Annotated in this window: 98 protein-coding genes, 1 tRNA gene, 1 pseudogene and 1 riboswitch; of the genes and pseudogenes, 47 read left to right on the forward strand and 53 right to left on the reverse strand. The window is 74.5% G+C overall.

All coding sequences use genetic code 11. The features are described 5' to 3' along the window. Positions 1-205: 205 nt before the first annotated feature. From SNE206_RS12940 to SNE206_RS12955, 4 genes are all read left to right on the forward strand, one after another. Positions 206-574, forward strand: a complete 369-nt coding sequence (locus SNE206_RS12940) for a nuclear transport factor 2 family protein (RefSeq protein ID WP_407913458.1) — start codon at positions 206-208, stop codon at positions 572-574. Between the two features lie 52 nt (positions 575-626). Further along, positions 627-1,109 (forward strand): N-acetyltransferase family protein, encoded by a 483-nt coding sequence (locus tag SNE206_RS12945; RefSeq protein WP_407913459.1) that lies wholly within the window; start codon positions 627-629, stop codon positions 1,107-1,109. Between the two features lie 219 nt (positions 1,110-1,328). Then, entirely contained in the window at positions 1,329-1,742 is a 414-nt protein-coding gene (locus SNE206_RS12950; RefSeq protein WP_407913460.1) for an anti-sigma regulatory factor, read from the forward strand. Between the two features lie 133 nt (positions 1,743-1,875). Beyond that, positions 1,876-2,898, forward strand: a complete 1,023-nt coding sequence (locus SNE206_RS12955) for an RNA polymerase sigma factor SigF (RefSeq protein ID WP_407913461.1) — start codon at positions 1,876-1,878, stop codon at positions 2,896-2,898. A 133-nt stretch (positions 2,899-3,031) separates the two neighbouring features. On the opposite strand, the gene SNE206_RS12960 is transcribed toward SNE206_RS12955, so the two are convergent. Next, entirely contained in the window at positions 3,032-3,484 is a 453-nt protein-coding gene (locus SNE206_RS12960; protein WP_407913462.1) for a hypothetical protein, read from the reverse strand. Positions 3,485-3,535: 51 nt separating this feature from the next. Here SNE206_RS12960 and SNE206_RS12965 point away from each other — a divergent pair, with 51 nt between their 5' ends. Continuing rightward, the gene (locus SNE206_RS12965; protein ID WP_407913463.1) at positions 3,536-4,507 is read left to right on the forward strand and encodes a diacylglycerol/lipid kinase family protein; all 972 of its coding nucleotides are present in this window, start codon (positions 3,536-3,538) and stop codon (positions 4,505-4,507) included. Between the two features lie 343 nt (positions 4,508-4,850). Beyond that, positions 4,851-5,102: a WhiB family transcriptional regulator gene (locus tag SNE206_RS12970; RefSeq protein ID WP_030267905.1), complete on the forward strand. Its 252-nt coding sequence runs from the start codon at positions 4,851-4,853 to the stop codon at positions 5,100-5,102. Between the two features lie 449 nt (positions 5,103-5,551). Here the strand turns inward: SNE206_RS12970 and SNE206_RS12975 are convergent, their stop codons facing one another. The 3 genes from SNE206_RS12975 to SNE206_RS12985 form a co-directional block, all read right to left on the reverse strand. Then, positions 5,552-7,069 carry a sensor histidine kinase gene (locus SNE206_RS12975; RefSeq protein WP_407913464.1) on the reverse strand — a complete coding sequence of 506 codons (1,518 nt, stop codon included), beginning with the start codon at positions 7,067-7,069 and terminating at the stop codon, positions 5,552-5,554. Between the two features lie 369 nt (positions 7,070-7,438). Beyond that, positions 7,439-8,500, reverse strand: coding sequence for an SIS domain-containing protein (locus SNE206_RS12980; RefSeq protein WP_407913465.1), 1,062 nt, complete (start codon positions 8,498-8,500; stop codon positions 7,439-7,441). A gap of 156 nt (positions 8,501-8,656) precedes the next feature. Next, positions 8,657-9,958, reverse strand: coding sequence for an extracellular solute-binding protein (locus tag SNE206_RS12985; protein WP_407913466.1), 1,302 nt, complete (start codon positions 9,956-9,958; stop codon positions 8,657-8,659). A 558-nt stretch (positions 9,959-10,516) separates the two neighbouring features. Between SNE206_RS12985 and SNE206_RS12990 the strand changes: the two genes are divergently transcribed. The 8 genes from SNE206_RS12990 to SNE206_RS13025 all read left to right on the forward strand — a co-directional run bounded on the left by SNE206_RS12990 (position 10,517) and on the right by SNE206_RS13025 (position 19,462). Then, the gene (locus SNE206_RS12990) at positions 10,517-11,830 is read left to right on the forward strand and encodes an extracellular solute-binding protein (RefSeq protein WP_407913467.1); all 1,314 of its coding nucleotides are present in this window, start codon (positions 10,517-10,519) and stop codon (positions 11,828-11,830) included. A gap of 138 nt (positions 11,831-11,968) precedes the next feature. After that, positions 11,969-12,958, forward strand: a complete 990-nt coding sequence (locus tag SNE206_RS12995; protein ID WP_407913468.1) for a carbohydrate ABC transporter permease — start codon at positions 11,969-11,971, stop codon at positions 12,956-12,958. Next, a complete protein-coding gene (locus SNE206_RS13000; RefSeq protein WP_407913469.1) occupies positions 12,955-13,863 on the forward strand; it encodes a carbohydrate ABC transporter permease in 909 nt (302 codons plus the stop codon). Before SNE206_RS12995 ends, SNE206_RS13000 begins: the two co-directional genes overlap by 4 nt. 49 nt (positions 13,864-13,912) lie before the next feature. Then, the gene (locus SNE206_RS13005; protein ID WP_407913470.1) at positions 13,913-15,490 is read left to right on the forward strand and encodes a glycoside hydrolase family 3 protein; all 1,578 of its coding nucleotides are present in this window, start codon (positions 13,913-13,915) and stop codon (positions 15,488-15,490) included. Positions 15,491-15,629: 139 nt separating this feature from the next. Next, a complete protein-coding gene (locus SNE206_RS13010) occupies positions 15,630-16,418 on the forward strand; it encodes a GntR family transcriptional regulator (RefSeq protein ID WP_407913471.1) in 789 nt (262 codons plus the stop codon). A gap of 180 nt (positions 16,419-16,598) precedes the next feature. Continuing rightward, positions 16,599-16,865: a DUF3311 domain-containing protein gene (locus SNE206_RS13015; protein WP_407913472.1), complete on the forward strand. Its 267-nt coding sequence runs from the start codon at positions 16,599-16,601 to the stop codon at positions 16,863-16,865. Then, the gene (gene mctP / locus SNE206_RS13020) at positions 16,865-18,490 is read left to right on the forward strand and encodes a monocarboxylate uptake permease MctP (RefSeq protein WP_407913473.1); all 1,626 of its coding nucleotides are present in this window, start codon (positions 16,865-16,867) and stop codon (positions 18,488-18,490) included. Before SNE206_RS13015 ends, mctP begins: the two co-directional genes overlap by 1 nt. 222 nt (positions 18,491-18,712) lie before the next feature. Further along, positions 18,713-19,462 carry a histidine phosphatase family protein gene (locus SNE206_RS13025; protein WP_407913474.1) on the forward strand — a complete coding sequence of 250 codons (750 nt, stop codon included), beginning with the start codon at positions 18,713-18,715 and terminating at the stop codon, positions 19,460-19,462. 1 nt (position 19,463) lies between these two features. Here SNE206_RS13025 and SNE206_RS13030 read toward each other — a convergent pair whose 3' ends face one another. Further along, positions 19,464-20,093 carry a response regulator gene (locus tag SNE206_RS13030; protein WP_407913475.1) on the reverse strand — a complete coding sequence of 210 codons (630 nt, stop codon included), beginning with the start codon at positions 20,091-20,093 and terminating at the stop codon, positions 19,464-19,466. Continuing rightward, entirely contained in the window at positions 20,090-21,325 is a 1,236-nt protein-coding gene (locus SNE206_RS13035; protein WP_407913476.1) for a sensor histidine kinase, read from the reverse strand. The genes SNE206_RS13030 and SNE206_RS13035 overlap by 4 nt, the downstream gene beginning before the upstream one ends. 212 nt (positions 21,326-21,537) lie before the next feature. Between SNE206_RS13035 and SNE206_RS13040 the strand changes: the two genes are divergently transcribed. Beyond that, positions 21,538-22,104 (forward strand): GlcG/HbpS family heme-binding protein, encoded by a 567-nt coding sequence (locus SNE206_RS13040; protein ID WP_407913477.1) that lies wholly within the window; start codon positions 21,538-21,540, stop codon positions 22,102-22,104. 17 nt (positions 22,105-22,121) lie between these two features. Here the strand turns inward: SNE206_RS13040 and SNE206_RS13045 are convergent, their stop codons facing one another. Further along, positions 22,122-23,114, reverse strand: a complete 993-nt coding sequence (locus SNE206_RS13045; RefSeq protein ID WP_407913478.1) for a GlxA family transcriptional regulator — start codon at positions 23,112-23,114, stop codon at positions 22,122-22,124. Positions 23,115-23,422: 308 nt separating this feature from the next. Here SNE206_RS13045 and SNE206_RS13050 point away from each other — a divergent pair, with 308 nt between their 5' ends. From SNE206_RS13050 to SNE206_RS13060, 3 genes are all read left to right on the forward strand, one after another. After that, positions 23,423-23,920, forward strand: a complete 498-nt coding sequence (locus SNE206_RS13050) for a GNAT family N-acetyltransferase (protein ID WP_407913479.1) — start codon at positions 23,423-23,425, stop codon at positions 23,918-23,920. 136 nt (positions 23,921-24,056) lie between these two features. After that, positions 24,057-24,187: riboswitch (cobalamin riboswitch) on the forward strand. Between the two features lie 184 nt (positions 24,188-24,371). Continuing rightward, on the forward strand, positions 24,372-26,771 hold the full coding sequence (locus tag SNE206_RS13055) for a ribonucleoside-diphosphate reductase subunit alpha (RefSeq protein WP_407913608.1): 2,400 nt from the start codon (positions 24,372-24,374) through the stop codon (positions 26,769-26,771). A gap of 29 nt (positions 26,772-26,800) precedes the next feature. After that, positions 26,801-27,796, forward strand: a complete 996-nt coding sequence (locus SNE206_RS13060; protein WP_407913609.1) for a ribonucleotide-diphosphate reductase subunit beta — start codon at positions 26,801-26,803, stop codon at positions 27,794-27,796. Positions 27,797-27,894: 98 nt separating this feature from the next. Here the strand turns inward: SNE206_RS13060 and def are convergent, their stop codons facing one another. From def to SNE206_RS13100, 8 genes are all read right to left on the reverse strand, one after another. Beyond that, positions 27,895-28,527: a peptide deformylase gene (gene def, locus SNE206_RS13065; RefSeq protein ID WP_407913480.1), complete on the reverse strand. Its 633-nt coding sequence runs from the start codon at positions 28,525-28,527 to the stop codon at positions 27,895-27,897. 86 nt (positions 28,528-28,613) lie between these two features. After that, positions 28,614-29,603 carry a tetratricopeptide repeat protein gene (locus SNE206_RS13070; protein ID WP_407913481.1) on the reverse strand — a complete coding sequence of 330 codons (990 nt, stop codon included), beginning with the start codon at positions 29,601-29,603 and terminating at the stop codon, positions 28,614-28,616. 162 nt (positions 29,604-29,765) lie between these two features. After that, a complete protein-coding gene (locus tag SNE206_RS13075) occupies positions 29,766-31,091 on the reverse strand; it encodes an HD-GYP domain-containing protein (RefSeq protein ID WP_407913482.1) in 1,326 nt (441 codons plus the stop codon). After that, positions 31,088-32,512: an HD-GYP domain-containing protein gene (locus SNE206_RS13080; protein ID WP_407913483.1), complete on the reverse strand. Its 1,425-nt coding sequence runs from the start codon at positions 32,510-32,512 to the stop codon at positions 31,088-31,090. Before SNE206_RS13080 ends, SNE206_RS13075 begins: the two co-directional genes overlap by 4 nt. Before the next feature lie 312 nt (positions 32,513-32,824). Further along, on the reverse strand, positions 32,825-33,151 hold the full coding sequence (gene rsrA, locus SNE206_RS13085) for a mycothiol system anti-sigma-R factor (RefSeq protein WP_405011654.1): 327 nt from the start codon (positions 33,149-33,151) through the stop codon (positions 32,825-32,827). Further along, complete coding sequence (locus SNE206_RS13090) at positions 33,148-33,798, reverse strand: sigma-70 family RNA polymerase sigma factor (protein WP_198524298.1); 651 nt, start codon at positions 33,796-33,798, stop codon at positions 33,148-33,150. Before SNE206_RS13090 ends, rsrA begins: the two co-directional genes overlap by 4 nt. Positions 33,799-34,119: 321 nt before the next feature. Continuing rightward, positions 34,120-34,761 carry an alpha/beta family hydrolase gene (locus SNE206_RS13095; RefSeq protein WP_407913484.1) on the reverse strand — a complete coding sequence of 214 codons (642 nt, stop codon included), beginning with the start codon at positions 34,759-34,761 and terminating at the stop codon, positions 34,120-34,122. Positions 34,762-34,899: 138 nt separating this feature from the next. Continuing rightward, positions 34,900-35,652: an SOS response-associated peptidase gene (locus SNE206_RS13100; protein WP_407913485.1), complete on the reverse strand. Its 753-nt coding sequence runs from the start codon at positions 35,650-35,652 to the stop codon at positions 34,900-34,902. A gap of 134 nt (positions 35,653-35,786) precedes the next feature. On the opposite strand from SNE206_RS13100, the gene SNE206_RS13105 reads away from it, so the two are divergent. The 7 genes from SNE206_RS13105 (at position 35,787) to SNE206_RS13135 (ending at position 42,828) form a co-directional block, all read left to right on the forward strand. Further along, positions 35,787-36,500, forward strand: a complete 714-nt coding sequence (locus SNE206_RS13105; protein ID WP_405011657.1) for a M50 family metallopeptidase — start codon at positions 35,787-35,789, stop codon at positions 36,498-36,500. A gap of 133 nt (positions 36,501-36,633) precedes the next feature. After that, positions 36,634-37,953: a 3-phosphoshikimate 1-carboxyvinyltransferase gene (gene aroA / locus SNE206_RS13110; protein ID WP_407913486.1), complete on the forward strand. Its 1,320-nt coding sequence runs from the start codon at positions 36,634-36,636 to the stop codon at positions 37,951-37,953. Between the two features lie 14 nt (positions 37,954-37,967). Continuing rightward, positions 37,968-39,023 carry a ribosome small subunit-dependent GTPase A gene (gene rsgA / locus SNE206_RS13115; protein ID WP_407913487.1) on the forward strand — a complete coding sequence of 352 codons (1,056 nt, stop codon included), beginning with the start codon at positions 37,968-37,970 and terminating at the stop codon, positions 39,021-39,023. Between the two features lie 127 nt (positions 39,024-39,150). After that, positions 39,151-39,474, forward strand: a complete 324-nt coding sequence (locus tag SNE206_RS13120) for a DMT family transporter (protein ID WP_407913488.1) — start codon at positions 39,151-39,153, stop codon at positions 39,472-39,474. A gap of 116 nt (positions 39,475-39,590) precedes the next feature. Then, entirely contained in the window at positions 39,591-40,388 is a 798-nt protein-coding gene (hisN, locus tag SNE206_RS13125; protein WP_407913489.1) for a histidinol-phosphatase, read from the forward strand. Positions 40,389-40,606: 218 nt separating this feature from the next. Further along, positions 40,607-42,490, forward strand: coding sequence for a nitrate- and nitrite sensing domain-containing protein (locus SNE206_RS13130; RefSeq protein WP_407913490.1), 1,884 nt, complete (start codon positions 40,607-40,609; stop codon positions 42,488-42,490). After that, complete coding sequence (locus SNE206_RS13135; RefSeq protein WP_405011663.1) at positions 42,487-42,828, forward strand: DUF742 domain-containing protein; 342 nt, start codon at positions 42,487-42,489, stop codon at positions 42,826-42,828. Before SNE206_RS13130 ends, SNE206_RS13135 begins: the two co-directional genes overlap by 4 nt. A 32-nt stretch (positions 42,829-42,860) precedes the next feature. On the opposite strand, the gene SNE206_RS13140 is transcribed toward SNE206_RS13135, so the two are convergent. The 3 genes from SNE206_RS13140 to SNE206_RS13150 all read right to left on the reverse strand — a co-directional run bounded on the left by SNE206_RS13140 (position 42,861) and on the right by SNE206_RS13150 (position 48,230). After that, entirely contained in the window at positions 42,861-44,789 is a 1,929-nt protein-coding gene (locus SNE206_RS13140; RefSeq protein ID WP_407913491.1) for a tetratricopeptide repeat protein, read from the reverse strand. A 368-nt stretch (positions 44,790-45,157) separates the two neighbouring features. Further along, a tRNA-Met gene (locus SNE206_RS13145) sits at positions 45,158-45,231 on the reverse strand. Between the two features lie 56 nt (positions 45,232-45,287). Next, complete coding sequence (locus SNE206_RS13150; RefSeq protein WP_407913492.1) at positions 45,288-48,230, reverse strand: UPF0182 family protein; 2,943 nt, start codon at positions 48,228-48,230, stop codon at positions 45,288-45,290. A gap of 162 nt (positions 48,231-48,392) precedes the next feature. Between SNE206_RS13150 and SNE206_RS13155 the strand changes: the two genes are divergently transcribed. Next, the gene (locus SNE206_RS13155) at positions 48,393-48,956 is read left to right on the forward strand and encodes a PPA1309 family protein (protein WP_407913493.1); all 564 of its coding nucleotides are present in this window, start codon (positions 48,393-48,395) and stop codon (positions 48,954-48,956) included. Between the two features lie 15 nt (positions 48,957-48,971). On the opposite strand, the gene SNE206_RS13160 is transcribed toward SNE206_RS13155, so the two are convergent. From SNE206_RS13160 to SNE206_RS13175, 4 genes are all read right to left on the reverse strand, one after another. Then, positions 48,972-50,057, reverse strand: coding sequence for a PDZ domain-containing protein (locus SNE206_RS13160; protein WP_407913494.1), 1,086 nt, complete (start codon positions 50,055-50,057; stop codon positions 48,972-48,974). A gap of 50 nt (positions 50,058-50,107) precedes the next feature. After that, a complete protein-coding gene (locus tag SNE206_RS13165) occupies positions 50,108-50,290 on the reverse strand; it encodes a hypothetical protein (protein ID WP_407913495.1) in 183 nt (60 codons plus the stop codon). A 133-nt stretch (positions 50,291-50,423) separates the two neighbouring features. Continuing rightward, positions 50,424-50,864 (reverse strand): molybdenum cofactor biosynthesis protein MoaE, encoded by a 441-nt coding sequence (locus SNE206_RS13170; protein WP_407913496.1) that lies wholly within the window; start codon positions 50,862-50,864, stop codon positions 50,424-50,426. An 84-nt stretch (positions 50,865-50,948) separates the two neighbouring features. After that, a complete protein-coding gene (locus SNE206_RS13175) occupies positions 50,949-52,100 on the reverse strand; it encodes an NAD-dependent epimerase/dehydratase family protein (RefSeq protein WP_407913497.1) in 1,152 nt (383 codons plus the stop codon). A gap of 192 nt (positions 52,101-52,292) precedes the next feature. Here SNE206_RS13175 and SNE206_RS13180 point away from each other — a divergent pair, with 192 nt between their 5' ends. Next, positions 52,293-53,786, forward strand: a complete 1,494-nt coding sequence (locus SNE206_RS13180; protein WP_407913498.1) for a zinc-dependent metalloprotease — start codon at positions 52,293-52,295, stop codon at positions 53,784-53,786. After that, positions 53,783-54,346 carry an NUDIX hydrolase gene (locus tag SNE206_RS13185; protein ID WP_407913499.1) on the forward strand — a complete coding sequence of 188 codons (564 nt, stop codon included), beginning with the start codon at positions 53,783-53,785 and terminating at the stop codon, positions 54,344-54,346. Before SNE206_RS13180 ends, SNE206_RS13185 begins: the two co-directional genes overlap by 4 nt. Before the next feature lie 28 nt (positions 54,347-54,374). Here SNE206_RS13185 and SNE206_RS13190 read toward each other — a convergent pair whose 3' ends face one another. The 4 genes and pseudogenes from SNE206_RS13190 to SNE206_RS13205 all read right to left on the reverse strand — a co-directional run. Beyond that, entirely contained in the window at positions 54,375-55,058 is a 684-nt protein-coding gene (locus tag SNE206_RS13190; protein WP_407913500.1) for an AIM24 family protein, read from the reverse strand. 24 nt (positions 55,059-55,082) lie between these two features. Continuing rightward, the gene (locus SNE206_RS13195; protein ID WP_407913501.1) at positions 55,083-55,775 is read right to left on the reverse strand and encodes an AIM24 family protein; all 693 of its coding nucleotides are present in this window, start codon (positions 55,773-55,775) and stop codon (positions 55,083-55,085) included. A gap of 15 nt (positions 55,776-55,790) precedes the next feature. Further along, positions 55,791-57,188 (reverse strand): TerD family protein, encoded by a 1,398-nt coding sequence (locus SNE206_RS13200; RefSeq protein WP_407913502.1) that lies wholly within the window; start codon positions 57,186-57,188, stop codon positions 55,791-55,793. Positions 57,189-57,295: 107 nt separating this feature from the next. Further along, positions 57,296-57,832 (reverse strand): annotated as a pseudogene (locus tag SNE206_RS13205) (M48 family metallopeptidase); the annotation flags it as partial. A 460-nt stretch (positions 57,833-58,292) separates the two neighbouring features. Between SNE206_RS13205 and SNE206_RS13210 the strand changes: the two are divergent. Together SNE206_RS13210 and SNE206_RS13215 are read left to right on the forward strand one after the other, a co-directional pair. Then, a complete protein-coding gene (locus tag SNE206_RS13210) occupies positions 58,293-59,396 on the forward strand; it encodes a ThiF family adenylyltransferase (RefSeq protein ID WP_407913503.1) in 1,104 nt (367 codons plus the stop codon). Between the two features lie 289 nt (positions 59,397-59,685). After that, positions 59,686-61,029, forward strand: a complete 1,344-nt coding sequence (locus SNE206_RS13215; RefSeq protein WP_407913504.1) for an ABC1 kinase family protein — start codon at positions 59,686-59,688, stop codon at positions 61,027-61,029. A gap of 212 nt (positions 61,030-61,241) precedes the next feature. Here the strand turns inward: SNE206_RS13215 and SNE206_RS13220 are convergent, their stop codons facing one another. The 4 genes from SNE206_RS13220 to SNE206_RS13235 form a co-directional block, all read right to left on the reverse strand. Then, positions 61,242-61,655: a hypothetical protein gene (locus tag SNE206_RS13220; RefSeq protein WP_407913505.1), complete on the reverse strand. Its 414-nt coding sequence runs from the start codon at positions 61,653-61,655 to the stop codon at positions 61,242-61,244. Then, positions 61,652-62,020: a WhiB family transcriptional regulator gene (locus SNE206_RS13225; protein WP_407913506.1), complete on the reverse strand. Its 369-nt coding sequence runs from the start codon at positions 62,018-62,020 to the stop codon at positions 61,652-61,654. Before SNE206_RS13225 ends, SNE206_RS13220 begins: the two co-directional genes overlap by 4 nt. 157 nt (positions 62,021-62,177) lie before the next feature. After that, positions 62,178-62,636: a hypothetical protein gene (locus SNE206_RS13230; RefSeq protein ID WP_407913507.1), complete on the reverse strand. Its 459-nt coding sequence runs from the start codon at positions 62,634-62,636 to the stop codon at positions 62,178-62,180. A 245-nt stretch (positions 62,637-62,881) separates the two neighbouring features. Further along, positions 62,882-65,104: an ATP-dependent DNA helicase UvrD2 gene (locus SNE206_RS13235; RefSeq protein ID WP_407913610.1), complete on the reverse strand. Its 2,223-nt coding sequence runs from the start codon at positions 65,102-65,104 to the stop codon at positions 62,882-62,884. Between the two features lie 262 nt (positions 65,105-65,366). On the opposite strand from SNE206_RS13235, the gene SNE206_RS13240 reads away from it, so the two are divergent. Next, positions 65,367-65,624, forward strand: coding sequence for a mycoredoxin (locus SNE206_RS13240; protein ID WP_405011689.1), 258 nt, complete (start codon positions 65,367-65,369; stop codon positions 65,622-65,624). A gap of 64 nt (positions 65,625-65,688) precedes the next feature. On the opposite strand, the gene SNE206_RS13245 is transcribed toward SNE206_RS13240, so the two are convergent. The 6 genes from SNE206_RS13245 to SNE206_RS13270 form a co-directional block, all read right to left on the reverse strand. Continuing rightward, the gene (locus SNE206_RS13245; protein ID WP_407913508.1) at positions 65,689-66,507 is read right to left on the reverse strand and encodes a GntR family transcriptional regulator; all 819 of its coding nucleotides are present in this window, start codon (positions 66,505-66,507) and stop codon (positions 65,689-65,691) included. Between the two features lie 380 nt (positions 66,508-66,887). After that, positions 66,888-67,826, reverse strand: a complete 939-nt coding sequence (nudC, locus tag SNE206_RS13250; protein ID WP_407913611.1) for an NAD(+) diphosphatase — start codon at positions 67,824-67,826, stop codon at positions 66,888-66,890. 73 nt (positions 67,827-67,899) lie between these two features. Next, on the reverse strand, positions 67,900-69,297 hold the full coding sequence (locus SNE206_RS13255; protein ID WP_407913509.1) for a dipeptidase: 1,398 nt from the start codon (positions 69,295-69,297) through the stop codon (positions 67,900-67,902). A 107-nt stretch (positions 69,298-69,404) separates the two neighbouring features. Then, positions 69,405-72,215 (reverse strand): FtsX-like permease family protein, encoded by a 2,811-nt coding sequence (locus SNE206_RS13260; RefSeq protein WP_407913510.1) that lies wholly within the window; start codon positions 72,213-72,215, stop codon positions 69,405-69,407. Further along, the gene (locus SNE206_RS13265; RefSeq protein ID WP_407913511.1) at positions 72,212-72,979 is read right to left on the reverse strand and encodes an ABC transporter ATP-binding protein; all 768 of its coding nucleotides are present in this window, start codon (positions 72,977-72,979) and stop codon (positions 72,212-72,214) included. The genes SNE206_RS13260 and SNE206_RS13265 overlap by 4 nt, the downstream gene beginning before the upstream one ends. 25 nt (positions 72,980-73,004) lie before the next feature. Beyond that, positions 73,005-73,613 (reverse strand): PadR family transcriptional regulator, encoded by a 609-nt coding sequence (locus SNE206_RS13270; protein WP_407913512.1) that lies wholly within the window; start codon positions 73,611-73,613, stop codon positions 73,005-73,007. Between the two features lie 62 nt (positions 73,614-73,675). On the opposite strand from SNE206_RS13270, the gene SNE206_RS13275 reads away from it, so the two are divergent. Beyond that, positions 73,676-74,647, forward strand: coding sequence for an endonuclease/exonuclease/phosphatase family protein (locus SNE206_RS13275; protein ID WP_407913513.1), 972 nt, complete (start codon positions 73,676-73,678; stop codon positions 74,645-74,647). Here SNE206_RS13275 and SNE206_RS13280 read toward each other — a convergent pair. From SNE206_RS13280 to SNE206_RS13295, 4 genes are all read right to left on the reverse strand, one after another. Further along, positions 74,637-75,776: a PP2C family protein-serine/threonine phosphatase gene (locus tag SNE206_RS13280; protein WP_407913514.1), complete on the reverse strand. Its 1,140-nt coding sequence runs from the start codon at positions 75,774-75,776 to the stop codon at positions 74,637-74,639. The two genes, SNE206_RS13275 and SNE206_RS13280, sit on opposite strands and share 11 nt — an antisense overlap. Before the next feature lie 257 nt (positions 75,777-76,033). After that, positions 76,034-79,231 (reverse strand): UvrD-helicase domain-containing protein, encoded by a 3,198-nt coding sequence (locus tag SNE206_RS13285; RefSeq protein ID WP_407913515.1) that lies wholly within the window; start codon positions 79,229-79,231, stop codon positions 76,034-76,036. Between the two features lie 72 nt (positions 79,232-79,303). Next, a complete protein-coding gene (locus SNE206_RS13290; RefSeq protein WP_407913516.1) occupies positions 79,304-82,582 on the reverse strand; it encodes an ATP-dependent helicase in 3,279 nt (1,092 codons plus the stop codon). A 284-nt stretch (positions 82,583-82,866) separates the two neighbouring features. Next, on the reverse strand, positions 82,867-83,205 hold the full coding sequence (locus SNE206_RS13295; RefSeq protein ID WP_407913517.1) for an MGMT family protein: 339 nt from the start codon (positions 83,203-83,205) through the stop codon (positions 82,867-82,869). Between the two features lie 136 nt (positions 83,206-83,341). Here SNE206_RS13295 and SNE206_RS13300 point away from each other — a divergent pair, with 136 nt between their 5' ends. Next, entirely contained in the window at positions 83,342-86,056 is a 2,715-nt protein-coding gene (locus tag SNE206_RS13300) for a flippase-like domain-containing protein (protein ID WP_407913518.1), read from the forward strand. Between the two features lie 98 nt (positions 86,057-86,154). On the opposite strand, the gene moeZ is transcribed toward SNE206_RS13300, so the two are convergent. From moeZ to SNE206_RS13325, 5 genes are all read right to left on the reverse strand, one after another. Continuing rightward, the gene (gene moeZ / locus SNE206_RS13305) at positions 86,155-87,333 is read right to left on the reverse strand and encodes an adenylyltransferase/sulfurtransferase MoeZ (protein WP_407913519.1); all 1,179 of its coding nucleotides are present in this window, start codon (positions 87,331-87,333) and stop codon (positions 86,155-86,157) included. A 174-nt stretch (positions 87,334-87,507) separates the two neighbouring features. Next, complete coding sequence (locus tag SNE206_RS13310; protein ID WP_407913520.1) at positions 87,508-88,446, reverse strand: NAD-dependent epimerase/dehydratase family protein; 939 nt, start codon at positions 88,444-88,446, stop codon at positions 87,508-87,510. A gap of 73 nt (positions 88,447-88,519) precedes the next feature. After that, entirely contained in the window at positions 88,520-89,572 is a 1,053-nt protein-coding gene (locus SNE206_RS13315; protein WP_407913521.1) for a hypothetical protein, read from the reverse strand. Next, on the reverse strand, positions 89,572-91,218 hold the full coding sequence (locus SNE206_RS13320) for a DUF3492 domain-containing protein (RefSeq protein ID WP_407913522.1): 1,647 nt from the start codon (positions 91,216-91,218) through the stop codon (positions 89,572-89,574). Before SNE206_RS13320 ends, SNE206_RS13315 begins: the two co-directional genes overlap by 1 nt. Before the next feature lie 347 nt (positions 91,219-91,565). Continuing rightward, positions 91,566-92,480, reverse strand: coding sequence for an alpha/beta fold hydrolase (locus SNE206_RS13325; protein WP_407913523.1), 915 nt, complete (start codon positions 92,478-92,480; stop codon positions 91,566-91,568). Positions 92,481-92,687: 207 nt separating this feature from the next. Here SNE206_RS13325 and SNE206_RS13330 point away from each other — a divergent pair, with 207 nt between their 5' ends. The 3 genes from SNE206_RS13330 (at position 92,688) to SNE206_RS13340 (ending at position 94,146) form a co-directional block, all read left to right on the forward strand. Next, complete coding sequence (locus tag SNE206_RS13330) at positions 92,688-93,344, forward strand: TetR/AcrR family transcriptional regulator (RefSeq protein WP_407913524.1); 657 nt, start codon at positions 92,688-92,690, stop codon at positions 93,342-93,344. A gap of 124 nt (positions 93,345-93,468) precedes the next feature. Continuing rightward, on the forward strand, positions 93,469-93,696 hold the full coding sequence (locus SNE206_RS13335; RefSeq protein WP_405011707.1) for a DUF3107 domain-containing protein: 228 nt from the start codon (positions 93,469-93,471) through the stop codon (positions 93,694-93,696). Positions 93,697-93,861: 165 nt separating this feature from the next. After that, positions 93,862-94,146: a hypothetical protein gene (locus SNE206_RS13340; protein WP_407913525.1), complete on the forward strand. Its 285-nt coding sequence runs from the start codon at positions 93,862-93,864 to the stop codon at positions 94,144-94,146. Positions 94,147-94,178: 32 nt separating this feature from the next. Here SNE206_RS13340 and SNE206_RS13345 read toward each other — a convergent pair whose 3' ends face one another. Continuing rightward, a complete protein-coding gene (locus SNE206_RS13345) occupies positions 94,179-94,898 on the reverse strand; it encodes a ferritin-like fold-containing protein (protein ID WP_407913526.1) in 720 nt (239 codons plus the stop codon). A gap of 593 nt (positions 94,899-95,491) precedes the next feature. On the opposite strand from SNE206_RS13345, the gene SNE206_RS13350 reads away from it, so the two are divergent. The 5 genes from SNE206_RS13350 (at position 95,492) to SNE206_RS13370 (ending at position 100,663) form a co-directional block, all read left to right on the forward strand. Then, positions 95,492-97,318, forward strand: a complete 1,827-nt coding sequence (locus tag SNE206_RS13350) for a DEAD/DEAH box helicase (RefSeq protein ID WP_407913527.1) — start codon at positions 95,492-95,494, stop codon at positions 97,316-97,318. Positions 97,319-97,452: 134 nt separating this feature from the next. Then, positions 97,453-98,310, forward strand: a complete 858-nt coding sequence (locus tag SNE206_RS13355; protein ID WP_407913528.1) for an alpha/beta fold hydrolase — start codon at positions 97,453-97,455, stop codon at positions 98,308-98,310. A gap of 351 nt (positions 98,311-98,661) precedes the next feature. Next, entirely contained in the window at positions 98,662-98,808 is a 147-nt protein-coding gene (locus SNE206_RS13360) for a hypothetical protein (protein ID WP_407913529.1), read from the forward strand. 231 nt (positions 98,809-99,039) lie between these two features. Further along, positions 99,040-99,678 carry a DUF6758 family protein gene (locus SNE206_RS13365; RefSeq protein ID WP_405011713.1) on the forward strand — a complete coding sequence of 213 codons (639 nt, stop codon included), beginning with the start codon at positions 99,040-99,042 and terminating at the stop codon, positions 99,676-99,678. Between the two features lie 136 nt (positions 99,679-99,814). After that, positions 99,815-100,663, forward strand: coding sequence for a PHP domain-containing protein (locus SNE206_RS13370; RefSeq protein WP_407913530.1), 849 nt, complete (start codon positions 99,815-99,817; stop codon positions 100,661-100,663). A gap of 118 nt (positions 100,664-100,781) precedes the next feature. Here the strand turns inward: SNE206_RS13370 and SNE206_RS13375 are convergent, their stop codons facing one another. Further along, positions 100,782-101,429 (reverse strand): suppressor of fused domain protein, encoded by a 648-nt coding sequence (locus tag SNE206_RS13375; protein WP_405011715.1) that lies wholly within the window; start codon positions 101,427-101,429, stop codon positions 100,782-100,784. A 407-nt stretch (positions 101,430-101,836) separates the two neighbouring features. Here SNE206_RS13375 and corA point away from each other — a divergent pair, with 407 nt between their 5' ends. Continuing rightward, on the forward strand, positions 101,837-102,949 hold the full coding sequence (gene corA, locus SNE206_RS13380) for a magnesium/cobalt transporter CorA (protein ID WP_407913531.1): 1,113 nt from the start codon (positions 101,837-101,839) through the stop codon (positions 102,947-102,949). An 80-nt stretch (positions 102,950-103,029) separates the two neighbouring features. On the opposite strand, the gene SNE206_RS13385 is transcribed toward corA, so the two are convergent. Beyond that, positions 103,030-103,965 (reverse strand): DMT family transporter, encoded by a 936-nt coding sequence (locus SNE206_RS13385; protein WP_407913532.1) that lies wholly within the window; start codon positions 103,963-103,965, stop codon positions 103,030-103,032. A gap of 211 nt (positions 103,966-104,176) precedes the next feature. On the opposite strand from SNE206_RS13385, the gene SNE206_RS13390 reads away from it, so the two are divergent. The 4 genes from SNE206_RS13390 (at position 104,177) to SNE206_RS13405 (ending at position 108,024) form a co-directional block, all read left to right on the forward strand. Next, the gene (locus SNE206_RS13390; protein ID WP_407913533.1) at positions 104,177-104,716 is read left to right on the forward strand and encodes a hypothetical protein; all 540 of its coding nucleotides are present in this window, start codon (positions 104,177-104,179) and stop codon (positions 104,714-104,716) included. Positions 104,717-104,894: 178 nt separating this feature from the next. Next, a complete protein-coding gene (locus SNE206_RS13395; protein WP_407913534.1) occupies positions 104,895-106,172 on the forward strand; it encodes a magnesium transporter MgtE N-terminal domain-containing protein in 1,278 nt (425 codons plus the stop codon). After that, positions 106,162-106,785, forward strand: a complete 624-nt coding sequence (locus SNE206_RS13400) for a DUF1003 domain-containing protein (RefSeq protein ID WP_407913535.1) — start codon at positions 106,162-106,164, stop codon at positions 106,783-106,785. Before SNE206_RS13395 ends, SNE206_RS13400 begins: the two co-directional genes overlap by 11 nt. Before the next feature lie 78 nt (positions 106,786-106,863). Continuing rightward, the gene (locus SNE206_RS13405; RefSeq protein WP_407913536.1) at positions 106,864-108,024 is read left to right on the forward strand and encodes an Mrp/NBP35 family ATP-binding protein; all 1,161 of its coding nucleotides are present in this window, start codon (positions 106,864-106,866) and stop codon (positions 108,022-108,024) included. A 145-nt stretch (positions 108,025-108,169) separates the two neighbouring features. Here the strand turns inward: SNE206_RS13405 and SNE206_RS13410 are convergent, their stop codons facing one another. From SNE206_RS13410 to sigE, 4 genes are all read right to left on the reverse strand, one after another. Then, positions 108,170-108,847: a hypothetical protein gene (locus SNE206_RS13410; RefSeq protein ID WP_407913537.1), complete on the reverse strand. Its 678-nt coding sequence runs from the start codon at positions 108,845-108,847 to the stop codon at positions 108,170-108,172. 225 nt (positions 108,848-109,072) lie between these two features. Next, complete coding sequence (locus SNE206_RS13415) at positions 109,073-109,489, reverse strand: sec-independent translocase (RefSeq protein WP_407913538.1); 417 nt, start codon at positions 109,487-109,489, stop codon at positions 109,073-109,075. A gap of 142 nt (positions 109,490-109,631) precedes the next feature. Next, positions 109,632-110,681 (reverse strand): zf-HC2 domain-containing protein, encoded by a 1,050-nt coding sequence (locus SNE206_RS13420; protein ID WP_407913539.1) that lies wholly within the window; start codon positions 110,679-110,681, stop codon positions 109,632-109,634. Beyond that, positions 110,678-111,391, reverse strand: a complete 714-nt coding sequence (sigE, locus tag SNE206_RS13425) for an RNA polymerase sigma factor SigE (protein WP_407913612.1) — start codon at positions 111,389-111,391, stop codon at positions 110,678-110,680. The genes SNE206_RS13420 and sigE overlap by 4 nt, the downstream gene beginning before the upstream one ends. Positions 111,392-111,688: 297 nt before the next feature. Here sigE and SNE206_RS13430 point away from each other — a divergent pair, with 297 nt between their 5' ends. Next, entirely contained in the window at positions 111,689-112,345 is a 657-nt protein-coding gene (locus SNE206_RS13430; protein WP_407913613.1) for an O-methyltransferase, read from the forward strand. Positions 112,346-112,491: 146 nt separating this feature from the next. Here the strand turns inward: SNE206_RS13430 and SNE206_RS13435 are convergent, their stop codons facing one another. Then, on the reverse strand, positions 112,492-112,659 hold the full coding sequence (locus SNE206_RS13435; protein WP_014137929.1) for a DUF3117 domain-containing protein: 168 nt from the start codon (positions 112,657-112,659) through the stop codon (positions 112,492-112,494). Between the last annotated feature and the right edge of the window lie 244 nt (positions 112,660-112,903).

Genomic DNA, 112,903 nt, shown 5'->3' on the forward strand with positions numbered 1-112,903 from the left:
GGGCCCGGGGGGGGCGCCCCGCCGCCCCCGGGCCCTCGCCGTTCCCCCGCCCTGCCCGCCCGCACCCCCGCCCGCGCCCCCGCCGCGCCGGGCCGCCGGCACCCCCCGCCGCCCGCGTACCGGGGACCGGCCGCGCGGCGTAGGCTCGGAGCAGCGGGTCGAACCGCACCGGTCCGTCCCGCCGTCACGAACGAGGGAGACCGCGATGGGCACCGCTGCGGCACCGACCTTTGACACCGAGGCCCTGCGCCGGGGCATCGAGCGGCAGGACGCGTCGGCCCTGCTGGCGCTGTACGCCGACGACGCCGAGATCCGCATGATCGACCGCCGGACCCAGCCGAGCCACCCGATGGTGATGCACGGCCGGTCCTCGATCTCGGAGATGCTGACCGACGTGTACGGCCGGGACATGACCCACACGCTCGAACAGGTGGTCGTCGACGGCGACCACCTCGCGTTCATGGAGTCCTGCCGGTACCCCGACGGCACCCGGGTGCTGGCCACCTCCATGGCCGACCTGCGGGACGGCCGGATCGTCGACCAGACGTCGATCCAGGCCTGGGACGAAGGGTGACCGCCGGGATTCTCCTTTCCGCCCCGCCGGTGCGTCCGAGTACCCTCGCCGTATGATCCGCTCCGCGCAGGCCTCCGACGTCCCCGTCATCCATGCCATGATCCGCGAGCTCGCGGAGTACGAGAAGGCCGTGCACGAGGCCCGGGCCACCGAGGAGCAGCTGCACGACGCGCTGTTCGGCGAGCACCCCGCGGTCTTCGGCCTGATCGCCGAGGACGACACGACCGGGGAGCCCGTCGGGTTCGCGCTGTGGTTCCGCAACTTCTCCACCTGGCGCGGCACCCACGGCATCTACCTGGAGGACCTCTACGTGCGGCCCTCCCGGCGCGGCGGGGGCCACGGCAAGGCCCTGCTGACCGAGCTCGCCCGGATCTGCACGGAACGCGGCTACTCCCGGCTGGAATGGTCCGTACTCGACTGGAACGAGCCGTCGATCGGTTTCTACAAGTCCCTCGGCGCCGTGCCGATGGAGGAGTGGACGGTCTTCCGGCTCACCGACGACGCCCTCGCCGACCTGGGCGGATCCACCCGCTAGTCGCCCTTTCCCGTGATCGTGGCCGGAGATCGCGACATCGGCCCGCCCTACGCGGTAACGTCTCGGGCGGATGCGCGGCGTTCGGACTCTCCCGGGTGGGTATGACCGGTACGTACCGCACCACCCCTCGGACGAGTTGGGGCGAAGCAGTTGAGCCAAGCAAGTGGAAGTGCCGAGGCCGTCCGGCCGCAAGCACCGCGCGTCACCCAGGAGGTGAGGGTGTCCCAGATCGACGGCGAGCCCGACGTGAAGGACTTCGTGGAGGTCCGGCTGCCCGCGGCGGGGGCCTACCTCTCGGTGCTGCGAACAGCGACGGCGGGCCTCGCGGCCCGCTTGGACTTCACCCTGGACGAGATCGAGGACCTGCGGATCGCGGTGGACGAGGCCTGCGCCATCCTGCTCCAGCAGGCCGTCGCCGGCTCCGTGCTGAGCTGCGAGTTCCGGCTGGTCGGCGACTCGCTCAAGGTCACCGTCTCCGCCCCGACCACCGACGGACGCGCTCCCGAGCGCGACACCTTCGCGTGGACGGTGCTCTCGGCCCTGGCGGGCGAGGTCGAGTCCTCGGTCGCCGAGGACCGGACGGTCAGCATCAGCCTGAACAAGAAGCGCGGCGGCGCTCCGGCCCTGCCGTAGCGCCCTGCACCCGAGGGCCGTACGCGCGGGTGCCGTTCGTCAGGGACGGTGCCGGACGCGTACGGCCTCCCCGTACCGCAGGCCACTGCGGTGCAGTCAGTGAAGTGCTCCCGGAACGGAACGGGTGATCGCCATGAGTGATCTGGACCGCACAGGTGCCGCCGCGGTGCCGGCGGCCACCGCAGACGTGGCCGTACCGACCCAGGCGAGCGCTGCCCGCATCGCCGACGCCTCCCCGACCGACGACGCGTACCCGAAGGACGCCCACCGGATGACCCAACCGACCGATCCGACACCGGAGCAGCCCGCCGCCACGGCGGACGCCCCTGCGGAGGAGGAGCTGCGGACCGCCGCGGCGTTCGTCCGCAGCGCGGTGCCCGCCCAGGGCCACCGCTCGGGCGCACCGGACCGCGAGGCCGCCCGGGCCCTGTTCGTGCGGCTCTCGCAGCTGCCGGAGGGCTCGGCGGAGCGGGTCGAGATCCGCAACCAGCTGGTGCGGATGCACATCCCCCTGGTCGAGCACCTCGCCCGGCGCTTCCGCAACCGCGGCGAGCCGCTGGACGACCTCACCCAGGTCGCCACCATCGGCCTCATCAAGTCGGTGGACCGCTTCGACCACGAGCGCGGGGTGGAGTTCTCCACCTACGCGACCCCGACGATCGTCGGCGAGATCAAGCGGCACTTCCGCGACAAGGGCTGGGCGGTGCGCGTGCCGCGCCGCCTGCAGGAGCTGCGGCTGTCGCTCACCACGGCGACCAGCGAGCTCTCGCAGCGGCACGGCCGCTCGCCCACCGTGCACGAGCTCGCCGAGCACCTCGGGATCAGCGAGGAGGACGTGCTGGAGGGCCTGGAGTCCGCCAACGCGTACTCGACGCTCTCGCTGGACGTGCCGGACAGCGACGACGAGTCGCCGGCCGTCGCGGACACCCTCGGCGCGACCGACGAGGCGCTGGAGGGGGTCGAGTACCGCGAGTCGCTGAAGCCGCTGCTGGCCCAGCTGCCGCCGCGCGAGCAGAAGATCCTGGTGCTCCGCTTCTTCCGCAACATGACGCAGTCGCAGATCGCCGCCGAGGTGGGCATCTCCCAGATGCACGTCTCCCGGCTGCTCGCCCGCACCCTGGCCCAGCTGCGGGAGAAGCTCCTCGTCGAGGAGTGACCGCGCCCCTGCACGGCACGGCGGAGGCCCGAAGGGATCACCCTTCGGGCCTCCGCCGTCCGTCGTCGGTCGTCCACCGTCCGTCGTCCGCACGTTCCCGGACCGGGCGTACGGACCGGGCGTACGGACCGGGTCAGCCGGCCCGGTACAGCACGTCGGTGACCCGCGGGTGCAGCAGCGACGTGATGCCGGCCAGGCCGAGCACCGCCACGGCCACCGCCACCGCCTTCATCGCGCCGCCGACCTCCCACATGTAGTAGGCCACCGGCAGGCAGATCGAGTTGGTCAGGAGGGCCGGGCTGCGGCCCCAGCGGCGCAGGCGCAGCAGCGCGCGCCCGGCCAGCAGCGGGAAGAGCCCCATCAGCAGCAGCACCACGGCGCCGGCCTCGCTGCGTCCGAGCCACGCCTCGTCGCCGACCAGCCCGGCGACGACGTCGTAGAGCCCCCAGACGGCCAGTGCGGCGCCCTGGAGCAGGGTGATCGCCGCACCGGCGACCAACGGGGCGGGCCGGCCGCCGGAGGCGCCGGGGGCCGCCTCCTGGCCGGACGCGGGGGCGGGGGACGGCTGGGCGGTTTCTGCGGTCACCCCAGCAGGGTAGCCGCCGTCCCCCGCGTACCGACCCGTAGGCTGAGGGTCATGCGCGCTCTCCTGGTCGTGAACCCGAAGGCGACCACGACCAGTGGCCGCACCCGCGACGTGCTGATCCACGCCCTGCGCAGCGACCTGGAGCTGGAGGTCGCGCACACCGGGTACCGCGGGCACGCGGGCGACCTGGCGCGGGAGGCCGCCGAGGGCGGCGGGGTCGACCTGGTGGTGGCCCTGGGCGGCGACGGCACCGTCAACGAGGTCGTGAACGGTCTCCTGGCGCACGGCCCGTCCGACCGGGTGCCGCGGCTCGCGGTGGTGCCGGGCGGTTCGACGAACGTCTTCGCCCGGGCGCTGGGCCTGCCGAACGACCCGGTGGAGGCGACCGGCGCGCTGCTGGACGCGCTGGCCGGGCGGCGGGAGCGGTCGATCGGGCTGGGCAAGGCCTTCACGGAGGGGCACCCGGACCGCTGGTTCACCTTCACGGCGGGGCTGGGCTTCGACGCCGGCGTCGTGGGCCGGGTGGAGGACCAGCGCACGGCGGGCCGGAAGTCCACGCACGCGCTCTACGTCAACCAGGCGCTCCGGCACTATGTCACCGAGCGTGAGCACCGGCGGAACGGCCCGGTCACCCTGGAGATCAACGGCCAGGAGCCGGTGCCGGGGCTGGTGCTGTCGATAGTGTCCAACACCTCGCCGTGGACGTACCTGGGGAACCGCCCGGTGCTCCCCTCCCCCTCCGCCTCGTTCGACACGCACCTCGACATCTTCGGCATCACCCGGATGACGGCGTTCGGTACGGCTCGAACGGTCCGTCAGATCCTGCGGTCGCACACCCCTGCGGACGGCGGCCGCAACGCCTCCGGACCGACCGGAAAGCACGTCGTCTCCTATCACGACGTCCGGCACTTCACCTTGGTTTCACAGGAACCAGCCCCGTTTCAGGTCGACGGGGACCACCTTGGAGACAGGAGTCGCGTCAGTTTCACAGGCGTTCGGCGGGCACTGCGTGTGATTGTGTGACCAGAAGGGGCCTCGCCCCTTCTTCTCGAACGCGCTAGCCCCCTTCACCCCATAGAAGTACGGGCTGTGAGCTAGGCGACACCGAAGAATCAAAAATTCATTGCCGAAGGGGGTTGTATACGGGCCCGAGGTTTGCGAACCTCTACATGGCGATCGGGACGGGCCGCAGCGGAACCCGCGGCACTCCCTCGAATCGCCCGAACCCCACCTCAGCGCAGACCACCCGGGCCCGATGGGCCTCTGGTCCGTTTTGCTGTCGGGGGATTCGTGAAAGCGTTCACATTCACAAGCCGTCGATTGCGTCGGAGGGGCCACCCCCGCCGACCGGAGGAGTTGGACGACCATGGACTGGCGCCACCGCGCTGTCTGCCGCGAAGAGGACCCGGAGCTGTTCTTCCCGATCGGGAACACCGGTCCTGCTCTGCTGCAGATCGAGGAAGCCAAGGCCGTGTGCCGCCGCTGTCCTGTCATGGACCAGTGCCTGCAGTGGGCGCTCGAGACCGGCCAGGACGCCGGCGTCTGGGGCGGTATGAGCGAGGACGAGCGTCGTGCGATGAAGCGCCGCGCCGCCCGCAACCGCGCCCGCACCGCCTGACACACCGTCGCAGTACACCTGATCAACCCATGATCAAAGGCCTTGTCTCCCGCTCCACGCAGGGCCTTCCGCACGACGGGTCCCGCATCACGGCGCGACCCCGACGACGCCGGGCGGCCAGGGGCCTTGATACTGCTCACTGAGAGCAATATCGTGGACCTGGGCCGCTCACCGTGCGCAACGCACGGCCGCGTCGCCCCACACAGAGCCCCCGTTCCGGCCGACTCCCCCCGACGGCCGGAACGGGTCGAGAGGCCCTGCCGACCCACCCCCCCGGTCGGCAGGGCCTCGTTTCTGTTTCCCGGGGCTTCCGTCTCCCGGCCCCGGGCCGGAGCGGTCGGCGACACCGGGCAGGACCGGAACCACCGGAACCACCGGCCCGGCAGCCGTGGCGGCCCGGGGGCGCACACCCCGCGTGAGCCGTGGCCGGGGGGCGTGCGCCGCGGTCCTCACTTCACCGGGATCTCCAGGACGACCCGGGTGCCGCCGTCCGGCCCCGCCACCATGTCGAAGGTGCCGCCGAGCTCGCCGGTGACGAGGGTGCGGACGATCTGCAGGCCGAGGTTGCCGGACCGCTGCGGGTCGAAGTCCTCCGGCATGCCCCGGCCGTCGTCCTGCACGGTGATCAGCAGGTACTCCTCGGGCTTGACCCCGCCGTTCCAGCTCTCCGACCAGCCCATGCCGGTCGAGGGCGCCCGGCCCCGCAGGGCGCTGATCTCCAGCGTGCCGGGGGCCTTCGGGCCGAAGGCGTGCTCCAGGGCGTTCTGCAGCAGTTCGGTGAGGATCATCGCGAGCGGGGTGGCGACCTCGGCGCCGAGGATGCCGAAGCTGCCGGACCGGCGGGTGGAGACCATGCCGTCCTGCGAGAGCTCCAGGGCCATGGCGAGCACCCGGTCGGCGATCTCGTCGAAGGCCACCTCCTCGTCCAGGGTCTGCGAGAGCGTCTCGTGCACGAGGGCGATCGACCCGACCCGGCGCACCGCCTCGTCCAGCGCGGCCCGGGCGGCCTCCGAGTCCATCCGGCGCGACTGCAGCCGCAGCAGGGCCGCGACGGTCTGCAGGTTGTTCTTCACCCGGTGGTGGATCTCCCGGATGGTGGCGTCCTTGGTCATCAGCTCGCGGTCGCGGCGGCGCAGTTCGGTGACGTCGCGGCAGAGCACCAGGGAACCGGTCAGGATGCCCTTGGGCTTGAGCGGGATGGAGCGGATGGTGACGACGCCGCCCTGCGCCTCGACCTCGGTCTGCCGCGGGGCCCAGCCGCTGGCCATCTTGACCAGGGCCTCGTGCACGGCGGAGCGCGACGGCGGCGCCAACTCGGCGGTGGCGCGCCCGAGGTGACTGCCCACCAGGTCGGCGGTGAGGCCGAGCCGGTGGTAGGCGGAGAGGGCGTTGGGGCTGGCGTAGGTGACCACCCCGTCGGCGTCGAGCCTGATCAGGCCGTCGCCCACCCGCGGGGCCGCGTCCATGTCCGCCTGCTCGGCGGGGTAGGGAAACGTTCCGGCAGCGATCATCTGCGCGAGGTCGGACGCACTCTGCAGGTAGGTGAGCTCCAGCCGGCTGGGCGTACGGACGGTCAGCAGGTTGGTGTTGCGGGCGATCACCCCGAGCACCCGGCCCTCGCGCCGGACCGGGATGGACTCGACGCGGACGGGCACCTCCTCGCGCCACTCGGGATCGCCCTCGCGGACGATCCGGCCCTCGTCGAAGGCCGCGTCCAGCAGCGGCCGCCGTCCGCGGGGCACGAGGTGGCCGACCATGTCGTCGTGGTACGAGGTCGGTCCGGTGTTGGGCCGCATCTGGGCGACCGAGACGTACCGGATGCCGTCCCAGGTCGGGATCCACAGGACGAGGTCGGCGAAGGAGAGGTCGGAGAGCAGCTGCCACTCCGAGACCAGGAGGTGCAGCCATTCCACGTCGGCACCGGTGAGGGTGGTGTGGCGGCGGACGAGTTCGTTCAACGAAGGCACAGGGCGAGCCTAACCAAAACGACCGGTCCGGACCTTCCCCGCTGTTGTCCAGACCAATCGCGGCGGACCTCTGGACAAGCCGGATTGGTCTAGTCCACAATGGAGAAGCACCATGGAGACGTCCCCGCGCTCACTGCCCTGACCGCGCGAGGAAGCTCCACGGTCGGCACCGGAGACCGGGAGTCCCGCACAACTCCCGGCCACACCGGCCGCCGACGACAGCTCCGGGCTGCGGTGCCGCTTGGGTTGAGGGTCCCGACGCGGCGCCGTGGCCCGTAGTGCTGTCCGCACCCGTACGGCGCGCGCCCGCGCCGCCCGCACCACGCGAAGGAGCCCCCGGCCGAGGCCGGGGGCTCCTTCGCGTCCGCGTCAGTGCGTCTCGGTGACCTTCGCCAGGGCGCGCGGGGCGTCCGGGTCCTGGCCGCGGGCGATGGTGACCTCGTACGCGAGCTGCTGCAGCGGCAGGATCTCCAGGATCGGCTGCACCTCCTCGGGCACGCCCGGCGGCAGGGCGAAGCCGGCCGACGCCGCCTCGACCTGCGCCTGCTGACCGACGACGACCAGGTCGGCGCCGCGGCCGCGCAGGCGGTCCAGCACCGGCTGCAGGGCCTCCCCGCCCTTGCCGTCCGGCACGATCGCGATGACCGGCGAGACGTTGTCCACCATGGCCAGCGGGCCGTGCAGGAGGTCCGCGCCGGAGAACGGCGAGGCCGGGATGTAGGTGGTCTCCATCAGCTTCAGCGCCGCCTCGCGGGCGGTCGGGTAGCCGAAGCCGCGCGAGGTGATGACCAGGCGCTGCGCGAAGCGGTACCGCTCCGCCAGGGCCTTGACCTCGGGCTGGCGGGCGAGGACGGCCGCGGCGAGCTCCGGCAGGTCCTTGGCGGCGGAGCCGTCGCCGCCGCGCAGGCCCTCCACGAAGAGGTACAGCGCGAGCAGCTCGGCGGTGTAGGTCTTGGTGGCCGGGAGCGCCTTCTCCGGGCCCGCCAGGACGTCGATGTGGAACTCCGAGACCTCGGCCAGCGGCGAGCCGGCGTTGTTGGTCACGGCCAGGGTGATCGCACCGGCCTCGCGCGCCGCCTTGGTGGAGGCCACCAGGTCGGGCGAGCCGCCGGACTGGCTGACCGTGATCACCAGGCAGTCGGTGAGGTCGGGCCGGGCACCGTACGCGGTGGTGGTGGACATCGAGGTGAGGCCGGCGGGCTTGCCCAGCAGCACCTCGATCAGGTACTTGGCGTACAGCGCGGCGTTGTCGGAGGTGCCGCGGGCGGTGAGCAGCACGAAGCGCGGGTTGCGGGCGGCGATCTCGGCCGCGATCTCGCGGATCTTCGGCGCGCCCTCGTCGAGGATGCGCTGCAGGACGGCCGGCTGCTCGGCCATCTCCGCCGCCATGATCCTGCCGGGGACGGACGAGACGGTCTGCTGGTCGGACATCGGGGGTGCCTCCGTTGAGATGGTTCTACCCCGGACGGGCGGCTGCCCGGCGGGGACCTCACGGCGGCGAGTCCGCACACTCGCTGCGAATGGTGTGTCGCGTCGATCCTACGGTGCCCGGGCACCGGAAAACATTCCGGCGCCCGGGCGGCCGGTTCAGGACGGGTTGTTGATCAGCTGGTCGATGCGGGCGTCGGCGGCGGTCGTCGCGGCCTCCACCGAGGCGCCGGCGAGGATGTCGTCGAGCATCTCCACCAGCACCTTCTGCTTCTCGATCGCGGCCCAGCCCGGGGCGACCGGGGTGAACCACGCGTCCGGCACGGCGTTCGCGGCGGCCGCGGTGGCGGGCTTGGACTTCAGCGGGGCGAGCTGCGTCAGGTTGTTCGGCAGGGTGTCCTTGTCGGCGAGCACCTGCTGCGACTTGGCGCTGGTGAACATCCGGACCCAGTCCTTGGCGAGGTCCTGGACCTTCGAGCCGGCCGTGACCGCGAGGTCGGAGCCGCCGATGAAGGAGGGCAGCGGCTTGCCGTTCGGGCCGGGCATCGTGGTGACCCTGAGGACGTCCTTGAGCTTCGGGTCGCCGGAGAGCGGCTCCAGCGCGCCCGCGACCTCCCAGCCGTTGCCGTAGAGCATCGCGGTGCGGTGCTTGCCCAGCACCGCGGCCTGGTCGAGCTCGTCGGCCTTGAGGTCGCCGTGGTTGTACTTCTTCACCAGGCCGATGAAGTGCGTGACGCCCTGCCGGGACTTCGGCTCGCTCAGCGTGCCGTGCCAGCGGCCGGTGTCGTCGAAGCGGGCGATGCTGCCGCCGTACGCGGCGACGTAGGACATCGCGGCGTACCAGTAGGGGCCGGGCAGGTAGAGGGCCGAGAAGGACTTCTGGCCGCGCTTGTCGGACTGGACGCGGTCGAGCGCGGAGAGCAGCTCGTCCTCGGTGGCCGGCACCGCCTCGGAGCCGGTGGCCTCCTTGAACATGGCCGAGTTGTAGAGCGCGACGCGGGCGCCGGCGTAGTAGGGCACGCAGAAGAGCTTGTCCTGGTAGGTGCAGGTGTCGACGAGGCCGCGGATCCAGGTCTCGTTGTTGTCGTAGCTGGAGCGGTCGACCGGCGCCAGGGAGCCGTTGAGGATGTACTTCATGGTCTCGGTGTTGCCGAGTTCGACGACGTCCGGGGCGCTGTTGGCCTTCAGGGCCTCGTCCAGGTTGCCGACCTTGTCCTTCCAGGTCTGGTACCGCAGGTGCAGCTCGGCCTTGGGGTACTTGGCGGCGAACTCGTCGTTGACCTGCTGGACGAGTTCGGGCCAGGTGGTCTGGGCCTCGCCCATCAGCCAGACGGTGACGGTGCCGGTCTCGGCAGCGGCAGAGGCTGCGGCGTCCTGGCCGGCGGTGCCTCCGCTGCTGCATCCCACTGCACCGGCCACCAGGGCCGCCAAGCCGATCGCCGCCGTCAACTGCCGCTTCACGTTTCCTCCGGAGGTTCGGGGCCGATCTGCGCTCTGGTACAGACCAGTTCGCCGAGAGTGGACCAGACCACTGGGGGAGTCAACGGCGGGCCGGTGCGTACGCACCAGTCGTTGCAGACCCGTTGTCAAGCAACTGCGAAGAGTGAGCACACCCTCACCACATGCTCCATCAAGGCACTCTTAAGGCCCACTTGAGGCTGGGTTAGGGCTGGGGGCCGATCACCGCCCACCTATGCCCTTTCCTGGGGGATTCGCCGCTTTCGCCCCCTGGATGGTCCAGGCCAAGCCCGGCCGGCCACCAGAAGCGCACGGCAGTGTCAAGCGTTGATAACGGTGTGCACCGAGCCGTCGAGAACCCTTGACGGTCTTCTTTGGTACGTGCCAATCTCCAGGGCAGTTGGTCTACACCAATGGTCTACTCCACCAGGCCGGTTGCCGCTCCACCCCCGCTCTTCCGCATCCGCGTTCACCGGTGACACTCCCCCCAAGGCACGTCGCTTCAGGGCCATGGCCCAACAGCCCGGTGCCCATTCCTTGCTCATCCCTCTGGAGGATGGTTTGAACCGCAAGATCGCCGCCGTGGCCGCCATTGCCACTGTGCTCGTCGCCTCGGCCTGCTCCTCGTCCGGGTCCTCCGGTGACGCCAAGCAGGCGACGCTCAGCACGGACGGCAAGGGCAAGAAGATCACCGTCTGGCTGATGGACGACGCCCAGAAGGGCTGGCCGGCCGTCGTCGACGCCGCCAAGAAGGAGTTCACGGAGAAGACCGGCGCCGAGGTCGACATCCAGTGGCAGACCTGGACGAACTACACCACCAAGCTCGACACCGCGCTGCTCTCCGGCAACGCCCCCGACGCGCTGGAGCTGGGCAACACCCAGACCGCGAAGTACATCGAGGCCGGCTCCTTCGTCGACCTGACCGGCGTCAAGGGCCAGTTCGACAACTCGGACAAGTACCTGGACTCGCTGGCCGCCTCCGGCCAGACCCCGGACGGCTCCAAGACCTACGCCATCCCGTACTACGCCGGCGCCCGCGTCCTGATCTACCGCAAGGACCTCTTCGAGAAGGCCGGCGTCACCCAGGCCCCGACCACCCTGGCCGAGCTGAAGGACGCCCTGACCAAGGTCAAGGCCGCCAACGCCTCCACCCCGGGCTTCTCCGCGCTCTACCTCCCGGGCCAGAACTGGTACACCGCCGCCTCCTTCGGCGCCAGCACCTTCGGCGTGAAGAACATCGTCGCCAAGGCCGACGGCGACAAGTGGACCGGCACCCTGAGCGACCCGAAGTTCGTCGAGGGCGTCAAGACCTGGAACGACCTGCAGAAGGAGTTCTCGGTCGGCGGCACCACCACCGACGAGGCCACCCAGGACGCCCTGATGGCCAAGGGCAACATCGCCGCCATCGTCGGCAACGGCTGGGAGCTCGGCTCCGTCGCCGACCCGAAGACCGGTGACCCGAGCCTGAAGGACAAGCTCGCCTCCATCGCGCTCCCCGGCACCGCCGCGGGCCAGCCGACCCCGGCCTTCCTCGGCGGCTCCGACCTGGCCGTCCCGGCCAAGTCCGCCAACCCGGGCCTGGGCGCGACCTTCCTGCAGATCTACACCAACACCAAGCAGCAGACCGAGCTCGCGAAGTTCGCGATCCCGAACGCCAAGAACCTGGTCGCCGCCTACAAGGCCGCCGCGCCGGCCAACAAGGCCACCGGTGACGCCGCCGAGGGCCTGACCTGGTTCATCCCGAACTCGCCGCTGTGGTCCGGTGCCGACGAGACCGCGCTGAAGACCGCCTTCGGTGCGATCGCCGCCGGCGGCGACCCGGCCACCGAGCTCAAGAAGGTCGAGGAGACCGTGGTGAAGGACCTGAACGGCTGACGTGACTGACCGCAGGCCCGGGACGACCCGTCCCGACGGCCGGCACTGAGGGCAGGGGGTGGGCAGTCCGCGACAGATGCGGGCTGCCCACCCCTGCGCCAGGTAGCGACCAGTTCCGCGGGCCCGGGAAGGACCCTGATGAGTGTGACCACCAACGAGACCGTGCCCCGGTCCGAGACGTCCGGGCCCGCCCCCGCGCGGGAGCCGCAGCGCAGCGGCTTCCTGGCCGCGGGCCACTACATCCCGTACGCGATGATCCTGCCGGCCGCCGTGGCCCTGGTGGGCGTGCTGGCGTACCCGCTGTACAAGCTGTTCGACCTGTCGTTCCTGAACATCAACCGGTACGCGTACCTGGTCAACCCGGCGCTCGCGAAGTACATCGGGTTCGACGGCTACACCAAGATGTTCGGCGACGACCAGTTCTGGGAGGTCGTGCTCCGGTCCGTGTACTTCACGGTGGAGCTGGTGGTCCTCTCGATGGTGCTGGGCATGCTCTTCGCCCTGCTGCTCAACCGGGTCTCCGGCTGGGTGAAGATCATCTGCATCACCGTGATGATGTTCGTCTGGGCCATCCCCGCGCTCGTCACCGGCACCGTCTTCCGCTGGCTCTTCGCCTCCAACGGCGGCGTGGTCGACTACATCGGCTTCCTCTTCACCGGCGACGAGAAGACCAAGCACTACGACTGGTTCGCGGACCCCACGGTCGGCCTGTACGTGGTCGGCGCGGCCGTCATCATCTGGGGCGCGCTGCCGTTCCTGGTGCTCGGCCTCAACGCCGCGCTCACCCAGGTGCCGAAGGAGCTCCTGGAGGCCGCCACCCTCGACGGGGCCGGCCCCTTCCAGGCGTTCCGGCACGTGGTCGTCCCGGTCATCAAGCCGTTCCTGATGATCAGCGCCGCGCTCAGCTTCATCTGGGACTTCCAGGTCTTCGCGCAGATCTTCTCGCTGCGCAACACCTCCCCGGAGCCGGGCTACTGGACGATCGGCACCTACCTGTACCAGAAGGGCATCGTCGCCTCGCACTACAGCGACAGCTCGGTGATCTCGATCGTCATGATCCTCCTCATGCTGGCGGTGCTGGTCTTCTACATCCGCCAGATGCTCAAGATCGGAGCCCAGGACCGATGACCGCGACCCTCGACGTACAGGCCCAGGCCCCCGCCGCCGCCCCCAAGGTCCGGGCCAAGGCCCGTGTCACCGGCCGCAGCCGCGGCATGACGGCGTTCTGGAACACCCTCGGCCTCGGCTTCGCCGTGGTGATGGGCTTCCCGATCTACTGGATGATCATCACCACGTTCAAGACGAACAAGGACCTGATCGCCAAGGACCCGACCTTCTGGCCGAGCTCCTTCTCGTTCGACAGCTACACCACGATCTTCGACGACGCGGACTTCCTGCCGGCCCTGCAGAACACCGTGATCATCACGGTCGGCGCGGTGCTGCTCGGCCTGGTCGTCGGCTTCCTCGCCGCCGTCGCCGTCGCCCGGTTCAACTTCCGCGGCCGCAGCTTCTTCATCGTCAGCATGCTGGTCGTCCAGATGGTGCCGCTGCTGGCGATCATCGTGCCGCTCTTCGTCGTGATGAACAACGCCGGCATGACCGGCACGCTCTTCGGCGTGATGCTGGCCTACCTGGTCTTCACCGTGCCGTACGTGATCTGGACGCTGCGCTCCTTCATCGTCAACATCCCGGCCGAGCTCGACGAGGCCGCCATGGTCGACGGCTGCACGCAGTGGGGCGCCTTCTTCCGGGTCATCCTGCCGCTCACCCTCCCGGGCCTCGTCACCACCGGCGTCTACAGCTGGATCCAGGCCTGGAACGAGTTCATCGTCGCCAACGTGCTGCTCTCCACCGGCGGCCAGAAGACCTCGATGATCTGGCTCACCTTCTACGCCACCACGCCCACCCGCGGCGCGGACTACGGCTCGCAGATGGCCGGCGCCCTCATGGTGTCGCTGCCCGTGATCCTGCTCTTCGTGATCTTCCAGAAGAAGGTGTCGGCGGGCCTCACCGCCGGTGCGGTCAAGGGCTAGTCCCTCGCCCCCCGCACTCCCCGCACACCACCCACCCAGGGAAGGAACCATGGCGACTCCCGGTACGGAAAGCGTCGAACTGCTCACGGACGCCGGTGCGGTGCTCCAGCCGGGCTTCGTCGGGCTCACCACCCCCGAGTGGCTGCGCCGCAGACTGGGCTCGGGCGAGCTGGGCGGCGTCGCGCTGTTCGGCCGCAACATCCGTACCCCGCAGCAGGTCGCGGCGCTGACCGGGGAGATGTACGCCCTCAACGGCGACCTGCTCGTGGCCACCGACGAGGAGGGCGGCGACGTCACCCGCCTCGAAGTGGCGAGCGGCTCCTCCTACCCGGGCAACCTCGCCCTCGGTGAGGTCGACGACACCGACCTCACCGAGCGCGTCGCCCGCTCCATCGGCCTCGACCTCTCCTCGGTCGGCGTCAACCTCGACTACGCGCCGGACGCCGACGTCAACTCCAACCCGGACAACCCGGTGATCGGGGTGCGCTCCTTCGGCGCCGACGGCGACCTCGCCGCCCGGCACACCGCCGCCTACGTCCGCGGCCTGCAGTCCGCCGGCGTCGCCGCCTGCGCCAAGCACTTCCCCGGCCACGGCGACACCTCCGGCGACTCCCACCTCGGCCTGCCCCGGATCGACCTCACGCCCGAGCAGGTGCAGGAGCACCTCAAGCCCTTCCGCGCCGCCATCGCGGCCGGCGTGAAGTCGATCATGACGGCGCACATCCTCTTCCCCGCGTACGACGAGCGGCTGCCCGCCACCATGTCGCGCGAGATCCTCACCGGCCTGCTCCGCGAGGAGCTGGGCTACCGCGGCCTGATCGTCACCGACGGCATCGAGATGGGCGCCATCTCCGGCACCCACGGCGTCGCCGCCGGCTCGGTGAAGGCCGTCGCGGCCGGCGCCGACACCATCTGCGTCGGCGGCGGCCTGGACGACGAGGCCGCCTTCCTCTACCTGCGCGACGCCCTCGTCTGGGCCGTCCGCGAGGGCCGCCTGTCCGCCGAGCGCCTGCACGAGGCCGCCGAGCGCAACCGCGCGGTCGCCCGCTGGTCCGCGGCCGAGCGCCGCGCCCAGGCCGGCGCGCACGCCGAGCCCGGCATCGGCCTCACCGCCGCCCGCCGCGCCCTGCGCATCCACGGCGAGCTGCGGCCCGTGAACGGCGTGCCGCACGTCGTGGAGTTCTCCCCGGGCGCGAACATCGCCGTCGGCGACCAGACCCCGTGGGGCGTCTCCGGCCCGCTCGCCGAGCTCGTCCCCGGCACCACCCACACCCGGGTCGGCGCCCCCGCCACCCGCATGGAGGGCTCCGGCCTGCTGCACGTGGCGGTCGCCGCCGAGGGGGCCGACGTCGACGTACGGCCGGTGCTCGGCGCCGCGGTCAACCGGCCGCTCGTGATCGTCGTCCGCGACGTCCACCGGCACCCGTGGATGCTGCGCGCGGCCCGCGCCCTGACCGCCGCCCGGCCCGACGCCGTCGTGGTGGAGATCGGCACGACCCACGACCTCGCCGACGCCTTCGGCGCCCCCGGCGTGACCGTGCTGGCCACCCACGGCGGGGCCCGCGTCTGCGGCGTCGCCGCCGCCGAGGCGCTGGCCGGCCTCGCCCTGGGCGCGGCGTCCGCCTGACGCCCCGAAGGACGGGACCGGCCGCAGGACGGGACCGGGGCCGCCGGAGCTCCCCTCCGGCGGCCCACGCGTGCAACCATGTGCTGATACAACGACGGAGGAGCCGGTGACGGCTGCAGGGCGAGGAGTGAGAGCGGCCATGAGCGGCGACAGGGGCACGGCGGCCCTCCCGGAAGGCACCTCGGTGCCGGCGCAGTCCACGGCGGCAGCCGGCACGGCTGCGCGCGTGCCGAAGTACTACGGGCTCAAGCGCCACCTGCTGCAGCTGACCGAGACGCAGCCCGCCGGCACGCCCGTGCCGCCGGAGCGGGCGCTCGCCGCCCAGTTCGACACCTCGCGCACCACCGTCCGGCAGGCCCTGCAGGAGCTGGTCGTCGAGGGCCGTCTGGAGCGCATCCAGGGCAAGGGCACGTTCGTCGCCAAGCCGAAGGTCGCGCAGGCCCTCCAGCTCACCTCGTACACCGAGGACATGCGCGCGCAGGGCCTGGAGCCGACCTCCCGCCTCATCGAGGTCGGCTACATCAGCGCCGACGACCGGCTCGCGCCGCTGCTCGACATCAAGCCGGGCAGCCGGGTGCTGCAGATCGAGCGCCTGCGCCTGGCCAACGGCGACCCGATGGCGATCGAGGTCGCGCACCTCTCCGCGAAGCGCTTCCCGGCGCTCCGCCGCAACCTCGTCAAGCACAACTCGCTCTACACCGCGCTGCGCGAGGTGTACGGCGTCACCGTGGCCGAGGCCGAGGAGACCATCGAGACCACCCTGGCGAACCCGCGCGAGGCCGGCCTGCTCGGCTCCGACCTGGGGCTGCCGATGCTGCAGCTCTCCCGGCACTCGTTCGACGCCGAGGGCGCACCGGTGGAGTGGGTCCGCTCGATCTACCGCGGCGACCGGTACAAGTTCATCACCCGCCTGCAGCGCCCGGCGTGAGGATCCTGCGCCCGGTCTGATCGGACATGGCGAAACTTCGCCCGCACGTAGTGACACAGGTCACGCCGTGCCCTAAATTTCGCTGCGTCCTGTCGATCACCCAGGGTGCTGCTCGGCGGGCGCACAGCGATGTGCGCTGCGGCGCCGCAGAGGTGACACCTCTTCAGCCGGAGCCGTTCAATGTCGTCGGAAAATCCCCCGGGCGTCCTGCCCGCGGTCACGCCCGCCCGGGTGCTGGCCGGACTCTGCCTCGCCGTGCCCGTGGTGGTCATGCTCTGGGTGTCCTCGTACACCAAGGCCGACCCGGAGCTCGGCGGGGTGCCGTTCTTCTACTGGTACCAGCTGATGTGGGTGCCGGTGTCGGCGCTCTTCACGGTCGCTGCCTACCTCCTGATCAACCGCGACGAGAAGGCCCGCAAGGCCGCGCGCACGGCGGGTGAGCAGTGATGCACACCGGCATCAACGTCACCGCGCTGACCGTCTTCCTGCTCTTCTTCGCCCTCGTCAGCGTGATGGGCTTCCTCGCCTCCCGCTGGCGCCGGGCGGACGACGCCCTGCACCTCGACGAGTGGGGCCTGGGCGGCCGCAGCTTCGGCACCTGGGTCACCTGGTTCCTGCTGGGCGGCGACCTGTACACGGCCTACACCTTCGTGGCCGTCCCCGCGGCGATCTACGGCACGGGCGCGGCGGGCTTCTTCGCGGTGCCGTACACGATCATCGCCTACCCGCTGGTGTTCCTGTTCCTGCCGCGGCTGTGGTCGGTCTCGCGGGTGCACGGGTACGTCACCCCGGCGGACTTCGTGCGCGGGCGGTACGGCTCGAAGTCGCTGTCGCTGGTGGTCGCGCTGACCGGCATCCTGGCGACCATGCCGTACATCGCGCTGCAGCTGGTCGGCATCCAGGCGGTGCTGGACGTGCTGGGCGTCGGCGGCTCGGGCAACTGGTTCATGAAGGACCTGCCGCTGTTCCTGGCGTTCGCGGTGCTCGCCGCGTACACGTACTCGTCGGGGCTGCGGGCGCCCGCGCTGATCGCCTTCGTCAAGGACACCCTGGTCTACATCGTGATCATCGTCGCGGTGATCTACATCCCGATGCGGCTCGGCGGCTACGGGCACATCTTCGACGCGGCCGCGCAGAAGTTCTCGACGGTCAACCCGGCGACCGGCAAGCCGTCCGGCTCGCTGGTGCTCGGCCCGAGCGCGCACTGGACGTACGCCACGCTCGCCCTCGGCTCGGCGCTGGCGCTGTTCATGTACCCGCACTCGGTGACCGGCGTGCTGGCCTCGAAGTCCCGCAACACGGTGCGACGCAACATGGCGATCATGCCGGCGTACTCGCTGATGCTGGGCCTGCTCGCGCTGCTCGGCTTCATGGCCATCGCGGCCGGGGTCGGCAAGGGCGTGAAGGGCTTCAACGCGCAGCTCTCGGTGCCGCAGCTCTTCGAGAACATGTTCCCGGACTGGTTCACCGGCGTCGCCTTCGCGGCGATCGGCATCGGCGCCCTGGTGCCCGCCGCGATCATGTCGATCGCCGCGGCCAACCTCTTCACCCGCAACATCTACAAGGAGTTCCTCAAGCCCGGGGCCACCCCGGCGGACGAGACCCGGGTCGCCAAGATCGCCTCGCTGCTGGTGAAGGTCGGCGCGCTGGCCTTCGTCCTCACGATGGACAAGCAGTTCGCGATCAACCTGCAGCTCCTCGGCGGCCTGTGGATCCTGCAGACCTTCGTCACCATCGTCGGCGGCCTCTTCACCCGCTGGTTCCACCGCTGGGCGCTGCTCGCGGGCTGGGCCGTCGGCATGGGCTACGGCACCTGGACGGCGTACGGCATCAAGTCCGCCGCCACCAAGCACTTCGGCGGCAGCTCGCACGAGATCCCGTGGATCGGCGAGATCGGCTACATCGGCCTCACCGCCTTCGTGCTGAACCTCGCGGTCGCCGTCGTCCTCACGCTCGTCCTGAAGTCCCTCAAGGCCCCCGAGGGCGCCGACGAGACCGTCCGCACCGACTACACCGCGGACGCCGGCGACACGGCCGTGGACACCGCCCCGCAGCCCGCGACGGCGCACTGACCGCAGGGCGGCCCGGCCACGGGCGCGCCGTGCGAGACGGCGCACCGGGTCGCCCCTCGTGCGCCCTGTGCTCGCGCCGCCACCTCCGACAACACTGGAGGAGGCGGCGCGGGCACCGCGTCGGGCGCGGCTCCCCACGGGCGCGCCACCCCCACCACCCGGGGGCGCCGCCACAGCGCCGGCGCGACGGCGCGGAACGACGACGCAGACGGGGAGACGCCGATGGCCGAGGCCGGCACCATCCTGAACGGACACCGCACCGAACGCGACGGAGGGCGCCCGCTCCCGTCCGTCCTGATCGCCACCCGGCACGGCGAGTCCGTCGCCAACGTCGAGTTCCGGCGGGCCGACGAGAGCGGCGCGCTGAGCGTGCCGATCACCAGCCGCGACGCCGACATCCCGCTCACCATGCACGGCCAGACGCAGGCCCAGGCGCTCGGCCGCTGGTGGGCCGAACTGCCGCCCGCCGACCGCCCGCGCGCCGTGTGGTGCTCCCCGTACGTCCGCACGGTCGAGACCGCCCGGATCGCCCTCGCCCAGGCCTCCGGGCTCGGCGCCGTACCCGTCGGCCTGCCCGTGCGCCACGACGAGCGGCTGCGCGACCGGGAGCTCGGCGTGCTGGAGATGCTCACCCGGGCCGCCATCGAGAAGGAGCACCCGGCGGAGGCCGCCCGGCGCCGCCGGATGGGCGAGCTCTACTACCGGCCGCCCGGCGGCGAGTCCTGGCTGGACGTCGCCCTGCGGGTGCGCAGCGTGCTGCGCGACCTGTCCGAGGAGGAGGCCGGCCGGCCGGTGCTGGTCGTCGCGCACGACTGCACCGTGCTGATGCTGCGGCACGTCCTCGACCGGCTCACCGAGCCCCAGCTGATGGCCCTCGAACCCGTCGGCAACTGCTCCGCCAGCCTCTGGCGGGCCGCCGACGGACGCCTGCGGGCGGACGGCTGGAACGCCACCGGCCACCTGCCGGGGTAGCTCACCGCAGCAGGCGGCGCTCCTTCGCCGCCGCCACCGCGCCCGCGCGGGTGTCGACGCCGAGCTTGGCGTAGATCCGGCCGAGGTGCGTCTTCACCGTCGCCTCGCTGACGAACAGCGCCCGTGCGATCTCCCGGTTGCCGAGGCCCTCGGCGAGCCGGCCGAGGATCTCCAGCTCGCGCGCGGTGAGCCGGCGGGCCGGGGCGCGCATCTGGGCCATCACCCGGGAGGCGACCGGCGGGGAGAGCACGGTGCGGCCCGCCGCGGCCTCCTGCACGGCGGTGAACAGCTCCTCGGGCCGCTCGGCCTTCAGCAGGTAGCCGGTCGCGCCGGCGTCGATCGCCCGGGTGATGTCGGCGTCGGTGTCGTAGGTGGTCAGCACGAGCACGTACGGCGCGTCCGGCCCGGCGGTGATCCGCCGGGTGGCCTCGACGCCGTCCATGCCCGCGCCGAGCTGGAGGTCCATCAGCACGACCTGCGGGCGGAGCCGGGCGGCCAGCACGACGGCCTCCTCGCCGCTGCCCGCCTCGCCGACGACCTCGATGCCGGCCGCGCTGGCGAGCAGCGCGAGCAGGCCGGCGCGGACGACGGCGTGGTCGTCGCAGACCAGCAGCCGGACGGGCGCGCTCATGCCGCCCGCCCGGGGCCGACCGGCACGGCGGCGGAGACGACGGTGCCCTCGCCCGGGGAGCTCTCGACGGTGAGGGTGCCGCCGAGCTGCCGCAGCCGGGCGTGCATGGCCCGCAGTCCGTGCCCGCGCCGGGCCTCCGGCCGTACGGCGGGCGGGATGCCGCGGCCGTCGTCGGCGATGTCCAGCACCGCCTGGTCGCCCAGGTAGGAGAGCGTGAGCACGGCCGCCGAGGCGTCCGCGTGCTCCCGGACGTTCGCCAGGGCACCCTGCGCGATCCGCAGGAGGGCGGCCTGCGCGGCGGGCGGCAGCGGCGCGGGCTCGCCGTCGACGTGCAGGCGGACGGGCAGCCCGGTCTCGGCCCGCTCGCGCTCGGCGAGCGCGAGCAGCGCCCGGTCGAGGCCCCCGCCGTCGGCGAGCTCCGCCGGGGCGAGGTCGTGGACGAAGCGGCGCGCCTCGGCCAGGTTGCGGGCGGCGACGGCGGCGGCCGTCCGGACGTGCCCGCGGGCGGTGGCCGGGTCGGTGTCCCACGTGCGGTCGGCGGCCTGCAGCAGCATCTGCTGGCTGGACAGGCCCTGGGCGAGGGTGTCGTGGATCTCCGCGGCGAGCCGGCCGCGCTCGGCGAGCGTGCCCTCGCGGCGTTCGGTGGAGGCGAGGTCGCGCCGGGTGCGGACGAGGTCGTCGAGCAGCGCCCGCTGCCGCTCGGTCTGCCGCTGCATCGACAGGAACACCGCGGTGGCCAGCACCGCGACGGCGGGCGGCAGGAGCAGCAGGGTGGCGTCGGCCGGTCCGGGGAGGCGGGCCTGGCCGACCGCCACCAGCACGGTGAGCGCGCCGACCAGCGGCAGCGCGGCCCGTGCGGGCAGGGTGCGCAGCACGGTGTACACGAGCGGTACGGCGCACCAGGCGAAGCTCGGGGCCAGCAGCACGAGCACCACCCACAGGGCGACCACCAGGCCGAGGGCGGCCCGGGCGGCCGGGCGGCTGCGCAGCCGGGGGCCGGTGAGCTGGGCGGCGGCCAGCGCCGCGCCGAGGCCGGTCACCCAGGGGGCCGCGGGGTTGCCGGGGTGGTGGGTGAGGTAGCGGGTGAGGGCGGCGGCGAGCAGCAGCAGGAAGGCCGAGTCGAGGACGGCGGGGAGCCAGCGGGCGTCCGGGGTGCCGGCGCCGGCGCCGGGTGCGGGCGTCGGGGGCCGGAGGGCCTGGGGGGTCCGGGGGGCCTCGGGGGTCCGATCCATCTGCTGCGACCTGCTCCGTCTCTCGTGCGTCGTGGCGATCCTCACCCGTCCCGGGCGGCCGCGCATCATCCGATCGGCCGACCCCCCTGTCGTCCATGATGCCTGCGGAAGCGGGCCCGGGGGACGACCCGGCGGGGCCTGCGGCGGCCGGAGGATCGGGGTGTGGCGGTGGCCGTACGGGCCCCGCCGGTGATCGCAGGAGGAGCGGAACCATGCGGAAGACGTCGGTGAGGGCCCGGGTGCTCGGCGGTGCGGTGGCGGTGGCGGCGCTCGGTGCGGGCACGTTCGGTGCGGTGTCGGCGAGCGCGGACACGGCGGGCGGCGCGGCGGCGGGCGGCGGGGCCCCGGCGGCGGTCGCGGTGGACGGCCGGAACGTGGTCACCTCCTCGCACCTGTCGGTGGACGCGGCGACCCGGGCCGCCCAGGCGGCGCTGCACGCGGCGGAGAAGGCCGGGCAGCGGGTGTCGGTGGCGGTGGTCGACCGCAACGGCACCACCGTGGTCACGCTGCGCGGTGACGGCGCGGGCCCGCAGTCGCCGGAGTCCGCGGTGCGCAAGGCGTTCACGGCGGTGTCGTGGAACGCGCCGACCTCGGAGCTGGCCGGGCGGCTCGCGCAGGCCCCGAACCTGAAGGACATCCCGGGCACGCTGTTCCTGGCCGGCGGCGCCCCCGTGCAGGTGCAGGGCGCACCGGTGGCGGGGATCGGCGTGGCGGGTGCGCCGAGCGGCGACCTGGACGAGCAGTTCGCCCGGGCCGGGGCGGCGGCGGTCGGCCGCTGAGCGGCCCTCCGCGGCGGTCAGACGCCCGGCAGGGGCACCTCCTGCCGGGCGTCCGGCGTGCCGGCGGGCCCGGCGAACGCCCGCCGGTACGCCTGCGGTGTGGTGCCGAGCCGGCGGCCGAAGTGGTGGCGCAGGGTGGCCGCGTTGCCGAAGCCGCAGCGGGCGGCGACCGCGTCGACGGGTTCGTCGGTGCCCTCCAGCAGCCGCTGGGCGAGGAGGATGCGCTGGCCGGTCAGCCAGCGGTGCGGGGTGGTGCCGGTCTCCTGCCGGAAGCGGCGGGCGAAGGTGCGGGGCGACATGTGGGCGAGGGCGGCGAGGCTGTCGACGGTGGCGTCCTGGTCGAGGTGGCGGCGCATCCGGTCGAGGACGCCGGTGAGGGAGTCGACCCCCGGTTCGGGCAGCGGCCGGCTGATGAACTGCGCCTGTCCGCCCTCCCGGTGCGGGGCGACGACCATCCGGCGGGCGATCGCGCGGGCGACCTCGGCGCCCTGCAGCTTGCGCACGAGGTGGAGGCAGGCGTCGATGCCGGCGGCGGTGCCCGCGGAGGTGATCACCGGGTCCTCGTCGACGTAGAGGACGTCGGGTTCGACGGTGGTGAGGGGGAAGCGGCGGGCCATCTCGGCGGCGTGCCTCCAGTGGGTGGTGGAGCGGCGGCCGTCGAGGAGGCCGGCGGCGCCGAGGAGGAAGCTGCCGCTGCAGATGGAGAGGGCCCGGGCGCCGCCGTCGACGGCGGCGCGCAGGGCGTCGACCAGCACGGGCGGGTAGGTGTCGCGCAGGCCGGTGGCGGTGAGCACGACGAGGTCGGCGCCGGCGAGGCGTTCGGGGCCGTACGGGACGTCGACGGAGAAGCCCGCGTGGGTGCGCTTGGGCCCGGGGGTGTCGGAGACGAGGCCGAATTCGTAGACGGGCAGGCCTTCCTCGGCCCGGTCGAGTCCGAACACCTCGCAGGCCACGCCGAGTTCGAAGGGGTGGACGTCCTCCAGCACGACGGCGACGACGTTCTTCAGCATGGCTCCAGCATGGCGCTGGCAGGATTTCGATGCAAGTGGTCTTTCCTGCCACTCGTCGGTGCCGCGGCACCCGGCCAGAGTGGGGACATGACCTCCTCGATGCTCACCGACGCGACCGTCCTCCTCTCCGTCATCGGCGGCTTCGGCCTGATCGGCGCCCTCGTCGGCCGCGACGTCGACCGGAACTCCCGCCAGGGGCGCGACAACTGGCACCGTCCCGGCGGGTACCCGGCCGACCCGGACCTCCCCGGCCGCCTGCACGACACCCCGGCCGGTCCCGGCGTCCCCGGCGGCGGCAGACTGGACGGATGGACATCGTCATCCGCCGGGCCCTCGCCGAGGACCTCGCAGGGGCCGGAACCGTCACGGTCGAGGCCTTCGTCGCCGGCGGCCACACCGCGCCCGGCAGCGCCTACGCGGCCCGCCTCCGTGACGCCCGTCCCCGCAGCGAGGAGGCCGAGCTCCTCGTCGCCGTCGACCCGGCGGACGGGCGTGTCCTCGGCAGCGTGACCTTCGCCCCCGGCGGCACCCCCTGGGCGGACGTCGCCGGGCCGCACGAGGGGGAGATCCGGATGCTCGCCGTCGCCCCGTCCGCCCGCGGCCGGGGCGTCGGGGCGGCGCTCGTCACGGCGGCGGTGGACCGCAGCCGCGCGCTCGGACTCGCCGGCATGGCCTTCTCCACGATGGCGGACATGTCCGCCGCCCACCGCCTCTACGAGCGGCTCGGCTTCCGCCGCAGCCCGGACCGCGACTGGTCGCCCCGGCCGGGCCTCGGGCCGCTGATGGTGTACTCACTGACCTTCTGACGGCTGGGCCCGGCCCGTCCGGCGGACACGCAGCGTGTCCGCACGGGCGGGCCTCCGTTGTGCCGTCGCGGCCGGGCGCCATCAGGACGACACGTAACGTGCACAAGATATGGGGGCACATCAACGAGCGACCACTACATGTATGCTCACTCTCGCTGTCGACGCAGGGGAATCCGGTGGAAGTCCGGGACTGCCCCGCAACGGTGAGCGGCCCGCGACGCCGGGGACCGCACAGTCCGAGGACCTGCCGACGGTGTGCCACACGGCTTCCCCGCAGATGCCTTGAAGCACAGCAGTACCGTCCAGGCCACGCGGGTGGGCCGGGTAGACGACGCACGCCCCTTCGCGGTCCGGCGTGCCGTCCTCCCCTGCCACGCGCGGTCCGGGCAACGCCGCCGTCCGCTGCCGCCACAGGAGAGAGTGCGCCTTGACCGTCGCTGCCTCAGTCACCCTGCCCTCCCAGGGATCTGCCGGATCCGACCGGCCCGACCCCGGTGCTGCTCTGCTCCGGCTGCTCACCGACCGCAGCACCGATCTCCCCCAGGTGGACCCCGGCCACGTCGCCGCCGCCGCGCTGCGCGGCCGCCACGCCGGTTCGGACTTCGCCGAGCTGCGCGGGCTGGCCGTGGAGGCCGCCGCGTCGATGATCGCCGAGGACCCGCAGTACTCGAAGCTCGCCTCCCGGCTGCTCGCCCTGGAGATCCAGGACGAGGCCGTCTCGCAGGGCGCGGTGTCCTTCGCCGCCTCGGTCGCCGTCGGCCACGCCGAGGGCCTGATCGGCGACACCACGGCCGCCTTCGTCGCGAAGCACGCCGCCGCCTTCGACGCCCTGATCGACCGGCAGGGCGACGACCGCTTCGAGTACTTCGGCCTGCGCACCGTGCAGTCCCGCTACCTGCTGCGCCACCCGATCACCCGCAAGGTCGTCGAGACCCCGCAGCACTTCCTGCTGCGCGTCGCCGCGGGCCTCGCGGTCGGCGACACCGCGCAGTCGGTGGCCGAGGTCGCCGAGCTGTACCGGCTGATGAGCCGCCTGGAGTACCTGACGTCCTCGCCGACGCTCTTCAACTCCGGCACCAGGCACCCGCAGATGTCGTCCTGCTACCTGCTGGACTCGCCGCTCGACAACCTCGACTCGATCTACGACCGGTACGCGCAGATCGCCCGGCTCTCCAAGCACGCCGGCGGCATCGGCCTGTCGTACTCGCGGATCCGTTCGCGCGGCAGCCTGATCCGCGGCACCAACGGCCAGTCCAACGGCATCGTGCCGTTCCTGCGCACCCTGGACTCCTCCGTGGCCGCGGTCAACCAGGGCGGCCGGCGCAAGGGCGCCGCCTGCGTCTACCTGGAGACCTGGCACGCCGACATCGAGGAGTTCCTGGAGCTCCGCGACAGCACCGGCGAGGAGGCCCGCCGGACGCACAACCTCAACCTGGCGCACTGGATCCCGGACGAGTTCATGCGCCGGGTCAACGCGGACGCCGACTGGTCGCTCTTCTCCCCCGCCGACGTGCCGGAGCTCGTCGACCTGTGGGGCGCCGACTTCGACGAGGCGTACCGCAAGGCCGAGCAGGCGGGCAAGGCGGTGCGCACCATCCCCGCGCAGACCCTGTACGCCCGGATGATGCGCACCCTGGCGCAGACCGGCAACGGCTGGATGACCTTCAAGGACGCCTCCAACCGGGCCGCCAACCAGACCGCGCTGCCCGGCCGCACCGTGCACTCGTCCAACCTGTGCACGGAGATCCTGGAGGTCACCGACGACTCCGAGACGGCCGTCTGCAACCTCGGCTCGGTCAACCTGGGCGCGCACGTCGCCCCCGGCGCCACCGCCGCCGACCTGCTGAACGCGATGGACTGGGACCGCCTGGACGCCACCGTGCGCACCGCGGTGACCTTCCTCGACCGGGTCATCGACATCAACTTCTACCCGACCACCGAGGCCGGCACCTCCAACTCCCGCTGGCGGCCCGTCGGCCTGGGCATCATGGGCCTGCAGGACGTCTTCTTCCAGCTGCGGATCGACTTCGACTCCGCCGAGGCGGCGGCCCTCTCCACCCTGATCTCCGAGCGCATCATGCTCACCGCGTACGAGCGCTCCGCGGACCTCGCCGAGCAGTTCGGCCGCCACGAGGCGTACGGCGAGACCCGCGCCGCCCGCGGCGAGCTGCACATCGACCACTTCGGCTCGGCCACCCCGCGGTGGACGGAGCGCTGGGAGGCGCTGCGCACCCGCATCGCCGCGACCGGCCTGCGCAACTCGCTGCTGCTGGCGATCGCGCCGACCGCGACGATCGCCTCGATCGCCGGCGTGTACGAGTGCATCGAGCCGCAGGTGTCGAACCTCTTCAAGCGCGAGACCCTCTCCGGCGAGTTCCTCCAGGTCAACCCGTACCTGGTGCGGGAGCTGAAGGCGCTCGGCGTCTGGGACCAGCAGACCCGGGACGCCCTGCGCGAGTCCAACGGCTCCGTGCAGGAGCTCAACTGGCTGCCGGCCGAGGTCCGTTCGCTCTACCGCACGGCCTGGGAGCTGCCGCAGCGCGCGCTCATCGACCTGGCCGCGGCCCGCATGCCGTACATCGACCAGAGCCAGTCGCTGAACCTCTTCCTGGCGGCGCCCACCATCGGCAAGCTCAGCTCGATGTACGCGTACGCGTGGAAGGTCGGCCTCAAGACCACGTACTACCTGCGGTCGCGCCCGGCCACCCGCATCGCGCAGGCCGCCACCGGCGCCCGCGCCGCCACCACCGCCGCACCGGTGGCCGTGCCGGCCCCGACCATGAGCCAGGAGGAGCAGGACGCCATCGCCTGCTCCCTGGAGAACCCCGAGTCCTGCGAGGCCTGCCAGTGACCACCCCGACCGACGCCGACCGTCAGAAGATGCTGCTCGACCCGGGCTTCGAGCTGACGCTGCGTCCGATGCGGTACCCGTCGTTCTACGACCGCTACCGGGACGCCATCAAGAACACCTGGACGGTGGAGGAGGTGGACCTGCACTCCGACGTCGCCGACCTCGCCAAGCTCAGCGAGGGCGAGCGGCACATGATCGGCCGGCTGGTCGCCTTCTTCGCGACCGGCGACTCGATCGTCTCCAACAACGTGGTGCTGAGCCTCTACAAGCACATCAACTCCCCCGAGGCCCGGCTCTACCTGTCGCGGCAGCTGTTCGAGGAGGCCGTGCACGTCCAGTTCTACCTGACGCTGCTCGACACCTACCTGCCCGACCCGGACGACCGCGCGGCGGCCTTCTCGGCGGTGGAGAACATCCCCTCCATCCACCAGAAGGCGCAGTTCTGCTTCAGGTACATGAACGCGGTCGACCACCTCGACTCGCTGCAGACCAAGGACGACCGCCGGGCGTTCCTGCTCAACCTGATCTGCTTCGCGGCCTGCGTGGAGGGCCTGTTCTTCTACGGCGCCTTCGCGTACGTGTACTGGTTCCGCAGCCGCGGCCTGCTGCACGGCCTGGCGACCGGCACCAACTGGGTGTTCCGCGACGAGTCCATGCACATGGACTTCGCCATGTCGGTGGTCGACACCGTCCGCGACGAGGAGCCCGACCTCTTCGACGACGAGCTGGCGAAGCAGGTCACCACGATGATGGAGGAGGCCGTCGAGGCCGAGCTCCAGTTCGCGCAGGACCTGTGCGGCGACGGCCTGCCCGGCATGAACACCGCCTCCATGCGCCAGTACCTGGAGGCCGTCGCCGACCAGCGGCTCGCCCGCCTCGGCCTGCCGGTCCGCTACGGCTCCACCAACCCGTTCGGGTTCATGGAGCTGCAGAACGTCCAGGAGCTGACCAACTTCTTCGAGCGCCGGGTCTCCGCGTACCAGGTCGCCGTCGAGGGCTCGGTCTCCTTCGACGACGACTTCTAGCGCACCCCGCGCCTGCGGATCCCGCCGCCGGCGCACCTGCCGCGCACGGAGGGCCGCTCCCCCAGCTTGGGGAGCGGCCCTCCGTGCGCGGGCGCGCGTCAGTCGTTCGGCACGGTCGCGTAGCGCGGGGTGCCCTCGGCCATCTGCCGCAGCGCGTCCTTGCGGTCACGCTTGGAGAGCCGGTCGACGTAGAGGTAGCCGTACAGGTGGTCGGTCTCGTGCTGGAGGCAGCGGGCGAAGAAACCGGTGCCCTCGACGCTGATCGCCTTGCCGTCCTTGTCCTGGCCGGTGACGGCCGCGAAGTCCGGGCGGGCGAGGTCCATGTAGGCGGTGGGCACGGAGAGGCAGCCCTCGGCGGAGTCGTCGAGGACGCGGCGGCCCGCCGGAAGGTCCACCAGCACCGGGTTGACGACGTGTCCGACGTGCCGCACGCCCTCGTCGTCGGGGCAGTCGTACACGAAGACCTTCAGGTCGACGCCGATCTGGTTGGCGGCCAGGCCGACCCCGTCGGCGGCGTACATCGAGGCGAACATGTCGTCGATGAGGGCGGCGAGTTCGCCGTCGAACGCGGTCACGGTGGCGACCTCACGGTGCAGCACCGGGTTGCCGAACACGGTGATCGGCCGGGCCGATCCCCTGCCGGGTTCGGGCAGCTCGCCGACGACCTTCTGCACCGGGCTCCCGTCCTGCTCGTGGTCGTGGTCGTGGTCGTGCGCGTGCTCGTCGGCCATCGCTTGTCTTCCGCTTCCGTGGATCCGTCCGGGTGTACCGCTCAAGGGTACGGCTCCGCACGGTGCGCCGGCCCTTACCCTCGGGGTCAGCAGACCTCTTCGAGGTCACGGTAGGCGCGGGTCGCCGGGGAGGCCGCGACCCACCGGTCGAGCAGGGTGCGGACGAGCCCGGAGGGCGCGGCGATGCCGCACTCGCGCTCCACCAGCCAGGCGCTGCCCGCGCTGCCCTGGCTGAGGTGGCTCAGGTGGCCGGGGTGCAGCGGGTCGCCGTCGTCGTGCGGGTCGTGGTGGGCGGTGTGGCCGTCGTCGATGGCCATCCGGCTCTCCGAACAGGCCCGGCACAGCAGGCGCACGGAGGCCGTCCAGTCCTCGGCGGCGTACCCGGCGTCGGCGACGAACCGCTCCAGGGCGTCCCGGTCGGCGGCGGTGGCCGCCTGCAGCAGCACGACGAAGGTCGGCACCGGCGAGGGCGCCCACAGCTCGATCTCGTCGAAGACGGGGTAGGCCACGCCGTCCGCGACGCGCTCGCCGTGCGGGGCGCCGTCGTGCAGCACGACCTCGCCCCAGCGCCGCCCCGAGGACGGCAGCGGGATGGAGAGCACCTCGATCCGGGCCGGGTCCAGCCTGCGGCCCCACACCACCTCGGACTCGCCGTCCGGGGAGAGCCGCACCGGGGTGGTGCCGAGGTCGAGGTCGACCGGACCGTCCGCCGGGCCGCCCGCGCCCCCGGGGAGGCGCAGCCCGTACGCCTGCCAGGCGCGGCGGGCGAGCGGCCAGTCCTGCAGGGCGGTGGCGGTGATGCCGAGGTTCCACCAGTCCGGGGCGCCCTGCTCGCGGTCGAGGAGGGCGACGGCGCGCAGGCCGGCGGCGCGGGCCTGGTCCCAGTCGCGGCGGAACTTGTGCAGGAGGGCGAGGTTGAACCAGGAGTCGGAGAGCCAGGGCTCCAGGTCGGCGGCCATCACCAGCAGCGCGCCCGCGTCCTCGAAGCGGCCGTCGCCGATGAGCGTGAAGGCGCGGTCGGTCGTCTGCCGCCAGGTGGCCGACGGCCGGTGCCGTGCGCGGTGGAAGATCCTCACGTTCCGTCCCTGCCGTTGTCGTCCGCCTCTTCCCAGCACCTGCTCCGGGGCCGGCTGCTGCAGCGGGAACGATCCGGGGCGTCCGGGGCCCCGCATCCGGTGTTCCACGCTACGACCGCATCCAACCACGCCGGTGGTGGCCCGCGCTTCCCGCGAGGCGCTTCATTCCGGTTCGCGGACGCCGCTGCCCACTCTGGCCAACGCGTCGACCACCGCGGGGTCGTACGAGCGGCCGCGTTCGAGGCGCAGGCGCTCCAGGGCCGCGAGGCCGCCGCCGGCCTCGGAGAGGCCGTGGGCGAGGGCGTCGGTGAGGAGGTCGTCGTGGGCGTTGGCGACGCGCACGATGCGGGCGGCGAGCGGCAGGGTGCGGTCGGCGGAGCCGTCGGGCAGCCGGCAGGGGTCGGCGAGCCGGGCGACCTGGGCGCCGACCCGGCGCGGCACGCCGGTGCGCAGGATGACCTCGCTGCCCAGGCGGGCGATGCGCTGCTGCTCGGCCGCGGGGAGCAGCGCGGTGGCGCCGCCGGGCACCGGCTCGACGAGGGAGAGCTGGCCGATGTCGTGCATCAGCGCGGCGTACTCCAGGAGGGCGAGGTCGCGGGTGCCGAGGCCGAGTTCGCGGCCGATGGCGCAGGCGGTGTCCGCGACCCGGCGGGCATGCCCCGGTGGGGTGTAGCCGGCGACCTCGGTGGCGCGGGCCAGGGCCTCGATGGTCTGGCGGGTGGTGGCCCGGATGGCCGAGGCCCGCCGGAAGGAGGCCTGGGCGAGCAGCAGCGGGGTGCAGAACACCGGCAGGGCCCAGAGCCCGACCTCGCCCGCGAGGAGGCTCACCAGCATGCCGGTGGCGACGATCGCGGAGCCGATCCCGGGCAGGGAGCGCAGCTCGTCCTCCAGGGCGGCGGCGAACCGCAGGCCCGCCCGGTCGCGGTGCAGGACGGCGGCGAGGACGGCGTCGCAGAGCGCGGTGAGGGCGGCCACGCCGGTGAGGACGGCGCCGTAGGCGGGGCCGGTGAGGGGGGCCCGGTCGAGCAGCCCGCTGGTGTAGAGCGGCTGGAAGAGCAGGGCCGCGAAGGCGACGGTGAGCAGCCTCCGGGAGGCGGTGTCGGCGCGCAGGGCGTCGCGCGGGCGCTGGCCGGGGGCGCGGCGGGTGCGGACGGCGGGGACGGCGAGCGGGAGGAGGCCGACGAGGGTGCCGAGGCCGGTGACGGCGACGACCTGCAGGACGCCGTGGGCGGTGGGCAGCCCGTGGAGCGGGCCGAGCAGGGCGTACGCGAGGGCGGCGGCGGTGGCGACGGGGGCGTGCTCGCGGTCGCCCGGGAGGGTGATGCGGGCCCATTCACCGGCGGCGACGACGGCGCCGAAGGCGAGGGCCACCCTCGGCTGTGCGGCGCCGTGGCCCGCGAGGTGCAGGAGCGATACGCCCAGCAGCAGGGCGGCCGTGCCGTGGACGGCGGCCGGCCGGAGCCGGCTGCCGCCCGGGCGCAGCCTCACGAGGACCCGCCGGTGGGGATGCGGTGGCCCGGGGCGGGCACCCGCGGGGAGGGTTCCGGGACACCGAGCGGGATGTCGGGCACCTCGCCGTCCCAGCCGCCGGGCGGGGGCGGTTCGGGCTGCCAGCCGTGCTCGTCGACGGCGGAGACGAGGGCGGCGACCATGGCCGGGTCGAACTGGCTGCCGGCGCAGCGGCGGAGTTCGTCGACGGCCTCGGTGACGGGGCGGCCGCGGCGGTAGGAGCGGGTGGAGGTCATGGAGTCGAAGGCGTCGGCGACGGAGATGATCCGGGCGAACTCGGGGATGCGGTCGCCGGCGAGTCCGGCGGGGTAGCCGCGGCCGTCGAGCCGTTCGTGGTGGTGGAGGATGCCCTCGCGGGCCTCGCCGAGGAAGGCGAGGTCGCGGACGAGTTCGTAGCCGAAGACGGGGTGCACCTCGACGGCGCGGCGCTCGGTGTCGGTAAGCGGGCCGTTGCGGCGCAGCAGTTCGGTGGCGACGCCGAGCTTGCCGACGTCGTGCAGGGTGCCGGCGAAGTGGAGGGTGCGGATGCGCTCCTCGGCCATGCCGAGCTGGCGGGCGATCAGGACGGCGGCCCGGCCGACGCGTTCGCTGTGGCCGCGGGTGTAGGCGTCCTTGATCTCGACGGCCTGGACGAGGGCGCCGACCGTCGCCCGGTGGGCGTTGGCCTCGCGGTGGCCCTGGGCGAACATCCAGGCGGAGATGGAGAGTGGCAGGAGGGCGAGCACGGCCGCGAACGCGCCGTACGGGCCCTGCCAGAGCACGGCGACCATCAGGCCGCCGACGCCCTGGACGAGGGCGGGGAGGACGACCGCCCCGGTGGCGCGGGCCAGGGCGGCGGGGTGGGCGGCACGGTGCGGCGCGGTGGTGTCGAGGCTGCGCATGACGCCGACCAGGGCGGCGTTGACCAGGCAGAAGACGGCGACGGCGGCCATGGCGCCGAGCGCGGCGGAGGGGAAGCGTGCTCCGAGCAGCCGGTCCGGGCCGCCGAGCAGCCGGTGGACGGCCGAGGCGGCGAAGGCGGCGACGGCGAGCTGGGCGGCGTTCCAGAGGCGGTGCAGGTGGCGGGGCCCGCGGGGGCCGGGGGTGCGGGCGGCGAGGGCGCCGGGCACGGCGACGAGGGCCGCGGCGGCGGGCGGCAGCAGGAGGACGCCGGCGAACAGCACCGGGAAGAAGCCCCGGCCGGGCAGGGCCCGGACGGCCTCGCAGGGCTCGCGCGGGGGGAGGCGGAGCAGGCGGCGGCCGAGGCGGGCGCACGGGGTGGGCAGGCCGACGGCGAGCGACTCGGCGCAGGCGTGGAGGAAGGCGAGCAGCCCGAGCCGGGGCCAGTCCACGGGGCCGCCGAGGGGGGCGGGGGCCGGGAGGGCCAGCGGCAGGGTGCAGCAGACGGCCGCGGCCAGCACCGCGACGGCGTACCGGGCCGCCGCGCCGGTCAGGGCCTCGCTCTCGCGTTCGCCGGTGATCTCAGCCTCCCCGCGCCCGGCCCGTCCGTTCTGCGGGCCAGTGAGGAGAATAGGCCCCGGTGTGCGGGCCGGGGCGCGTGATCGGGCAACACCGCAGTCGACGGGCGTTCAGCTCACCCGAACGAGTGAAGCCGCCCGGCGCGGGGGAACCGGTGCGGGGTCGCGCGGCTCCTTCGGGTGGCTGACGGGACGACAGCAGGGGCCGCCCACCGGAGTGTTCCCGGCGGACGGCCCCTGTCGGGTCGTTCCGTGCTACTCCGCGGCGGCCGCGGCGGTGGCCCCGTGCCCGGCCCCGCCCTCGGCGGTGATCTGGGCGGCGCGCTGGCCCGCCCGGATGGAGTCGATCCGGGCCAGCACCTTGGTGCGGAGGTCGACCGGCGTGTCGTCACATCCGCAGGAGCGCTTGATCAGGGCCTTGATGGCCTGTTCGAGCCCGTACTTCTCCAGGCAGGGGGAGCACTCCTCGAAGTGCACGCGCAGCTTGGCGCAGTCGCCCTCGGCCATCTCGTTGTCGAGGAATTCGTAGAGGTGGTCGAGCACCTCGCCGCACTCGGTGTCGTGCGGATCGCCGCAGCTCATGAGCCCGCGCCCTTCGCTTCCTGCCCTGCACCGCTGCCCGCCGGGACGAGCCCACGCTCACGGGCGTAGTCCTCCAGCATGCCGCGCAACTGGCGGCGGCCACGGTGCAGCCGGGACATCACCGTACCGATGGGTGTACCCATGATGTCCGCGATCTCCTTGTACGCAAAGCCCTCGACGTCCGCCAGGTACACGGCGATCCGGAATTCCTCCGGGATCGCCTGCAGCGCGTCCTTGACGTCGCTGTCCGGCAGGTGGTCGAGCGCCTGGGCCTCGGCGGACCGCAGCCCGGTCGACATGTGCGACTCGGCCCGGGCGAGCTGCCAGTCCTCGATCTCCTCGGCCGCCGTCCGCTGCGGTTCGCGCTGCTTCTTGCGGTACGAGTTGATGAACGTGTTGGTGAGGATGCGGTACAGCCACGCCTTGAGGTTCGTGCCCTCGCGGAACTGGTGGAAGGACGCATACGCCTTGGCGAACGCCTCCTGGAGCAGGTCCTCCGCATCGGCCGGGTTGCGGGTCATCCGCAGCGCCGCCGAGTACATCGGGTCCAGGAAGGCCAGGGCGTCGCGTTCGAACCGTTCGCGGCGGGCGTCCTCGCTCTCGTCGGCGGACACGCGGAACGTGTCCTCGCCGATCGCCTCGGCCAGCTCGTCACCGGTGAGCGCACCGCTCTCCGGCAGGCTGCCGCCCGGTACGGCCTCGTCCTCGGTCCCGACGACCGGACCCACCTCCTCGGTTCTGCGGGCCGGGCCCACGGCGGGCCGACCCGAGATGGAGGATATCGGGCCGACCGGCTTCTCGCCCGCGACAACCCATTCGGACCAGTCGGGCAGCAGGGAGTTCTGGGCCGAGCGCTCCTCCGGCCGTTCGGGGCACGCGATCGAACCCATGGGCACTGCCTGCCTTTCACCGGGACTGTCCTGACGACCGTGTAACCGCACGGCGGCCCGGGGCATTCCCGGCCGGCGTCAGCGGGCGGGCAGGACGCCGTCGAGCCAGGCCGCCACGGCGGCGGTGATGCCGGCCAGCGTCTCCTCCTGGCCGACCGGCGCCCGCTTGGGCACGGCGAAGCCGTGGCTGCCGTGCGGCACCTCGACCAGCGTGTGGCCGGCCGGCAGCGCGGGGAACTCCGCGGGTGTGCCGAAGGTGTCGGCGGCGCCCTGCACGACGAGGGTGGGCAGGCCTGAGCCGAGGAGCTCCTCCAGCCGGCTCTTCTCCGGCCGGCCGGGCGGGTGCAGCGGGAAGGCCAGGGCCAGGACGGCGACGGCGCCGGTGGAGGCGCCCGTCCGGCAGGCGACCCGGGCGCCGGCGCTGCGGCCGGCGGCGACCACCGGGGTGCCGGCCGCGGTGAGCACGGCCATCACCGGCCGCCACGCCTCGTCGAGGGTCTTCGGCGCCGGGCCGAGGCGCTTCCCCGCGACCCGCCAGGGCTGCTCGACCAGCGCGACCGTGACGCCGAGCGGCGGCAGGGCGGCGGCGAGCGCCAGGAGGTCGCGGGCCTCGGTGCCGCCGCCCGCGCCGTGGCCGAGGGCGAGCACGCCGCGGGGGGCGTCGGCGGGGTGGGTGGTGATCCGCGCGTCGCCGACCGGTGTCGGCACCAACTGCTGCATGGCGGCAGCGTAGTCCCGGCGGCCGGGCGGCCCGGGGCACGGCCCCGGCGCGGCCCGGCGCGGGGCAGGTCGGTTCGGGGCAGGTCGGTTCGGACGGCCCGGCGCGGGGCAGGCCGGCGCGGCCCGGCTCGGAACGGCTCAGAACAGCGTGGTGCGGTCGTCCTCGGTGAGCTCGCGGACGAGGTCCGGCCCGTTGTTGCGGATGTTGCCGACCGCCGCGCCGACCGGGTGCACCCGCAGGGCGCCGGGCGGGGGCGGCACGAGCAGGCCGCGCAGCGCGTCCGGGTCGGTGAGGCCGGGGTCGAGCCAGGCGTCGAAGGCGCCGGGGTCGAGGAAGAGCGGCATCCGCTCGTGGATCGGCGCGAGCAGCGGTTCGGCCCCGGTGGTGACGACGGTGCAGGTCACCCGCCAGGCGAGCGGGTCGTCGGCGGGGCGGGTGCGGTCGCGCCAGAACTCGTACAGGCCGGCCAGGGCGAGCGGGGTGCCGTCGGCGCGGGAGACGAAGTAGGGCTGCCTGGGGGGCCTGCCGAGCCCGCCGGGGACGGTCTGCCACTCGTAGTAGCCGTCGACCGGGAGCAGGCAGCGGCGGGCGGCGAAGGCCTGCCGGTAGGCGGGTTTCTCGTGCACGGTGTCGGCGCGGGCGTTGATCATCTTGACCGCGGTCTCCGGCGACCTCGCCCAGGCCGGCACCAGGCCCCAGCGCAGCACCCGCAGCTGCCGCACCGGCTGCCGCGACCCGTCCCTGGGGGTGCGTTCCAGCACGGCGTAGGCGGGGTCGGTCGGGGCGACGTTCCAGCTCGGTGCGATCGCCGCGGCGGGATCCCACTGCCGGACGCCGAACATCCCGACGATGTCCTCGGGCGTGGTGGTGGAGGCGAAACGGCCGCACATGCGGGTCAGCTTGCCACGCCGTTCCCGGCCGCCGCCGGGCGATCGGCGGAAGGGGATCCGAACCGGGCGCTACCGCCGTGCGTCCTGGCATGGGAGGCTGCCGGACCGGCACGACCACGGGAGGCGGGACGGGAATGGACATCGCGGACGTGTGGCAGCAGGTGACGGGCGTCCAGCCCGACCCGCCGCAGTGGCTGGTGCTGGTCACCGCCGCCGTGGCCCTGCTGGCGGTGCTGCCCGCGCCGATATGGCGCTGGAGCCGGACGGTCGTGACGATCGCGCACGAGGGCGGCCACGGGCTGGCCGCCCTGCTGACCCGGCGGCGGCTGTCCGGCATCAGGCTGCACTCGGACACCTCCGGGCTGACGATCTCCTCCGGGCGTCCGACCGGGCCCGGCATGATCCTCACCGCGGCGGCCGGCTACCTCGCGCCCTCGCTGCTCGGCCTCGGCGGTGCCGCGCTGCTCGCCTCGGGCCGGATCACCGCGCTGCTGTGGATCGCGATCCTGCTGCTGGCCGGGATGCTCGTGATGATCCGCAACGGCTTCGGCCTGCTCGCGGTGGTGCTGACCGGCGCGCTGTTCCTCGCGGTGTCCTGGTACGCGGAGAGCGGCACCCAGGCGGCGTTCGCGTACCTCGGGGTGTGGTTCCTGCTGCTGGCCGGCGTCCGCCCGGTGGTCGAGCTGCAGCGCAAGCGGCGCTCCGGCGGGGCCCCCGACTCCGACGCCGACCAGCTGGCCCGCCTGACCGGGGTGGGCGCGGTGCTGTGGGTGACGCTGTTCCTGGTGACCGCGCTGGCCAGCCTGCTGGCGGGCGGCAGCTGGCTGCTGGAGTGGCGCACCCCGTAGCCGTCCGCGGGGTGCGTGCCCACACCACCCGCACGGCGCCCGCACACCGCCGCCACGGAAGGCGCGCAGCACCCGCGTCCGCCATTCGAATGCGCACCGGTCGGGGGACGGGCGGCCCCCTAGACTTGGCGGCATGACCGATGCCCTGTGGCCCGCCCCCGTCGCGACCGCTGCCGTGGACGCGACCGTGACCATCCCCGGCTCCAAGTCGGCGACCAACCGCGCTCTCGTACTGGCCGCGCTCGCGGACAGCCCAGGCTGGGTGCGGCGCCCGCTGCGCAGCCGCGACTCCCAGCTGATGGCGGACGGCCTGCGGGCCCTCGGCGTGACCGTCGAGGAGACGGTCAACGAGGCGAGCGGCGGCACCGGCGGCGGCGAGGCGTGGCGGGTCATCCCGGCCGCCCAGCTGCGCGGCCCGGCCCAGGTCGACGTCGGCAACGCGGGCACGGTCATGCGCTTCCTGCCCCCGCTCGCGGCGCTGGCCGACGGCCCGGTGCACTTCGACGGCGACCCGCGCGCGTACGAGCGCCCGCAGCACGGCGTGATCGACGCCCTGCGCGTGCTCGGCGCCCGGATCGACGACGGCGGCCGCGGCGGCTTCCCGCTGACCGTGCACGGCACCGGCGCGGTCGACGGCGGCGCCGTCGACGTGGACGCCTCCTCGTCGTCGCAGTTCATCTCGGCCCTGCTGCTCTCCGGCGCCCGCTACAACAACGGCGTGGAGATCCGGAACACCGGCGGCACCGTGCCCTCGCTGCCGCACATCCGGATGACGGTGGACATGGTCCGCAAGGCCGGCGGCCAGGTCGACGCACCCGAGGACGGCGGCGAGAAGGACATCTGGCGGGTCACGCCGGGCGCCCTGATCGGCCGCGACGTCGTCGTGGAGCCGGACCTCTCCAACGCCGCGCCGTTCTTCGCCGCCGCGCTGATCACCGGCGGCCGGGTGACCGTCCGCGACTGGCCGAAGCACACCTACCAGCCGGGCGACCAGCTGCGGGACATCTACACGCAGATGGGCGGCGCCTGCCGCTTCACCGACGAGGGCCTGGAGTTCACCGGCACCGGCAGGATCCACGGGATCGAGGCCGACCTGCACGACGTCGGCGAGCTCACCCCGGTGATCGCCGCGGTCGCCGCCCTCGCCGACTCCGAGTCGCACCTGTACGGCATCGCCCACCTGCGCCTGCACGAGACGGACCGGCTCGCCGCGCTCGCCAAGGAGATCAACGACCTCGGCGGCGACGTCTCGGAGACCGAGGACGGCCTGCGGATCCGTCCGCGCCCGCTGCACGGCGGCGTCTTCCACACCTACGAGGACCACCGCCTGGCCACCGCCGCCGCGGTGATCGGCCTGGCCGTCGACGGGGTACAGGTGGAGAACGTGGCGACCACCGCCAAGACCCTGCCCGACTTCCCGCAGATGTGGGCCGACCTCCTCGGCCAGGGCTGACGGGGCCGGGCAGCATGCGCCGCTACGGCAAGGACGCCGACGAGGACGACATCCGCAACCGCCCGGGACGCAAGGGCTCCCGGCCGCGGACGCGGATCCGGCCCAAGCACGAGGACGCCGCCGAGGCGATGATCCTCACCGTGGACCGGGGCCGGCTGACCTGCCTGGTCGACGCGGGCACCAGGCAGGAGCGCGAGGTCGTCGCCATGAAGGCCCGCGAGCTGGGCCGCAAGGGCGTGGTGGTCGGCGACACCGTCGGCGTGGTCGGCGACCTGTCCGGGGAGCCGGACACGCTGGCCCGGATCGTCCGGGTCGCCGAGCGCACCTCCGTCCTGCGGCGCACGGCGGACGACGACGACCCGTACGAGCGGATCGTCGTCGCCAACGCCCAGCAGCTGGCCATCGTCACCGCGCTGGCCGACCCGGAGCCGCGGCCGCGGCTCATCGACCGCTGCCTGGTGGCCGCGTACGACGCGGGCATGGAGCCCCTGCTGGTGCTCACCAAGTCCGACCTGGCGCCGGCCGCGCCGCTGCTGGAGTCGTACGCGCCGCTCGGCATCTCCTACGTGGTGACGCGGCGGGACGAGCTGGAGACGGCCGGGGCGGAGGCCGTCCGCGAGCACCTGCGCGGGCGGGCGACGGTATTCATCGGGCACTCCGGCGTCGGCAAGACCACGCTGGTCAACGCCCTGGTGCCGCTGCACCAGCGGAGCACCGGGCACGTCAACGCGGTGACCGGCCGCGGCCGGCACACCACCGTGTCGGCGCTCGCCCTGCGGCTGCCGCCGCCGCCCGGCGCGAAGCCCGGCTCGAAGAAGGCCCTCGACCCGGGCTGGGTCATCGACACGCCGGGCTTCCGCTCGTTCGGGCTGTCGCACATCGACCCGTCCCGGGTGATCCTCGCCTTCCCCGACCTGGAGCCCGGCACGGAGGGCTGCCCGCGCGCGTGCAGCCACGACGAACCGGACTGCGCACTCGACGCCTGGGTCGCGGACGGCCACGCCGAGCAGCCCCGCCTCTACTCGCTGCGCCGGCTGCTCGCCAGCCGGGAGACGCGCGAGGGCGACTGACCGCCCCCGGGCTCCCCCGCCACAGGAACGCGGCCTGTCGGAGGTGTCGGACGGCACCCGGCCGGTGATCATAGGAAAGTCGGGCCCGGATCGGGCCGGCCTTCCGAGGGGCAAGGGAGTCAGCCCGATGGCATGGGCCATGGTGATCCTCGCCGGTCTGCTGGAGACCGGTTTCGCGATCAACCTCAAACTGAGCCACGGCTTCACCCGCATCTGGCCCACCATCAGCTTCTGCGCCTTCGCCCTCGGCAGCTTCGGGCTGCTCACGCTCTCCCTGAAGTCGCTTCCGGTCGGCTCCGCCTACGCGGTCTGGACGGGCATCGGCGCGGCCGGCACCGCGATCTACGGCATGGTCTTCCTGGACGAGTCCAGCAGCACCCTCAAGCTGGTCTCGATCAGCCTGGTGATCGCGGGCGTCGTGGGCCTCCAGCTCTCCGGCAGCGGGCACTGACCGGGGCACCGACCCCGGGCACCGACCCGGGCGCCGGAACCGCACGCGTTCGACCGGCTCGGTCCGTTGTGCGAGCCGCGCCGCCCGGACGGGCGCAGGGTCGCTAGGGTTTCGGCATGGCCGATTATCACGACGATCTCCGACTCGCCCACGTCCTCGCCGACTCGGCCGACTCGGTCACCCTGGAGCGCTTCAAGGCACTCGACCTGAAGGTCGAGACCAAGCCCGACCTCACCCCCGTCAGCGACGCCGACAAGGCGGCCGAGGAGCTCGTGCGCAGCGTGCTGCAGCGCGCCCGCCCGCGCGACGCGGTGCTCGGCGAGGAGTACGGCCTGCAGGGCTCCGGCCCGCGCCGCTGGGTGATCGACCCGATCGACGGCACCAAGAGCTACGTCCGCGGCGTGCCGGTGTGGGCCACCCTGGTCGCGCTGCTGGAGGAGGGCATCGACGGCGAGCTGCAGCCCGTGGTCGGCATCGTCTCCGCCCCCGCCCTGAACCGCCGCTGGTGGGCCGCGAAGGGCCTGGGCGCGTACGCGGGCCGCAGCCTCGCCAAGGCGAGCCGCATCCACGTCTCGGAGGTCGGCCGGATCGAGGACGCCTCGCTCTCGTACTCCTCGCTGAGCGGCTGGGAGGAGCGCGGCCGGCTCGACCCGTTCCTCGACCTGACCCGCGCCTGCTGGCGCACCCGCGCGTACGGCGACTTCTGGTCGTACATGATGGTCGCCGAGGGGGCCGCGGACATCGCGGCCGAGCCCGAGCTGAGCCTGTGGGACATGGCGGCGCCGTGCATCGTCGTGCAGGAGGCGGGCGGCCGCTTCACCGGCCTGGACGGCATCGACGGACCGAACGGCGCGGACGCGGTCGCCAGCAACGGGCTGCTGCACGCCGAGGCGCTGCACCGGCTCAGCGTGTGAACGGCGTCTGACGGCCCGTCCGACGGGCGTGTTTCGGCGGGTGGTCGGCGGTGTTGCCGACCACCCGCAGTACGTCCCGGGGGTCACTGAGGTCACGGCAACTCCCTTGCAACAGCCGGACCCTACGCTCGAAGGCGCAAGGGCCGGCAGTCGCTGCCGCGCCTTCCGTTCCCCGTGCGCCCACCCCGCCGGGCCACCCGCAAGGGGGACCTCCCGACGTGCCCACGCTCCGCAGCATCCGCCACCGGCTCGCCCTGCTCCTCGTCCTGCCGACCGGCGCCCTCGTGGTCCTGGGGGCCGCAGGCACCGCCGCCCAGGCGGGCCGTTACGCCGACGCCGGACGGACCGGCGACCGGGTGGCCCTCGTGGCCGCCACCGAGGAGTTCGTCCACCAGCTCCAGCGGGAGCGCGGCCTGACGGCGGGCCTGCTCGGCGGCGAGGAGTCCTTCCGCGACCGGCTCGGCCCGCAGCGCACCGCCGCCGACCAGGCCCGGCACACCCTCGACGAACACCTCGCCGCAGGCCCGCCGGGCGCCGACCGGGTCCGCAGCGCCCTCGGCGGCCTGAGCACGCTGGCCCAGCTGCGCGGCCGGGCCGACACCGGCGCGGCCTCCCGCACCGAGGCGCTCGGCTTCTTCACCACCGCCGTCACGGCCCTCGGGACGGCCGTCCTCGCCGACCGCGACGGCACCGGCGACCGGGCGCTCCAGGACGCGCTCGGCACCCTGCGCGCGCTCGGCGACGCCACCGAGGCCGCCGCGCTGGAGCGCGGCACGCTCAACGGCGTCCTCGCGGCGGGCGCGTTCAGGAACGGCGACTACCCGGCCTTCGTCCGGATCGTCGCCGTGAAGAACGCCGCGCTCGCCCAGGTGCCGCGCACCGCCACCGCCGCCCGCGCCGACGCGCTCGACGCGGTGCTGCGCAGCCCGGCCGCGGTGACGGCGGCCGGCATGGAGCAGCAGGCGCTGGACGGCTTCGCCGCCGGCCGGCTCCCGGTGCGCGCGGACGCCTGGTGGCAGGCGGCGTCGACGCTGGTCGACGACCTGTACGCGGTGCAGTCGCAGGCCGCGGACGAGAGCCTGGCGCGTGCCGGGGAGCTGCGTGCGGCGGCCCTGCGGGCGCTGCTGCTGGACGCCGGGCTGACGCTGGCCGCGGTCGCCGGGGCGGTGCTGCTGGGTCTGCTGGCCACCCGGTCGATCACCCGGCCGATGGCGGCGCTGGTCGGCGAGGCGGAGGAGCTGGCCGACCGGGTGCTGCCGGAGGCCGTGGAACGGGCCCAGGCGGGCGGGGAGGCGGTGGCACCGGGTTCCACCGCGGCGGCGGGCACGGAGGAGCTGGAGGTGCTCGGTGCGGCCCTGGACCGGGTGGCGGGCACCGCGCTGCGGCTGGCGGTCGAGCAGTCGGTGCTGCGGCGCAACACCGCGGAGTCGCTGGCCAGCCTGGGGCGGCGCAACCAGGCGCTGGTGAGCCGTCAGCTGGGCTTCCTGTCGACGCTGGAGCGCGGCGAGCACGACCCGGCGGCGCTGGCGAACCTCTTCGAGCTGGACCACCTGGCGACCCGGATGCGGCGCAACGCGGAGAGCCTGCTGGTGCTGGTCGGCGAGACCAGCCCGCGCCGCTGGGCGCAGCCGGTGGCGCTGGGCGACGTCGTACGGTCGGCGCTGGGCGAGGTGGAGGACTACCGGCGGGTGGTGCTGCGGCAGGTCGACGACGCGGCGGTGGACGGCGGTGCGGTGGCGGAGGTCGCGCACCTGCTGGCCGAGCTGATCGAGAACGCCCTGGCCGCCTCTCCCCCGGACACGGACGTCGAGGTGTTCGCCCGGCTCCGCCCGGACGGCTGCCTGATCGCCGTGACGGACCGCGGGCCGGGCATGGACGAGGCGGCGCTCGACCGGGCGAACGCGCGGCTGGCGGGCCGGGAGAGCTTCCTGGTGGGCCGGGACGGCCTGCTCGGCCACTACGTGGTGGGCCGGCTGGCGGAGCGCCTCGGCGCGGCGGTGCGGCTCGCCGCGGCGCCGGTGCACGGGGTGACGGCGACCGTGATCCTGCCCGCCGCGCTGCTGGCGCACGCGCCGGTGCCGGCGGGCGGGGTGCGGGCATGACGGGGTTCGAGACCGGCGAGGTGGTGCGCCCGTTCGTGATCACGGCGGGGCGGACGAGGCCGGTGCGGGACGAGCTGCGGATCGAGACCCTCGTGACGGCGCCGCCGGCCGCGCTGGCCGCGCCGCTGGGCTTCGAGCGGCACCGGATCGTGGAGCTGTGCCAGTACCCCCGGTCGGTCGCGGAGCTGGCGGCGCTGCTGCCGGTGCCGCTCGGGGTGGCGCGGGTGCTGGTGGCCGACCTCGCGGCGGAGCGGTACGTGCAGGTGCACGAGCGGGCGGCGGAGGACGTGTCGGTGGCGCTGCTGGAGCGCATCCGGGACGGCCTGATGCGGCTGTGAGGCGTGGACGGGCCCCCGGGCCCGCCCGGACGTCAGGCGCTGAGCTCGGCGTTCAGCGCACCGAGCAGCCGGGCCGCCCGCTCCGCGACCTCCGCAGGTCCGGCCTCCGCGGCCCGTCGGCACCAGCCCTCCGCCTGCACCGGCTCCCCGCGGCGCAGCGCGAGCAGGGCGAGCCGCAGCGCGGCCCGCCCGTGGCCCGCGTCGGCGGCCCGGGTGTACCAGATCATGGCCTCGTTCTCGCTGTCCTGACGGGCGAGCAGCAGCCCCAGGTTGAACGCCGCGCTGCGGCTGCCCGCCTCGGCGGCACGCCGGTACCAGTGCTCCGCGCTCTGCAGCTCGCCGCGCTCGGCCGCCCGCACGCCCATCCGCACCTGGGCGCGGCGGTGGTCCGCCTCGGCCGCGACGAGGTACCAGTGCTCGACCTCGGTCTCGGAGTCGCCGCGGCGCTCCAGCACCGAGGCGAGCCGGAACGCGCCCTCCGCCGAACCGGCCGCGGCGGCCTGCCGGTAGCGTTCGAGCGCCCCGCCCGGGTTGCCGCGCTGCTCGTGCACCACGGCCAGCTGGAGCGCGGCCTCGCCGTGCCCCTCGGCCGCCGCACGGGCGTACCACTCGTGGGCCTGCGGCAGTTCGCCGCGGCCCGCGTGCAGCACCCCGAGGTTGAAGGCGCCGTCCACGCTGCCCGCCTCGGCGGCCTTGGAGAACCACGGTTCCGCGCCGGACTCCTCGCCGCGCTGCAGCAGCACGACGGCCAGCGCGTTGCACGCCTCCCGGTGCCCGGCGTACGCGGCCCGGCGGTACCACTGCTCGGCCTGCGCCTCCCGGCCGGCGGCCGCGCACAGCAGGCCGAGGTTGAAGGCGCCGTTGTGGTCGCCGGCGTCCAGGGCTGCGCGGTACCAGCGCTCGGCGTCGGCGGCCTCGCCGCGGCCGGCGTGCAGGGCGCCGAGTGCGTTGGCGGCGTTGCCGTCGCCGGCCTCGGCCGCCTCCTGCCACCACTCGGCGGCGGCCACGAGGTCGCCGGTGTCGCGCAGCAGGAAGCCGAGCGCGCACGCCGCCCGCGGTTCGCCGTTCTGCGCGGACTGCCGGTACCAGCGGGCGGCCTCGTCGAGTTCGCCGCGCTCCTCCAGCAGCACGCCGAGCCGCAGCGAGGCGCGGGCGTGGCTGCGGGCGGCGGCGGTGCGGTACCACGTCTCGGCGGTCTCCTTGTCGCCCGCCGACTCGCGCATCCGCGCCAGCCGGTACGCGGCCTCGCGGTGGCCGGCCTCCGCGGACGCCTTGAACCAGCGCTCGGCGCGGACGTCCCGCCGGTGCTCCATCAGGTCGCCGAGCGCGTAGGCCCCGAGCGGGTGGCCGTGCTCGGCGGCGAAGTGCAGCCAGTACTCGGCGGCCTCCTCCTCGCCCTGGTCGCGCAGTTGCAGGCCGAGCGCGTGGGCGGCCGGCGCGGAGCCGGCGACGGCGGCCTGCCGCCACCACTGGGCGGCCTCGGCGCGGTGGCCGCGCTGGTGCAGCAGCACGCCGAGGTTGTTGGCGGCCGCGCGCAGGCCTGCCGCGGCCGCGGACCGCAGATACGGTTCGGCGTCCTCCAGTTCGCCGCGGCGCAGCAGCAGCGCGCCGAGCTGGCTGGACGCGTTGGGGTCGCCGGCGTCCGCGGAGGCCCGGTGGCGGGTCTCCAGGGCGGCCTGTTCGCGGGCGGCGAGCGCGGTCTCGAAGCTCGCCTCCTCCTCGGGTTCCCCGGAGGGCTCGTCGGTGGTGGCCGGGTAGCGGCCGACGGCCTCGACCAGCTGCTGGGAGGAGATCCGGACGAGGCTCTCCGGGCCGGAGCTCCGCTGGGCGGGCAGGCCCTGCTGGGTGTCGTCGGCGGACTGCGCCCAGGCGTCGGTGTCGACCTCGGCGTGCACGCGTCCGGCGCGCGCGCCGCCCGGTGCGGGTCCTGCCCCCGTGTCGTTCCTGCCGATCAGCTTCATGCCGGCTCCTGCTCCCCCAGAGTGCTACGGCATCCGCCGGGGGCGCCGGTGTGAACGGCTGCAGCCCCCCTGCCCGTTCGATGGGGAGTCAACAGCCTTTCCGCATCCCCCATGTGGTCCATCGTCGCATCACCCGGAGCCCGCGTACACCGCCCCCGGGCGATGTCCGGCGGAGGCGGGCCGACGCCGGCGGGCACCGCCTCGGCGCTTTGTCGATTTCCCGACATCAGGCTGCGCAAACCCCGGCGGTGACGGCAGGCCTGGCCGACCGCGTCGATAGTACCGGAGAAGGGCCCCTCTTGATCGGAAAAACGTCAGGGCCCGGAGGGCCAGATGATCTCTGGCGGCCTCCGGGCCCTGATCTTCAGTAGCGGGGACAGGATTTGAACCTGCGACCTCTGGGTTATGAGCCCAGCGAGCTACCGAGCTGCTCCACCCCGCGTCGTTGAGTGAACAGTAGCACGGACGCGGGGTGGACGGACAATCGGTTCTCGCAGCTCAGGGGGTGGCCGACGGCGACGGCGACGCCGGGGCCGAGGGTGCCGGGGTGGCTCCGGCCGTGGACGGCTGGGCCGCCGCGGCCCGGTCGAGCGCCGCCTGGAGCGCCTTCTGGGCCTGCCCGTAGGCCGCCCAGTCGCCGGTCTTCAGGGCCGCCTGGCCGTCGTCGAACGCCTTCTGCGCGTCCTTCAGGGCCTGCTGCAGTTCCGGCGTCGTGCCCGTACCGGGCCCCGGCGCGGTCGGCCCGGGCGTGGTGGGGCCGGGCGTGGTCGGGGTGGTGGGGGCGGTCGGCGTGGTGGTGGCACTGCCCGCGGCTCCCGGGAGGACGGCGGCGAGCGCCTTCTCCAGGTTGTCCTCCAGCGCGACCTTGTCGCCGTAGACCGCCAGCACCTTCTGCAGCACCGGCGCCTTGGCGCCCCGGCCGAGCAGGTAGACCGGTTCGACGTTGAGCAGGCCGCCGCCGACCGGGAGGGTCAGCAGGTTGCCGTACTCGATGTCGGAGTCGGTGCCGGTCTTCAGCAGCGTGAGCTTGTTGGCCACCGCCTGGTCGGAGTTGAACTTCGCCTGCGTCAGCTTCGGTCCCAGCGCGCCGGATCCGCCCGGGATCTTGAGGATCCGGATCTTGCCGTAGTCCGCCCCCGGGTCCGCGGTGACGGCCATGAAGGCGGCGAGGTTGTCGCGTCCGCTCGGCACGAAGCTCGTGGAGAGCGAGAAGCTGGTGTCGGGCGCACCGGGCATCCGCAGCGTCAGGTAGTACGGCGGCTGCACGTCACCGGTGTTGGTGGTCGGGTCGACCGGCACCTGCCAGATGTCCGTGCCGTTGAAGAAGGCCGTGGCGTCGGTCATGTGGTACTGCCCGAGCAGGTCGCGCTGCACCTTGAAGAGGTCCTGCGGGTAGCGCAGGTGCGGCATCAGGGTCGACGGGATCTTCGACTTGGGCTGCACGGTGCCGGGGAAGGCCTTCATCCAGGTCTTCAGCACCGGGTCGCTGTCGTCCCACTGGTAGAGGGTGACGGCGCCGGTGTAGGCGTCGACGGTGGCCTTCACCGAGTTGCGGATGTAGTTGACCGTGTTGACCGCCGTCAGGGTGCGGCCGCGCTGGTCGGTCAGCGAGTCCTTGGTGGACTCGCCCAGGGTGGTCTTGGAGGAGAACGGGTAGCCGTCCGAGGTGGTGTAGGCGTCCAGCACCCACACCAGCTTGCCGTCCTGCACGACCGGGTACGGGTCGGCGTCGATGGACAGCCAGGGGGCGACCTTCTCGACCCGCTCCTTGGGCGTGCGGTCGTAGATGACCCGGGCGCCGTCGGTGATGGCGCCGGAGTAGAGGATCTGCGGCTCGGCGAAGCGCATCGCGTACGCGGCCCGGGTGAACGGGTTGTCCAGCGAGACGCCGCTGCCGCCGTCGTACTGGAAGGTCTGGTCGGCGCCGCTCTCCGAGGTGTAGTCGATCTCCTGGTTGGAGCCGCCCACGATCGAGTAGGTGCCGGTCTTCTCGCCGTAGTAGACGCGCTGCTTGTACTCGCCGAGCGAACCGGTGGTCGGCAGGCCGGACTCGGTGTAGACCGGGTTGCCGTTGCCGTCGACCTGGTTGCCCTTGGCGGCGACCATGCCGTAGCCGTGGGTGTACTTGAAGTGGTCGTTGATCCAGTTGCGCTGCTGCACGCCGCTGAGGTCGAGCTCGCGCAGGCCCAGCACGGTGTCCTGGTCGCCGTACCGGTCGACGTCCAGCGTCTTCGGGAAGGCGTAGTACTTGCGCAGCGCCTCGTTCTGCTGGAACGTCGGCGCGACCACGTTCGGGTCGATCAGGCGGATGTCCGCGATCGTCTGCGGGTCCGGTGCGGGCGCGTCGGACTTGGCGCCCTCCTTGGGGTCGTACTGCTGGGTCTCGGCCCCCGTGATGCCGTACGCCTGGCGGGTCGCGTCGATGTTCTTCTGGATGTACGGCGTCTCCTTGGCCTGCTCGTTCGGCTTGACCTGGAACTGCTGCACGATCGCCGGGTACACGCCGCCGATCAGCACGGCGGAGAGCGCCATCAGGCCGAAGCCGATCAGCGCCGGCGCCCAGGTGCGGCGGATCGGGGTCATGAAGAACAGCAGTGCGCAGATGACCGCGACGAAGAACAGGATGGTCTTGGCCGGCAGGAACGCGTTGGCGTCCACGTAGCGCAGACCCGTCCAGCCGTCGACGCCCTTGTACGCACCGGACTTGACCGCCAGCGCGTACCGGTCGAGCCAGTACGCGACCGCCTTCAGCAGCACGAACACGCCGAGCAGCACGGCCAGGTGGCCCTGCGCGCCGCGGCTCGCCCGGCGGCCCGGCCCCTGCAGCCGCAGGCCGCCGTAGAGGTAGTGCACCAGCGTCGACGCCAGCAGCGAGACGATCACCGCGCTGAACGCGAAGCCCAGCAGGAACTCGAACCACGGCAGGTCGAACGCGTAGAAGGCGACGTCCCGGTGGAACTGCGGGTCCTTCACGCCGAACGGTGTCTGGTTCGTCCACAGCAGCCAGGTGCGCCACTGCCCGGAGGAGGCGGCGCCGGCGACGAGGCCGACCAGCAGCGAGGCCGCCAGGAGCAGCCACTTCTTGTACGGCGCGACGCCCATCCGGTAGCGGTCCAGGCTCTGCTGCTCGACCGACATCGCGGCGAGCGGCGGCCTGAGCCGGTACGCCAGCCAGATGTTGAAGCCGACCGCGACCGCCATCAGCACGCCGAAGACGCCGAACAGGCCGGCCTTCGTCCGGAGCTGGGTGGTGAACACCCGGCTGTAGTCGACGGACTTGTACCAGAGCCAGTCCGTCCAGAAGCCGGACACCATGACGAACAGCAGGAAGAGCGCGACGAGGACGCCCGCGGTGAGCACCAGCACACGGGTGCGCCGGGAGGGCGGGCCGACTCTGGCACGGAAGCCCGGTTCGGGGCGGTCCGGCATCTGGAAAACCAAGGGGGCACCTCTGCTGTGTCGTCTGCGGTCCTAGCGGTCCTAGCGGTCCTCAGAGCAACTTAATCTGTCTTTACCTGAGTTCCCGGCGGTTTGCCCCGAGATCCGACCGTTACAGGGATCGCCTCGACCGCCGGGCCCGGACGGCATGTGAGGATGGTGTCCATGTCCGATGCACCCCTCACGCCCGCCGGCGACGGCCTCCCGCCGGCCGCCTCCCCGCTCACCCGGGCCGCCCTGGAGATCGACGAGTACGCGGCGACGCTCGGCTGGGACCTCCCGGCCCGGCTGTTCGCGCTCGTCGACACCGCCGCGCTGCGCAAGGCCGACCCCCGGCTGGCCAAGCAGCTCGGCCTGACCGCCGACGAGAGCACCGGCCTCACGCCGGTCGAGCAGGAGGAACTGCCGGCCGGTTCCGAGCTGGACCGCTTCCTGGGCACCATCGCCTGGCCGGACCAGGTGGTCGGCTGCGCGCTCGTCGTGGAGCGGCTGATGCTGCCGCCGGGTGCGGAGCAGTCCCGGCCGAAGAACGCCACCGAGAAGGAGCTGTCGGCCTGGGTCGAGAACCACCCGCAGCGCCAGGAGGTCCGCATCACGGCCGCCGTGCTGCGCGACGGCTCCCGCGAGATCGCCCTGCGGCTGCGCGAGAAGGACATCGCGCGCGAGGTGCTCACCGGCCCGGACCTGGTGCCCGGGCTCAGCGAGGCCCTGCTGTCGACCTTCTCCTGACGCCTGCCGCCGGTGTCACCGCGGGCAGGACGGCAGTCCCGCGGTGCCGCCGGCGCGGATCTTCCCCAGCGCGTCGAGCGCACCGCCCAGGGTGTCGACCTTCACGAGGGTCAGGCCGGACGGGGTGTCGCGCACGGCCTCGGCGCAGTTCTCGGACGGCGTGAAGAAGTACTCGGCCCCCTTGTCGCGGGCGGCGATCAGCTTCATCTGGATGCCGCCGATCGGGCCGACCGCGCCGTCGTCGTCGATGGTGCCGGTGCCGGCGACGAACCGGCCGCCGGTCAGGTCGTCCGGCGTGAGCTTGTCGATGATGCCGAGCGAGAACATCAGGCCGGCGCTGGGCCCGCCGACGTCCTGCAGGCCGATGTCGATGGTGAACGGGTAGGTGTGGTCGCTGCCCGGCAGGATGCCCACCACGGCCCGGCCGTCGTCGGCCCTGTCCGTGGTGATCACGACCTTCTTCCCGGCCGCGGCGGCGGCGGACGTGCCGGACCCGGTGTGCGGCACGACGGTGAACTCGACGGCTTCCCCGGGCTTGTGCCGGGTGACGAGCGCGGCCACCTGCTCCTTGGCGGTCACCGCGGTGCCGTCGACCGCCACGATCCGGTCACCCGCGTGCAGCTTGCCCTCGGACGGGCCGCCCGCCACCACCGAGGAGACGATCACCTGGGACTCCACCGGGATGTCCAGCTCCTTCAGCGCGGCGGTCTTGGCGCTGTCCTCGGAGGAGGCGAACTGCTCGGCGTTCTCCTGCTGGGCCTCCTTGTCGGTCTGGCCCTTCGGGTAGACGTTGTCGTGGGGCACCACGAGGACGTCCTTGCGCAGCCAGCCGATCACCGCGGAGATCAGGCTGGGCTCGTACTTCGCCCCGGTCACCTGGACGGTGGTCATGTTGAGGTGCCCGGTCGTCGGGTACGTCTCGTGCCCGGTGATCGCGATCACCGGTACCGAGCCGCCGCCCTTCTTCGCCTGCTCGCCCAGGGTGTTGTACGTCGGCCCGGGGCTCATCTCGGTGTACGGCACACGCATCAGCACGGAGGCGCAGAGCAGGCCTATGAGGAGCAGGGTGGCGGCGAGCATCGTCGCGGAGCGGCGTGGCATGGCTCGACAGTACGGGACCGGGGCGGGCCTGCGCTGCCCGGGCGCCGGGCTCAGCCGCGGGGCCGGTCGGCCGGGCCGGCGGTGGAGCGTTCCATCGCGGCGCGGAAGCGTTCGTGCTCGGCGAGCGAGGCCGGGTCGCCGGTGGCGCGCGGGGTGCGGGCCGCCCAGCCCGCCCAGACCATGGCGGCCAGTGCGGCGGCGACGGGGATGATCAACCAGGCGAGCGCAGCCATGTCCGTACTCCCAGCTCGTCGTGTCTATCAGCAGATTAACCGGCCGCGCTGACAACGGTGACGGCACCGTCCGGGTTACGGCCCGGATTGGGACCGGACGGGTGGGAAAGGGTGTGGAGGGGGCGGGCGCGGGTCAGCAGGCGCCGGCCCCGACCCACTCCTCCCGGCCGTCGCCGAAGACCTGGTGCTTCCAGATCGGCACCTCGTGCTTGAGGTCGTCGATCAGGCGGCGGGCCGCCTCGAAGGCCTCCCCGCGGTGCGCGCAGGAGACCGCGACGATCACGGCCTTGTCGGTGATCCCGAGCCGGCCGACCCGGTGCACCGCGGCCAGCGCCTTGACCGGGAAGTCCGCGACGATCTTCTCCGCGATCCGGCGCATCTCCTGCTCGGCCGTCGGGTGGGCGCTGTACTCCAGGGCGGCGACGGGCTCGCCGCCGTCGTGGTCGCGGACCGTCCCCACGAAGACGGTGGTGCCGCCGGCCGCGTCGTGGCCGACCGCGTCGTACACCTCGTCCAGCGACAGCGGGGTGTCGCGGATGGCGAGCAGGCGGATCGGATCGTCGTTCTCGGGCATGGTCACCATGATTCCCCATCTCCGGTGCCGTTCGGCAAGGGCTTCCGCATCACGATTGCGCCGTTCCGCAGAGCGGAACGGCTCTCAGAACCGGCGGCGCTTCCGCGCCCGCCGCACCAGCGCCGCCGTACCGACCAGCGCCACCGTGGCGCCCGCCGCGCCCAGGCTGGTCGCGGCCTCCTTGCCGCCCAGCCGGCGGCCCGCCACCGCGTGCTTGCCGGCGACCTGTGCCAGGAGCTCCGCCAGCACCTCCTCGTTGCCGTACCGCGGCCGCCACCCCGCCTCGTGCAGGCGGCTGCCCGAGACCACCCACGGGTACATCGTGTAGGCCAGGTCCCCGGCGGGGGCGGGCGTCAGGCCGAGCCGGTGCAGCCGGGCCGCCGTCCCGAGCGCGAGCGTCGCCGGCAGCTCCATCCGGCGGATCCCCGACAGGCCCTCGACGTCCTCCTGCTCCAGCCAGCCGTCGCAGCCCACCGTCATCTCGCCCTCCACCAGGCCCAGCGCCGCGTACTCCAGCGCCGAGGCCAGGTCGTCGACGTGGCAGAACTGCCAGCACGGCCGGGAACCCGCCACCACCAGCAGCCGGGGCGCCTCGAAGTGCCGGGTCAGCACGGTGTCGACACCCGGGCCGACCACCACCGCCGGCCGCAGCACGGTCACCTGCAGGCCGGGGTGCGCCCGCGGGGCGCGCCGGGCCAGGCGCTCGATCTCCAGCAGGTCGCCGACCAGCGACGCCTCCTCGGTGGCCCGCAGCTCGGAGTCCTCCGCGAGCGGCACCTCGTTGTCCGGCAGCGCGCCGTAGACCATCGCGGACGTGCAGAGCACCACCCGCGACACCCCGGCCGCCGCGGCGGCGGTCAGCACCGTCTGCGCGCCGCGCACGTTGTAGGCGCTGCGGGCGCGCGGATCGGTCTCCATCCCGAGGTCCATGGCCAGGTGGACGACCACGTCGACCCCGGCCAGGCGCTCGGCCACGGCGGGGTCGCGGACGTCCAGCACCCGCCACTGCACGCCGGGGACGTCACCCCGGCGGTCGTCGATGGCGAGCACCCGGCGCACCCCCGGCGAGCCGACGAGGCGGGAGGCGACCCGCTCGCCGAGCACACTCGCCGCCCCGGTCACGGCCACGGTCAGCGGCCTGCCGCCGTAGGCTGGAGACGGCGAACCCGCGGGGGCCGCGGTGCCGTCCTCACCTCCGGTCAGCCCAGAGCGAACGTCCGAAGGCGGGGAACTCACCGGCCATCCTCCACGGTTAGCTTATGTGCGTACGGACGAGTGTCACGTACCGTCCATCCTGCCCGAGGCACGGGCCCGGCGGTTGCACCCTGCGCCATCGGACCACGAGACCATGGACACGTCCCGCCCTTTCGCGGGTACACGACGACCCCGCCACACCTCCGCGTGACGGCCGAGCAGATCGAGGACCCCGTGAGTGACCTTCCCTTCGGATTCTCCAATCCGCCCGAGGAGCCCGAGGACGGCAAGGGCAAGAAGGACGACCAGGCCGCCGGGGGCTCCGGCGACACCCCGCAGCAGCCGTTCGGCTTCGGCGGCCCGGGCAACCCCTTCGGCGCGCTGTTCGGCATGGGCGGCGCGGCCGGCGACAACCCCTTCGGCGCGATGATGGGCGGCCTGGACCCGAACGACCTGGGTGCCGCCTTCCAGCAGCTCGGCCAGATGCTGTCCTTCGACGGCGGCCCGGTGAACTGGGAACTCGCGCAGAACATCGCCCGGCAGACCGTCGTCGCCGAGCCCGCCGAGGGCCGCAGCAAGGACCGGTCGGTCGGCGCGGCCGAGCGCACCGCCGTCACCGAGGCCGTCCGGCTCGCCGAGCTGTGGCTCGACGCCGCCACCGACTTCCCGTCCGGATCGACCACCGCCGTCGCCTGGAGCCGCGCCGAGTGGATCGAGGCCACCCTGCCGGTCTGGAAGGACCTCGTCGACCCGGTCGCCGAGCGGGTCGGCAACGCCATGGGCGGCGTGCTGCCCGCCGAGATGCAGGCCGTGGCCGGCCCGCTGATGGGCGTCATGCGCTCCATGGGCGGCGCGATGTTCGGCACACAGATCGGCCAGGCGCTCGGCGCGCTCGCCGCCGAGGTCACCGGCTCCACCGACGTCGGCCTGCCGCTCGCCCCCGCGGGCAAGGCCGCGCTGCTGCCGCAGAACATCGCCGAGTTCGGCGAGGGCCTCAGCGTGCCCGCCGACGAGGTGCGGCTCTACCTCGCCCTCCGCGAGGCCGCCCACCAGCGGCTCTTCGCCCACGTGCCGTGGCTCCGGGCGCACCTCTTCGGTGCCGTCGAGGCGTACGCGCGCGGCATCAAGGTCGACAGCTCCCGCATGGAGGAGCTGGTCGGCAACCTCGACCCGAGCAACCCCGAGGCGCTCCAGGAGGCACTGGCCGGCGGCCTGCTGCAGCCCGAGGACACCCCCGAGCAGAAGGCCGCGCTCGCCCGCCTGGAGACGGCCCTCGCGCTCGTCGAGGGCTGGGTCGACGCCGTCGTGCACGCCGCCGCCCAGCCGCACCTGCCGCAGGCCGGCGCGCTGCGCGAGACGCTGCGCCGCCGCCGCGCCACCGGCGGACCGGCCGAGCAGACCTTCGCCACCCTGGTCGGCCTGGAGCTCCGCCCGCGCCGCCTGCGCGACGCCTCCCGGCTCTGGGCCTCGCTCGCCGACGCCCGCGGCGTCGACGGCCGCGACGCCCTCTGGGAGCACCCCGACATGCTGCCCACCGCCGCCGACCTCGACGACCCGGACGGCTTCGTGCACCGCGCCGAGGAGGGCGGCATCGACTTCTCCGCGCTCGACAAGCTGCTCGGCGACGCCGCCCGCGGCGACGGCACCGGGGCCACCGGGGGCAAGGACGCCGCCGGGAACGACCCCGGCACGGACGAGGACGGCACCGGCACGGAGGACGGCAGGTGACCGGGCTCCACCACGACGCCGTCCGCACGCTCGACGCGTGGGCCGTCGCCGACCCCGCGCAGGACCGGCTCCGGCAGGACTACCTGGCGCACCTCGCCGAACGGCCCGACGGCCTGTGGCGGGAGTGCCTGCCCGCCCACATCACCGCCAGCGCGGTCGTCGTCGACCCCGCCGGCGGCCGGGTGCTGCTCACGCTGCACCCCAAGGTCGGCCGGTGGCTGCAGATGGGCGGCCACTGCGAGCCGGGTGACGCCACCCTCGCGGCCGCGGCCCTGCGCGAGGCCACCGAGGAGTCCGGCATCCCCGGCCTGACGCTGCTGGCCGACGGCGGCCGGCCCACCCCGGTCAAGCTCGACCGGCACCAGGTGCGGTGCACCGGCAAGGACCGGCCGGAGAACACCCACCTCGACGTGCAGTACGTGGCGATCGCCCCCGCGGGGGCCCGCGAACTCATCAGCGAGGAGTCGCTGGACCTCCGCTGGTTCGGCTACGACGAGCTGCCCGGGCTCACCGACGGCTCGGTGCGCACCCTCGTCGGGCTGGCCCGCACGCTGACCTGATCCGGCCCCGCGGCGGGGGTGCGTGCGGTCAGCCGCGCGGTACCCGCCGCGGGGGCAGCAGCTCGCTGGGCTGCACGATCACGTGCCCGCGGCCGGTGAACGCCAGCTCCCAGCCCTCGGTGGCCGTGCCGCGGCGCCGCCACGCCTCGGTGTTGCTGCTCTGCGCCTGCAGCTGCACCTCCAGCCCGGACGACCAGCCGACCACCGCGTCGGCGTCGCCGTACACGTACCGGCCCGGCTCCACCGGCAGGACGAGCGGACGGCCCGAGGTCATCAGCACCAGGCTGCCGGTGCCGGAGAACTCCAGGCACCGGGAGCCGACGCCCGCGATCCGGTCGCCGTTCTCGATCGCCACGGTGTGCCAGGCCAGCGAGGTGTCCAGCGCCAGCACGTAGGAGTTGGTGACCACCAGCCGCTCGTCGCGCAGCGACAGCACGTGCAGGTGCTGCGCCAGGTTGGCGAGGTAGACGGTGCCGGTGCCGGAGCAGCTCATCATGTCGAGCACGCCCGCGTCGCGCCGCGGACCGCGGCGGTTGCCGGTCTGCGGCGACCAGCTGGTGAAGGCGACCTTGCCGACGTGCGCGACCATCGCGCCGCTGCGGGCGAGCACCTTGGACTGGCCGTCCAGCGACACCCGCAGCATCTGCGGGTTCTGCAGGGCGAAGCGGTCGGTGCCGGTGCCGGCGGTGTGCGCCAGGAGGGGGCTCTGCACGGAAGGACTCCTCGAACTCGGTTCTCAGCCGCGGATCTTGAGACGGTCGGCGGTGTCCTCGCTGGGCTGCACGACGACGAAGCCCGAGCCGCGGAAGCCGAGCTGCAGGGCCTCGCCGCTGCCGCGGCCCACCAGCGCACCGACCTTGACCGTCCGCCGGGTGCGCACCTCCAGCCCGGTGGTCCAGGCGACCAGCGCGTCCGGGTCGACGTACGTCTCGGCCTCGGTGCAGTCCAGCACCACCGGCACGCCGCGGGAGGTGACGGACACCCAGCCGGTACCGGCGACGGTCGCGTTGTACAGACCGGTGCCGGCGAGCAGGGCCGCGCCGCGCACCTTCTCCACGCTGCAGCTCAGCGCGGCGTCCATGGCCAGCAGGTGGGCGCCGTTCACCGACAGCGACTCGTCGGCGACGTGCAGGTTGAGCACGTCCGCGCCCATGTCGGCGAGGTAGAGCGCGCCGTCGCCCGTCCAGCGCAGCAGCGGGCTCCGCTCGCCCGACGCCCACTCCCCGAGCGCCCGGCGGAACGACTGCGACACCGGCTCGTACTGCAGGAAGCCGTCGTAGGCCACCATCGCCCCGGCCTTCGCGTACACGTCCGCCCCGGCCGTGAGCGCGACCCGGCACATCGCCGCGCCGTGGTTGCTCATCCGCTCCGCGGTGTCGGCGGCCCGGTACGCGTCCAGCCCGCCACCCGCGAGGAACTGTGCCTGCATGACTCCTCCTGGACCTCAGACCTCGAACGGCTGGACGATGACGAAGTTCCCCGGGGCGCCGCGGAACTGCAGGCTGTACGACTCGGCCGCGTGCCCCGCGTAGGCGGACCGGCGGATCCGCACCGGCGCCGTGGTGATCACCTGCGACCCGCGGGACCAGGCCACCAGCGCCTGCACGTCGACGTACGTCTCCGGGGCCGGGGTGACCGGCAGCACCACCGGCACGCCGTTCGTCTTCACCACGACCACGCCGTGGCCGCTGAACTGCAGGGTGAAGAAACCGCCGTTCGGCAGGCCCTCGCCCTCGATCCGGCGCACCTCGTGCTCCAGGCCCGCCTCGAAGGCCAGCACCCGGTCGGAGCCGACGCAGAGCGTGTCGCCCTCCAGCCGGACGACGTGCAGGTCGCACGCCTCGTCGGCGAGGAAGACCTGGCCCTCGCCGGTGATCCGCATCAGCTTCAGCTGCTGGCCGGTCAGGTTGCCGACCAGCTTGCGCAGCATGCCGGAGCCCTCGTGCGCGAAGTCGGCCTTGCCCTGGTAGGCGACCATGCTGCCCTGCAGGGCGAGCACGTCCTGGCCCTTCGTCAGCAGGACCCGCACGAGGTTGTCGTTCTGCTTCACCCAGCCCGGGCTCTCCGGCACCTCGACGTACTTCGTCAGCGAGATGCGCACACCCACCGGGGCGCCCCCGGCCTGCTGCGGGAACGCGGCGGCGGGGACGGCCGCCGGGACGGCGACCAGCGTCGCGTCGTACGACGGCGCGGGGGCCGGGACGCTCACGGGCGGAACGGTCGGGGCGGTCGGAACGGTCTGGGCGGTCGGGACGGCCACCGGCGCGGGGGCCGCAGCGGGCGGGGCGTCCGGGGCGTCCGGCCCGGCCTCGTCGAGGGCCTCGCCGCCGAAGTTCTCCAGCAGCGCCCGCAGGCCGCCGTCGAAGCCCTGGCCGACCGCCGCGAAGCGCCACTCGCCGCCGCGCCGGTAGACGTCCGCCAGCATCACGGCGCGCTCGGTGGAGAACTCCGCGCCGGTGAAGCTGTAGCGGCCGACCTCGGTGCCGCCGGCGACGATCCGCACGTACCCGGAGGCGACCTGGGACATCTGTCCGTCGCCGTCGAGGGTCGCGGTGAGCGCCAGCTTGTGGACGGCATCCGGCACCGAGCCGAGCGCCACCGCGAACGACTCGGTGTCGCCCTCCTGCGCGCCCAGCAGACGGATCGACTGCTCGGGGCTCGCGGGCTGGTTGAAGAACACGAAATAGCGGTCGTCGCTCAGTTTCTCGTCGGCGTCCAGGCCGAAGCAGCTGATGTCGAAGACCAGCCCGGGCCCGGTGATGTGCACCCCGAGGTACAGGTCGGTGCCGGGCGTCAGCTCACTGATCCGCACCCGGGACGCCTTGGCGAGTTCTCTGGACATGGCGCGGGCCGGCCCCCTCCCGTACGGCGACTGATCCCCGCGACCCTATCCCAGGCCGGCGGGTCCGCAGCAGCCCCGGTGGACGGTGGATCCCGGAGCGGGAGGCCTCAGTCGCAGCCGTCCGCCGCCGCCCCCTGCGGGTCGGGGGCACCCGGCAGCCGCCCGGCAGCGGCCACGCCCTCCAGGTAGCCCCGCGCCCGCTCGGTGCGCGGGTACGCCTCCAGGAGCGCCCAGAAGCGGGGCCCGTGGTCCGGCACGAGGAGGTGCGCCAGCTCGTGCAGCAGCACGTAGTCGACGACGTGGCCGGGCATGCCCTGCAGCCGGTGGGAGAGCCGGATGCTGCCCTCGCCCGGGGTGCACGACCCCCAGCGGGAGTTCTGGTTGGTCACCCAGCGGACGCTGCGCGGCACCGCCCGGCCGCCGAGGTACGCCGCGGACAGCTCCCGGGCCCGCGCCGCCAGGACCTCGTCGCCGGGCACCAGGCGGCTCTCCTGGCGGGCCAGCCGGTCGAGCATCTGCGCCACCCAGCGCTGCTCCTCGGCGTGCGACATCCGCGCGGGGATCAGGACGACCGTCCGGTCGCCCTCGCGGTACGCGGAGACCGTGCGGCTGCGGCGGGCGCTGCGGCGCACCTCGACCGAGGCGGGATCGACCGGGACGGGGCCGGCCGGGGCGGGGCCGGCCGGACGCCGCCCGCCGGGCGCATCCGCGTCCGCGGCCCCGGCCTGCGGCGCCCGGACCGCCGGAACGGCATCGGACGCCGGCGCACCGGGGAGCGGTGCGCCGGGCGCCGCGGCGCCGTACCCGGAGGCAGCCCGGGAACGCCGACGCGACGACGTGGATCGGGTGTCCCGTTCGGCCGCCATGGCAGACGACGTTACCCGGGTGCACCGACAGATCCCCGGTGCCGGGCCGGAGGGGCGGGTGCAGGGATCGCGCACGTCCGGCGAACGGGGGTTGTCCACAGGGTGTACGCACCAGCGGTGTGATGATGCGACCGAGCCTGTGGACAACCCGGTGCACGACCGGCCGGGCATCGGGCATCCTGCCCTCACCGCGCCACCGACCGCCCCCGCGAGCTCCCCGGAGAACCCCGTGCGCCCGATGCTCAAGCCTGCCCTCTCCCGCCTCTGGCGCGACGAGCGGACCCTCCAGTTCGGCACCGTCCGCCGGCACGCCCGCGTCGTCGAACAGGTCGACCAGGGCATCGCCGCCTTCCTCGAACTCGTCGACGGCAGCAGGGACACCCCCGAGCTGATCGCGGCCGGCCAGGGGCTCGGCCTCGACCGCCCCGCCTGCGAGGGCCTGCTCGCCTCGCTCGCCCGCGGCGACCTGCTCGACGACGCCGAGGCCCTGGAGGCGGCGCTCGGCGGCTACCCGCCGCCCCGGCGCGAGATGCTCGGGCCGGACGCCGCCGCCCTCTCCCTCGTGCACCCGGAGCCCGGCGAGGCCGCCGACGTGCTCACCGCCAGACGCCGCACCCGGGTCGAGGTGCGCGGCGCGGGCCGGGTCGGCGCCGCCGTCGCCGCCGTCCTGGCCGCCGGCGGGACCGGCACCGTCACCGTCGTCGACCGCGGACGCGTCACCGGCCGCGACTGCGCCCCCGCCGGGCTCCCGGCCACCGACGTCGGACGGCTGCGCACCACCGCCGCCCGGGAGGCCGTCCACCGGGCCTCCGGTGCCGCCGGCGACCGGCCGCGGCCGGCCCCGGTCGGCGCCGGGCCGCCCGCCCTCGTCGTCCTCGCCCCGCGGGACGGCTCCGCCGCCTTCACCGGCTGCGCCGCCGAGGCCCACGAGCTCATGCGTGCCGGCGTCCCGCACCTCTACGTCGGGGTGCTGGAGCACCTGGGCGTGGTCGGCCCGCTGGTCGTGCCCGGTGCGACGGCCTGCGCGGGCTGCGCCTCCCTCACCCGCCAGGACGAGGACCCGGGCTGGCCGCGGCTGCTCGCCCAGCTCGACGGCCCCGGGCCGGGCCGGGCCCGCACCCCCGCCTGCGACACCGCCCTCGCCACGGCGGTGGCGGGCCTCGCCGCCCTGCACACCCAGCTCTACCTGGACGGCGTCGTGCCGCCGAGCGTCGACGGCTGGTGCGAGATCTCCGCGGCCGACGGGATGGCCCGGCGCCTCCGGCTGCCCGCCCACCCGGCCTGCGGCTGCCTGTGGCCGGCGGCCCCGGCCCCGGCGACCACGGCGGGCGGCCGACGGTGAGGGCGCCCGCGGCCGGCCCCGCGCCCCTCTCCCGTCCCGGCCGCCCCGGCGCCGACCCGCGTACCGCACGCCCGGGGCCGCGCGCCCGCGGCCCCGGCCGCCACCCCGGCCCGCCCCCGGCACGGCGTGCGGGAAACCCGCACAGGACGACCCGAATACCAGTCCGGATGATTCGCCGGACGCGGCCGAACGAGCGGGCACAATGGCGTGGTGACCACTGCCGGTGGCAGGCCACGCCCGGCGGCCCGCGCCGGAGGGCCGGCGCCGGCGATCCGACTGGAGGCACCGGGTGAGCGATCTTCCGCGCAAGGCCGTGACGCGTACCGCCCGCCTGGCAGCCCTCCCCCTCGGCTTCGCGGGCCGGGCGACGCTCGGGCTCGGCAAGCGCCTGGGCGGGCGGCCCGCCGAGGAGGTCACGGCCGAGCTGCAGCAGCGCACCGCCGAGCAGCTCTTCTCCACGCTCGGTCAGCTCAAGGGCGGAGCGATGAAGTTCGGGCAGGCGCTGTCCGTCTTCGAGTCCGCGCTGCCCGAGGACGTGGCCGGGCCCTACCGCGCCGCCCTCACCAAGCTCCAGGACTCGGCGCCCGCGATGCCGTCCACGACCGTGCACCGGGTGATGGCGGAGCAGGTCGGCACCGACTGGCGGTCGCGCTTCCGCAGTTTCGACGACCGGCCCGCCGCGGCCGCCTCCATCGGGCAGGTGCACCGGGCCGTCTGGCACGACGGCCGCCGGGTCGCCGTCAAGGTGCAGTACCCCGGCGCGGGGGACGCCCTGCTCACCGACCTCGGCCAGCTCGCCCGGCTCGCCCGGGTGCTGGGCCCCCTCATCCCCGGTATGGACATGAAGCCGCTCATCGCCGAGCTGCGCGCCAGGGTCGCGGAGGAGCTGGACTACGGGCTGGAGGCCGAGGCCCAGCGGGCGCACGCCGAGGAGTTCGCCGACGACCCGGACATCGCCGTGCCCGGCGTCGTCGACCGGTCGGGCCAGGTGCTGGTCACGGAGTGGATGGACGGCACCCCGCTGGCCCGGGTGATCGGCACCGGCACCCCCGCCGAGCGCGACCGCGCCGGTCAGCTGCTCGCCCGCTTCCTCTTCGCCGGCCCGACCCGGACCGGCCTGCTGCACGCCGACCCGCACCCCGGCAACTTCCGGCTGATCCAGGACGACGGCCCGGCGGAGGGCTGGCGGCTGGGCGTCATGGACTTCGGCACCGTCGACCGGCTGCCCGGCGGCCTGCCCGAGCCGATCGGCGCCGCCCTGCGGATGGCGCTGGCCGGCGAGGCCGGGGAGGTCTACGACATGCTCCGCCAGGAGGGCTTCGTGCGGCCGGGCATCACCCTCGACCCCGACGCGGTGCTCGCCTACCTGCACCCCATCATCGAGCCCACCCGGGTCGAGGAGTTCACGTTCACCCGGGACTGGATGCGCGCCCAGGCGGCCCGGATCGCCGACCCCCGCTCCCCCGCCTACAACCTGGCCAAGCAGCTCAACCTCCCGCCCTCCTACCTGCTGATCCACCGGGTGACCCTGAGCACGATCGGCGTGCTCTGCCAGCTCGGGGCGACGGTACGGCTGCGCGAGGAGCTCGCCACCTGGCTGCCCGGCTTCGACGGCCGGCCGCCGCGCGGCTGACCCGGCACCGGCCCCGGGGCCCCGGGCACCGACCCCGACGCCGGGCACCAGCCCCGAGGCCGACGGGCTCCGCGGCTCCGTCCGCCACCGGCTGCCCGCCCGTCCCGGGAACGACAGAGGCCGCCCCCTTCCGCAAGGGGGCGGCCTTCGGTCGTTCCGCTGTCCGTCGGTGGGCCCGGCCTCCGCAGGACGGGGCGCGCACCGGCGGCCGGTTACATCAGGGCGGCGGCAAGCGCCCTGCGGGCGCGCAGCGACGCACGTTCGGCCTTCCGCCGGAGGCGGTCGGCCCGTGCGAGGCGCGCGCCGAGGCGTTGGCGCTCGGCCTCGCGGGTTAGTTCCTGCATATGGGCGCGCGCCAGGGATTCCTGGAGGAGATGCATCTCGAAGTTCCTGTTCCGGATCTGAAGTTCGGGGGTCCGCTCGGTGAGTCGGACGGGCTGTTCGGCGAGGGGAATCATGTGGTGGTCCTGCTCGTGGTGCGTGCTCGGGAAGGGGAGGTGGGCTGCGGCGTCGGCCTTGGCGGCGGCGACGCGTACGGATCGGCGCAGGGCGTTGACCGGCGGGGGCTGCTCTCCCCGTCGGACGCCCGCGGTTCCGTGACCGGAGGGCGGATCGGCGCGGTTCACGCCATGACCTCGGTCTTGCGCGGACGGCCCCGCGGCCGCTTGCGGGCCACGATCACGCCCTGGACGAAGAGCTCGCCGCCCCAGACGCCCCACGGCTCGCGCCGCTCCAGCGCACCGGCCAGGCAGGACTCCTTGACCGGGCAGGTCCCGCAGAGGGACTTGGCGTACTCGACGTCCGCCGGGGTCTCGGCGAAGAAGACCTCCGGGTCGAAGGCGCGGCACGGGACGGTCTGGCCGAGGGCGTCGGCTTCGTCGAACGAGTTGAGCTGCTGCATCAGGGTTACCTCCGGGGGGGCGGCCGGGTCGGCCTGGGTGAACGTGTCTGTCGGTACGGACGGGAGGGGCGGTGTGATGACCGTGGACACTTCTTCCTCGTCTTTTCTGTGGTTCCGGTCCGCCTGCTGGTGGGGCGGATCCGGAGGCCCCGAGGGGCCAGGGTTGTCATGACGTACCGGACAAACAGAAGGGCCGCGGATCCCGGTTGACGGGTTCCGCGGCCCTGGAGACCGACCTGAGGGTTCCTCAGGTTCGTTCACTCCAGGGTTCCGGGCCGCGGAAGGCCCCCATCCGGACGGATCCGGCTCCCTTGCGGGCGGCCTCGGCCTGGTTGATCAGCTGCTCGTCCTGCTCGGCCCCGGCACCGGAGACCCGTGCATAGCCGCCATGAATGGCTGCTGCTGCCACTGCCTTCGGTGCCTGGGTCGGTCGCTCGTCGCGCATCGCAAGACCGCGGTCGAACGTCGCCCAGTCGCGGGACAGACCCGTCTCGAAGGAGGCGCCGCCGAAGCCAGTGAAGCCGTGGCCACTGACAGTGGGGACACCGGTGCCGTCGAGACCCAGCCCGTTGCCGGCCACCAGGACCGCGCCGCACAGCGGGGCGACGGTCGAGGAGCCACGGGTGCCGAACTGCGAGACGGCGCCCGAGGGCATGGCGATAACGGTCTGGCCAGTCAGTTTGGTGATCGTCTTCGTGGTTTCCACTGTCTTCGCCTCCTCTCGGCGTCTCGCGGTGCCCGGTTCCCCGGGTTCCGGTGTTCGGATGTCGGTCGGTCCTGCAGGTGGTGCGGTGGTGCGGGAGAGCTTGGTCGTGGACGGACGGCGCGCGAAAGCCTGCCTTTCACGGCCTTGCGATCTCGTCCCCTTGACCGCTCCGGCAGGCTATTGCGCGCGGCGCACGGCGCGCAAACTATTTTTCCGGCGAGTTCCGGGTGATGTCCACGAGCGGCTCAGGCCGACCCGGTCGGCTCCCCCGCGGGCTCGTCCCCGGGTTCGTCCCCGGGCTCCTCCCCCGCACACAACGAGAGCACGGCGGCGCCGTACTTGTCCAGCTTCATGGCACCCACCCCGGAGATCAGGGCGAGTTCGCGCTCGCTCCCGGGCACCTCCTCGGCGATCGCCATCAGCGTCGCGTCGGTGAACACCACGTACGCGGGGGCGCCCTGCTTCTTGGCCTGCCGGGCCCGCCACTCGCGCAGCCGCTCGTAGAGCGCCTCGTCCATCGAGGAGGGGCAGTCCTCGCAGCGGCGCAGCTTGCGCTCGACCGCCTCGGTGAGGGTGCGGCCGCAGACCCGGCAGGTGACCGGGCCGCGCGGGGCGCGCCGCCCCGCCGCACGGCCCTCGCCGTGCTCGACGCCGCCGCGCCCGCCCCGGGTGCCGGCGCGCGGGCCGCCCGAGCCGGGGCGCAGGCCGTCGAGGAACCGGCTGGGCCGGCGGCTCGCGCGCCCGCCGGGGGAGCGCGAGAGCGCCCAGGAGAGCGTGAGGTGGAGCCGTGCGCGGGTGACGCCGACGTAGAGCAGCCGGCGCTCCTCCTCGACCTGCTCGTCGGTCTTGGCGTAGATGATCGGCAGGGTGCCCTCGGTGAGGCCGACGAGGAAGACGGCGTCCCACTCCAGGCCCTTGGCGGCGTGGAGCGAGGCGAGGGTGACGCCCTCGACGGCGGGGGCGTGCTGGGCGGAGGCGCGGCCGTCGAGCTCCGTGACGTAGGCGGCGAGGTCGGCGGGGGCGCCCGCCGCGCGGCGGCCCGCCTCGAACTCCCCGGCGAGGCGGACGAGCGCGGCCAGCGACTCCCAGCGCTCGCGGACGGCTCCGGAGCCGGAGGGCGGGGTGGGCGTGAACCCGCGGGTCGCGAGGATCGCGCGGACCTGCGCGGCCAGGTCGGGCTCGTCGGCGGTGAGCGGGTCCGAGGCGGCGCGGGCCGCACCGCGGATGAGGAGGCCGGCCTCGCGCACCTCGGGCCGTTCGAAGAACCGCTCGGCGCCCTTCAGCTGGTAGGAGATGCCGAGGTCGGCGAGGGCCTGCTCGTACACCTCGGACTGCCCGTTGGTGCGGAAGAGCACGGCGATCTCGCTGGCGCGCACGCCGGCGTCGAGCAGCTTGCGGATGCGCTGCCCGGTGGACTCGGCCTCGGTGGGCTCGTCGGGGTGCTCGACGTACTCGGGCTCGGGGCCGGCCTCGCGCTGCGAGACGAGCTCCAGGCGGTGCTGGGCGGCGTGCCCGCGGGCCTGGGCGAGCAGGCCGTTGGCGAGGTGGACGACCTGCGGGGTGGAGCGGTAGTCGCGGACGAGCTTGACGACGGTGGCGTCGGGGTGCCGGGTGCGGAAGTTCAGCAGGTAGTCGGGGGTGGCGCCGGTGAAGGAGTAGATGGTCTGGCTGGCGTCGCCGACCACGCAGAGGCCGGCGCCCCCGGCCGTCCACTGGTCGAGCAGGCGCTGCTGCAGCGGCGAGACGTCCTGGTACTCGTCGACGGTGAAGTGCTTGTACTGGGCGCGGACCTGCGCGGCGATCTCCGGGCGGTCCTCCAGGATGGCCGCGGTGAGCAGCAGCACGTCCTCGAAGTCGATGACGCCGCGGTCGCGCTTGGTCTGCTCGTAGGTGGCGTAGACGCGGGCGATCTCGGCCGGATCCCGCGGGGCCTCGCGGCCGGTCTTCACGACGGCGGCCGGGTAGTCGTCGGGGACGATCTGGGTGACCTTCGCCCACTCGATCTCGCCGGTGAGGTCGCGCAGCTCGGTGCGCTGGACGCGCAGGCCGGTGCGGGCGGCGGACTCGGCGACGAGCTGCACCTTGCGCTCCAGCAGGCGCGGCACGTCGCCGCCCACGGCGCGCGGCCAGAAGTACTGGAGCTGGCGGAGCGCGGCGGAGTGGAAGGTGCGGGCCTGGACGCCTTCGGCGCCGAGCTGGCGGAGGCGGCCCCGCATCTCGCCGGCGGCGCGGGCGGTGAAGGTGACGGCGAGGACCTGCTGCGGCTGGTAGACGCCGCTGCGGACGCCGTAGGCGATGCGGTGGGTGATGGCGCGGGTCTTGCCGGTGCCGGCGCCGGCGAGGACGCAGACGGGGCCGCCGAGGGCCGTGGCGACCGCGCGCTGCTCGGGGTCGAGCCCGGCCAGCACGGCGTCCGCGTCGGCGGGGGCGCCGCCGTACGCGGCGTAGGGGTCGTGCGGGCCGGACATGCCCGAGAGCTCTTCCTGCATGGCATCCATCCTCTCAGTCCGGCGCGCGCCGCGGACCGGGGCCGCCATCCTGGCAGGCACCGCCGACGGTCGGCCCCGGTCGTCCACAGGCCCGGGGCCACCGGGCCGCGGCGGTAGGACGATCACCCCGGGGTGCGGCGTGTGGCGTGCGGCACGCGCCCCCGCGGGTGCGGAATGACGGCCGCATGCCGCGCGTTGGGATCCTCGACCGTACGCCCCCCGTCCGAAGGAGTCCCCCGCCATGTCCGGCACCGTCACGATGTACAGCACGTCCTGGTGCGGCTACTGCAACCGCCTCAAGAGCCAGCTGGAGCGCGAGGGCATCGCCTACACCGAGGTGAACATCGAGCTGGACCCGGCCTCGGCGGACTTCGTGGAGTCGGTCAACAACGGCAACCAGACGGTGCCGACCGTGCTGGTCACCCCGAAGAGCGGCGGCGAGCGGGTCGTGATGACCAACCCGAGCCTGCGCCAGGTGCAGGCGGCGCTGGCCGGCTGACGGCGCGTCCGGGGCCCCGGCGGGCGGTGTCCGCCGGGGCCCCGTCACGTGTGCGGGCGGCGGGTCAGGCGGACGCCCCGGCGGTGGCCCTCGTCCCGGCGGCGGCCGGCACCGGGCCGAGCCCGTAGAGCAGCCGGCAGCGGTCCGCCGCGTAGCGGGTCTCGACGACCCGGACGGGTCCGCGGTCGTCGTGGGTGACCCGGGTCTGCACCATCAGCGGCACTCCGGGGCCGACCTCGAACCAGGCGGTCTCCTCGGGGCCGGGCATCCGCGCGACCAGGTGGTCGACGGCGGAGGACTCGGCGCGGCCGATCGCGGCGAGCACGGTCTCGTCGCCGCCGGGCACCGGCTCGGGCTCCATGAGCGGCGTGCCCGCCGCGAGGCCCGCCCGGTAGTGGCTCTCCTCGATGGAGTACGGCTCACGGTCCGTCAGCCGCAGCTGGCGCCGGACGACCACGGCCTCGCCGGGCGCCATGCCGAGCAGTTCGGCGACGTCGGCGCGGGCGCGCACGACGAGCATCTCGAAGTCGCAGCCGAGCCGGCGGCCGGCGGCGACGGCCTCGTCCGCGTAGACGGCGGTGGGCCCGGCCAGGCAGTCGTCGGCCCCGGGGCCGGGTGACGGGCCGTAGACGCGGTGGTCCAGCAGCGGCTGGTGCTTCAGGTAGGTGCCCTTGCCCTGGAGGCGGATCAGCCGCCCCTCGTTGACGAGCACGTCGACCGCGAGGCGCACGGTGTTCCGGGCGACTCCGTAGTGGTGTTCGAGTTCGGTCTCGACGGGCAGCTGGGCGCCTCCCTGCCATTCGCCGGATTCGATCCGGCGGCGCAGGTCGGCCGCGAGGCGCTGATACTTGGGGGCGGGTACGCCGGCTCGGGGGATCGTCACCCCCGTGAATCTAGCCACGCGGCTCCGCGCATTTCAGGGAAACCGGACAACAGCGCCGCCTGCGGTGTTCTGCGGGCGCCGATCGGCGGCGCGCGCCGCCGGATGCGCCCCGTCGGGGCGCAGACCCGCAGGTCGGGGACGGGGTGCCCCGGCGGGGCGGGGCGCGGGGTCCGCCCGGAATGCGGGGCGGCGGCGCGGGCCCGGTCGGGCGTGGTCCGCGGCGGCCGGGACGTGCCGGATTCCGGAGAACGGCCGCCCGGGAACGGAAGCGCGCAGGGGCGCGCGGTCGATGACCGCACGCCCCTGCGTCATTTCCGGCAGGTCGCCCGACCGGTCACCGTCCGGCCGTCCGACCGGTCACCGGCAGGTCGCCCGACCGGTCACCAGCGGGCCGCGGCGGGCAGCGGTTCGCCGTACCAGAGCTCGACGAGGTGGCGGGCGATCGAGATGCCGGACGGCGGCAGGATCTCCCCCGCCGCCATGCCCGCCGCCAGCTCCTCGCGGGAGAACCAGCGGGCCTCCGACAGCTCCTCGCCGTCCACCGTGATCGTGGTGCCGGACGGCTCGGCGACGCCCATGAAGCCCAGCATCAGGCTGGACGGGAACGGCCACGGCTGGCTCGCCACGTACGCGACCTCGCCGACCCGGACGCCCGCCTCCTCCAGCACCTCGCGGGCCACGGCCTGCTCGATCGACTCGCCGGGCTCGACGAAGCCCGCCAGCGTCGACCAGCGGCCCTCCGGCCACAGCGCCTGCCGGCCCAGCAGGCAGCGGTCCTCGCCGTCGGTGATCAGCATGATCACCGCGGGGTCGGTCCGCGGGTAGTGCTCGGCCGCGCAGGAGGTGCAGCGGCGCACGTGCCCGGCGCCCGCCTTCTCGGTGGGGTGGCCGCAGCGCGAGCAGAAGCTGTGCAGCCGGTGCCAGTGCTCCAGCGCCACCGCGTGCACGAGCAGGCCCGCGTCGCGGTCGGAGAGTGCCGCGCCGACCTCGCGCAGGCCGGCCGGGCGGGCGTCGCCGTCGAGCCGGCCCGGCAGGCTCTCCCCCGCCAGGGCGAAGTAGGAGACGCCGTCCTCGTCGGTGCCCAGGTAGAAGCGGTCACCGGCCTCGGGGGCCTCGAAGGAGGGCATCAGCACGAGTTCGGTGCCGAGCTCGGTGTCGACCACGAAGGCCTCGCCGCCGGAGATCGGCAGCACCTTGGTGGCGGGGTGGCTCCAGGCCGCGGCGAGCCACGGCTCGTCGAGGCGGTGGTGCGCCGCCCGGTCGACGCCCGCGCGGGCCAGGGCGAGGTGCTTGGTGTCGGATACGCCGCTCAACTGGATCCATCCCCGTCCGAGGTCAGCATGGTTCGATTCGTCCGCATCGCCGCCGCCGCCGCGGCGGCCGCCCGCCCGCTCACCGCGGCCAGCTGTCGGCGAGGTCGCCCCACAGGTACGCCGACGTCTCGACGCCCTTGCGCAGCAGGTCCAGCTCGACCTTCTCGTCGACCGAGTGCCAGCCGTCCGAGGGCACCGAGATGCCGAGGAAGAGCACCGGCGCCCCGAGCACGTCCTGCAGGTCCGCGGCCGGGCCGGAGCCGCCCTCGCGGGTGAAGAGGATCTTCTGCCCGAACGCCCGGCCCATCGACCGGACGACCGCCTGCAGCGCCGGGTGGTCGAGCGGGGTCAGGCAGGGGCGGGTCGCGCCAGGGAAGACGATCTCGTGGCGGACGCCCTCCGGCACCTGCTCGGCCACCCACGACCGGACGGCCTCGCGCACCTTCTCCACCTCCTGCCCGGCGACCAGCCGGAAGGACAGCTTGAGGTGCGCCTCGGACGGCACGATGGTCTTGCCGCCGGGGCCGGTGTAGCCGCCCCAGATGCCGTTCACCTCGGCGGTCGGGCGGGCCCAGACGCGCTCCAGGGTGCTGTAGCCGGCCTCGCCCTGCGTGCCGTAGGACTTGGCGACCCGCAGCCACTGCGCCTCGTCGAAGGGCAGCTCGGCGATGAGTTCGCGCTCACGCGCGGTCAGCTCGACCACGCCGTCGTAGAAGCCGGGCACCGCGACCCTGCGGTCGCCGTCGTGCAGTGCGGCGGCCAGCGAGGCGGCCACCTCCGCCGGGTTGGGGACGGCGCCGCCGAAGGAGCCGGAGTGGATGTCGGTGTCCGGGCCGAAGAGGTCGACCTGGCAGTCGGCCAGGCCGCGCATGCCGGTGCAGACGGTCGGCGTGGTCTCGGACCACATGCCGGTGTCCGAGATGATCACCACGTCGGCGGCGAGCCGCTCGGCCTCGCGGCGCACCAGGGCGGCGAAGTTCGGCGAGCCCGACTCCTCCTCGCCCTCGACGAGCAGCTTGAGGTTGACCGCGGGCGCGGTGCGGCCGGTGGCGGCGAGGTGGGCGCGCACGCCGAGGGTGTGGAAGAGGACCTGCCCCTTGTCGTCGGCGGCGCCGCGCGCGTACAGGCGGCGGCCGATCACGGTCGGATCGAAGGGCTCGGTGGCCCAGCCGTCCTCCTTCGCGGCCGGCTGCACGTCGTGGTGCCCGTACACGAGGACGGTCGGCGCGGAGGCGTCCCCGGACGGCCACTCCGCGAACACCGCGGGCAGGCCGTCGGTCTCCCACACCTCGGCCACCGGGAAGCCCGTGCCGCGCAGGGCGTCCGCGAGCCATTCGGCCGAGCGGCGCACGTCGGCGGCGCGGTCGGGGTCGGCGGAGACCGAGGGGATGCGCAGCCAGGCGGCGAGCTCGTCGAGGAACGCGGGCTCGTGCTCGTCGATGAAGGAGCGGACGACGCTGTCCGGGGTTTTCGTCATACGGACGACTTTAGTTCGCCCGGACGGGTGTGCGCCGCCGTCCCCCCTGGCCCCGTCCGTTACCTCGGTCACCTCCCGCCCCACCGGGAGGTGACCGAGGACGGGGATCAGGCGGCGCGCCTCCCGAGCTCCAGCCGGGAGCGGGTGAACAGCATCGCCAGGCCGACCGCGAGCAGCGGCAGGCCGACGAAGGTGACCGCGAGGTCCCGCCACGGGAAGACGACGACCGCCTCGGCGCCGTGCCCCGCGACGGCGGACATGCCGGCCGCCTCCAGCTTCCGCAGCGCGACGGCCGGGACGACCCCGCAGACGGCGCCGAGCACCGTGCCCATGGCGGCGATCACCCCGCACTGGAAGCCGGAGAGCCGTCGCCGGATGCCGCCGGTCGCGCCGACCGCCGCCAGGGTGGCGAGGTCGCGCTGGGAGTCGGCGGCGGCGAGGCCGGTGGCGATGCCCGCGGCGCCGAGCGCGACGAGGGCGGCGAAGCCGGTGAGGGCGAGGCCGACCAGGGTCTGCTCGGAGTGGTAGCCGCGCTCGATCCGCAGGTCGGCCCGGTCGTCGGCCTTGCCGACGGCGGCGGTGGCCCGCTGCTCGGCGGCGGAGGACGGCACGGTGTCCGGGAGCCAGACGCTGCCGCTGAGCTCGGTGGTCAGGCCGAGGCGCCGGGCGGTCTCCGGGCTGACGACGGCCTGCGAGCTCGCCGCCTCGGCGGTCACGAGGACGGCCTCGACGGTGACCTTGGTGATCTTCGGCTCGGCCGGCCGCCCGTCGGGCGTCGTCCCGTCGGCGGGCCACGACGTCAGGTCGACGGTGATCCTGCCGTCCTTGCCGAGGTAGCGCGGGTCGAAGACGACCGCCTTGCCGGCGGCCAGGGCCTGCGCGCCGGCCGGGTCGTCCGCCCGGAACATGGTGTGCAGCAGCAGGCCGTCGCCCGCGGCGATCGCGGCGTCGCCGTAGATGCCGTAGCTGTAGGAGTCCCGGCAGCGCGGGTCCTGCGTGTGCCCGGCCTCCGGCGCCCCGCCGGTGGCGGTGTCCGGCTCCGGGCACCGGTTCTCCTCGGGCACCTCCACGTTGACCCCGCCGCAGCCGGACGACGTGCCGCAGCCCACGGAGTAACCGGTGCCGTAGAGGTCGGCGTGCGGGCCGAGGCCCGGCACGGCGCGTTCGACGGCGGCGCGCAGCGGTTCCAGCGCGACGCGGTCGGCCGGTCCGTCGGCGTAGACGTGCACCGCGACGGCCCCGGCGGGCAGCATCGCCTGGTACTCGCGGCGGTTCTGCTCGTCGGCGCTGGCCGTGTAGATGCCGACGGCGACGGCTCCCGCGACGGCGGCCATCACGGCGGCGACCGCGGGGGCGGTGCGGCCCCGGTGGCGGACGGCGTCGCGGAGGGCGAGCCGGGGGCTGAGCGGCAGGTGGCGGCCGAGCCGGCCGAAGAGGCCGATCAGCATCGGGGCGCAGCAGACCATGCCGAGCTCGGCGACCGCGGAGCCGCCGAACAGGCCGAGGGTGCGGACGGAGGTGTCGGTGGCGGTGCCGAACAGCGCGACCGCGGAGCCGGCGAGGACCATGAGGAGGCCGAGCACGGCGAGTCTGCGGCTGGCGGGCTTGACGGAGCCGCGTCCGGTGAGCGCCTCGACGACGTCCTGCCGGGCGGCCTGGACGGCCGGGACGACGGCCGCGAGCAGGCCGGTGACGAGGCCGATCGCGGCGACGCCGAGCAGGTCGAGCGGCTGGAGGTCGAGGTGGCCGAAGCGGCTCCCCGCCTGTTCCTCGGCCCAGGGCCGCAGCACGGCGACCATGGCGGTGGCCAGGACGACGCCGACGACGGCCCCGGCGAGGCCGAGCACGATGCCGCCGCCGAGCACGACGGCCCGGATGTGCGAGCGGTCGCCGCCGCCCGCGGCGAGCAGGCCGAGCTGGCGGCGGGAGCGGCGGGCGCCGACGGCGAAGGCCGGGCCGGCGAGCAGCACGATCTCCAGCAGGGCCATGCCGGCGACCGTGCCGAGGACGACGAGCGCCACCGGGTCTGCGCCGCCGCCGCCGTAGCGGTCCATCTCCGTGTAGTACGGCACCTGGGAGCGGGCCGGCGGGTCGAGGATCACCGAGCGCGAGGCGACGGTGAGGCCGTACGCGTTGAACTTCTGGACGGCGGGCCAGTCGAGCGTGGCGCCGGCGGGCAGCCGGACCAGCCAGGACGGGCTGCCGGAGCGCTCGCCGGCCGGGTCGAGGGCCTTCACGAGCGCGCCCGGCCGGCCGACGAGGGCGGCCCCGTCCAGCGAGTCCGGGTACTCGACGACGGCGGTGACGGTGAGCGTGCGGCCTTCCAGCCCCTTGAGGGTGGTGGTGTCGCCCTGGCGGAGTCCGGACTGGTCGAGGAAGGCCTGGGTGGCCGCGACCTCGTCGGCGGCGGCCGGGGCGCGGCCGTGCAGCAGGTTCAGCTTGCCGTGCCAGACGGGGTCGGTGAGGTCGGCCTCCGCGGTGTCGGTCCTGAGCAGGCCTTCCCTGGTGGCCGCCTGGACGCTCGGGCCGGACTGCAGCGCGACGAGGGTGGAGCCGGGCGGGAGGAGTTCGGCGGTGAGCTTCTCCGGCGGGGTCTCCTTGGCGTGCTGCTCCTGGGGGGTCTGGGCCCGCTGCTTCCCGTTGTCGTCGGAGAAGCTGCCGGAGCCCTCGCGCGGGTCGGGCGCCTGCAGCAGGGCCCGGCCCGCCGAGCCGATGTCGACGAGCGCGTCGGCCCGGCCCATCTGACGGGTGATCCGCTCGCCCGGGTCGAGGTCGGCGCTGCGGTAGACGATGTCGGCGCCGGCGACGCCGAGGACGGGCAGGGCGATCATGGCGAGGACGAGGGCGCTGCGGCCCTTGGCCCGCAGGGCGTCGCGGCGGGCGATGCGCAGGGCGGCCCGCCAGGCGGTGGGCTTCACTCGGCCGGGTCCTTCACGCTGTTGGTGGCGGCGGTGACGAGCAGGCTGGCCGCGTCGTGGCTGACGCTCTGGTCGACCACGCGGCCGTCCCGCAGGAAGACGACGCGGTCGGCCCAGGCGGCGTGCCGGGCCTCGTGGGTGACCATCATGGCGGCGGCGCCGGCGTCGCAGCGGGCGCGGAGCACGGCGAGGACGGACTCGCCGGTGGTGGAGTCGAGGGCGCCGGTGGGTTCGTCGGCGAGGACGAGCCGGCGGTCGCCGATGAGGGCGCGGGCGATCGCGACGCGCTGCTGCTGACCGCCGGACATGTCGTCGGGGAAGCGGTCGGCGAGGTCGGCGATGCCGAGTTCCTCCAGGGCGGTGACGGCCTCGCGGCGGGCGGCCCGGGTGGAGACGCCGTCGAGTTCGCGCGGCAGGGCGATGTTCTCGGCGGCGGTGAGGGCCGGTATGAGGTTGTAGTCCTGGAAGACGTAGCCGACGGCGCGGCGGCGGACCTGGGCCTGCTGCTTGCGGGAGAGCGCGCCGAGGTCGGTGCCCTCGATCAGCACCCGGCCGGAGGTGGGGCTGTCGAGTCCTCCGGCGAGCGTGAGGAGGGTGGACTTGCCGGACCCGGACGGGCCCATGACGGCGACGAGTTCGCCGGGGCGGACGGCCAGGTCGACGCCGCGCAGGGCGTGCACCTCGGCGGCGCCGTGGCCGTGCACGCGGCCGACGCCGTCGAGGTGCAGGACGGGTGGCAGGTGCTCGTGGTGGTGCGTACTCACGGTGTCCCCCTGTGAGGTCGGTGGTTCAGGTGCGGGTGCGGCGGCGCGGGGCGGTCTTCGGGGCGGGCGCCGCGGCGGGCCCCGGTTCCGGCGGCGCGGGCCGGGCGGCGTGCTGGGCGAGGCGGGTCTCGCAGTGGTCGAGCCAGCGGATCTCGGCCTCGGTCTGGAAGATGAGCTGTTCCAGGACGAGCAGCCAGGCGAGGTCTCCCTGCTGTTCGGGAGTGGCCGCGAGGGCCTGGGCCTTGAGCCGGGTGTAGTCCTGGAGGGCCTTCATGCTGTGCCGGCGCTGGCCCTGGACGACGGACTGCACGTCGACGCCGGGCACGGTGACGGCCATGGCGAGCTTGATGGCGAGTTCGTCACGGGGCGGGTTGGTGCGGGGCACCGGGGTGTCGAACCATTGGCGCAGTTCTGCGCGTCCTGCTTCGGTGACGGCGTAGAAGAGGTGGCCCTCGCCGTCCTCGCCGGCGGGCCGGACGAGGCCGTCGCGCTCCAGCCGGCCGAGGGTGGTGTAGACCTGGCCGACGTTCAGCGGCCAGGTGGCGCCGGTCCTGGCCTCGAACTCGGTGCGCAGCTGGTACCCGTAGCGCGGGCCCTGGTCGAGGAGGGCGAGGAGACCGTGACGGATCGACATACCGAGTATGTATACCCGGTATGCCCCAGCGGCTCAAGTTCCGGACCGGGTACGGTCGGGGCGTGAGCCAGCTGCGCATCGCCACCTTCAACCTGCTGCACGGGCAGCCGCTCGCGGACGACGGCGGGCCGCTGCCCTACCCCGCCGACCCCGGCGCACCGCTCGCCGACGCGGTCGCCGCACTCGACGCGGACGTCCTCGCGATCCAGGAGGTCGACCGCCACCAGCAGCGCTCCGGTCTCGTCGACCAGGCCGCCGTCGCCGCCAAGGCCATGGGGGCCGCCGACTGGCGGTTCGCCGCCGCCCTGCACGGCACGCCCGCCCCCGTCGCGGGGTGGCTGCCCGACCCGTCCGTCCGCGGCCTGCGGGTGTACGGACCCGACGAGGTCGGGACCGCCGCCGGCCTCCCCGCGTACGGCACCGCACTGCTGACCAGGCTGCCGGTGCAGCACTGGCGGGCCCGCCGGTTCGCGCCGGCGCCGTTCGGGCTGCCGCTGCGGGTGGCCGGGCGGCGCGGGCTGACCCCCGTGCCGGACGAGCCGCGGGCCGCCGTGGCCGCCGTGCTGGTGGGCGCCGGGGGATCGTTCACCGTGGTCGCCACGCACCTGTCGTTCGTGCCCGGCTGGAACGTCGCCCAGCTCGCCGCCGTCCGCCGCTGGATCGCCGACCTGCCGCGGCCGCACCTGGTGCTCGGCGACTTCAACCTCATCGGCGCGGTGCCCCGCACGGTGCTCGGCGGCGCCACCGCCCTCGACCGCACCGCCTCCCGGGAGCGGCTGCGCGCCGCGCGGGCCGCCCGCCGCGACCGCCGCGACCGGCCCGGGCCGCACCGCCGCCGCACCCGCGGGCACCGGCCCCGGCTGCACGGCTGGTACGACCTGGCCAGCACCCCCACCTACCCGTCGCACCGGCCCGCGGTGCAGTTCGACCACGTGCTCGCGGCGGGCGTGCCGAGGTCGGCGGTCGGCACCGCCGAGGCGCCGCGCACCGGCGTCTCGGACCACCGGCCGCTGGTGGTCGCGGTCAGTCTCTGACCGGCGGGGCGCCCTTCGCCAGGACCGGGCGGCCGCCCTGCACGGGCAGGTGCGGGCCGGCGGGCTCGTACTGCAGGAGCAGCATCGCCGCGTCGTCGCCGAGCTTGTGCCCGACGTGCCGCACGACGTCCTGGTGCAGGCGGTTCAGCACCTCGACCGGACCGCCCTCCGCGCAGTGCGGCAGCCGGTCGACCAGCGGGTAGAAGGCCCCGGCGCCGTCGCGGGCCTCGATCACGCCGTCGGTGTAGAGCAGCACCCGGTCGCCGGGACTGAGCGGCAGCCGCTGCACGGGCGGGCAGACGTCCGCCGGGTCGAGCACGCCCAGCGGCGGCACGGGCTCGGACGGCTCCAGCAGCCGCACCGGCTCGCCGGCCCGCAGCAGGACGGGTGCCGGGTGCCCGCAGTTGACGATCTCGGCGGTGCCGTCCGACCGCAGCCCGATCAGCACGAGGGTGACGAACTCCTCCTCGATGCCCGGGTGGTCGTTCTCGTGCAGCGCCCGGTCGAGGCTGACGGCCAGCCAGCCGGCGACCCGGTCGAGGGCGGCCTCCTGGTGCGCGGCCTCCCGGAAGGCCCCCAGCACCGCGGCGGCCGTCTCCACGGCGGCCAGGCCCTTGCCGCGGACGTCGCCGACCACCGCGCGCACCCCGTGCCGGGTGTTGACCACCTCGTACAGGTCGCCGCCGATCGAGACGTGCGCGTGCGCGGCCGCGTAGTGCACCGCCGCGCGGACGCTGCCCACCCGCTCCGGCACGGGCCGCAGCAGCACCCGGCGGGCGATCTCGGCCACCAGCCTCGCCTCGGCCAGCGCCCGCTCCTGGCGCAGCCGCAGCGTGGTGGAGACCCAGCCGATGCCGGCGACGAGCGCGATCGCGAAGACGGTGGCGCTGTGCACCGACTCGCCGAGCACCTCGTTGTAGCCGGCCATCAGGAACGCCGCGATCTCGGTCAGCACGCCGATGAGCAGCGGGTACCAGGTGCGCCGGCTGACCACCGCGGCCAGCGCCGGCACCGAGGTGAGGGCCGGTTCGACGGTGACCTCGGTGTTGCTGAAGAAGTCCAGGGAGAGCACCAGGGCCATGCCGATGAACGGCAGCGCCAGTGCGGTTCTCGGCCAGGTGCCCGTCACCCGGCCTGGGGCGGCTCCCGGGGTCGGCCCCGCGAGCCGGTCTCTGATCCATCCGGTCGCGCTCAACGTCGGTCTCTCCAGCAGAGGGTGGCCGGTGTCAGGGGACACCTGCGGTGATGACGGAAAGTCAGGGGCTGCTGCCCCTGCGGGCGGCCGGAGCGCCGGTGTGACCGGTTACCGACCCCACAATAGGCGCGAAAAGTGCACGATGCACAGGTTTCGCGCGCTCCCGTGACGGCTTGGATGCTCTGAGTGACTCATTCTTCACTATTCCCGATCAGGAGCCTGGTCAACTCTTTTCGGTCGGGAAGTCCTGACGGTCTGTCCACCCGTCCGCTGCGCACGTACAGGAACGCCGCACTGACCTGCTCCGGCTCCACGCCCGTCCGCTCGGCCCAGGCGAGGCGGTAGACCGCGAGCTGCAGCGGGTCCGCGGTCTCCTCGCGATGGGTCTTCCAGTCGACCACCTCGTACCGCCACGGATGCCGTGACCCTGCGCCACCGTCACGCTCCCGGTAGACCGCGTCGATCCGGCCGCGCACCACGCGCCCCGCCAGCAGCAGCTGGAACGGCGCCTCGACCCGGTACGGCGTCCGCCCGGCGTACGGGCTGCGCAGGAACGCCTCCTTGAGCTGCTCCAGATCGCGCTCGTCCTCGATGCCGTCGTCGTCCGCGCCGGGCAGCGCGTCCGGCTCGACGAGCAGCAGCTCCTCCACGGCGAACTGCGACTCCACCCAGCTGTGGAAACGGGTGCCGCGACGGGCCGCCGGCTGCGGCGGGCGCGGCATCGGGCGGGCCAGGTCGCGGGCGAAGCCGTCCGGGTCGGCGGCCAGCCGGAGCAACTGCGACGCGGAGAGCGACGGCGGCAGCGGCACCTCGCGCACCGAGCGCCGGGAGCGCTCCAACTCCCCTATCAGCGCGTCGAGATCGCGGTCCCAGGAGGCGATCAGCCGGGTGTCCTCGGGGGTCGTCCGCTCCGGCTCCGCGGCGGGGGCGCCCGCGAGCCGGCCCAGGACGACCTCCGCGACCCGGCGGCGGGCGTGCTGCGCGGCGGTGTCCAGCGGCAGCGGCCAGGGGGTGTCGACCGTCCGGGTCAGGGCCGGGTTCCCGGCGTCCGGCAGCGGCTCCTCGGCCCACGCCTCGACCTCGCCGTTGCCGGGCTGCTCGCTGTGCGCCCGCAGGTCCAGCAGGAAGTCGGACGGCCCGCGGCGGCGCTTCTGGCTCGGCCCCCACCAGTGCCCGGAGGCCAGCAGCAGCTCCCGCGGGCGGGTGAAGGCGACGTAGCCGAGGCGGAGCTCCTCGACCTGGGAGTGCGCGGCCATCTCCTTCTTGAACAGCCCCATGCCCTTGGCCGTCCACGGCGGGTCGACGGGCAGCGTGTCGGCGTCGCCGCGCAGCGCGTGCGGCAGCACCCGGCGGGTGCTCGTCCAGCGCTCCCGGCCCTGGCTGCTCGGGAAGGCCCCCCTGACCAGGCCGGGCACCGCGACGACGTCCCACTCCAGGCCCTTGGACTTGTGCGCGGTGAGCACCTTCACGGTGTCCTCGCCGCCCGGGAGGCTGCTGTCGAGACCCCGCTCGTACTCCTGCGCGGCCCGCAGGAACGCCAGGAACGCGGCGAGGCCCGGGTCGCCGTCCAGGTCGGCGAACCCGGCGGCGATGTCCAGGAAGCCGTGCAGGGTCTCCCGGCGCCGGGCCGCCAGCGCGGTCGGCGACGCCGACAGCTCCACCTCCAGGCCGGTGACCCCCAGCACCCGGTGCAGGACGTCCATCAGCGGCTCGGCCAGCGCCCGGCGCAGCTCGCGGACCTCCCGGGCCAGCCGGGCGAACCGCACCCGGGCCTCCGGCGAGAACGCCAGCTCGTCGGGCTGCCCGGCCTCCAGGAAGGTCTCCAGCGCGTCGGCGAGCGACACCACCTCCGTCGGGTCGGTGCCGGCCACCGCCGCGGAGAGCGCGTCGCCCTGCGTCCGCCCGGTCCGGACGAGGTCGGCGGCGCGGCGGCCGAGCAGGGCGAGGTCGCGCGGGCCGATCCGCCAGCGCGGGCCGATCAGCAGCCGCACCAGCGAGGCGTTGGCAGTCGGGTCCTGCAGCACCTCGCAGACCGCCACCAGGTCGGCCACCTCGGGCAGCTGCAGCAGCCCGCCGAGCCCGACCACCTCGACCGGCACCTCGCGGGCGACCAGCGCCGCGTGCACGTCGGGGAAGGCCGCGCCCCCGCGGCACAGCACGGCGATGCGGCCGGGAGCGGTGCCGGTGCGCACCAGGTGGGCGATCCGGTCGGCGAGCCAGCCGATCTCCTCGTCGTGGGTCGGCAGCAGGGCGCAGCGCACGAAGCCGTCCAGCTCGGCGCCGGGCGCGGGACGCAGGGCCTCGACGCCCTCGTGCATGGCGCGCAGCGGCGCGGCGAGGCCGTTGGCGAAGGCCAGCAGGCGACCGCCGCTGCGGCGGTTCTCGCTGAGCGCGAACCGGGCGGCGGGGGTGCCGTCCTGCCGCGGGAAGTGGACGGGGAAGTCGTCGAGGTTGGCGACGGAGGCGCCGCGCCAGCCGTAGATCGCCTGGCAGGGGTCGCCGACGGCGGTCACCGGATGGCCGGTGCCGCCGCCGAAGAGCCCGGCCAGCATGAGGCGCTGGGCGACGGAGGTGTCCTGGTACTCGTCGAGCAGCACGACCCGGTACTGCTCGCGCAGCAGCGCGCCGACCTCGGGACGCTCCTGCGCGAGCCGGGCGGAGGCCGCTATCTGGTCGCCGAAGTCCATGAGGTCGCCGGCCTGCTTGCGGCGCCGGTAGTCCTCGACGAGGCGCAGGAGCTCCTGGCGGGCGCGGGCGGTGCCGGGCACGGCCCGCAGGTCGTCGTTGGTGAGCTTCACCCCGGCGAGGGCGTCGAGGAGGCCGGTGTCCCAGGACCGCAGGCGCTCGGGGTCGACGAGGTGCTCGGCGAGCTCGGAGTCGAGGGAGATGAGGTCGGCGACGAGGGTGGAGAAGGTGCCGGTGAGCGCGGGGAACGGCCCCCGGGCGGCCCGCAGCACCTTGGCGGCGAGCTGGAAGCGGGTGGCGTCGGCGAGCAGCCGCACGTCGGGTTCGATGCCGAGGCGCAGGCCGTGCTCCTTGAGGAGGCGGCCGGCGAAGGCGTGGTAGGTCGAGATGTCGGGCTCGCCGAGCGCGTCGGCGTCGTCCGGGTCGGCGACGCCCGCCCGCAGCAGGGCGGAGCGGACGCGCTCGGCGAGCTCGCCGGCCGCCTTGTTGGTGAAGGTCAGGCCGAGCACCTGCTCCGGGGCCACGGCGCCCGAGCCGACCAGCCAGACCACCCGGGCGGCCATCACGGTCGTCTTGCCGGAGCCGGCGCCGGCGACGATCACGGCGGGCTCCAGGGGGGCGCCGATCGCCTGCATCTGCTCGTCGTTGAAGGGGATGCCGAGCAGGTCCCTCAGCCGGGCGGGGTCATCGAGCACAGGACGCACACCCCCCACGCTAACCGCCCGCGCGGACACTCCGGCACGGAGCGGGCGCCCGCGGCCCCGGAGCGGCCGGTCTCAGTCGACGACCTGCCGGCCGTCGCGCTGGGCGGAGCAGCTGCTGCGGAACGAGCAGCGCGCGCAGCCGTCGCCCTGGGTCGGCACGAAGCGCTCCGCGAGCACCCGGCCGGCGGCGTCGGCGAGGAGGTTCTCGATCCAGGGCTCGCCGTCGGGCGGCGCCTGCTGCTGGACCTTCGGCGCCTCCTTGTCGGTCTTGCCGGGCTCGCGCAGGTGCACGAGCTCGGCGCCGCCGGACGCGACGCCGGCGGCCACGCCCGGCAGGCCGTCGAGGGCGCCGTTGCGGACGGCGAGCTGGTAGACGGCGAGCTGCTTGTGCTCGGGCAGCGACTTCTCGGTGGGGATCTGCTTGCCGGTCTTGAAGTCGACGACGTAGGCGCGGCCGCCCTCGTCCTGCTCGATGCGGTCCATGGAGCCGCGGATCCGCACGGCGACCCCGCCGACGGTGAGGGTCAGGTCGAAGCCGTGCTCGGTGGCGACGGTGGTGCGGCCGCGCTCCAGGACGTGCCAGTGCAGGAAGCGCTCCAGGGCGGACCGCGCCTCCGTCTTCTCCTGCTGCGACTTCCAGGGGGCGTCGAAGGCGAGGGCGTCCCAGACGGTGTCCAGGCGCTCCATGAGCACGGCGAGGTCGGCCGGGCTGCGGCCGGAGCCGACCTCGTCGGCGAGGGCGTGCAGCACGTTGCCGAAGCCCTGGGCGGCGGTCGCGGTGCCGGCCGCGCGGACGTCCTTGTCGAGGAACCACTGGAGGGCGCAGCTCTCCAGCTGCTCCAGCCCGCTGCCGGAGAGCCGGACGGGCGTCTCCGGGGACCGCAGCGGGTCGGCGGCCGCGGTCTGGTCGAGCAGGCCCCACCAGCGGTCGGGGTGGGCCGCGGGCACCAGCGGGAAGCCGTCCTCGTCGGCGGCGGAGGCCAGCCGGGCGAGGCGTTCGGCGGCGGCCCGGCGCAGCTCGGGCGTCCGCGCCGGGTCGACGGTCACCGCGCGCAGCTCGGCCACCAGGGCGGCCACCGACAGCGGGCGGCGCGGCCGGTGGGTGACGTCGGCGACCGTGACCTGCGGCACCCGGGAGCGCACCGCGCCGGTGCGGGGGTCGAGCTGCTCGCGGTAGAGCTCGCGCAGGAAGCGCGACGGCTCGTCGCCGTCCTCGGCGGGGGCCTTCACGGCGGTGACGATCAGCCGGTCCTTGGCGCGGGTGGCGGCGGTGTAGAAGAGCCGCCGCTCCTCGCCGAGCAGGGCGGCCGGGGAGAGCGGTTCGGCGAGGCCGTCCCGGCCGATCCGGTCGGCCTCCAGCAGGGAGCCGCGGCGGCGCAGGTCCGGCCAGAGGCCCTCCTGCACGCCGGCGACCACGACGACCCGCCACTCCAGGCCCTTGGAGCGGTGCGCGGTCATCAGCCGGACGGCCTCCGGGCGGACGGCCCGCACGGTGAGCGTGTCGGCGGCGATGTCCTGCGCCTCCAGCTCGGCGAGCAGGTCGGGGGCGCCGCGGTGCCCGGCGACGCGTTCCTCCGCCCGGGCGGCGGTCTCGAAGAGCGCGCAGAGCGCGTCGAGGTCGCGGTCGGCGTTGCGGGCGGCGGCGCCGCCGCGCAGGGCGGTGCGCTCCAGGCGTTCGCGCCAGCGGCGGCTGCCGTCCCACAGCGCCCACAGGGCGTCCTCGGCGCTGCCGCCGCCGGCCAGCAGCTCCCGGACCTTGCGCAGCAGGGTGCCGAGGTCGCGGGCGCGGCGGGCGTACGCCGGGTCCATGGCGACGAGCCGCTCGGGCTCGGCGAGGGCCTCGCGGATCAGCTCCTCGGCGGGGCGGACGGCGGACGGGTCGCCGGCCTCGCGCAGGGCGGCGCGCTCCTCCTCGCGCAGCGCCCGGCCGAGACGGCGCAGGTCGGAGCCGTCGAGGCCGCCGAGCGGGCCGGTGAGCAGGGTGTGGGCGAGCTCGGCGGTGGGCCGGTCGGCGGGCTCGGCGCAGACCCGCAGGGCGAGCAGCAGCGGGGCGACGGCGGGCTCCTCGCGCAGCGGCAGGTCGTCGCCGTCGATCTCCAGCGGCACGCCGGCCGCCGCGAGGGCGCGCCGCACCCCGGGGATGGAGCGGGCGCCGGCGCGGACGAGCACGGCCATCTCGCCCCACGGCACGCCGTCCTCCAGGTGGGCGCGGCGCAGCAGGTCGGCGACGGAGTCGAGCTCGGTGCCGGGCGTCGGGTAGGTGTACACCTCGACGCCGCCGCCCTCGCGGGAGGGCAGCAGGGCACGGTGCTGGGCGAGCTTGTCGGCGGGCAGCCGGCCCATCGGCATGCGGCGGGCGAGTTCGCGGGTGGCGGCGAGGAGCACGGCGCCGGAGCGGCGGGAGACCCGCAGCACCTTCACCTCGGCGGGGCTGCCGTCGGCGCGGCGGAAGGTGTCGGGGAAGTCGAGGATGCCGTTGATGTCGGCACCGCGGAACGCGTAGATCGACTGGTCGGGGTCGCCGACGGCGACGAGGTCGCGTCCGCCGCCGGCCAGCCGGCGCAGCAGCCGCACCTGGGAGGGGTCGGTGTCCTGGTACTCGTCCACGAAGACGACGTCGTACCGCTGCGCGAGCTGCTCCGCGGCCTCGGGGCGTTCGGCGAGCAGCACGGCGCGGTGCACGAGCTCGGCGTAGTCGAGGACGCCGCGCAGGTCGAGCACGTCGAGGTAGTCGGCGAGGAAGTGCGCGGCGGCGGCCCAGTCGGGGCGCTGCACGCCCTCGGCGAAGCGGGCGAGCTCGGCCTCGCCGAGGCCCAGCTCGCGGCTGCGGGCGAGCACCGCGCGGACCTCGTCGGCGAAGCCGCGGGTGGTGAGGCAGGCCCGCAGGTCGAGCGGCCAGGAGATCCGTCCGGTGCCGAGCCGGGCGTCCTCGGCGCCGCCGGCGAGCAGCTCGCGCACCATGACGTCCTGTTCGGGGCCGGAGAGCAGGCGCAGCGGCTCGGCGGCGGCCTCCGGCTCCTGCCGGTCGCGGAGCAGCGCGTAGCAGAAGGAGTGGAAGGTGGTGGCCTGCGGGGCCGCGCCGGTGGCACCGATCCGGGCGGTCATCCTGTCCCGGAGCTCCATCGCGGCCTTGCGGCTGAAGGTAAGGACGAGGATCCGCTCCGGGTCGGTGCCGCGCTCGATGCGCCGGGCGACCGCCTCGACGAGGGTGGTGGTCTTGCCGGTGCCGGGCCCGGCCAGCACCAGGAGCGGCCCGTCGGCATGCTCGGCGACCGCCTGCTGGAAGTCGTCCAGGACGGGCGGGGCGGGCTGTGCGAGCGGGCTGCGCACCAGGCGGAATGGGGAGGTCACTGCGGTCCAGGCGGTCGTGCGGCGGTTCGTGCGACGCGTCGGGCGTCTCGGGCGGGCGTGCCGGTCGGCGTCGGCCGGTGGCGCGCGGGCTGCGGTGCCTTCCGTCGCCCCGGGGGCGGGGGTGTCCGCACCGAGCCTACGATCCTGCACCGTCAGGCCCGGCCCGCGCACCCCTTTCGGGGGATCCGCGGGCGTGACGTCCGCCTCCCCCGCCGTCCCGCGCGCCCGGCCCGCGCGCCCGGCCCGCGTGCCCGGCCCGGGCGCGCGGCACGCCCGGGCCCGGCCTAGCCGCCGTCCCAGCGGGCCGCCCGCAGGTCGACCCGCGGTTCGCCGCCGACCGTGCGCAGCGGCGTGCCCTCGGCGCGGTACTCCGGCAGCGCCCGGTGCTCGTGCCCGGGCAGCGGGCGGCCGTCCGCCCGGATGACCCGCCACCAGGGCACGCCGCCGCCGTAGAGGGCCATGACCCGGCCCACCTGGCGGGGGCCGCCCTGGCCGAGGTACTCGGCGACGTCGCCGTACGTCATGACGCGTCCCGGGGGGATGCGCTCCGTGAGATCGAGCACGGCCTCCGCGAAGGGCGGCGGTGCGCTCCCGGCCCCTGGATCGTCGGTCTGCTGTGGCATTTCTCCCCATCCGGTCGATTCCTGGGGCCCGTGCGGGCGATCCGCCGCGCCCGATCAGGCCCCTGTCCCGCACGAGACGCCGGGGCATGGCAGCATCTTCGGGGCAAGTGCGTGGGTGATACGAGGACAAGACCAGATGACCGGGACGGCAGACGTGAACGTGGACAAGGGCTCGGACGAGTCCGCCACCGACCGGTCTGCGGGCCCCGACCCCGAACCGCCGACAGTCTCGCCGCCGCGGCAGCCCGCGGGCAAGGACGACCGCGCGCCGGACGCGCACGGTGCGGAGGCCCCCGGGCCCGACGGTCCCCCCGGGGACGGGCAGGAGAACGACGGACACGTGGGGGACGGGGCCGCGGCGGTGGACGAGCCGACCGGCGAGTTCGTGGCGGTGGACGAGCCGCTGCTCGCCGCCCGGGCCCACCGCCCCACCGACCTGCTGCGCTTCCTCGCCGGCGTGCTCGGCATCATCGCGGTCTTCGTGCTCGCACAGGTCGCCGTCTCGACGACCACCGGCATCGAGACGGACATCTCCTCGAACGCCGACAAGGTGCCGAGCGTGCTCAGCACCATCGCGGCGCTGGTCTCCAGCGTCGCCGTGCTGGCGGTGCCGCTGGCCTTCGCGGTGGAGCGGCTGATCAAGCGCGACGGCCTGCGCGTCGCCGACGGCGTGCTCGCCTCGGTGCTGGCGTACGGCGTGTCGCTCGGCATCGACTGGTGGGTGGCCGCCGGTGCGCCCCCGGCGATCCGGGACGCCCTGACGCAGCTGCCGCCGGGCGGGGGCAAGACGCTCACCGACCCGGTGCACGGCTACCTGGCGCCGGTGATCGCCTACATGACGGCGGTCGGCATGTCGAGCCGCCCGCGGTGGCGGGTGGCGCTGTGGGTGGTGGTGGTGCTCAGCGGCGTCACCGAGCTGATCAGCGGGTACACGACGCCGCTGTCGCTGCTGCTCACCGTCCTGATCGGCTGGTCGGTGGCGTACGGCACGCTGTACGCGATCGGGTCGCCCAACATCCGGCCGACCGGCAAGCACCTGCTGATCGGCCTGCGCAAGGTCGGCTTCACGCCCTCGGGTGCGCACCGCGCCCCGGACGCGCCCGGGGAGACCCGCCGCTACCTGGTCACGCAGACCGACGGGCCGCTGCTCGACGTGCACGTCATCGACCGGGAGCAGCAGGCGTCCGGCTTCTTCTACCGCGCCTGGCGGCGGATCCGGCTGCGGTCGGTGGCGGTGCGGCGCAGCCCGCAGTCGCTGCGGCAGGCGCTGGAGCAGGAGGCGCTGATCGCGTACGCGGCGGCCGCGTCCGGGGCGCGGGCCCCGCAGCTGGTGGCGACCTCCGAACTCGGCCCGGACGCCGCGATCCTCGTGTACGAGAACGTCGCCGGGCGCACCCTCGACGAGCTCGCCGACGACGAGATCACCGACCAGGTGATGGTCTCCCTGTGGGACTCCGTCCAGGCCCTGCACGAGCGCCGCATCGCGCACCGCCGGCTGACGGGCGAGTCGCTGCTCGTCGTCGACGAGAAGAGCGGGGCGCTGGTGAACCTCTCCGGCGGCGACATCGCGGCCGGCGACCTGACGCTGCGCATCGACGTCGCCCAGCTGCTCACCACCTTCGCGCTGCGGGTCGGTCCGGCCCGCTCGGTGGCGGTGGCGAACCTGGTGCTCGGCGCGGACCGGGTGGCGGCCTCGCTGCCGCTCCTGCAGCCCGTCGGCATGAGCCGTTCCACCCGGGTCGACCTGCAGCGGATGACCAAGGAGCGCAAGGCCGCGGCCCGGGCGCTCGCGCTGGAGCAGGTCGCCGCGGGCGAGCGCACCCAGCAGCAGGCCGAGGAGGACATCGCGGTCGCCGGCGAGGACCTGCTGAGCCGGATCCGCGGGCAGATCCTGCAGATCGCGCCGGAGGCGCCGCTCGCCCCGGCCCGGCTGGAGCGGCTCAAGCCGAAGACGCTGATCACGGTCATCGCGCTGACCTTCGCCGCGTACCTGGCGCTGACCACCATCCAGCCCGCCCAGCTGAAGCTGTCGCAGATGGACTGGGGCTGGGCGTCCGTCGCGCTGGCGGCGGCCGCGGTCACGTACGGCGCCGCGGCGATGAGCCTCACCGGCTTCGTGCCGGAGCGCCTGCCGTTCCGGCGGACGGTCGCCGCGCAGCTGGCCGGCTCGTTCGTGAAGCTGGTCGCGCCGGCGGCGATCGGCGGCATCGCCCTCAACACCCGCTACCTGCAGAAGGCCGGGATCCGTCCGGGCCAGGCGGTCGCCAGCGTCGGCGCCTCGCAGCTGGCGGGCCTGGCCGGGCACCTGCTGCTGCTGTTCAGCTTCGGCCTGGTCACCGGCAGCCAGACCAACGGCGACCTCGGCGCCTCCCGCGCGGTGATCATCGGCGTGCTGTCGGCGTCGGTGCTGGGCCTGGTGATCGCCGCGGTGGCGCCGCTGCGGCGGTTCGTGGTCACGCGGGTGCGGTCGCTGTTCTTCGGCGTGGTGCCGCGCATGCTCGACCTCATGCAGACCCCGACGAAGCTGGTCACCGGCTTCGGCGGCATCCTGCTGCTGACGCTGTCGTTCACGGCCTGCCTGTACGCGTCGGTGCGGGCGTTCGGCGGCGAGATGACGTACTCGGCGGTGGCGGTGGTCTTCCTCACCGCCAACGCGGCCGGGTCGGCGATCCCCACGCCGGGCGGCATCGGGCCGGTGGAGATCGCACTGATCGGCGCGCTGACGGTCGGCAACGTGCCGCCGTCGGCGGCGACCCCGGCGGTCTTCCTGTACCGGCTGCTGACGTTCTGGCTGCCGGTGCTGCCCGGCTGGATCTCGTACAACCTGCTGCAGCGCCGCGGCGCGCTGTAAGGGCCCCGGGCGCGCGGAAGGGCCGCCCCGGCGGGGGCGGCCCTTCGGCACGGTGGTGCGGGTGCGCGGCTCCGCGGGTACGGCCCCGCGGGTGCGGCCTAGTAGACCGGCTTGTGCGGCTCGATCTGGTTGACCCAGCCGATCACGCCGCCGCCCAGGTGGACGGCGTCGGAGAAGCCGGCCGACTTGAGCACGGCGAGCACCTCGGCCGAGCGGACACCGGTCTTGCAGTGCAGGACGATCTTCTTGTCCTGCGGCATCTTCTCCAGCGCGTTCCCCATGAGGAACTCGTTCTTGGGGATGAGCGTGGCGCCGGGGATGCTGACGATCTCGTACTCGCCGGGCTCGCGGACGTCGATGAGGAAGATGTCCTCCTCGTCGTCGAGCCACGTCTTGAGCTGCTTCGAGGTGATGGTGGAGCCCGCGGCCGCGGCCTGGGCCTCCTCCGACACGACGCCGCAGAAGGCGTCGTAGTCGATCAGCTCGGTGACGGTGGGGCTGTCGCTGCAGAGCGCGCAGTTCGGGTCCTTGCGGACCTTGACCGAGCGGTACTGCATCTCCAGGGCGTCGTAGATCATCAGGCGGCCGACCAGCGGCTCGCCGACACCGGCGAGGAGCTTGATGGCCTCGGTGACCTGGATCGAGCCGATCGAGGCGCAGAGCACGCCCAGCACGCCGCCCTCGGCGCAGGAGGGGACCATGCCCGGCGGCGGGGCCTCCGGGTAGAGGCAGCGGTAGCACGGGCCGTGCTCGGCCCAGAAGACGCTGGCCTGGCCGTCGAACCGGTAGATCGAGCCCCACACGTACGGCTTGCCGAGCAGCACGGCCGCGTCGTTCACCAGGTAGCGGGTGGCGAAGTTGTCGGTGCCGTCCACGATCAGGTCGTAGCCGGAGAAGATCTCCATGACGTTGGAGTTGTCGAGGCGGTCCTCGTGGAGGATCACGTCGACGTAGGGGTTGATCTCCTTGACCGAGTCGCGCGCCGACTCCGCCTTCGAACGGCCGATGTCCGACTGGCCGTGGATGATCTGCCGCTGCAGGTTCGACTCGTCGACCGTGTCGAACTCCACGATGCCGAGCGTGCCGACGCCGGCCGCGGCCAGGTACATGAGGGCGGGCGAGCCGAGGCCGCCCGCGCCGACGCACAGCACCTTCGCGTTCTTCAGCCGCTTCTGCCCGTCCATGCCCACGTCGGGGATGATCAGGTGGCGGGAGTACCGGCGGACCTCGTCGACGGTGAGCTCGGCAGCCGGCTCGACCAGGGGTGGCAGCGACACGGGGACTCCGATGGTCGTCAGTTCGGTAGGTCTTTGCTACGCCAACAGTGTCACGTGCCGTTGTTATTCCGAGACGCCGGGTCCGTCATGTGAGACCGTCCGCCCCGGATGCCGAGACCCGCCCCGGGCGGGGTGAACGCCGCTGCTCAGCGGCGTCCGGTCCGACCTGCGCGGTCACACCCGGCAGGCCGTCTCCAGCCACACGTCGCCCAGCGACTCCTCCAGCGGCACCTGCGTCCGCCAGCCGAGACGGTCCCGCGCGGTACGGACGTCGGCCTGCCGCCACGGCACGGGCTCCGGCAGCAGCCGGGGCTCCGCCGGGCGGTGGTACTCGCCCGCCTGGCCCGGCACGAGCACCGGGCGGCCGTCCTCCGCCACGATCCCCTCGAACCCCGAGGCCCGGACGAGCAGATGGGCCGCGTCCCGGGCCCGCACCGCGTGCCCGCTGCCGATGTTGATCACGCCGGTGGCGGCCGACACCGCCGCCGACTGGACCGCCCGGGCGACGTCCCGGACGTCGACGAAGTCCCGGTACCCGGACAGGTCGGGCATCCGCACCTGCAGCTCGTCCTGCTCCAGCGCCCGCCGCAGGCCGTCGGCGAGCCGCCCGAAGAGCGAGGCCGACGGCGCGCCGGGCCCCACCACGTCGAACACCCGCAGCACCGCCGCGTCCAGCCCGGAGGCCAGCACCAGCTCCGTGCCGGCCAGCTTCGACACCCCGTACGGGCCGACCGGCCGCGGCTCGGTGCTCTCCGCGATCGGCGCACCGGGCTGCATCGGCCCGTACTCGGCGGCCGATCCGACGTGCACCAGCCGGGCCGGCTCCCGGCTGCGGCGGATCGCCTCGCAGACGGTGGCCACCGCCAGCGTGTTGGAGCGGATCAGCGAGCGCGAGCTGCCGTACGTGGCGCCCGCGCAGTTGATCACCACCTGGGGGGCGACCGCGTCCAGGAAGCGGGACAGCGCGCCGGGGCTGCCCGCCGTCAGGTCGAAGCGGATGTCGGCCGAGTCCCGGCGGCCGAGCACCGTGACCTGGAGGTCGGACTCGGCGAGCAGGCGGTCGGCGACCCGTCGGCCGATGTAGCCGTCGGCGCCCAGCAGCAGCACCCTCATCGGGGGTGTCCTTCCACGAGGCCCGGCCGGGTGGCGGCCGGGCTGGTTGGCAAGATCGGTGATCGGGACGGCCTCAGCCGGCCGGCCCGCCGGCGGCGGGCGCCGGATGGTGCGTCCAGGGGCGGCCCAGCAGCGACCGGACGGCCGGCAGCAGCACCGCGACCACCGCCGACGCCACCCCCAGCCGCAGACCGGCCCCGGCCTGCGGCAGCAGCGCCAGCGCCGCGCCCGTGGCGGCCGTCGCACCGGCCGCGACGGCCGTGCGGCCGCAGCGCAGCAGGACGACCGCGAGCAGCAGCAGCACCGCGAGCGCGCCCTGCCCGGCCCAGCCGGCCGGGCCCGCCAGGCCCTCCGCGCCGAGCGGCAGCAGCGCGCCGGCCAGGCCCGCCGCGGCGAACTGGACGGCCGCCGCGAACGGCAGCAGCGGCCGCATCCGGGTGCGGAACTCGTCCGCGGTCTTGGCGGCCGCGAGGTGGCTCCGGCCCGCGGCGCGCAGCCGCCGGGCGGCGAAGTCCGCGGTGCCCGCGCCGAGGGCGAGCACCACCGCCGCCGCCGGACCGCCCGCCGCCGCACCCGGCACCATCAGCAGTGCGGCCCCCAGGGCGTAGCCGGTCCGGGCCGCCGGCCGCCGGGCCGGGGCGGCGAGGGCGAGCCAGCCGATCGCGACGAGCGCCGCCGCGACGGCGGCGCCGGGGCCGAGCACCCGCAGCAGCCAGGGCACGGTGGCCAGCAGGCCGGCGGCCGGCACGTGGAGCAGGGCGGTGCCGAGGGCCCGGCCGGCCTGGCCGGGCCAGGGTGCGGCGGGCGGCGGCGGGGCGGGCGCGGCGGGGCGGCGCTCCACCCGGGCGTACAGCTCCTCGGCCAGGGCGAAGAGGTCGGTGTGCCGGTAGCGGGCCGCGGCGCGGTCGGTGAGCCCGGCGTCCTCCAGCCCGGCGGCGATCTCCAGCGGGTGCACCGCCTCCTCGCAGAGCCGGCGGTACTCGGCCATCAGGGCCCGGACGGGGTCGCCGGACGGCGTCCCGGCCGGGGTGTCCGGACCCGCGGCGGGCGGGGCGTCCGGTGGTGCGTCGGGCGGGGCAGCCGGCGGGGCGTCGGGCGGGGCGGGCGGACCGGCGGGGCGGCTCATCAGAGCGCCTCCGCGAGCACGCCGGGGGCGGACCGGCCGCCGTCCCCGGCCGGGCCCTCGGCGGGTGCGGTCACGGCGGGTGCGGTCACGGCGGGGCCGGCCTCGGTGCCGGCGCCGGCCGCCGCGGTCGGCGCGACGGTGACCGGTGCCCCCGCGACCCAGTACTCGGCCGGGCGGGCGAAGGGCCGCAGCCGCGCGGCCGCAGCCGGGAAGGCGGGCCAGCGGGAGACCAGCTCCAGGTAGATCTCGCGGAACGCCGCCGTCTCCGGCTCCACCGCGAAGCGCTCCTGGGCGCGGAGCCGGCCCGCGAGGCCGAGTCTGGCCCGCCGTTCGGCGTCCGTGAGCAGGGCGAGGCAGGCCTCGGTCAGCGCCCGGGGGCTGCGCGGCGGGACGAGCAGCCCGGCGGGCCCGACCACCTCCGGGGTGACGCCCACGTCGGTGGCGACGACCGCGCGGCCGCTGAGCATGGCGTCGGTGAGCAGCCGGGGGCTGCGCCGGGCGCGGGCGGTGAAGACGACGGCGCTGCCGGCGGCCCAGGCGTCGGCGGTGCGCGGGGGCCGCCCGGCGAAGTCGACCGCCCGGGTGACGCCGAGCTTCTCCGCGACGGCGCGGCAGTGCTGCAGGTAGCCGGGGGCCGCCTCCTCGCCGTACAGGCGCAGCCGGGCGGCGGGCAGCTCGGCGCGGACCCGGGCGAAGGCGTGCAGCATGAGTTCGGCGTCGCTGCCGGGCTCCAGGGCACCGGCCCAGACGAGGGTGGGGTGCTCGGGTTCGGCGCCGGCGGGCTCCCGGGACGCCTCCGGGGTGCCTTCGTGGACGACGCGGACGCGCGCGGGGTCGGCACCGCAGGCCTCCTGCCAGCGCCGGTCGTAGGCGCTGCCCGGAGTGAGCACCGCGGCCTGCCGGTAGGTCTCGGCGGTGAGCAGCCGGAAGAAGGAGAGGAGCAGGGCCCGGACGGGCCAGCGGTAGGGGGCGGTGCGGTAGCCGCGGTACTGCTCGCGCAGGTGCAGTCCGTGCTCGGTGAGGACGAAGGGCACGCCGTGCAGGTGCTTGGCGACGAGGGCGGGCAGGGCGGCCGGGCCGCCGCCGACGACGTGGCAGAGGTCGGCGCCGCCGAGCCCGTCCGGCCCGGTGCCGTACCAGGGGGCGGAGAGCGGCCGCAGGAGCTGTTCCAGCAGGTCGCCGGCGACGAGGACGTCCTGCAGGAGCGGCTGCCCGGCGGCGGTCTCGGCGCCGGGGGCGCGCCAGGTGCGCTCCAGCGCCCGGCGGGCCCGGCCGGAGGCGAGGAACGCGGGCAGGGCGCCGTCCTGGCCGGCGAGCTCGGCGAGGCGGCGGAGCGCGGGTCCGAAGAGTTCGCGTTCGGCGGGCCGGACGAGGGCGCGCACGAGGTCCTCGTACGCGGCGGTGCAGGCTCGGCGGCGGTGCACGGCGGGGCGCGGACCGCCGGGGCGGCGGCCCCATATCGGCAGCCGGTGGACGGCGGCCAGGCCGCGCGGCGGCGGGCCGGCCGGGCCGGGGCCGGTCCCGGCGCCGAGCAGGTAGAGCCGGAACTCGTGCTCGGCGAGCGCGCCGGCGAGGCGGCCGCACCAGCCCGCCTCGCCACGTGGGGCGATCGGACGGTCACTCTCGGTGAGCAGGGCAATGCGCACGACGACCTCCGGAGCAGTGCGACGGATCGGGATGCGACGACGCGACAGGGAGCCTGATCACCCAGTGACACCAATGCCCGGAAAGCCGGCGGAGCCGCCCGGGCACCGCTCCCGCTCCCCGCGGTCATGGTGTCCGGCTCCACCGGGCGGACGGCCCGGAACCCGCTCGGGTCCGGTGCCGGCCGCCTCTCCCCCCACACCTGTTCGGTCTGACAGCTCGAAGGTAGAGCGGAACGCCGACGACTCCTCGTCCGCGTGCGGGCATGCCACCTGAACGAGTGAAAGGGCGTGACCTGAGGCGCCGCGGCGCGTTCACCGCGGCGCGCCGACCCGGGCCGGGCGGCCGCTCAGACCTCGGCGAGCAGCTCCCGGACGGCGCGGGCCACCCGCTCCGGGTGCTCCATCATCGCGACGTGCCCGGAGTCGGGCAGCACCAGCAGCCGGGCGTCGGCGAACGCCGCGCAGGCCCGGCGGGCGGAGCGGTACGAGACCAGCTTGTCCTTCAGGCCGTACACGAGGAGGACGGGCGCCTTGACCTGGGCGGCCTGCCGCCACAGCGCCTGCTCGCCGCGCTCGGTGTAGGCGGAGACGATGCCGCGGGCCGAGCCGACGGTCGCCTGCAGGGCGTACGGCAGCCCCATGCGGCGGCGGCACTCGGCGACGGCGCGCTCGCGGCGCTCGGGCGGGATCGTGCCGATGTCGCCGTAGACGAGCCGCAGCAGGTCCTCGGTGGCCTGCTCGGCGGTGCGGCCCGAGCCGGCCGCCCGGCGGCGCAGCAGCGCGGGCACGCCGGGCACGGCGAGCACGGCGGTGGGCCAGGCGCTGGCCTGCGGGGGCATCTCGGGCAGTGCCGGGGAGATGAGGGTCAGGCTGCGGACGAGGTCGGGGCGGAGGGCGGCGAGGCGGACGGAGACCGCGCCGCCGAGCGAGTTGCCGAAGAGGTGGACGGGCCCGCGGCCCGACTTCTCCAGGTAGCCGATGACCGCCCGGACGTGGCCGGAGAGCGTCAGGTTGCCGTCCTGCGGCGGCGCCGACCAGCCGAAGCCCGGCAGGTCGACGGCCTCGCCGGAGACCTCGTCCGCGAGTTCGGCCATGAGGTCGGTCCAGTTGTCGGCGGAGCCGCCCAGCCCGTGGACGAAGAGCGCGGGCGGCAGGCCGTCCGCGTCCGCGGGCACCGCGGGCCCGACCGCCAGCACCGCTCCGGGCACCTCCACCGTGCGGTGGGCCGGGGCACCGCTCTGCACCTGCTGATCAGCGCTCATGGAGCACGATCGTAGTGATCCGCGGAGGGTACGCACCGGTACCCGGCCCGGTCTCACCCCTCGGACACGGCGCACGCTGGTCGTATTGTGGGCTCCCGACAAGCCTGTTTCTACGCTTTACTCGGCTTCCGCAGGCGCAGATCCGGTTACCGAAAAGTAGACTCAAGGCCCTGCCGGGTACGCCCAGACCGTGAAGTGAGGACCGCCGTGACGGCCATCCAGGAGGCGCAGGAGCGTCCGCGAGGTGCTCGCCTGCCGCGAAGCGCCCGCCGTGAACAGCTGCTCGGAGCCGCCCAGGAGGTGTTCGTCGCCCAGGGCTACCACGCCGCGGCCATGGACGACATCGCCGACCGCGCCGGGGTCAGCAAGCCCGTGCTCTACCAGCACTTCCCCGGGAAGCTGGAGCTCTACCTCGCCCTGCTCGACAAGCACTGCGACTCCCTGGTCGACGCCACCCGCAACGCGCTGGAGGCGACCAGCGACAACAAGCAGCGCGTGGCCGCGACGATGGAGGCGTACTTCCACTACGTCTCCAGCGAGTCGGGCGCGTTCCGGCTGGTCTTCGAGTCGGACCTGACCAACGAGCCGGCCGTCCGCGAGCGGGTCGAGCGGGCCTCGGACATGAGCGCCACGCTCGTCAGCAAGGTCATCGCCGAGGACACCGACCTGCCGGAGGCCGAGTCGAAGCTGCTGGCCGCCGGAGTCTGCGGCCTGGCGCAGATCACCGCCCGCTACTGGCTCTCGCAGGGCCGGGAGATCCCGCAGGACGAGGCCGTGCGGCTGGTGGCCAGCCTGGCCTGGCGCGGACTGAAGGGCTTCCCGATGCACCCGACCGACGGCAGCGGCCCGGCGGGCGGCGAGTAGCGATCTCCCGACCTTCGCCGCACGGCCGATCCGGTGCTCTAAGGTGAAGCCGTACGGCGCGGTGACCTCGGACATCCGTTCGAACAGCGCGCGTGAATGGCTGCAACCCGGAGGGACGGAAGCCGTGGAGGTCAAGATCGGCGTGCAGAACGCGCCCCGAGAGATCGTTCTCGAGAGCCCGCAGACTGCCGACGAGGTCGAGAGCGCGATCGCCAAGGCGCTGGAGGGCACGTCCAAGCTCCTGGTGCTGGCGGACGAGCACGGCCGCCGCATCATCGTCCCCGCGGAGCGCCTGGCGTACGTGGAGATCGGCGAGCAGGCCGTCCGCAAGGTCGGTTTCGGCACGCTCTGACGCAGGACGACGCACCCGGTGCCCCGGCCCTCCCCGTGAGGGCCGGGGCACCGTGGCGTCCGCGGACCGCACGGGTGGGATCGCCCCGTGCACGCGTACCGACCCGCACCTGCGGGTATGGCCGGGAACGAAGCACCGTGCCGTACGACCCCCGGGAGGCCGCCCGTGCTCGTCGAGACCGTCGCCTACGTCCTCATCGGCCTGGCCGTGGGTGCGGGCGCCCTCGTGCTGCTGCCGGAGTACTTCCCCGCGCCCCGCGTGCTGACGGTCGCCACCGCGGTGGTCGCCGCCCTGCTCGCCGGCCTGGTCTCCCGCTACGCGCTGGACGGGCACGGCACCGGCCTGTCGATCGCCGTCAGCGCCGTCTGCTCGGGCCTGCTGGTCTCCGTGCTGGCCCGGCCCGACCTCGCCGCCCGCTCCGGCGGCCACCGCCGGCACCGCCCCGCCTGAAGGGGGCTCCGCCGGCGGCGCCGCGACCGGACCTAGGAGGCCAGCCCCAGGGCGGCCATCCGCCGGGTGTGCGCCTCGGTGATCCGGGTGAACATCTTGCCGACCTCGACCAGGTCGAAGCCCTCCACCGACGCCCCGCCGACCAGCAGGTTCGACAGGGCGTCGCGCTCGGCGACGACCCGCTGCGCCTGGCTGAGCGCCTCGCCCATCAGCCGCCGGCCCCAGAGGGCGAGCCGCCCGCCGACCCGCGGGTCGTCCGTGATGGCCTGCCGCACGCGGTCCACCGCGAACTGCGCGTGCCCGGTGTCCGCCATGACGCCGAGCACGAGGTCGCGGGTGTCGTCGTCCAGCCGGACGGCCACCTCGCGGTAGAAGTCCGTGGCGATCGAGTCGCCGACGTACGCCTTGACCAGGCCCTCCAGCCAGTCGGACGGCGCGGTCAGCCGGTGGAAGGCCTCCAGCGGCTCGACGAACGGGGTCATCACCTCGGTCGGGTCCGCCCCGACCTCGGCCAGCCGGTCGTGCAGCTGCTGGTAGTGGTGGAACTCCGCGGACGCCATCCGTGCCAGCGCCGCCTTGTCGGTCAGGCCGGGCGCGAACTTCGCGTCCTCGGCCAGCCGCTCGAACGCGCTCAGCTCGCCGTACGCCAGCGCGCCGAGCAGGTCGAGCACCGCGGCGCGGTAGCCGGGGTCGGCCGAGCAGGCCGCCCAGTCGCCGATCGACGCGACATCGCCAGATTCCTGTGACTCCATGGTCCGCCACCCTAGCCGGGCCCGCGGAGGACCGAGTAAGGCGCGTCACGTGTTCGAGTGGTCGCGCCCCTGTATGGTGGTAGTGAGGCCTGGTGTGATCGCGCGGCCCGCCGGAGGACGGCAGGCCGCGCAGACGTGCACAGCACGGACACCGCACCGGGCACTCACGTACGCGGATGCCCGGTCGGAGACCCGATCGGCTCCGACCTTGGCTTGGACCCCAAGCCAGGCACCGCATCAGTGGCCGAGCGAGGGCCGCCGCGGACCGCGCCGCACGGCGCAGGTCCCGCGCCAGCCCCACACGGGATCCCTCCCCCACGCCGCCGGACGACGCGACCCGAGACGGGCCGCCCCGACCGGCAGGCGCACCGGGGCAGGCGCGGTTGTGCGACCCCGGCGATGACGGGCCCCCGGGCCCGCACGCGACGGTCGCCCGCTGCTCATCCCTCGCTCTCGGCCCCCCACATGGAAGAGGCAGCACCCTGTCCACCACCGATACCCCCAAGACCACCTTCCGGGATCTGGGCGTCCTTCCGGAGACCGCAGAGGCGCTCGAGTCCGTCGGCATCCTGCACCCGTTCCCGATCCAGGAGATGACCCTCCCGGTCGCGCTGACCGGGCACGACGTCATCGGCCAGGCCAAGACCGGCACCGGCAAGACCCTCGGCTTCGGCCTCCCGCTCATCGAGCGGGCGGTCGTGCGCGCCGACGTGGACGCCGGCCGGGCCACCGAGGAGCAGCTCACCGACAGCCCGCAGGCGCTCATCGTGGTGCCCACCCGCGAGCTGTGCACCCAGGTCACCAACGACCTGCAGACCGCCGGCAAGGTCCGCGACGTCCGCGTCCTCGCGGTGTACGGCGGCCGTGCCTACGAGCCCCAGGTCGAGGCGCTCCGGAAGGGCGTCGACATCGTCGTCGGCACCCCGGGCCGCCTGCTCGACCTCGCGGGCCAGCGCAAGCTCGACCTCTCGAAGGTCCGCTCGCTGGTCCTCGACGAGGCCGACGAGATGCTCGACCTGGGCTTCCTGCCCGACGTCGAGAAGATCATCACGATGCTGCCCGCCAAGCGGCAGACGCTGCTCTTCTCCGCCACCATGCCGGGCCAGGTCATCAGCCTCGCCCGCCGGTACATGAGCCAGCCGACGCACATCCGTGCGGCCGCTCCGGACGACACCGGCACGACCGTCGCCAACATCGAGCAGCACATCTTCCGTGCGCACTCGCTGGACAAGGTCGAGGTCGTCTCGCGCATCCTGCAGGCCGACGGCCGCGGGCTCGTGATGATCTTCTGCCGCACCAAGCGCACCGCCGCGGACGTCGCCGAGCAGCTCACCAAGCGCGGATTCGCCGCGGGCGCCGTCCACGGCGACCTCGGCCAGGGCGCCCGCGAGCAGGCCCTGCGGGCCTTCCGCAACGGCAAGGTCGACGTGCTGGTCTGCACCGACGTCGCCGCCCGCGGCATCGACGTCGAGGGCGTCACGCACGTCATCAACTACCAGTGCACCGACGACGAGAAGACCTACCTGCACCGGATCGGCCGCACCGGCCGCGCCGGCGCGTCGGGCACCGCCGTCACCCTCGTCGACTGGGACGACATCCCGCGCTGGCAGCTGATCAACAAGGCGCTGGACCTGCCGTTCACGGACCCGCCGGAGACCTACTCCACCTCCGCGCACCTCTACGAGCTGCTCAAGATCGCCCCGGGCACCACCGGCGTCCTGCCGCGCGCCGAGCGCACCCGCGCCGGCCTCGGCGCGGAGGAGGTCGAGGACCTCGGCGAGACCGGCGGCCGCGGCGCCCGCCCCCGCACCCGCGGCGGCCGGGCCGACAGCGCCCCCGAGCCCGAGCCGGCCGCCGAGCGCCCCGCCCGCAAGGCCCGCGAGCGCCGGCGCACCCGCGGCGGCTCCGGCGAGACCGCCCCGGACACGGCCGTGGCCGAGTCCTCGGACCGGCCGGACGCCCCCGCGGCGGCCCCGGCGACGGCCGAGCGCACGGTGACCGAGGGCGACGCCGCACCGCGCCGCCGTCGCCGCCGCACCCGCGCCACCGGCACGGACGGCGCGGAGACCGCGACGGACACCGCGGTGCAGGCGACGGAGCAGGCGACGGACGCCCCGGCGGCCGTGGTCACGGAGGCGACCCCCGCCACGGAGGCCGTCGCACTGGCGGAGACCGTCCCGGCCCCGCGCCGCCGGACCCGCGCCGCCGCCCCCAAGGCGGAGGCCACCGACGCCGCGGCCGAGGCCGTCACCGCGCCCGCCCCGCGCCGCCGCACCCGCGCCAAGGCCGCCCCGGCCGAGGCCGCGACCGAGGCCGCCGGTACCTCCCCGGAGACCGCCGAGGCCACCGGAGAGGCCCCGCGCCGCCGCGCCAGGACCCGTCGCGCCGTCGCGCCGGCCGAGGCACCCGCGGAGAGCTGACCGCACCCGGAGGGCGGTCCCGGTCGACACGATCGGGGCCGCCCTCCGGCGCGTCCCGGCGGTGCACGGGGACGGCGGCGGCGGACGCCTAAGCTCGGAACGCCGTCACCCTCCGCGACGCCTGGAGCACCGCCATGAGCACCCCGCCCTTCCTGACCCTGCCCGGCTGCGCGCGCGCCCTGCGCCTGTCCACCGGGCGGGGCGCGTTCGCCGCGCTGCTCGCGGAGCCGTCCGGGCCGGTGCGCGGCTCCGCCCTCCTCGTGCCCGGGTTCACCGGCAGCAAGGAGGACTTCATCGCGCTGCTGGAGCCGCTCGCCGCGGCCGGGTACCGGGTGGCCGCCGTCGACCAGCGCGGGCAGTACGAGACGGGCGGTCCCGCCGACCCGCGGCCGTACCGGGTGGAGGAGCTGGCGCAGGACGTCCTGGCGCTCTCCGCGGAGCTCGCCGGCCACGGGCCGCTGCACCTGCTCGGGCACTCGTTCGGCGGACACGTCGTCCGCGAGGCGGTGCTGGCCGCGGGCGGGCCGCTGCCGTGGCGTTCGCTCACCCTGCTGTCCACCGGGCCCGGCGCCATCGACCCGGCCGAGGCCGCCCGGACGAAGCTGCTGCTGGACGCCCTCCCGGTGATGGACCTGGCGGCGATCTGGCAGGTCATGCAGCAGATGGAGGCGGGCAGCGGGGACCGTACGGAGCTGCACCCCGAGGTGGCGGCCTTCCTGGAGCGCCGCTGGCTCGCGAACGTGCCCGCGGCGCTGGCCGCGATGGGCGAGCACCTGGTGACCGCACGGGACCGGGTCGCCGAGCTGGCCGCGGCCCCGCTGCCGGTGCAGGTGGTGTCGGGGGTGCGGGACTACGCCTGGCCGGTCGAGGAGCAGGCGGCGATGGCGCGGCGACTGGGTGCCCGGTACACCGCGGTGCCGGAGGCCGGGCACTCCCCCAACGCCGAGCAGCCTGCCGCGACGGCCGCGGCCCTGGCCGGTTTCTGGGGCTGAGCGGGCCTCCCGGCGGCCGTCCGCAAAAGTCCAGGACAAAAACCTTTAGCTCGGGTAATATTTGACTCTGTCCGGGAATCGTTGCGCCGCGAGCGCGGTTGCCCCTCACGGCGGATACGCCGAAACCAGGACTTCACGGACGGGCAACCGCCAGGAATCAGCAGTGCGGCACGGTGGAGCATCTGAGGCACTGTCGCCTCGGCCCACGGGCCGCCTGGTGCGCGAGGGGGGACGATGCGGCCAGCAGCAGCCGCCGGACGACAGACCCACCAGCAGGAGCCGGCCACCGACCACCCGGTCGACGGCCCGCCACAGCCGCCTCGGCCCACCGGGCCGGGAAGGGAGAGGCACATGCGTTTCGAGATCCTCCGACTGGACGACGCTTCCGGCGTCGCCACCGACCGACTGATCGTCGACGCCGACACCGTCCGCCAGTACCTGAAGGATGCGGCCGCCACGGGCGAACGCCTGTACATCCGGCCGTTCCCGAACGCGTGACCCGGCCCGGCCCGCACCGGGCCGGCCCGCCGCACCACCGACGCCCCGTCATCCTCCGAGGACGACGGGGCGTCAGCGCGTCGCCCCCGCGCACCCGGCGCGACCAGCGTGACGTTTGCCGCCCCCCGTGACGGGACATTTCCCAACGGGGCCGTGCCGCCCCGGCGCGAGGCACCCCGTACGGGTGATCGTCCTTGACGCGGCGGTCCGGAGGGAGGAGCGTTGTCGGCTATGAGGGGCGAGCCAAGCTGCCCGAGGTGCGCCGGTCGGGTCCGCGCCCCCGGTCTCTTCTCCGACACATGGCAGTGCGACCGCCACGGCGACGTGCACCCGATGCAACCCGTGCTGCCGCCGAGCGTGGAGGCCTTGAACGTCGCGGTCGCCCGGTCCCAGGTGCCGGTCTGGCTGCCCTGGCCGCTGCCGGTCGGCTGGCTGTTCACCGGCATCGCCCACGTCGGTGACGACCTGTCGGGCGCCCGCGCCACCGCGGTCGCCTGCTCCGGCCCGGCACCGCTCGGCGGGTTCGGCGAGCTGGTGCTCGTCGCGGAGGAGCTCGGGGTCGGCCTCGGGGCCCGGTACGCCGGCCTGTCCGGTCCGGACCCCGGAGAGTCGGTCTCGCTGTACAAGCCTGCCGACGCCAAGCTCATGGCCGCCGGGCGCCCCACCCCGATGTTCCACGTGCCCGACGCCCCCGACGACCGCGCCGTGTACGTCGGCGAGGCCCGCGGGCTCTGGCTGTGGGCGGTGGCGTGGCCCGAGCAGTCCGCCCTGCTCATGCACGACGAGCTGGTGCTCACCGACCTGCGCGACGCCGGCGCCGAGCTGGGGCTGCTGCCCTGCGGCGCCCTCACCCCGCGCCTGCTGGGCTGACCGGCATCCGCGGCCGGTGCCGGGGCCCCGCGGGCCCCGGCACCGCGACGCCGCGGGCCCTGTTGCCGGTCGGTCTAGGCTGGACGACGCCGGGCAGCCGGCACCGCCCGCCCCCGAGGCCCCTGGAGCCCCGCCCGTGCGCATCGACCTGCACGCCCACAGCAATGCCTCCGACGGCACCGACAGCCCGGCCGAGCTGGTCGCGGCGGCGGTCGCGGCCGGCCTGGACGTCGTCGCGCTGACCGACCACGACACCGTCGCGGGACACGCCGAGGCCGCCGAGGCCGTGCGCGGCACCGGGCTGACCCTGGTGCCGGGCGCCGAACTCTCCTGCCACGTCGACGGCATCAGCCTGCACCTGCTGGCGTACCTCTTCGACCCGGCCGAACCGGCCTTCGCCGCCGAGCGCGACCTCGTGCGCAACGACCGCTTCCGGCGCGGCCGGGCGATCGTCGAGCGCTGCCGGGAGCTGGGGGCGCCGATCAGCTGGGAGCAGGTCGAGCGGATCGCGGGCAACGGCTCGGTGGGCCGCCCGCACATCGCCAGCGCCCTCGTCGAGGCCGGCGTGGTCGCCACCGTCTCGGACGCCTTCACCGCCGAATGGCTGGCCAACGGCGGCCGGGCCGACGTCCGCAAGCACGAGACCGACCCGGCGACCGCCGTCCGGCTCGTCCGCGCGGCCGGCGGCGTGCCGGTGTTCGCGCACCCGGGCGCGGTGAAGCGCGGCCGCACGGTCTCCGACGAGGTGCTGGCCGATCTCGCGGCGGCCGGTCTCGGCGGACTGGAGGTCGACCACGTCGACCACGACGAGCCGACCCGCGCGCACCTGCGCGGCCTGGCCGGCGACCTCGGCCTGTTCACCACCGGGTCGAGCGACTACCACGGGCACCGCAAGACGGTGCGGCTCGGCGAGTTCACCACCGACCCCGCGGCGTACGAGGCGCTGGTCGGCCAGGCGACCGGCGCGGCGCCGATCGCGGGCTGAGCCGGCCGCGGGGCGCGTGATTCGCGTCACGCCCCGGCACTCGCGGCACCGCGGCGGCGCGCGGACCGGCCGGACCGCCGCCGGACCGCCGCCGACGCACGGCCGGCCCGCAGCCGGGTCAGTCCAGCGGTACGCCGCGGCGGTCCGGGTCGCGCAGGTCGGTGCCGTGCCGCAGCCACCGCTCCTCCAGCGCGGCCGCGCCCTGGACGCGCTTGTGCGCCGCCTCGTTCGGGGTCATCGGGAGCAGCGGCAGGAAGCGCACCGGCTCGGCCGGGTCGGCGAGTTCGAGGTCGGCGACCAGGCCGCCGGGCTCGGCCACCAGGACCGAGGTGAACGGTGCGCCCTCCCACAGCGGCGCGCCGAGGTCGAGCGAGCCCCCGGGAGTCACGACCAGGCCCTCCACCTGCGGCGTCGCGGCGAAGGTGGCCAGGGTGCGGAGCACGTCGTCGCGCCCGCCGCGGACGGTGAGCACCAGCTCCGCGCGGGGGCCGCGCACCGGGTCGGCGACGGCGGCGGTGGGGTCGGCCATCGGGCTCACGGCCATGCCGAGGGTGGCGTAGCGGACGAGCCCCTCGGGGTCGGGGCCGAAGCGCAGCACCTCGATCCGCTCGGTGCCGAGGAAGGTCACCGCGGCCCGGCCGCTGCTCTCGCCGAAGGTGGTGAGCAGCCGCGCCTCGACGGCGGCCAGCACCGCGCTGCGGGAGAGCTCCGAGGAGCCTCCCGACGGGTCGGAGAAGTCGCCGAACAGCGGGAAATCGTGGGCCATGTCCGCGACCTTAGCGCCCCGGCGCGTCCGCTTTCGCGCACACCCCAGCGGCGGCGCACCGACAACTGTTAGTGTGGGCGGCTGGCTACCGGGGATGCTGAACCCTGGAGCCGCGGCATGAAGGAGGTGGTTGCGGTGGATACCAGCCGACCATGCAGTACCGGCAGCTCTGCCCGGCCTGTCCTCCTCCTCCGCACCCGTCCCTGACGAGGTAACCGAGGCGGCGTCACACCCGGCCGGGAGAGCACCTTCCCGGGAGCCGAGGCGCCCAAACCGACTCTCCGTCGATTTTCCGCGGAGACGCGGGGCCTCCGTCGGCAGCCCGGTACATCCATCGGTGTTCCTCGCCGTCGCACCACGGCCGTCACCGCCTGCCGTGCGGCGGTTCCTGCCCCAGGGAGCCTGCCATGTCGATGATCAACAACCTGCGCGCGGCCGTCCGTCCGAACCGCCGCCGCGACACCTCCTTCGACACCCTGCGTCCGGGCCACGCCCCGTCGGCGGTCGTCGACTGCGCCGTGTACCAGGACGGCAAGCGGGTCGGCGAGAGCTGCAGCCCGCGCGAGGCCGTCCAGCGGGTCAAGCTGTGCCGCCAGCAGGACGCAGGATCGTTCAGCTGGATCGGCCTGCACGAGCCCACCGAGGCGGAGTTCGAGGGCATCGCGCAGCGCTTCGGCCTGCATCCGCTGGCCGTCGAGGACGCGGTGCACGCGCACCAGCGGCCGAAGGTCGAGCGGTACGACGACGTGCTGTTCGCCGTCTTCAAGACGATCCGGTACGTCGAGCACGACCAGCTCACGCCGACCAGCGAGGTGGTCGAGACCGGCGAGCTGATGGTCTTCGTCGGCCAGGACTTCGTCATCACCGTCCGGCACGGCGGGCACAGCGCGCTGAAGGAGCTGCGGCACCGGCTGGAGGCCGACTCGGACGGCAGCGGCCTGCTCGCCAAGGGCCCGTCCGCGGTGCTGCACGCGATCGCCGACCTCGTGGTCGACAACTACCTGCTGGTCGCGGACCGGCTGCAGAACGACGTCGACGAGGTCGAGTTCGACGTCTTCACCGCCAAGGCGGGCCGCGGTGCGGACGTCGGCCGGGTCTACCAGCTCAAGCGCGAGGTGCTGGAGTTCAAGCGGGCGGTGACGCCGCTGCTGCGTCCGATGCAGCTGCTCTCCGAGCCGATCCAGCGGCTGATCGACCCGGACATCCAGAAGTACTTCCGCGACGTCGCCGACCACCTGGCGCGGGTGACCGAGCAGGTGCACGGCTTCGACGAGCTGCTCAACTCGCTGCTCCAGGCGAACCTCGCGCAGGTGTCGGTCGCGCAGAACGAGGACATGCGCAAGATCACCGCCTGGGCGGCGATCTTCGCCGTCCCGACCATGATCACCGGCATCTACGGCATGAACTTCGACTACATGCCGGAGCTGCACCACAAGTACGGCTACCCGCTCGTCCTGGGCAGCGTCGCCCTGATCTGCGTGGCGATGTACCGCGGCTTCCGCCGCAACGGCTGGCTCTGACCCCTGCCGCGCACTCCGGCCCTCCGGCGGGCTCGCGTCCCGGCGGGCTCGCGTCCCGGCGGACCGGAGGACCGCGGGCGTCAGGGGCGGCCGCGCCCGCCCCGGGCGACCAGCACCAGGCCCACCAGGATCAGGCCGACCGCCGGGTACGCGGCCGCCGGCGGCCACTGCCCCAGCCACACGGCCGCGATCAGCGCCGCACCCGGGGTCTCCAGCAGGATCGCCGTCGAGGTGATCGACGGGCCCAGGGTGCGCACCACCCGGTTGCTCAGCGAGTGCCCGAGCAGCTGGGCCGCCACCATCAGCAGCGCGATCTGCCACCACACGCCGGCCGGCCAGCCCGCCAGCGGGGTGCCGGCCGCCAGGCAGACGCCGAGCAGGGCGACCGCGGTCGTGGTGTAGCAGACCAGCGTGTACGCCGTGGTGCTGACGGTGCGCCGCACCTCGGCGCCGAGCAGCATGTACCCGGCGGCCGCGGCGCCCGCAGCCAGCGCCAGGGCGTCACCGAGCAGGGCCCGCGGCGAGAGCGTGAGGTCGACGCCGGTGAGCACCAGCACGCCGGCGAACGCCACGCAGACGCCCAGCCAGACCGCGCGCGGCGGCCGGGTGCCCGCGAGCCGCATCATCAGGATGGCCCAGAGCGGGGTGGTGGTGACCAGCGCGGTCGAGGAGGCGACCGAGGTCATCCGCAGGCTCGGCATCCACAGCGCGAAGTGCAGGGCCAGCAGCAGTCCGGCCGCCGCCGCGAGCACCAGCGCCCGCCGGCCGATGCCGCGGAGTTCGGCGCGGTGCCGGAGCAGCGCGTACGGGCCCAGCACGCCGACCGACATGAGGTTGCGCCAGAACGCGATGGCCAGCGCGGGGGCGGCCGTGGCGCTGATCAGCGGGGCGGAGAGCGAGATGCCGGCGATGGAGACGGCCAGGAGCAGCAGGTCCGTCCTGGGCAGTGCGGCCCCGCCCGGGGCGGGGGTGGGCCTCACGCCCGCGGGGGCGGTGGTGGCGGGCCGGGCTGGCACGGCGCTCCTCGACTTCGACGGGACGGACGGGCAGGCGGACGGGCAGGCGGGTGGACGAGCCGGCCGGCCTGCCGGGCAGGCGGACGGACCGCCGAACCGACCGCCCAAAGGTAAGGGCTCAAATCCTCCCACGGAACTGTCATTCCGGTGGATGGGACGCTCTCCGGACGGCCCTCCGGCCGCCGGGCCGCCAGGCCGTACGCTGTGGACCATGGAGCGTTTGACGACCACCGCAGAGGACTTCCAGGACCGCGCCCTGCTGGAGGAGGCGGCCAAGAAGTCCGGCCTGCTCTGGGTGCGCGCCGACGGGCAGGAACAGAGCCGGGCCCTGTGGCACGCCTGGCACGACGGCGCGGTGGTGGTCGTCGGCGACGGCGCCGAACAGCCGCTGCACGGCCTGCGGGCGGGCACCGCCGCGGTCGTGACGGTCCGCAGCAAGGACAAGGGCGGCCGGCTGACCGGCTGGCCCGCCGCCGTCACCGAACTCGCCCCGCACGGCGAGGCCTGGCTCGGCGCCGTCGAGGAGCTCAAGGGCAAGCGGCTCAACGCCCCGGACACCGACACCATCGGCGACCGCTGGGCCCGCGAGTGCCGGGTGCTCCGGCTGGAGCCGTCCGGGCCGCTCACCGAACGCCCCGGCGCCATGCCCGACGCGCCGCACACCGCCGCGCCGATGCCGAGCCCGGCCACCACCCGCCGGCCCGCCCCGGCCGGCCTGCCCCGGCTGCTGCTGAAGCGCCGCAAGGGCTGACCCGGCCCCCGCACCGCGGCCGGGCCGCGCCGCCCGCCCGGCACCCCCGGTCGGCCGCGGGTTCCTGCCGGGCTGCCCCGCACTCCCCCGGGTAGCCTTGGCGCGGAACCGACGGGGCACCGACGGCACGCCGTCGGCGCCGGCCCACGGGCCGCCGGGGAGAGGAGAGGGGAAGCCGATGGCAGGACCAGGCAGCCGGGTCTTCATCTCGCACCTCTCCGGACTCGCGGTCTTCGACCCGAACGGCGACCAGGTCGGCCGCGTCCGCGACGTGGTCGTCTCGCTGCGCCTCGGCGGCCGGCCGCCCCGCGTGCTGGGACTGGTCGTCGAGGTGATCGGGCGCCGCCGCATCTTCCTGCCGATGACCCGGGTCACCAGCCTGGAGTCCGGCCAGGTGCTCACCACCGGCGTCATCAACATGCGCCGTTTCGAGCAGCGGACCTCCGAGACGCTGGTGCTGGCCGAACTCCTGGACCGCACCGTGCAGCGCACCAAGACGGAGGAGGAGGTCACCGTCCTCGACGTCGCGATGGTGCAGACCCGCGTCCGGGAGTGGGAGATCCGCAAGGTCTTCGTGCAGACCGGCCGGGTGAGCCGGCTGCGCAAGGCGCGCGGCGAGAGCCTCACCCTCGACTGGTCCGAACTCACCGGCTTCTCCCTCGCCGAGGAGGGCCAGGGCGCGGCCAACCTGCTCGCCACCTTCGAGCAGCTGCGCCCCGCCGACCTCGCCAACGTGCTGCACCACCTCTCCGCCAAGCGCCGCGCCGAGGTCGCCGCCGCCCTCGACGACGACCGGCTCGCCGACGTCCTGGAGGAGCTGCCCGAGGACGACCAGGTGGAGATCATCGGCAAGCTCAAGGAGGAGCGCGCCGCCGACGTGCTGGAGGCCATGGACCCGGACGACGCCGCCGACCTCCTCTCCGACCTCCCCGAGGAGGCCGCCGAGCGGCTGCTGCGCCTGATGGAGCCCGAGGACGCCGCCTCCGTGCGCCGCCTGCTCTCGTACGAGGAGGACACCGCGGGCGGGCTGATGACCACCGAGCCGATCGTGCTGGAACCCGACGCGACCGTCGCCGAGGCCCTCGCCCGGGTGCGGATCGCGGAGAACAAGCCCGCGCTCGCCGCCCAGATCTTCGTCTGCCGCCCGCCGAACGAGACGCCGACCGGCAAGTACCTGGGCACCGTGCACTTCCAGCGCCTGCTGCGCGAGCCGCCCTTCACCCTGGTCGGCTCACTGGTCGACGACGACCTCGACCCGCTGCCGCCGGACACCCCGCTGCCCCTCGTCACCAGCTACCTCGCCGCGTACAACATGGTCGCCGCGCCCGTCGTCGACGAGGCCGACCACCTGCTCGGCGCCGTCACCGTCGACGACGTGCTCGACCACCTGCTGCCGGAGGACTGGCGCGAGGCCTCGCTGCACGGCACCGAGAGCGAGGCCGTGCATGGACAGTGACCGCAAGCGCGGCCGCGAGGACACCCCGCGCCAGCGCATCCAGGGCGAGCTGCGGGAGCTGCGCCAGCTGCGCGAGCTCCGCGCCCGCGAGGGGGTGCGGCCGCAGCGCCCCGAGACCGGCACCGGCCGCAGCCGGCTCGACCAGCCGCGCACCGCCCGCCGCGGCCTCATCCCGATGCCGACCTACGACCCGGAGGCGTTCGGCAAGCTCTCCGAGCGGATCGCCCGCTTCCTGGGCACCGGGCGGTTCATCGTCTGGATGTCGGTCGTCGTCATCGTCTGGGTCGTGTGGAACACCCTGCTGCCGGCCGTCGTGCGGTTCGACGAGTACCCGTTCATCTTCCTGACCCTGATGCTGTCGCTGCAGGCCTCGTACGCCGCTCCGCTGATCCTGCTCGCGCAGAACCGCCAGGACGACCGCGACCGCGTCAACATGGAGCAGGACCGCGCCCGCTCCGACCGGAACATCGCCGACACGGAGTACCTCACCCGCGAGGTCGCCGCCCTCCGGCAGGGCCTCGGCGAGGTCGCCACCCGTGACTTCGTCCGCTCCGAGCTGCAGGCGCTGCTCAAGGAGCTCGACGACCGCAGGGAGGCCCCGGACCGGGTGTGACCGGACGGGCCGCACCGTGTGACCGGGCGCACGCTACCGGCGGGTCGGGCCCCGGGCCCGGCGCCGTACCATCAAGGCATGGCCAACGAGACAGAGGTTGGGACCGGCGTCACGGAGGAGTCCGTGCGCAAGGCCCTGGGGACCGTCCACGACCCGGAGATCAACCGCCCGATCACCGAGATCGGCATGGTGAAATCGGTCGAGATCGCCGACGGCGGCGCGGTGAAGGTCGCGGTGTACCTCACCGTCTCCGGCTGTCCGATGCGCGAGACGATCACCAGCCGGGTGACCGAGGCGGTCGCGAAGCTGCCCGGCGTGACCGGTGTCGAGGTCGAGCTCGACGTGATGAGCGACGAGCAGCGCAAGGAGCTGTCGCAGCTGCTGCGCGGCGGCGCGCCCGAGCGCGAGATCCCCTTCGCCAAGCCGGGCACGCTGACCCGGGTGTACGCGGTCGCGTCCGGCAAGGGCGGTGTCGGCAAGTCCTCCGTCACGGTCAACCTCGCCGCCGCGATGGCCGCGGACGGCCTGAAGGTCGCCGTCGTCGACGCCGACATCTACGGCCACAGCGTGCCCCGCATGCTGGGTGTCGAGGGCCGGCCGACCCAGGTCCAGGACATGATCATGCCGCCGTCGGCGAACGGCGTGAAGGTCATCTCCATCGGCATGTTCACCCCCGGCAACGCACCCGTGGTGTGGCGCGGCCCGATGCTGCACCGCGCGCTGCAGCAGTTCCTCGCCGACGTCTACTGGGGCGACCTCGACGTCCTGCTGCTGGACCTGCCGCCCGGCACCGGCGACATCGCCATCTCGGTCGCGCAGCTGGTGCCCAACGCCGAGATCCTCATCGTCACCACCCCGCAGATGGCCGCCGCCGAGGTCGCCGAGCGGGCCGGCACCATCGCCCTGCAGACCCACCAGAAGATCGTCGGCGTCATCGAGAACATGTCGGGCATGCCCTGCCCGCACTGCGACGAGATGATCGACGTCTTCGGCACCGGCGGCGGCCAGATCGTCGCCGACGCCCTGACCCGCTCGGTCGGCGCGACCGTGCCGGTGCTCGGCTCGATCCCGATCGACGTCCGGCTGCGCGAGGGCGGCGACGACGGCCGCCCGGTCGTCCTGGCCGCACCCGACTCCCCGGCGGGCGCCGCGCTGCGCGCCGTCGCCGGCAAGCTCGGCGGCCGCCAGCGCGGCCTGTCGGGCCTCTCGCTGGGGCTCACCCCCAGGAACAAGTTCTGACGCGGTAGGCGGCCGGCCTGCCAGGGGCCCCGGGAGCGGATCGCGCTCCCGGGGCCCCTGCCGTTCGCGGTCGGCAGGAACGCCTGCGGCGGACGGACGCCGGGGCGGGCTCCGGACGGCCGCTCAGCGGCTGCTCAGCGGTCGCTCAGCGGCCGTTGTAGGCCGACAGCTCCGCGACCGTGCCGAAGCCGACGCCGTACGCGCTGACGCCCCGCCCGTACGCGCCCAGGAGGACCCCCGGGGCCTCGCCGGCGAGCACCCAGCCGTACGCGGACTCGCGGTAGCGGAACTCCTGCGGGACGCCGTTCACCGGCAGGGAGAGCACGGACCAGCCGGGGCCCTCCAGGTCGTCGGCGAGGTCCCAGGCGAGGGCCGTCTGCTGGTCGAGCCAGTCCTGCCGCAGGGCGCGGTCGAGCTGCCCGGGCGGGACGGTCGCGATCAGGCCGGATCCGGCCAGCCAGGCCGCGGAGGAGGCCGAGGTCGCCTCCAGCGTGCCGGTGTTGTCGGCACTGCGGCGTCCGGGCCTGCGGGCGACGGTGACCACGACGGCGAACCGGCCGGGCTCGCGCGCCTCGTAGGGGCGGGCCGGCTCGTCGCCGTGCCCGAGGGAGCCGTAGTCGGTGCCCGCGCCCTGCCCGGCCCGGCCGGCCCCGGCGGGGAGCAGCCATCGGCGGCCCGTCCAGCCCCCGTCGAGGCCGTACCAGGGGAAGTCGGCCTCCAGGTAGGACGCCAGCGGGTCGGCGGGTCCGGCTTGTGCGCCCACCACGGGCGTCGTCCGCCCGTCGGGGGCGACCGCTCCGCCCGCTCGGCTCGTCACGTCCATCGCCGGCCTCCTCGTGCCCTTGTCACCGTGTGCGACGCCGCCGCGGACCCGCGGGCGCACCGGGCGCCCGGCCGGGGCCGGCCGGCGACACGTCGTGGAACGACCGCCGGGCGCAGCGGGGGCGCTGCGGGCGGTCGACCTGAACACCATAGCGGCGGACACGGCGGCACCCCGCGCGGTCGGTTCACCGGGCGGGGCGCCGGGGGCGCGTCGGGGCGCCCGGGGTCAGGTGGCGTCGAGGTCGAAGGGCGGGCGCTCCCCGGTGGGGAGCGGCGCGCCGGCCTCGGCGGGGGCCTTCGTCATGTTGGCGGCGCCGGCGACCCGGGCGGGCGGTTCGTCGTTCAGCACGGACTTGATGTCGAGCCCGTCCTTGAGCTCCTTGAAGCCCAGCGGGTCCTCGTCACCGCCCATGAACTGCTTGCGGACGAAGGTCTTGGGGTGCAGGTCGGTGAACTCGAAGTCCTTGAACTCCGGGCCCAGCTCGCTGCGGATGTCGTCCTTGGCGCTGTCGGCGAAGGCCCGCACCTTGCGGATGAAGCCCATGGCGTCCTGGATGAGCTTGGGCAGCTTGTCCGGTCCGAAGATCACCACGGCCAGGACGGCCAGGGTGACGACCTCAAGAGGGCCTATGTCAGTGAACACGTACGCTCCCAGCTCCTGATCGACGCACCCGACGAGGTCGGCGGACAGCCGTCCGTACCAGGGTAATGGGCGCAGGTCCGTCTGTGACCCCGCAGCCTGCGGAATGCGGCCCGGACCACCCGGTGGCCGGACCGCTGCCCGCCTATCGGAGCAGGTTGTGCGTGCCGGGCAGCCCTGCGCCGTACCCGCTGGACTGCGGATGCGGGACGCCCCCGGGCGGTGCCGAGGCGACCGCCGGGACGAGGGGGAGGTCGGCGGTCAGCTGGGCGTTGACCGGGACGGCGGCGCCGCCCGGGTCGCTCACCGGGCTGACCCGGGTGCCGTGCTGCTCCTCGCCGCCGACGGCGGACGGGCCGCCGACACCGCCCAGGGTGACCGCCGCCACCGAGAACGCGCCTGCGGCGGCGAACACGAAGCGGCGGCCGAAGGGCGAGGCCGGCCGGGGTGCCGCGGCGGCCGCGACGGGCTCCGGCAGGGCCGCGGGGCGCCCGCGGGAGGGCAGGACGCCGCCCAGGCGTCCGCGCGCCTCGGTGAGGCTCCGCAGGGCCGCCGCGGGGCCGCTCGACGGGGCCAGGTGCAGGCCTCCGCCGGGCTGCGGCAGCCCGGGCACGCCGGCGCGGGGGTCGACACCGGGAAGCGGTGCCCCGGCGCCGAGCGCGCCGGACCCGAACGAGGAGCCGGCTCCGCGGCCGAACGAGCCGCCGGTCAGCCGGCTGCCGCCGAGGGTGGGCGCGGAGGCGGGCAGGGCCGGCCCCGCACCCGGGCCGCCGCCGGACTCGTCGTCGGGCAGTGCGGCCACCGCGAGCAGCCGCGCCATGAGCAGGGTGGAGGGGCCGGGGGTGTCCGTGCGGGTCAGCAGGTGCTTGACCGCGCGTGCCTCGTCGGCCTCGGCGAGGCAGTCGGGGCAGGTCGCGAGATGGGCCTGGACGCGCTCACGGGCGTCGTGGCCGAGCTCGCCGTCGAGGTAGGCGGAGAGCCGGTCGCCGAGGTGGTGCCCGTCCGACGGCTCGACGGGGCGCACCGCGAGGACGCGCAGCTCGGCGACGGGTCCGTCGTCGGGCTGCCGGTCGTCCTGCGTCCGGCCGAGGGCGTGGTCGGTGCCGCGCCGGGCGAGCTGGGCCCACGACGGACCCCGGCGGGAGCGTCCGGCCGGCTCGGGCCGGCCGTCGCCCGCGGGGCCGACGCCGCTCACGAGCCCCTCCGGTCCAGACCGCCGGCCGCGCCGGGCTCGGCGCCCACCACGACGGGCTCGGCGGAGCCGCCGCGGCGCAGGCGGCCGGGGGCGGCGTTCGGTGCGCGGTGCTTGAGGGCGGCCCGCAGGTGCGAGCGTCCGCGGTGGATGCGGCTGCGGACGGTGCCGAGCTTGACCCCGAGGGTGGCGGCGATCTCCTCGTAGGAGAGGCCTTCGATGTCGCAGAGCACGACGGCGGCACGGAATTCGGGCGCGAGGGTGTCCAGCGCCTGCTGGACGTCGGCGTCGAAGTGGGTGTCGCTGAAGTGCTGGGCCGGGCTGGGCTCGCGGCTGGGGAGCCGCTCGGCGGCGTCCTCGCCGAGGGCGTCGAAGCGGATCCGCTGGCGGCGGCGCACCATGTCGAGGAACAGGTTGGTGGTGATGCGGTGCAGCCAGCCCTCGAAGGTGCCGGGCGTGTAGGTCGAGAGCGAGCGGAAGACCCGGACGAAGACCTCCTGCGTGAGGTCCTCGGCGTCGTGCTGATTGCCCGTCAGCCGGTAGGCCAGGCGGTAGACGCGGGCGCTGTGCGCCTCGACGATCTCCTCCCAGGAGGGCGGGGTCCAGCTCTGCGCGTCGGGGCCCTCGGTGAAGGTGGCGACCACGGCGGGCTCGGCCGCCGTGTCGTCGGCCGCGGGCTGTGCGTCCAGGGGGGTGTGCGCGGGCTGGTTCATCACGGGCTTCGGCGTACGGGCCGACGAGGTGCCGCGGACGTGCCGCCGCACAGGGACGTCGCCCTCGGCCACACCTCCTCGGTCGGCTCTTCTGCCCAGCAGGGCCACCACCATATCCACCTCGCCCGTCAGATCCGGATAAAGTGCACGACCGCCGTCCGTGCGGGCTCCCGGCCCGCCGCTCCGGCGTCGTACGTACCCCGATCGCCAAGTCCTGTCCCACTCAACGGCCCGCCGAGGAACGCGGTTCCCGGGCGGCCAGTAATCTGTGGCTGAAAATGTCGACATCGGGTCGGCATCCGTCGCTCCGGAGAGGCAGCCATCACCGAGTTCGGGCCCGAGCGGGCGGCCCTCGCCGACACCTACGTCGGCGAGGACGCGGTGCTGACCTACGCCCGGGCCCAGTCGGCGCGGACGGGCATACGGGCGATCGGTCCGAGCGGCGGCGCCTTCCTGCGGCTGCTCGCCGCCGCCCTGGGGGCGAAGTCCGTCGCGGAGATCGGCACCGGCACCGGCGTCTCCGGCGTGTACCTGCTGCGCGGCATGCGGCCGGACGGCGTGCTGACCACCGTGGACACCGAACCGGTGCGGCAGCAGTACGCCCGTGAGGCCTACCTGGCGGCCGGGTTCGCACCCAACCGGGCCCGGTTCATCCCGGGCCGCGCGCTGGACGTCCTGCCGCGGCTCGCCGACGGCCAGTACGACCTGGTGTTCTGCGACGGCGACCCGGCCGAGTCGCAGGCCTACCTCACCGAGTCGCTGCGGCTGCTGCGGCCCGGCGGCACGGTCTGCTTCGAGGGCGTCTTCCAGGAGGGCCGGCTCACCGAGCCCGACCAGGACGACCCGCAGACCCACGCGGTGCGCGAGCTCGTCCGCGAGGTGCGCGAGAGCGACCGGCTGCTGCCCGCGCTGCTGCCGGTCAGCGACGGCCTGCTCTGCGCCGTGAAGCGCTGAGACGCGACGGCACCGCGGCACGGCGGCACTGCGGGCGGAAAGCTGCAGGTGGTGACGGATCCCGGGCACGGCACAGGGCCCGGATTCTCGCTCGAATCCGGGCCCTGTCGGCATCTCCGGGAGAGATGAGGGGAGCACCCGCTGCGTCAGCCGCAGGCCTTCTTCAGGGCCTCGCCCAGGGCGTCGGCCTCATCGGGCGTCAGCTCCACCACCAGGCGACCGCCGCCTTCGAGCGGGACACGCATGATGATGCCCCGCCCCTCCTTGGTGACCTCGAGCGGGCCGTCACCCGTCCGCGGCTTCATGGCCGCCATGCTCGTTCCCCTTCCTGCAACCGCTCAGCTCCGTACCGGCGGTCCGTCCACCACCGGTATCGAACGCATTGATCGGAAGCCATTATCCCGCATCCCGCACCCCGATGACCAACATCACCCTCCACGCGACGGTGCGCACACCCTCCCACCCGGCCCGGACAACGGCCCGGAAGCCGTTCCGGCGGTCCCCTGGCGGGCATCCGGAGGTGCGATACCTCACACTCCCCGACCGGGCCCCCGCTCC

Source organism: Kitasatospora sp. NE20-6, from assembly GCF_045862635.1.

Excerpts from the sequence above, each read along its gene's own strand:
- SNE206_RS12940 (WP_407913458.1), top strand. The coding sequence starts at position 206 with ATGGGCACCGCTGCGGCACCGACCTTTGACACCGAGGCCCTGCGCCGG.
- SNE206_RS12945 (WP_407913459.1), top strand. The coding sequence starts at position 627 with ATGATCCGCTCCGCGCAGGCCTCCGACGTCCCCGTCATCCATGCCATG.
- SNE206_RS12955 (WP_407913461.1), top strand. The coding sequence starts at position 1,876 with ATGAGTGATCTGGACCGCACAGGTGCCGCCGCGGTGCCGGCGGCCACC.
- SNE206_RS12965 (WP_407913463.1), top strand. The coding sequence starts at position 3,536 with ATGCGCGCTCTCCTGGTCGTGAACCCGAAGGCGACCACGACCAGTGGC.
- SNE206_RS12970 (WP_030267905.1), top strand. The coding sequence starts at position 4,851 with ATGGACTGGCGCCACCGCGCTGTCTGCCGCGAAGAGGACCCGGAGCTG.
- SNE206_RS12980 (WP_407913465.1), bottom strand. The coding sequence starts at position 8,500 with ATGTCCGACCAGCAGACCGTCTCGTCCGTCCCCGGCAGGATCATGGCG.
- SNE206_RS12995 (WP_407913468.1), top strand. The coding sequence starts at position 11,969 with ATGAGTGTGACCACCAACGAGACCGTGCCCCGGTCCGAGACGTCCGGG.
- SNE206_RS13000 (WP_407913469.1), top strand. The coding sequence starts at position 12,955 with ATGACCGCGACCCTCGACGTACAGGCCCAGGCCCCCGCCGCCGCCCCC.
- SNE206_RS13005 (WP_407913470.1), top strand. The coding sequence starts at position 13,913 with ATGGCGACTCCCGGTACGGAAAGCGTCGAACTGCTCACGGACGCCGGT.
- SNE206_RS13010 (WP_407913471.1), top strand. The coding sequence starts at position 15,630 with ATGAGCGGCGACAGGGGCACGGCGGCCCTCCCGGAAGGCACCTCGGTG.
- SNE206_RS13015 (WP_407913472.1), top strand. The coding sequence starts at position 16,599 with ATGTCGTCGGAAAATCCCCCGGGCGTCCTGCCCGCGGTCACGCCCGCC.
- mctP (WP_407913473.1), top strand. The coding sequence starts at position 16,865 with ATGCACACCGGCATCAACGTCACCGCGCTGACCGTCTTCCTGCTCTTC.
- SNE206_RS13025 (WP_407913474.1), top strand. The coding sequence starts at position 18,713 with ATGGCCGAGGCCGGCACCATCCTGAACGGACACCGCACCGAACGCGAC.
- SNE206_RS13030 (WP_407913475.1), bottom strand. The coding sequence starts at position 20,093 with ATGAGCGCGCCCGTCCGGCTGCTGGTCTGCGACGACCACGCCGTCGTC.
- SNE206_RS13035 (WP_407913476.1), bottom strand. The coding sequence starts at position 21,325 with ATGGATCGGACCCCCGAGGCCCCCCGGACCCCCCAGGCCCTCCGGCCC.
- SNE206_RS13040 (WP_407913477.1), top strand. The coding sequence starts at position 21,538 with ATGCGGAAGACGTCGGTGAGGGCCCGGGTGCTCGGCGGTGCGGTGGCG.
- SNE206_RS13045 (WP_407913478.1), bottom strand. The coding sequence starts at position 23,114 with ATGCTGAAGAACGTCGTCGCCGTCGTGCTGGAGGACGTCCACCCCTTC.
- SNE206_RS13050 (WP_407913479.1), top strand. The coding sequence starts at position 23,423 with ATGGACATCGTCATCCGCCGGGCCCTCGCCGAGGACCTCGCAGGGGCC.
- SNE206_RS13060 (WP_407913609.1), top strand. The coding sequence starts at position 26,801 with ATGCTGCTCGACCCGGGCTTCGAGCTGACGCTGCGTCCGATGCGGTAC.
- def (WP_407913480.1), bottom strand. The coding sequence starts at position 28,527 with ATGGCCGACGAGCACGCGCACGACCACGACCACGACCACGAGCAGGAC.
- rsrA (WP_405011654.1), bottom strand. The coding sequence starts at position 33,151 with ATGAGCTGCGGCGATCCGCACGACACCGAGTGCGGCGAGGTGCTCGAC.
- SNE206_RS13095 (WP_407913484.1), bottom strand. The coding sequence starts at position 34,761 with ATGCAGCAGTTGGTGCCGACACCGGTCGGCGACGCGCGGATCACCACC.
- SNE206_RS13100 (WP_407913485.1), bottom strand. The coding sequence starts at position 35,652 with ATGTGCGGCCGTTTCGCCTCCACCACCACGCCCGAGGACATCGTCGGG.
- SNE206_RS13105 (WP_405011657.1), top strand. The coding sequence starts at position 35,787 with ATGGACATCGCGGACGTGTGGCAGCAGGTGACGGGCGTCCAGCCCGAC.
- aroA (WP_407913486.1), top strand. The coding sequence starts at position 36,634 with ATGACCGATGCCCTGTGGCCCGCCCCCGTCGCGACCGCTGCCGTGGAC.
- rsgA (WP_407913487.1), top strand. The coding sequence starts at position 37,968 with ATGCGCCGCTACGGCAAGGACGCCGACGAGGACGACATCCGCAACCGC.
- SNE206_RS13120 (WP_407913488.1), top strand. The coding sequence starts at position 39,151 with ATGGCATGGGCCATGGTGATCCTCGCCGGTCTGCTGGAGACCGGTTTC.
- hisN (WP_407913489.1), top strand. The coding sequence starts at position 39,591 with ATGGCCGATTATCACGACGATCTCCGACTCGCCCACGTCCTCGCCGAC.
- SNE206_RS13135 (WP_405011663.1), top strand. The coding sequence starts at position 42,487 with ATGACGGGGTTCGAGACCGGCGAGGTGGTGCGCCCGTTCGTGATCACG.
- SNE206_RS13140 (WP_407913491.1), bottom strand. The coding sequence starts at position 44,789 with ATGAAGCTGATCGGCAGGAACGACACGGGGGCAGGACCCGCACCGGGC.
- SNE206_RS13155 (WP_407913493.1), top strand. The coding sequence starts at position 48,393 with ATGTCCGATGCACCCCTCACGCCCGCCGGCGACGGCCTCCCGCCGGCC.
- SNE206_RS13160 (WP_407913494.1), bottom strand. The coding sequence starts at position 50,057 with ATGCCACGCCGCTCCGCGACGATGCTCGCCGCCACCCTGCTCCTCATA.
- SNE206_RS13165 (WP_407913495.1), bottom strand. The coding sequence starts at position 50,290 with ATGGCTGCGCTCGCCTGGTTGATCATCCCCGTCGCCGCCGCACTGGCC.
- SNE206_RS13170 (WP_407913496.1), bottom strand. The coding sequence starts at position 50,864 with ATGCCCGAGAACGACGATCCGATCCGCCTGCTCGCCATCCGCGACACC.
- SNE206_RS13195 (WP_407913501.1), bottom strand. The coding sequence starts at position 55,775 with ATGCAGGCACAGTTCCTCGCGGGTGGCGGGCTGGACGCGTACCGGGCC.
- SNE206_RS13200 (WP_407913502.1), bottom strand. The coding sequence starts at position 57,188 with ATGTCCAGAGAACTCGCCAAGGCGTCCCGGGTGCGGATCAGTGAGCTG.
- SNE206_RS13210 (WP_407913503.1), top strand. The coding sequence starts at position 58,293 with ATGCTCAAGCCTGCCCTCTCCCGCCTCTGGCGCGACGAGCGGACCCTC.
- SNE206_RS13235 (WP_407913610.1), bottom strand. The coding sequence starts at position 65,104 with ATGTCCGGCCCGCACGACCCCTACGCCGCGTACGGCGGCGCCCCCGCC.
- SNE206_RS13240 (WP_405011689.1), top strand. The coding sequence starts at position 65,367 with ATGTCCGGCACCGTCACGATGTACAGCACGTCCTGGTGCGGCTACTGC.
- SNE206_RS13255 (WP_407913509.1), bottom strand. The coding sequence starts at position 69,297 with ATGACGAAAACCCCGGACAGCGTCGTCCGCTCCTTCATCGACGAGCAC.
- SNE206_RS13270 (WP_407913512.1), bottom strand. The coding sequence starts at position 73,613 with ATGTCGATCCGTCACGGTCTCCTCGCCCTCCTCGACCAGGGCCCGCGC.
- SNE206_RS13295 (WP_407913517.1), bottom strand. The coding sequence starts at position 83,205 with ATGCCACAGCAGACCGACGATCCAGGGGCCGGGAGCGCACCGCCGCCC.
- SNE206_RS13300 (WP_407913518.1), top strand. The coding sequence starts at position 83,342 with ATGACCGGGACGGCAGACGTGAACGTGGACAAGGGCTCGGACGAGTCC.
- SNE206_RS13310 (WP_407913520.1), bottom strand. The coding sequence starts at position 88,446 with ATGAGGGTGCTGCTGCTGGGCGCCGACGGCTACATCGGCCGACGGGTC.
- SNE206_RS13315 (WP_407913521.1), bottom strand. The coding sequence starts at position 89,572 with ATGAGCCGCCCCGCCGGTCCGCCCGCCCCGCCCGACGCCCCGCCGGCT.
- SNE206_RS13325 (WP_407913523.1), bottom strand. The coding sequence starts at position 92,480 with ATGAGCGCTGATCAGCAGGTGCAGAGCGGTGCCCCGGCCCACCGCACG.
- SNE206_RS13345 (WP_407913526.1), bottom strand. The coding sequence starts at position 94,898 with ATGGAGTCACAGGAATCTGGCGATGTCGCGTCGATCGGCGACTGGGCG.
- SNE206_RS13350 (WP_407913527.1), top strand. The coding sequence starts at position 95,492 with ATGACCCTCCCGGTCGCGCTGACCGGGCACGACGTCATCGGCCAGGCC.
- SNE206_RS13355 (WP_407913528.1), top strand. The coding sequence starts at position 97,453 with ATGAGCACCCCGCCCTTCCTGACCCTGCCCGGCTGCGCGCGCGCCCTG.
- SNE206_RS13360 (WP_407913529.1), top strand. The coding sequence starts at position 98,662 with ATGCGTTTCGAGATCCTCCGACTGGACGACGCTTCCGGCGTCGCCACC.
- SNE206_RS13365 (WP_405011713.1), top strand. The coding sequence starts at position 99,040 with ATGAGGGGCGAGCCAAGCTGCCCGAGGTGCGCCGGTCGGGTCCGCGCC.
- SNE206_RS13375 (WP_405011715.1), bottom strand. The coding sequence starts at position 101,429 with ATGGCCCACGATTTCCCGCTGTTCGGCGACTTCTCCGACCCGTCGGGA.
- corA (WP_407913531.1), top strand. The coding sequence starts at position 101,837 with ATGTCGATGATCAACAACCTGCGCGCGGCCGTCCGTCCGAACCGCCGC.
- SNE206_RS13390 (WP_407913533.1), top strand. The coding sequence starts at position 104,177 with ATGGAGCGTTTGACGACCACCGCAGAGGACTTCCAGGACCGCGCCCTG.
- SNE206_RS13395 (WP_407913534.1), top strand. The coding sequence starts at position 104,895 with ATGGCAGGACCAGGCAGCCGGGTCTTCATCTCGCACCTCTCCGGACTC.
- SNE206_RS13400 (WP_407913535.1), top strand. The coding sequence starts at position 106,162 with ATGGACAGTGACCGCAAGCGCGGCCGCGAGGACACCCCGCGCCAGCGC.
- SNE206_RS13405 (WP_407913536.1), top strand. The coding sequence starts at position 106,864 with ATGGCCAACGAGACAGAGGTTGGGACCGGCGTCACGGAGGAGTCCGTG.
- SNE206_RS13410 (WP_407913537.1), bottom strand. The coding sequence starts at position 108,847 with ATGGACGTGACGAGCCGAGCGGGCGGAGCGGTCGCCCCCGACGGGCGG.
- sigE (WP_407913612.1), bottom strand. The coding sequence starts at position 111,391 with ATGAACCAGCCCGCGCACACCCCCCTGGACGCACAGCCCGCGGCCGAC.
- SNE206_RS13435 (WP_014137929.1), bottom strand. The coding sequence starts at position 112,659 with ATGGCGGCCATGAAGCCGCGGACGGGTGACGGCCCGCTCGAGGTCACC.